The following is a 90,611-nucleotide window of genomic DNA, read 5'->3' as shown; positions in this document are numbered from 1 at the left end:
GTCTATCTCGGGCGATTGTGCCCCTCCCCTGTATCCCCTCCCCAAACTCTGGCGAGTTTAGGGAGGGGAGCGAAAGCCATCGGATCGGACGGGCCAGGCGGAAGCCTGGCGTTCCAATACAAAAGCGGCCTTTTCAAAAAATGTAGCACAATTTTGAGTACGAATCCGCTACGCCTCGCGCCGTCCGCCAATGAACAATTGCGCGACGACCGCGCGTGTTCAGCCGAACCGACCGCCAATGTAGTCCGCCGTCTCAGGCTGGATCGGACAGCGGAACAGTTCGTCCGTCGCGCGCATTTCGACCAGGCGCCCCAGCATAAAGAACGCCGTAACATCGCTAATCCGTTGGGCCTGCGGCAGATTGTGCGTTACGACGATGACGGTTCGGTCGACCGCCAATTGGACGATCAATTCTTCGATCTTGATCGAACCCAATGGGTCAAGCGCGCTGCACGGCTCGTCCATCAAGAGGATGTCCGGCTGTACCGCCAGCGCTCGAGCGATGCAGAGCCTTTGCTGTTGGCCGCCCGACAGCGCTCCGCCCATCTTGCGCCTCAGATCGTCCTTCACTTCTTCCCAAAGCGCGGCGTCGCGCAACGCCAGTTCGACCGTTTCTTCTAAATCGCGCCCCTTCATGCCGTAGTGAGTGCGCGGCCCTAAAGCCACGTTCTCAAAAATCGTCATAGGGAACGGATTGGGCTTTTGGAAGACCATGCCGACCTTGCGCCGAAGCTTTATCAGGTCGGCATTCTTCGCGTAGGGGTCCAATCCGTCAATAAGAATCTTGCCGGAGACTCGGACGCCCGGAATCCGATCGTTCAGGCGATTGATCGAGCGCAAGAAAGTGCTCTTGCCGCATCCGCTGGGGCCGATCAGTGCCGAGACTTTTCGGCGCGGCAGTTCGAGCGTTACGTCCATCAGCGCCGGCTTGTCTGCATAGTGCACCGATAGGCCATCGGTGGAGATTGCCGCCTTGACATCGGTCAATGCCGAGGCCGCTACCATTGTTGCCGTCGCCGCGCTCGCGTCCTCAGCAGTATCGCTGCCAAATTGAGGCACAGGATGAACAGCATCAAGACTAGACAGGTTCCCCATATGATCTTCTCCGGTATGGCCGTCCCCTGGCGATAGCCCTCGGCCAGATGGTACGGCAGGTTGGCCACAGGCGCAAACGCGGTCTGTACATTCAGTTGCAACTCGCCTGTGTAGTAGTAGATTCCAGCAGTAAACAGGATCGGCGTCGCCTCGCCCGCAGCCCGGCTGACGGCCAGCACGACGCCGGTCAATATCGAGGACATCGCATTGGGCAGGATGATTCTTCGCATGGTTTGCCACGGCGTCAGCCCCAGCGCCAGTCCGCCGTCGATAAAGGTCTGCGGCACTTGGCGAATGCCCGTTTCGGTTGAGAGAATAATGACTGGCAGCGCAAACAGCGTCAGCGTGCACCAGCCCGCCAGCAGACTGACCCCAAACTTGAACATGAGCACGAAAATAGCAAGACCGAACAGGCCGTAGATGATGGGCGGCGTGCCGGCCAGCGTCGTTACGCAGGCCCGCATGAGGCGCAAAACCGGTCTCTGGTCGGCATATTCGGCCAAGCAAATACCGGCCAAGATGCCCAACGGCAACGATAGAACCATCGTACCGGCCATCAGCAACAGCGATCCGCGGATCATGGGCCAAATGCCCCCGCCCGACATGCCCTCGATGGGAGGACTGGATAGAAACTGCCAACTTATAGCGGGCGCGCCCTGATAGACGATGTAACCGATGATGCCAAAAACGACGAGGCAGACGCTGACGGCTGCGCCCCCCAGCCAAGCAAGATAGATCCGGTCGACGCGCGATCGACGCCGGTCTCGCCGCTCCAGGCCGATCTCGCTAATCCGACCATGGGCTAAGATTGCCATGCGCGCCTCCTGCCCAACCGGTATCCGATCAAGTTGATGGTCAGCGTGAAGGCAAAGAGCGCCAGACCGAGTAGGAACAGATGTCCGTAGTGAGGCCCTTCGAACTCGACGTTGCCCATCTCGATAGCGATGGTGTCCGGCACGCCCCGAGTCGATTTGATGAGCGTCGAACCCGCATCGGCCAACGATGCAAACGAGGGCATGGTCGGCGTGCCGCCGCTCAGCATCCAAACAACCATCGTTTCGCCCGTGGCCCGCGCAAACCCTAATAGAATTGCGCCGATCAATCCGGCTCTGCAAGCAGGCAACAGCACTTTGGTCAACGATTCCCGCTTGGTCAGTCCGAGCGCCGCCGCCCCGTCTCTCAGTGCTTCGGGCGCCGCGCGCAATGCATCCTCGGCTACCGAAATCATGACCGGCATGACCAAAAGCGCCATGATGAGCGATGCCGTTAACATCGATCGCCCCGACTCGAATGCGGCTGCATCGGCAAAGACGCGCTGAAGCCCCGGCGCCACCAGCATCAGGCCAAAGTAGCCCAAAACAACCGTCGGAATACCCGCGAGGAGTTCGATAACGGGCTTGATCCATTCCGCGACCCGTCGCGGCGCAACCTCGCTCAGATAAAGACTGACAGCCAGCGCCGCAGGCGTCGCAACCAGCATCGCGATTAGGGAGATGCTCAAAGTGCCCAACAGGAGCGGGATAATGCCGAAGGCTGGATAGGCCAGCGTCGGCCCCCAATCCGCCCGAAGAAACGCTCGCACCGTTGCGGCGGCATTGCTCATGGTCGGCGTTGCAGAGAGTTCGAAAAGGTAGCCGCGCCGACGATCCTCGTCGTTGCGGGCAATCCACACAGGCAGTTCGACCTGGCCCGAGCGGCGGGCGTTTAGATCGATCTCGATCGGCTCGGTCTTCACGCCGTCTGGCGGGCTAATCAGCCTTAATCTCAATCGATAGGGCGTGTAGGATCGCTCAAAACCGGAGTCGGGCTGCCAGGCAAGGTACATCCGGTCGCCTTGGTGGAGCGGCGTTGCAAAGGCATAGAATCGGAACGCATCGCCCTTGTCGGCCTGTTTGGCCGAGCGCAAATCGTCGCGATAGAGCTCGTTCGGATTGTTGGTCGGCATTGCAGCGGTCATCGTGGGCGCGGTCAGTTCGCCGATCCCCGGTATGACGGTCGCTTCCTCTAACTCGCCAAGGCCCTCTTCGCCTTCCGGGTTGGCGGTCAAGCGCGAGGCGTTCGGATCAAGGCCGAGGTCTCCGTCAGGAATCTCCGGAGCGGGCAACAGCGCAACGCGGAAGCCATAGGGAAAACTGCGGTTAAAGGCGTATCGACTCTCGTGAGCCAGATAGTAAAAGATGGCGACGATGACCAGCATCGTCGCCACGCCTGCAGATATGATCAGAAAGCGCGCCAATCGCTCGCTCAATCGTTCCCGCATCTATTTAAGGCTGTAATAGCCGACCTCTTCGGCGATCCTTTGACCCTGGGGCGAAAGCACGAAGTCGATGAACTGCTTGGTCGCGCCCTTCGGTCGCCCGTTGGTGTAGTAGTAGAGGTAGCGCCAGATGGGATACTTCTTCGCTCGAACGTTCGCCTCGGTCGGCTCGACCGGCGCGGCGCCCGCGCTAGGTGCGATGGGCAAAAGCTTGACATTGGCCGCACCCTTAAAGTAGGCAACGCCGCCATAGCCGATGCCTCCAGGCGTTCGGCCTACCTCGCGCACCTCTTCTGCCGTAGAAGGCAAGAATCGGACGCCTTTGCCCCAGTTCTGATTCTTAAGAACGTTCAGCTGAAAGAATCCATAGGTGCCCGAGTTGCTGTCTCGGCTATAGACGACGATCGGCATGTTGGGGCCGCCCAGTTGGTTCCAGTTCGTAATCTGGCCGATGTAGATTCGCCGAACCTCGTCCATAGTGAGCGACTTAATCGGATTGCTGGAGTGCACGGCGATGGCTAATCCGTCCAATGCAACGGGTATCTCGTTGGCAATAGCGCCGCGGCTTTTCGCTCGGTCGATTTCGCTCTTGCGCATTGGGCGAGAGGATGCACAAATGTCAGCCACGCCGTTGATAAAGGCGTTGATGCCGATGCTCGAGCCGCCGCCCGTAACCGCAATGCTGGCGCCCGGATTGACCTTGCTGAACGCCTCCGCCCAGCGCTGATTGACGATCAGCATCGTATCGGAGCCTTTGACGGCCACCTGTTGCGCGCCCGCGACCAGCGCCGCGCCCAAGCCGATGATTGTCAGTATGGAAAATGGTTTGTTCATGTTCGTTCTCCTATAGCCGGAATTGGATGCGCATGGTCGTCGCATCGTTCTTGATTTCAGGGCCTTGTTCGTCAAACTTCTCGTGCGCCAGCGTGATCTTGGCGTTGGGGTTGATGTAGTAGGCATAGGCCATGCCCCAGCCTCTGGTGGCGTCCAACACGGAGGTCGACGAGCGGTTCGGATCGAAATACTCGTATCGAGCGCTCAACTGATTGCGCGAGTTGATGTTCCAAGTCAATTGCGTTTGCCATCCCAGCACATCGGTCGCGGCCAAGAACGACGGGTTTGCCGTTCCGCCGGTCGGTACGCGATCTTTGCCGATCATCACCTCGCCGCGCAGAGTCACCTCTGGAACAAGCACGCCTACATAGGCGCCGTCGATGAAGATGAATCGCCGATCGACGCTGGGCACGGCTACCTGCTGATTGTTGCTGGTGAAGTTAAAGCCGCGACGCTTAGAGAAATAGCCCGAAACGCCAATGTCGTACTGAGTCGAATACCATCGAATGCCGGCGTGAGCGCCATAGCGGCTGTTGCCTAAGTTGCCAAAGGTGTTGGCGCCGGTCTGCTGAGGATCGCTGACGCTCAGAGCGTTCCAGATTCCGGCGTGAACGTGCGAATTGACGCTCGTTCCGTACTTGACATAGGCGCCGCGGCCTCGCTCTCCGGCAAACATTGTGCGGTTGTAAAGCGCGCGCTCGGGAAACTCTCTCTCCCCCGACGATCGCTCCAACTCGTATCCTAACGGATAGGGCTGCTGGCCGGCCAAGAACTGAATACCAACCTTCTCCACGGAAGGCTCGATGTCGTACATCACGAAAGCATCCTTGAGTTCGGCTGACAGTCGTTGCGAACCGGCGGCCACGTCGAAAGTGAGCTTCATGCTGGTGCGAGGATCGATCGTGTTGGTCTGCCCTATTCGGAATCGGCGCACCGAGAAGCCTTCGTTGGAACTGTTTTGATCGGAATCAAACAGCTGAAAGTGGAGATAGTTGCCGATCTTGGCCTTCTTAAGCTCAGCGATGTCGTTCTGCATGATAGGCAGGTTCTCGCTGCTCTGATCGAAGATCCAACTCTGGATGTCGGCGATGTCGGATCGGATCTGTTGAAGCTGCTGGTTGACGTCCTGCATCTCCGCGACCAGCTTCTTCATCAGTTCGATCGCTTCTTCGTTAGTGGGGAGTTTGCCGCTGCTGGCCAGCTCTCCTAAAGACAGCGTGATCGATTTGGCCTTGTTCTCAAGGGCGGCCATCTCGTCTTTCTTGACGCCGAGCGTGTTGGCGACGCCCTCCTCCTTGTTGGGTTTGAGGGCCGAATCTTGTGCGAGAGCGGGCAGCGAGGCGAATTGAAAGCAAAGTAAAGCGGAAGCGAACAGTACGGTACTCCTTATTCCTGCCATAGACGAGCGCTCCTCCTTGAGTGGGCGATTTAGTAGCCCTTTGATTGTGGCGTCGGCCAGGTTAACGAGAGGTTAAGTTTTTGGGGACGTGTGGAACGCGGAATAGGACAGGCGGAGGCGAGCGATATACCAGCGCGCTCTGGAATTGGTTCGTACTCAAAATTGTGCTACAAATCTTGATTTTCCCGTTCGCTAAAGAAGCTGCCATTGGAACGCCAGGCTTCCGCCTGGCCTGCCTCGCCGAATGGGATTTTTTTCGAAATGTAGCACAAAATTGAGTACGAATCAGTCCCCGCCGATTCCCGTTTCGAGGGGCAGAGCCGATTCTTCATAGCTGGATGTCCTGCTCCTCTCTAAAACCGATGATTGGGGGAGACGCAGAGGGGGGAGTCTCAATCGTTCGAGTTGGGTCGATCCCAGTCCTAAGGCAGGATCGAACGGACATTGCCGACCCTCCACAGATCGCGCCCAGAGGGTCGCGAGAGTTTTGCCGATCGGCGGCTCTATGCGTCGGTCGAAGAACACGAAAATCACAGAGGAGGCCAGGCGGAAACCTGGCGTTCCCCCGATTGCGTTCCTCAGGTCGGGTAGAATCTGCCTAGTGAAACGCGCCATGGAGGGCGATCTTTGACGCTGACCGACCTGTTGTGGGGATTAGCCCGGATCGGCATCGTGTTGGGCTTTATTCTCGCCATTGTTCCCGGCCTGATCTGGATCGAGCGGCGCGTGCTCTCTTGGATGCAGGATCGCATCGGCCCCAATCGCGTCGGCCCGTTTGGTCTGCTTCAGCCCATTGCCGACGGCCTCAAACTCTTCTTTAAGGAAGAGATCATGCCCCTATCGGTGGATCGGGCGATCTGGTGGCTGGCGCCCGCCGTCGCGCTCTTCCCTGCCTTTGTGGCCGCCGCCACGCTGCCCTGGGGGCCAAATCGCCAATTGACGCCCATCGCCGACATCGATGCGGGCGTTCTTTATTTCCTGGCCATTTCGTCGCTCAATGTTTATGGCGTGGTATTGGCAGGTTGGGCATCGAACAACAAATATTCTCTATTGGGCGGTTTGCGCGCCTCGGCGCAGCTGATCAGTTACGAATTAGGCATGGGGCTGGCGCTGGGCGCGGTGATTCTGGTAACCGGCTCGCTACGGATGACCGACATGGTTGCGGCGCAGTCCGGGCCTCTATGGGGCGTTGTCGACTGGATTCCCAATTGGCACCTGTTCACGCCTTGGGGCTTTGTCGGGGCGATCATCTTTTTGATCTCGATGACGGCGGAGACGAACCGCACGCCGTTCGATCTGCCCGAGGCCGAGAGCGAGCTGATCGCGGGCTATCACACCGAGTACAGCAGCATGAAGTTCGCGGTGTTCTTTATGGGCGAGTATGCGTCGATGCTGATCATCAGCGGCATTTTGATCACCTGCTTTATGGGCGGCTATCTGCCGCCGCTGAACATTCAGCCGCTGGCGATGCTGCAGGAGGCGACGGCCGATCTGCCCATCGCGGGGTTGGTCGCGGGCATTCATACGGTTTCTAATTGGTTCATCGCGCCGCTGTGGTTTATGCTCAAGATGTTCTTTTTCTTCGCTTTCTTTGTCTGGCTGCGGGCGACCTTGCCCAGGCTGCGATACGATCAGTTGATGTCGCTGGGTTGGAAGGCGCTGTTCCCGCTGGCGCTGATCAACCTGATGTTAGCGGCGACCTATATCGGTTTTGGCTGGGTTCCGACCTTGATCGCTTACGTTGCGTTAGCCTTTGCCTATCTGATGTGGGTGATGATGCGACGGATGAACGTCGAGACGCGATCGGTTACGATGCACGATCAAGCAACGCCGTGGGGAGGTTCGACCCAGCATGGTTGAGAAGCTGCTCTTCGGCCTGTTCGCGCTGATCATCGTGGTTACGAGCATCGGCGTCATCAAGACCAACAATCCGGTGCGCAGCGCCTTGATGCTAGTGGTTAACTTCTTTACTTTGGCGATGATCTATATCACTCTGCAGGCGCACTTTTTGGGCGTGGTGCAGGTGATCGTCTACACGGGCGCGATCATGGTGCTGTTTCTGTTCGTGATCATGCTGCTCAATTTAGGCTCTCCCGAGGCGGCGAAGGAGCCGGTAGAAGTCAAGCGCTGGGCAGCTTTGGCGATGGGGCTTGGGATGTTCGCGCTGTTGGGAGCGCAGGTCTTCTCTGCCATACAAGGTCCGCCCGCCGGACCGATGCAAGCGCCGGGCACGATCAAGAACATTGGGAACGCGCTCTTTTCGCACTGGGCGCTGCCGTTCGAGCTGACCTCTGTGCTATTGCTGGTCGGCATTGTGGGATCGATTCTGTTGGCTAAGAGGAGGCTATAGCGCGTGGAAACGACGATCCCCTTGAACGCATACCTCACCTTGAGCGGCTTTATGTTCGCGTGCGGCGCGATGGGCGTCGTCATCAAGAAGAACCCGATCGTGATCTTTATGTGCATCGAGCTGATGCTGAACGCGGTCAACCTTAGTTTTTTGGCTTTTGCTCGGTTTAATCCCAACGTGGAGGCGCAGATGGCCGGGCAGATGTATGTGGTGTTCGTCATAGCGGTCGCAGCGGCGGAGGTTGCGGTCGGATTGGGCATTATCATGGCGATCTTTCGGCTTCGAGAGAGCATCGACGTGGACGAGGTCAACTTGCTGAGGGAATGAGAGAGAGATGCCGAGCGATCTGAACATGGTTTGGCTGGTGCCGCTCTTCCCGTTGATCGGGTTCCTTTTCTGCGCGCTGGCGGGCGGCTACCTGGTTCGGACTATGGGCGATATGGGCAAGCGCATCGTGGGCGCTTTTGCATCGATCGCTGTGCTCGCCTCGTTCGCCGTTAGCGTCCTGCTCTATCAGCAGGTTTCGCACGGCGAGGGACATGTTTCGACCCTGTTCGATTGGATCAAGGTCGCTTCGGTGCACATTCCATTCGAGTTCGTGGTCGATCCCCTCTCGGTGTTGATGTGCTTGATCGTAACCGGGGTCGGCGGACTGATCCACGTCTATGCGACCGGATACATGGCAGAGGACGAGGATTACCCGCGGTTCTTCACTTATTTCAACCTGTTCATCGTCTTTATGCTCACTTTGGTGCTGGCCAACAACTTTGTGGTGATGTTCGTCGGCTGGGAGGGCGTGGGGCTTTGCAGCTACCTGCTGATCGGCTTTTGGTATCGAAACAAGGAGTGGAAATACAACACCGATTCGGCAAACAAGGCCTTTATCGTCAATCGCATCGGCGACTGGGCGTTTATGATCGGGATGTTCTTGGTATTCGTTACCTTTGGCACGTTTGGCTTCGGTCATATTGCAGAAGAGGCGCCTGGGAAGTTAGAGCCGAACTCGACCTTGGCGATGGCGATTGCCTTGTGCCTGTTTATTGGCGCGGCGGGCAAGTCGGCGCAATTGCCGCTTTACTTTTGGCTTCCCGACGCGATGGCCGGTCCGACTCCCGTGTCGGCATTGATCCACGCCGCCACGATGGTTACGGCCGGCGTTTACATGGTCTCGCGCAACCATGTGCTGTTCGAGATGGCGCCCGATGCGATGGTGATCGTGGCGATAGTGGGCGCGGCGACGGCGGTCTTTGCGGCGACGATCGCCTTGGCTCAGACGGACATCAAGAAGGTGATGGCCTATTCGACGGTGAGCCAACTGGGCTACATGTTCTTGGCTTGCGGCATCGGCGCGTTTTGGGTCGCGATGTTTCACGTTACCACCCATGCGTTCTTTAAGGCGCTGCTGTTCCTGGGTTCCGGCTCGGTGATCATGGCGATGCATCACGAACAGGACATGCGGCGGATGGGCGGCTTGCGCAAGTATCTGCCGATCACTTTTGGCACGATGTTGGTAGCGCTTTTTGCCATCTCCGGCATCTTTCCCTTCGCGGGATTCTGGTCAAAGGATGAGATTTTGGCGTTCACCTATGTGTCGGGGATAACCGAACTGAACCGAGTGTTGTTCGCCATTGGATTGGGCACGGCGGCGCTGACGACCATCTACATGACGCGCATGATGACGCTCACTTTTGGAACCAAGCCGCGATGGGAAGAGCATGGGGATCATAGCCATGACGATCATGGCCATCATCACGGCAAGCCCAAGGAGCAAAAGCCGGTCATTTGGTTGCCGCTGATACTGCTGGCAATCCCTTCATTGCTGTTCGGCGCAGGGATGCTAATGCCGGGCAAGCACGATTTTGAGCACTTTTTGGAGCCGGTTACCCATGCGAGCGTGCTGAGCAAGGATCAATTGGGCGAGCTGGCGCACGATTTGGCCAACACTTTGGCCATTGTGTCGGTCGCGGTCGCGTTGGCCGCCATGTTCATTGGTTGGGGCATTTATCGAAAGGGATTCTCCAAGGCTCAGGAATCGCTGAGCGGGATTTGGGGCTGGATGCACCGCCAATGGGGCTACGACAGGCTGATGAGTTTCTTGGGGATTCGCGTCGGCGGATTGATCGGGGCGTTCTTCAAGCGGGTTATCGACGAGTCGATTATCGATAGGCTGTTCGTGAACGGGGCCGGGTTCTTGGCAAAGCAGGGCGGGTCGCTGTTGCGACTGGCTCAGACCGGCTATGTGCGCAACTACGCGCTGACCATGCTGACCGGCGCGATATTGCTGATCGCCGTGGCTTTTTACTTTGGGATGAGATAGCGAACCATGATCGAGATACCGAACCTGTTGACCTGGCTGATCTTCCTTCCGATCATCGGCGCAGCTATTTTGGCTCTGGTTCCGAAGGAGCAGGTTTCGGCTGTGCGATATGGCGCACTGTTGCTGACGGTCGTCGTGTTCGCGCTTTCTTTGCTGTTGGTCGGCGGGTTTCAGAGCGGCACGCACCAGTTTCAGTTTCAGGAGCTTCGAAGCTGGATGCCGCGCTACGGCATTACTTATCACTTAGGGATCGACGGCATCAGCCTTTGGATGGTGATCCTGACCACCTTTCTCAGCGCGCTTTCGGTCTGGATATCGTTCTATATCCAAAAGCGCGTGAAGGAGTTTATGATCTTCATGCTACTGTTGGAGAGCGGCATGATCGGCGTGTTCTGCGCTTTGGACATGGCGCTCTTTTATGTATTCTGGGAGTTGACGCTGATCCCGATGTACTTCTTGATCGGCATCTTTGGAAGCGAGAACCGCCTCTATTCCGCGGTCAAGTTCTTTGTCTACACGTTTCTGGGTTCTGTGCTGATGCTGGTGGCCATCGTCGCGCTTTATTGGATGCATCTGAACGCGACGGGCGTCTCGTCGTTTAATCTGATCGATCTGCAGGCTTACGCGGCAGTAAACGGAATACCTGTAGCCACGCAGCTTTGGCTTTTTGGCGCGTTTGCGCTGGCGTTTGCGATCAAGGTGCCGGTGTTCCCGTTCCATACATGGCTTCCCGACGCGCACACCGACGCGCCAACGGCGGGCAGCGTGATCTTGGCGGGCGTGCTGCTGAAGATGGGCACATACGGGTTCTTGCGATTTTGTATGCCGCTCTTCCCCGATGCGACTCAGACCATGGCGCCGTTTGCAATGGGGCTAGCGGTGGTGGGCATCATCTACGGCGCGATTGTGGCGGCGATGCAGACCGACATGAAGCGATTGATCGCCTATTCCAGCGTCAGCCACATGGGGTTTGTCATGCTGGGCCTGTTTGCCTTGAACGCCGAGGGTTATACGGGCAGCGTGCTTCAGCAGATCAATCACGGCATTTCGACGGGCGCGCTGTTCTTGCTATTCGGGATGCTGTACGAGCGTCGCCACACGCGCAAGATCAGCGAGTTTGGCGGGCTGAAGAAGCAGATGCCCATCTACGCCGCGCTCTTTTTGATCGTGATGCTCTCTTCCGTCGGCCTGCCAGGCACCAACGGGTTTGTCGGCGAATTTCTCTGTCTGCTCGGCGCGTTCAAAACGAACTATGCCGGCGGGTTCGGCACGAGCCTCTGGTTCGTCGTGCTCGGCGCATCGGGCGTCATCTTGGCAGCGGTTTATCTGCTTTGGATGTTCCAGCGCGCGTTTTACGGGCCGGTGGAGAAGGAAGAGAACAAGGTTCTGAAGGATCTGAAACCGTTCGAGATCGCCATCATGGCGCCGCTGATCGTGCTGATCTTCTGGTTTGGCCTCTATCCCTCCACGTTTACCGAGAAGATGGAGGCGTCGATAGAGAACGCGGTGCGCCAGTCGGCGCTGCCCATGGGCGAGCGGCCCAGCTGGCGAGCGGGCGAACTTCCCATCGTCTACCAGTTAGAATATGCGCCTTCGGGACCAGGGCGGCAATCTCCGGTGGCGCCTCAATGACGAGTCGAGCGCGATTGGAAGCCGCCGTCCAAGGTCGCAAGGCCGATCGACCCGCATTCGGCTTCTGGTACCACTTTCGGCCTTTGGATTGGTTTCCACCCGCTTTGCGAGAAGAGTATTGCGAGGAAAGGCCGGACGACTTGGCCATATATGTCGAACAGATGCCTAAAGCGACCTTGGAGTTTTGGCATCGATATCGGCCAGATTTGCTGAAGGTGATGCACGACGCGCCTTATGAATCTTCCGGCATCGCATCGGCAGAGGATTGGCGACAATTGAGGCGACTGGGCCCAACCCAGGGCAACTTCGGCGCGCATTTGGAGGTCCTTCGCCAGATTCGGGCCGGACTGCCGAACGATGTGCCCATGATCGAGACCGTGTTCAATGCTCAGTACTACGCGAATAAGCTTTGCGGCAAGCGGCTTTCGGAGCATTTGCGCGATCATCCGGAGGCTGTCGCGGAGGGAATTTCCGTCATTTACGACAACTTAGAGGCGTATGCTCGCGAGGCGATCAAAATCACGGACGGGATTTACTTTGCGGTGAACGGCGCCAGCGAGGATACGGGCGATCCTGACACGTACAAGCGATACTTTCAAGAGCGCGATCGCCGGTTGCTCGAGAGCGCGAGTTCGGCGCCGTTCAACGTGCTGCATCTTCATGGCTATGGCGAGTTGTACGGCGAGCTTGTGGCCGATATGCCAGCGGCCATCTACTGCTGGAGCGATCGGGCTTCGAATCTCTCGCTTTCCCAAGGCAGCGCGATGTTCAAGCGGTGTGTGATGGGCGGGATCAACGAGATGCGCTTGCCCGAATATGGCCGAAGGGAGATTGCGACCGAGGCTGCCGACGCTCTCCATCAAGAAACGCCCTATGGATTTGTGCTGGCGCCAGGTTGCGCCGTGGCGACCGACGCGCCCGAAGACTGCTTGCGAGCGATCGGCGAGATCGCGTCGGAACTGTTGTCGGAGGAGAACTGATGCCTGAGGTTACCTTCCCTCTACCCGATATCGACTTGATCTCGCTCAGGCCGCTCATTATTGTGCTGGGCACGGCGCTCGTGCTACTGATCGCCGAGCTGTTCATGCCCAAGTCGCGCAATCAGTGGCTGGCGGGGCTGGGCATTTTCGGTCTGTTGGCGGCCGGCTTGAGCCAAGTTACGATCTGGGACGTCAGCATCCGTTCGTTTGGCGGAATGATGGTAACCGATCAATTTTCGGCGATGCTGAACTTGATCCTTATCGGCGCGACGATCTTGGCCTTTCTCTTTGCCGACGATTATTTGACCGCGAAGAACATCCATCTGGGCGAGTTTTATCCCATGATGCTCTTTGCAACGGCCGGAGCGATGGTAATGGTCTCATCGACCGACCTGATCATCATCTTCTTGGGTCTGGAGATTCTCTCTATCGCGCTCTACGTTCTGACCGGGTTCGCGCGTTCTGAGGTGCGATCTGAGGAAGCGGCGCTCAAGTATTTTCTGTTGGGCGCGTTCGCGTCGGCCTTCTTCCTCTATGGAATCGCGATGATCTTTGGCGCGACGGGCGGGGCCGATCTGACCAACATCGCTAGCTCGTGGACGGAGAACGAGGGTGGCCGAAGCCTGCTGATCGCAGGGATGGCGCTGTTGCTGGTCGGCTTAGCGTTCAAGACGGCGCTTGTGCCGTTCCATATGTGGACGCCGGACGTTTACCAAGGCGCGCCGACCGTTGTAACGGCCTATATGTCGGCTGTTTCGAAGGCTGCCGCTGTCGCGGTGCTCGTTCGCACACTTGGCCAGATGTATCCGATGAAGGAGATTTGGGAACCGGCGTTGACCGTTATCGCGATCGCTTCCATGACGCTCGGCAATTTGGCGGCCATCGTGCAGCGGGATGCGAAGCGGATGTTGGCTTACTCCAGCATTGCGCACGCGGGGTACTTGATGGTCGGCATGATCAGCGGCAACGTAGAGGGCCTGACCGGGATTGTCTACTATCTGGTCGCCTATTCGCTGATGTCGATCGGCGCCTTTGCCGTGCTGACGCTGATGGCGCGAGCGGGCGACGACACCTCGCTGGACGGCTTGAAGGGTCTATGGCATCGTCAGCCAGTTGCCGCTGCCGCGATGCTGGTCATGCTCTTTTCCTTAACGGGCATACCGCCCAGCGCAGGGTTCTTTGGCAAGTGGCATCTGTTGATCGGCGCCGTCCAGGCTAACTACATCTGGTTGGCGGTGGTCTTGGTCATCAATAGCGTGATCGGCGCGGGCTACTACCTTAATCTCATTCGCTCGATCTACATCGATTCGCCTGCGGAAGAGGGCGCGAAGCCCTGGGCGATCCCTGCCGGCCTCGGTCTATGCATTCTTATCTGCGCGGTTGGTTTGATCGTTTTTGGCATCACGCCCTATCTGGCCGATGCCAGCCGCCACGCCGTCGAACGGATGGCGCTGGACTGGTACGCCATGCGCTGATGGTTCTGGTCTGCGGTTACTACGGCTTTGGCAATTGGGGCGACGAGGCATCGTTAGAGGCGGTAGTGAGGGCGTTCGGATCGGATCGATGCACCGTCGCTACTGCCGACCCTTTGCGATCCAGGCATCCCCATAGCGTTGCTCGATACCCTTCAGTTCAGTTTGGCCAAGCGCTTGAGAAAGCAACCTCGCTAGTATTGGGCGGGGGGAGCCTGCTACAAGACGCGACCAGCTTGCGATCGCTGGTCTACTATGTTTCGCTTATCCGCGCAGGACAAAGGAAGACGAAGCGGGTCGGGTTGGTGTTACAGGGCTTAGGTCCGTTTAGACGGAGAATCAGCCGAGCCATGGTTCGTTGGGCATTGCGAGACGTTGGGCACCTCTCGGTGAGGGACGAAGCGTCATTGGCTTTGCTCAAATCGATCGGCGTTCGGCAAGAAGCGATCTTAGGTTCGGACGCGACGTTTGCCTTAGAGATGCCAAGCGAGCAAAAGACCAACATCGCGATCCTATCGCCTCGACCGTGGCCCGCTACAGACCCGGCGTCGGCTTTCACAAAGCTGGCGGTTAAAATGAAGGCCGACGGTCTGGAACCCTGCCTGATAGCCATGCAAGCGAACGAGGACTTGCCTCTTTGTCGTCAGATAGCCCAAGAATCGGGTTGCGCCGTCCTTGGGCCGTTTGAAACCTTGCAAGAGCTGCTAAGAGCCTTTGCGCAGGCGTCGGCCGTGGTCGCGATGAGGCTGCACGCGGGCATCTTTGCGGCGAAAGCCGGCACTGCCCCGCTCCTGATCGCCTATGATCCAAAGGTCTCGGCGCTCCAATCGATGTTAGGACTGGAGGGCAGGCTCAGCATGAACGGCTTCGCCCCAGACAGTCTCATCGATGCGTGGCAGGCGCATTGGGCGCAACAAACCAGGCTCAATGAGCGTCTAATAGTCAGCGCTGCCAGCGCCGAACAGCGAGCGCTGGCCGCCCTGGAGAAAGCGAAGAGTTTCGTCGGAATATGAGATTGTGCCTTGTCTTTTTAGCCGCCCTCTGTTTGCCTTGGTTCTGCGCCGCCCAGGAGCCGGGCGCCGAACCGAAGCCCGAGGCGCCGGCCAAACCTTGGACATCGCAGTGGTTTAGCCAGCAGTGGGATCGCATTCAGGTTGGCGGCAGCAAAACGGTCGGATTCCATCTTCACGAGATCGACGGAGATCGACAGTCGTTCAACGATCAGAACCGATTTGGCGAGGGGGCGAGACGCACGACCGACTTCACCGATCTCTCGGTTCGCGGTCAGAAACTGTTTGACGTACTGACCTTTGATTGGCGATGGACGAACACGCGCTTTGGCAACCCGTTCGATCAAAGGGTTACGCTCTCCTATCAAACCAAGAGTTTTGGCGCGGAGGTGGGGGACATTACGGCATCGCTCGGGGGCACGTCCTCTTTGGCGGGCTTTCAGCGCACCATGAAAGGCGTTTCGCTGGTCGCCAAGTTTGGCGGCGGATCGAACCTGCAGTTTGTAACGTCCACCACGAAAGCCGCCGCCCGCACGATCACCATTCCGGGCAACAATAGTTCGGGACCTTACTATCTTCAGGCGAGCCAGATTGTGGACGGCAGCGAGCGCATTCAGGTGGACGGCCTTGAAAAGCGACGCGGCGAGGATTACCGGATCGACTATGTTACAGGCATCTTGACCTTTCGCGAGGGCATGATCATCCCGGCGACCGCGGCCATTGTCGTTACCTACGAGACTTATGCTTTCAATGCGAACGCGGGCAGGATCGACGGCATGAAGCTGACCTTGCCCTTTGGAAAGGGCTTCAACTTTGCGGTTACGGCGATTCAACAGAAATCTCGCGGTTCCAGTTCGCTGCTCACGCGCACCGACCAATTCTTTGGCTTTGGCAATCCGGCGGCGCCCTATGACTTAGAGTTTCCGCCGCTGATCGACGCCGGGCACCCGTTTTTCCTCACTGTAGACGGGCTGCCCCAGACGATCGAGGTCGATTTTTACTTCGATTCCGTGCTGCCCAATCGGTTCTACTTCCGTCGATTTATCCCAGGCACGTCGATTGTAAAGGCGATCTATACGCCTCGCCCCGACCCAGGATCGGGCTTGGCAGGAGATCGAAGAGTGGTCGGATACGACTTTGCGATCCCGATCGGTCGGTATGGCGGCGTGAATCTGAACATTGCCGATAGCGAGGCGACCCAATTGGGCGGCAAGATCCGCGGCACAGCGAAGACGGCCACGACGAACTTGAACATTGGCAGGCTCAACTATTCTGCCGCCTACCGCGACATTCCGCCCACCTACATCGCCGTCGAGAGCGTCGGATTTCAGAGAAACGAGCGCGGAAGCCAACACAACGCCACCTATCGATTCTCAGACTTCTCATCGCTCACATGGTCGCGCAATCAATCGCGGGTGTCGGCCTTTACGTCTGGGTCGGGAAGCGGTATCAACGTCCAGCCTGCAGACAGCACGATCCAAAACTGGGCGTTCAACTATTCGAAGCCGAAGTCTCCTGCGCTCACCTTTAGCAGGACCGAAAACCGCACCAAGAGCTCGACCTCTGATTCCAAGTACATCAATGACAACGCCCGCGTATCGCACGAATTTGGCCGACTGAGCGTGGGCGCCGACATTGGGCGCACTCGCGCCACGACGACAAGCGCATTGGGAGGCAACCAGTCCACAACGACCTACAACATCGATTCGTTGAGAGGCAACGCAACATGGCGGCCTTGGAGCAATCTCTCGTTCAATGCGGTGGCCGCCAACAGCACGATCCTCCAATCAGGGCAACGCTCGACGGCTAACGAATCGCGCTTTAGCGTCAACTATTCGCCTTGGAGCTCTTTAACGCTGGACTACGAGATCAGCGACAACGATTCGGGTTTTCGCCCGATCAACCTGCCGACGCAGTTTGGCGGCGGCTTCAATAATGGCTGGGGGTATGGTTATAATGGCAACGGGTTTTCGGGCGGTTCGCCGTTTGGCGGCGGGCTGACGTCGTATGCGGTGAGCGGCAAGGGGCAATCGGTTCGAGCGCGGTGGACGCCGTTCACCGCGCTTTCGGTAGATTTCCAGCATGTTACTCAGGAATCGGCCGGCGAGTTTGTATCCAACAGCAGCGCAAAGACCACGGCCGCGTCGGCCACTTACAGCCCGCTCGATTGGATATCGATTACCGGTCAATGGGCCAAGCAGAGCGTTGGATTTTTGTCGGGCAGCGGTAGTTCCGAAAACGACATGTTCTTCGCGACGCTGCAAATCGGACCTTGGAAGCGATGGACATTGAGTTTTGACGTTCAGCAGGTGGACACGGCGAGCGTGATCGTAGACGGGCTGGGCGAGCGAGGCGAGATCCGGCAGAAGCTTGGATCGCTGGGCGGCAGATTAGAATATGCGATCAATCCTCGGCAGAACGTGTTTATGGATTGGAGAACCTCGCGCACGCAAGGCTATCAGGGGTCGCGCGACTTCTTTGCGAATCTGGGTTATGAGTATCGGATCACGGAGAACATATCGCTGATCTTTAGCGGAAAGTTGAGGGAGCTTCGAAACTTCGATCCGGAGCTTCAGCGGTACAACTATCGGGCGAGGACGTTGGACGCGGAGCTGGCGTTTAGGTTCTAGCAGGACACCGCGCCATAGTTTAGAACTCTGAGCTGGAGGACAAGAACATGAGAGCTTTCAGCATCGCGTTTGCCCTATTTATCGCATTTGGCGTGGCGTTTGTCCAAGACGGCGCCAAAGCGCCGCCCAAGCCGATCGTTGCGACCGTCGCCGAGATTGCCGACGAGCCGGCCAAGTTCGACAAGAAACTTGTTAAGGCGTCGGGCATCGTGAAGAACCTCCGCTTGAGAACCTCCAAAGCGGGCAACGATTACACAACCTTCGACCTGACCGAGAAGGACGACAAGGTGCACGTCTATTCTCGCGGCAAGCTAGAGATCAAAGAGGGCGACAGGGTGGTCGTTACGGCGCGCTTTTACACAGAGAAGAAACTGGGCGAACTGACTTTCAAGAACGAACTGGACGCCTCTCCCACCGAGGGCGGAAAAGTTACGAAAGAAGCCAAGTAGCCGCTACAGCCGAATCGCCTCGGGCTGCCGGAGTTTCTTTGTCGCGTCGACAATCTCCTCTGGACGGTTTACTTTCGTCTGCCACCGCGGCCATTCGATTAGAACATGGCCGGGCGACTGGTCGAGCGCGTTTGCGAGATCGCCTTGCTGAAGCGAAAACGCTCGATCCAGTTCTGCTTGGTTGGGAGGATTGGATGTTAGGGAATCGACGATGGATCGCAACGCGTCGGTCAGGTCTGTATCGGTGCGGCCGGTTTGCGCCCAGACGGTGAGCGCAGAACCCTGTAGTGCGGCGCCGATCGCGTAGCCTATCTGGCAGGCGCCGCGCAAGACGCGGTAAAGACGGCAGCCACGACCATGGCCAAGAAGATAGGGCATTATGGGATCGATATCGCCCTCGTATCGTAATGCGAATAAGGAAAAGGGGGGCGGCGCCGGATCGAACTCTATGGGCGCAGGGTTCGCCTGTGTCATCGGCCGAGGATCGTATCGGCGAACGATCTGCACGATTTGACGCTCGTCCGTGCGACCGACTAGGGCGAGGGTTGCCTGCGCCGGTACGGCGAACTTTGAGTAAAAGCGCGCGACTGAGAGTTGCGCAGTTGTTGGACGCCGATCGCGGAGTCGGCCGATTTGTGCGGTCAGGATCGCATCGGTTACGGTTGGCGGTTTACAGATATTTCCGCATTGTTTGCGAAGCAGCGGCATCGGCAGATCGGCATGGAAGGCTGCCTCGAGCATGGCATCCAGCGCCTCCTGCCAGGTGGTTGGATCGGATACGGCTTCTAGCCTCAAACCGTCGGGCTGTGCCAATACCCAGAATCGCGCGCCCGTGCGAGCCAGTCGTCGTGCCCAACTGGTCGAGGTCTCGTTCAGGCTCTCGGCGAAGAGGCACCGAGCGATCAGATCGGGCAGACGCGGATCGTGCGGCTCGTCCATTGGGGTCTGAAGCTTAAGCGTCATCTTCACTGGTCCAGGGCTATCGGAGCGAATCAACTTCATGCCCGACTCAAGATGCGTTACGGTGTGCTCGGGCATCTTGAGCGGTTGGGGCTGCCTCAATGCTGGGGTTGTAATTGGAGGGAACTTGATGGTTGGTTTTTGGATGGAAACTACCGGCGGTTTCGCAAGCCTGGCAACGACTTTGACCCAACCAAAAGGCAGAGGCTGGGTGTCTGGGAAGGCTAACTGGAAAACAGCCTCTCGCGCTACGGCTGAAATCGTTCGTTCTTGTTCAGCCGACTCTTTGGGCCGGAACTCGGCTCTGGCGTCCTCAATGATCTTGGTAACGGCGCCTAAGCCCTCCGGCACGCGCTCGCCAAAGATTGCCAAGAATCGTTGCCTTTCGATAAGCCGCGTTTCAGCGCCCAAGCCGCCTATTTGTATAAGTTTCGGCATTAGCAGTTCTACAAATTGAGTCTCTGCCAGAGGAAGCGCGGTCATCGCCGCCTCGAATGGAACAACGGTCGAGTCGATCTCTATTTTAGGCCGAGGTTCGCCCTCAACCTGCTTGAGTTCTCCCGTTGCCGGCCATGATGCTCGAGCAACTATGTCTTCTGCTTCTCGGGGCTCGACCGCGCCTGCCAATGCGACATACAACCGATCCTTCGTGTAGCCATGGCGATGAAACCGAGCGACATCTTCAAGGGACAGGCGCTCGTCCCTGGTCCCCACCAAGCTGGTAACGGCCCCATTGGTTAGTATGGCGCCGACTGCCGCATCAAAGGCCGAGCGCAACGGATCGGACCAATAGGTGGCTGCCTCGTCCCGCAGAATCAACTCCCTTTCGCGAGCAAACCGACTTCCGTCCAGCCGATTCAGCCCTCGCAACAACGCCTCCAGAGCATCCCGCCAGCGCTCCTTTCGAACGGTTGCATAGTAGCGGGTAAACGAGTAACCGGTCTCCGCGTCCACCGTGCCGCCCCAAGACTCCAACCGCGCGTCCAACTCGGCATCGGCCAAGAGCAGGTGCTCGGCCAAGTGCGCCGCTCCCGCTGGAGAGTGGCGAGCGCCCGCCGCAACCAGTACGTTGATGGAGACCCGCAAGGACTGCGGCAAGGGACGCACAATGACCTTCACGCGCCGATTATAGCCCGTCAAGTAGAATCAGCTCATGATTGCCCGATACAGCTCGCCAGAGATGCAGCGCGTTTGGAGCGAGGAGAACAAGTACCAAAGCTGGCTTGAGGTCGAGATCGCTATCTGCGAGGCGATGGCAGAGATCGGCCGCATTCCCAAGGCCGATGTCGAGGCCATCCGCCAGCGCGCGCGTTTCGACATCGACCGGATTCTAGAGCTGGAAAAGACGACCCGGCACGATGTGATGGCGTTTGTGCGCAACGCGGCCGAGAACGTGGGCGACGAGGGGCGATGGATCCACTTTGGAGTAACCTCGTACGATGTGGTCGATACCGCGCTGGCCCTTCGGTTGCGCCAAGCGATCGAGCTGATCATAAGTGAGGCTAAGACGCTTTCTGATACCATTCGTCGACGGGCTATGGAGCACAAACGCACAGCGATGATCGGGCGCACGCACGGCGTCCATGCCGAGCCGATCACCTTCGGATTCAAGCTAGCGGGCTGGCACGCCGAGATGAAGCGCAATTTGGAGAGGTTGGAACGGGCAAAAGTTGCCATCAGCGTGGGCAAGGTCTCAGGCGCGGTCGGCATCCATGGCAACGCCGATCCCCAAGTCGAAGAATTGGTTTGCCAGAAGCTCGGCCTGCAGCCCGATCCGGTTTCCACTCAGATCGTCAATCGCGACCGCCACGCCGAGTTTATGAGCGCTCTGGCCATCTTGGCCGGTTCTCTGGAGCGATACGCTACGGAGCTGCGCAACCTCCAACGCACCGAGATCCTTGAAACTCAGGAGGCGTTTGCCAAAGGCCAAACAGGCTCCTCCGCCATGCCGCATAAACGAAACCCTTGGAACTGCGAGACGGTAGCGGGCTTGGCACGGGTGGTGCGCGGCTATTCGTTGGCCATGTTCGAGTCGATTTCCACTTGGCACGAGCGCGACCTGACCAATTCTAGCGTCGAGCGGATCGTCATTCCCGATGCCTGCCTGGCAGTCGATTTCATGCTCCGAAAGTTTAACGACATCCTCGCAAACTTAAACATAAATGTCGAACGGATGGCGCAGAACCTTGCGCTGATGGGGCAACTGTCCTTTAGCGAGCATGTGATGCTTGCGCTTGTTTCGGCCGGTCTGCCCAGGGAACGGGCTTATGAACTGGTGCAGCGAAATGCGGCCAAAGCCTGGGAGGGCGGCTCATTCTTAGACAGCCTGATTGCCGACCCGGATGTGCGAGAGGTTCTGAGCGAGGAGGCGCTCAGAACCTGTTGCGACATCGACCATCATCTGCGCAACTTGGACGCGATTTTCGACCGGGCCTTTGCCGACTAACGGTCCAGAACGGTCAAGCGCGTTTCGTCGCTGTTGCACCGAATCTCCGGCACGTACATCGCATGGCCCATTAGCGGCAGCGCGTGGAACCTGCCGGGAACCTCGGCGCGAAGCTCATACCGGATTTCCCACAAGCCCTGCTCCAGACTCGAGGCGAACATGGCCACTTTTCGGTCTCGCAGCTCCTGATAGAGCCAAGCGGAGCGACCGGTGTAAGGCGCGTTCGGGTCGCGGTTGCCGCTCGCCTCGCCCGCGCGAGACGCCTTCAGCTCTCTGGCATACAAGGGAGCGCCGCTCTGAAGCTGCACGGCCTCCAACCCGGCGGGCTTCAGGTCTTCGAAGATCAGATACTCATAGTCATTCTTCGATTCGACGGTAACGACGACCTCGACTCGCTCGCCGCTGCGCACGGTTTCTCCATCGCGAAGCGGCACGCGCTCGTACTGGATCCCGTTCAGCAGAGTTCTCTTCTCGACGTAGCGATAGAATTCTCGCCGGGCGAAGATCTCATGGCCGCCTGCAGGGATCGGCTCCTCCAGACTGAAGAATCGAGCTTCGACGCTAAAGTAGAGGTTGCCGGATTCGCCCGTGCGAACAATCCGAATCTCGTTTCGACCGTCTCGCACCAATTCGGGGTCGGCGGCAAAACGGCTCGGCGCAGAGATCGCAGTCTCGGGCGTTACGCTCTGCTTTCCGATCGATCGGCCGTTTAAGAACACCTCGAAGTCAAAACGCTGGCCGAGCTCGTTGGTCGTTTTTAGATAGTCGTTGAGGGTCAGAATCGCGATCGCGGTGTCGCGGGTGTTGGACCATTGCGCGCCTCGTCGGTTTTTTAGCAGCCAGTTGATCGCGGGTTCTATCAGCTCGTGTTTGGGATCGATGGCTAACAGAGCGCTCAGTACAAAACTGGTGCTCTCCACTGGGCCGTCGTGCCATCTCCACCAATATCCGCGCGAACCCCAGAACGCGGTTCTGCCGGCCAGCGGGTTGCGCTCGCCCCCGGGGACCAGTATCGATTGGTCGGGCGCATTATCGATCTGGGCGCCGTTGGCCAGGTTTCGAGACAACACCTGCGCCTGTTCGCGCATTCCCATTCGGTGCGCCGAGAGCGCAAGCAGCGCAAGACTGTAAGAGGGCAGTTCGCTTCGGCGTTCGTACAGGTTCTCAAACGCGGCGCGTTCTGGGCCGGAGCCGTTCCCGTTTCGCGCGGTCAGCGCATGCAGGACCCAAGTTTGCAGGGCCAGATTGTTCTTGGCCGTTACAATCTTCGTCTGCAGGAACGCTCTGCCGCGCTCCAGTCGATCGTGCTCAAAGTCGAGGTCTGCCGATTGTGCCAGCGTCAAGCCCCAGACGACATAGGCCGTCATCCAGAGGTCCGATTCGCCCTCCTTCCACCAGCCCCATCCGCCGTCCTCGTGCTGCATGTCGTACAGCCGCGCCAGTCCAGCCTGGATGACTTGATCCAGTTCCTTTAGCATTGCCTGCGGGTTGGTCGCCATTCGTTTGGCCGCTTCGGGCGTAATGCCGCCAAACACCTTGTTAGCGATGTCCTCCGGCTTCATGCCCATCTTTTGCAGCGTGCTCTTGACGATCACGGTGGGCAGGAATCGGCTCATGGTTTGCTCGGTGCAGCCATAGGGATAGCGGATCAGGTAGGGCAGCGCGTCGAGCATCGTTACGGCCAGGCTGGGCGTTACCATCACCTCGAACTCGGTCGAGCGCCGCGCTGCGGGGATGTCCATCAGAATAGCGGCTTCGTTCGACGCGAACTTGCCCGACTTGGCGATTAAGCGATCGATGCCATGTTCAAACGCCAGGTAGGTCCGCTCCATACCGTCGGTCTGGCGGCCTGCGACAGCCGTTGTCTTCAACTTGACCGGACCGTGGTTCAAAACGCGGGTCTTCCAGTCGGCGCGGGCTTCGCCATTGGCGGGCACGGTTAGTTCGATGTCGCGACTGCCGGTTCGATCGATGCCTTCTGCGTCCAAAGAGACTCGGGCGCGCATGGCTTGGTCGGTGTTGTTGTTAACGACTGCCGAGATGACCGGCTCGTCGCCAACAACAAAGAACCGGGGCGCCTGTAGCCGCACAATGATGGGCTTGCGCGTTCGCGAGGTCGCCTCGCCCTTGCCAACCTGGGTGGATGTCGTAACGCCGCGAACCACGGCTCGCCATTCAGTGGTCGATTCGGGATATTTGAACTGGACGGTCGCTTTGCCGTTCGCGTCCGTAACGATCGCGGCGTTCCAGTAGGCGGTGGCGCGAAAATCCGTTCGGACGGCTATCTCTTGTTCTGGCGCTTGCTCTACTAATGGCATAGCGGCGGCCAGGTCCATCGATTTGAGTTCGGCGCCTAGCGCGAAGCCTCCGCCACGACCACCAAAACCGCCACTGCCGCCAGTCTCGGCCGAGGCTGGGGCGCCTTGAAACCGTGCGTTCTCCCTAGCAGGCATGGCGGCCAGTTCGTCTCGAGAGCGAGCGAGTACAGATCCGTCTTTGTTCTTTTCGAGCAACGACAATCCGTGATAAGCGAGCGAACAGGCGTAGCTAAAGTAGCTATATCGCTTGTCGCCATAGAAGAACTGGCGAGGGTCGAGCGTTTCGTCCTTCTGAATGTACTCGACCGCATAGTCGCTCACGCGCACGCCCAGTTCGGTTATGACGGGCTTGCCCGCATGGTCCTTTGCGGTTATGGTCAGAGAGCCGGTCTCGCCCGGCTCGTAGACCTCCCTGTCCGCTACGACCTCGACGTTCAAGAACTGCTGTTCTGGAGGCACGATCACTTCTTTCTGATCGGTGAGCCACATCGCGTTTCGAACGGTCGAGGCATAGACATAGAAGTTCGGCACATGTCGGCTATCGATCGGCATGTCCACCACCGCCATTCGGCCCGACATTCTGACAAGCCGATGGTCGATGACGCCTTGTCCGACCAGCGTCAACAGCACGGAAGAGTTAGGCGAGTCGGAGATCAGGGCGATGCGGCCATAGCCGCCTGCCTTCATACTCTCCGACTCGACGACGATCTCCAAGCCGTTTCGGAACCGCTCCACGTCCCGGGTGTTTCGGTCGGCTACCCAGAAGTTGGTCTGAGCCTTAACGTCCGGGCCGTCGCTCTCGGGGCCTAACCAGACGACCTCATAGGCGCCTGTCTTTTCGATCACAAGATCAAACTCTGCTTCACCGTTCGATGTCGTGTTTACGGGCATCTCCTTGACTTTGGTGCGCCTTTCCGCACGGCTTTCCATCTGCCATCTACGGCCGTCGACCATAGGGAAGCCCTTCGATCGGGCCGTCTCCAATTCGGCGCCCGACACGCGAACACCGTGCGGGTTTATCCAGGTTTCGACCGTCTGGATGTGATAAACGGTCGCCTTGCCGCTCGCGCTTACGGGATTCTTGTTGGCGTCCTTGGTTTTTAGCGCAAATAGGGCTCGGTCGCCAGGCCGCACCAGAAATCGTTTCGCATCCAGATGGGCAAAGTAGCGCTGATTGGTAACGCGCACTGTGCCGGTCGAGACGATTTCGCGGCGCGAAGAGTCGGTTACCCTTGCTTCGACGATGTACTCGATGTTGTCCCCGCTCGGCGGGCTTTCGATGGTCAAACGGGCCCGCCCGTCGCCATCGGTCTTCAGTTTCTCTCGCCGAATCTCTTGTCCACGATCCCAGTTGTAGCCCCATCGGCCATATCGAGTCTCTTCAAAGTACCAGGGATAGCGCCGGTCTGGCGCAAAGTAGGGGTAGAAGTTGCGCTGGCGCACCACAACGTCCACATCTGCATCCCCAACGGCGCCTCCAAAGTAAAACTCCGCCTTAATCTCGATCTCGATCGGCTCGCCCAATCGGAAGGTCTTCTTAACGCCGTTCTCTTCCAGCGTAGAGACGCTGACCTTGAACTCGGGGAGTTTGTACTCTTCCAGGCGAAAAAGCACGGCGCTTCCAATATGGTTGTTGGCATTGGAAGGGTCCGAAAAGTGGAGCATGTATTGGCCCAAAGGCATTTTGTCGGTCAGCTCCAGGTCGCCCCAACAGGATCCAAAGTCGTTGAGGGATATGAGGCCGGTCTTCACCTTTTCGCCCTTTGGATCGGTGATCGATAACTCAAGCCTCTTGCCCGCTGGGGTCGCGTAGGTTTGTTCCTGGTAAGCGCGCAGGATCGACTTCCACTGTACGGTATCGCCCGGGCGGTATGCAGGACGGTCGGTAAAGGCATAGATCATCCATCCACGACCGCGCTGGCCATAATCATAGATGTATTGATCGGGGATGAAAGCGGTGCGCCCGTCTGCATCGGCGATGACGACCGATCGCTGATACGTTCCGGGCTTGGGTATCCGGACCATTCCATCCGAGTTGGACGTCCCCTCTCGGGATACCCAATTCCAGCGGTTGGACTGACCGTTGTATTCGCCGAACCAGATTTTGACCTTGGCATTGGGCACAGGCTGGCCCGAAATCGCATCGGCCATGTAAACGCTCATGTCCTGATTGAGCGGGTTCGATATGATCGCCGCATCGGTTACGACCAAAAGCGCATGGCTCGCAGCCGACCCTGCTTTGACCGAAATTAGATAGGCGCCGACGGGAAGTTTGTCTTCCAGGACGTACTGCTCTTGGCCGGGGTAATGTTTGCCTGTTTGGGCGAAGGTTTTTTGCCAGGTTCTTATGGGTTGGCGGGCCATAATTCTCTCCGCTCGATAAAGGTCTGCGTTGCGATAGCGGTCGCCGACCGGCTCAAAGTCGGTCATCACATTGACTCGATAGATAGCGAACTGGCCCTGCGCTACGTTGCGATAGGCGACGTGGAAGCGAACGAGCGAACCGGGCAGAAACTGCTCGCCGATCATGACGGTAGCCTGTTCTTGGGTGATTTGGCGGCTTCGGTCTCTCGCGTTCTCCCAATAGGCCGATTCCTCTTGTTTGTACTCGGAGATCAATCGCTGATAGAGTTTCAGCGCTTTTTCGAAGTCTGATTTGCGCGACTGGTTGCCGTTTTCGTCCCTCGTCGTTGCGCCGCGCTGTTCGCTCCATAATCCGTAGTGATAGAGCGCTTCGTCGTACCACTTGACGCGCTTGCCGTGTTGAATGGAGAGCAGGAAGGCTTGCTCGGCTCGCTTTGCGCCCGAAAAGTCGTTTCGATTGAACAGAGCCATTGCCAAGAGATGCGCCAGCCCAGCGCGATCGTTCTCCGTTTTGGCAATGGAAAGCGCGTTCTCGAGGAATTGCGATGGAACTCTCTCGTAGCCAAATCTCGACCATCCCCAGGGTCCGCCGCTGTCTTGCGGCCCGCGAGCGTATCGAAAAACGATCTCGATGTATTTCTTACGAGCGGTCTCTAACTCGGTCTGGTCCGCCCAGTAGCTCAAGGCTTGCGAGTACCAGTTCCAAGCGCTGCCGCCGCGCCTGTGTTGAAGATCAAGATCTCCCAGGGATTCTGCCGCCAAAGCCCACACGAGGTCTCGATCTTTGGGTTCTTTGATTTTCTCGACGATCGCTTTAAGCTTCGACTCGGATTCCTCGATAGGCGTTTGGTCGGGTCGTCGATCGGCGCCCAGCGACCGCCATTGGCAGTCGGCCAATCGAAAATCGACCCAGCGACGATCGACTTCGGACAGGGTGAGAGCGTCCGCTCGTTGGTAGAGCCTGAGCGCTTCGGCGAACGAGCCTTCGGCATAATGCCGCTCCGCTTGAGACTTTAGCGTTGCAATATCCTGAATAGCAACAGCGTCCAACTTTGCAGAAATGCCGGCGCCGATCAGCGTTAGCGCGGCTATTACAGCCAGTGCAAGCACGATTCCTCTCATGTTCCCAACCCTCCTGACGCCCTATTAGAAGCGCGAACCGGCTCGAACGGTTCATTCGGTTTGCGCGAGACCCTGTAATTTTGACAGTATGCCGGCTTGGGATTCAACAGGTAGAATCGAGGCTGAGACATGACCAAGAAAGGCGACCAGCGACAGGCCGAAGAGCTCGATCCGCGCAAGCAGACGATTCTGAAGGCTGTGGTGGACGATTATGTGGAGACCGCCGAGCCGGTTGGTTCGGAGTCGCTCCTTCAGCGCTATCCGCTTGGCGTCAAGCCGGCCACTGTGCGCAACGAGATGGCGACCATCTCGGACATGGGCTATTTGCATCAGCCGCACACTAGCGCCGGTCGCGCGCCCACGCATCGAGGCTATCGATACTATGTGGATCGATTAGCCGAGCCGATGAACGAAGACGAAGCCCGCCAGATTGCCAGAAGGCTGGCCAAGACCGTGGAGAGCCAGCCGGAGATGGTAACGGCCACGCTTCGCATGCTCTCTGGCATCACGCGCTATGCTGCCGTGGCGACGACCGCAAGAGACCAGAGCCTGAAACTTTTGAAGTGCGTCGTAACCCCGTTGACCAGGGGGCGCGCGCTGATGATGTGCGCGTTCGACAATGGCAGCGTCGATAGCCATGTGGTCGATTTAGGCTCGGCTCTTAGCGCGCAACAGATGAGACGGTTAAACGCCTCCATTGCCAAACTGGTCGAAGGCCAGCAAGCCGCCGAAGTGGTTGCTTTGAAGCTATCCCTGCCAGTGGTCGAAGATCGGTTCTTGCAGGACGCGATTGCCAGAACTCTTCGTGCCGCTCAATCTTCCGCAAGGGTCGCTACAAGAGGCGAACTGTATTACGAAGGCATTCTGAAAATGATGGAGCACGTCGAGTTTCAGCGCAGTCTCGAATCGCTGGAACAGGTGCTAGGCGCCCTACAGGACAAGCACAGAGTCTATGACGCCATGGAGCAGACGCCGGAGAACGAGCTGAGCGTCATGGTAGGCGAAGAGAACCCGGTGCCCGAACTTCAGAACTGCAGCATGGTGGTCGCTCGATACAAGGCTGGAAAGCGAGAAGGCGGCGTGATCGGCGTGGTCGGTCCGGCCAGAATGCGCTACTCCGAGACTTTGCCTCTGGTCCAACAGATGGCGCGCAGCCTTTCCGGCGTCCTGGCCAAACTGATCGAAGAGTGATTCCGTGACCCTGGTCATCGACAACTACGACAGTTTCACTTACAACCTCGTCCAATACATCGGCGAGTTGGGCGGCGATCCACAGGTCTATCGAAACGACGAGATCAGCGTCGAGGAGGCACTCGCGCTCGGACCGTCTAGAATTCTCATCTCGCCAGGGCCCTGCACTCCGAACGAAGCGGGCATCTCGGTTGAGCTGATTCGAGCTTTGGAAAGCATCCCCCTATTGGGCGTCTGCCTGGGCCATCAATGCATTTGCGCTGCATTCGGCGGCACGATCGTGCGCGCCGACCGGATCATGCACGGCAAATCCAGCGCGATCGAGCATGATCGGCAAGGCGTATTTGACGGTCTGCCCAGCCCGTTTAGTGCGATTCGCTATCACTCGCTGTTGCTCATGCCGGAGACTTTGCCAAGCGACCTTTCCGTAACCGCTAAGACCGAACAGGGCGAGATTATGGGCGTCCGTCACAAGAGATTGCCGATCGAGGGCGTGCAGTTTCATCCCGAATCGATCATGACCGAGCATGGCAAGCAGATGATAGCGAACTTCTTGCGAATGCGAGCGTCTGAATCGGCATGACGAATCTTGCGATTTGCGGCCTATTGCTGGCTTCGCTGATACCGTCCGACTGCACCCGCACCTCGGTCGGATTGATCCCGATCAACGACTTGGGCACAGGCGCCTACTTGGGACAGTATACAGGCGGACTCTATCTCAACGGCTCGAACTTCATGCCTGCAGGCCATGCGCGGATAGGTCGCGGTAGAGCGGTGTCGGTTCGTCCGTTGGACGCTTCTGGAAACCCTCATCCCGAGGGTCGGATCGTCCTTTTGTCCATCGGCATGTCCAACACGGCGCAAGAATTTTCTCAGTTTATGACGGTCGCGCAGGGCGACAGCGAACTGTGGCACAACCGTTTGACCATCTTAAACGGCGCGGCTGGAGGGCAAACGGCGGCCACATGGGATTCGCCGGACGACGCGAACTACAATCGGGTTCGAGATCAGATTTTGACGCCTCGGGGCTTGAGCGAACTGCAGGTGCAGGCGCTTTGGGTCAAGGTAGCGAACGCCGGCCCCACTGTGCGCCTGCCCAACAGCAATGCCGATGCGTTCAATTTGCTGCAACAAATGGGCAGCATTGCTAGAGCGCTGAAGGTGCGGTATCCCAACGCGAGGGTGGTCTTCTTCTCCAGTCGTATCTACGCCGGGTATGCCGATACGACGCTCAACCCAGAGCCATATGCTTATGAGTCGGGCTTCGCCGTCAAGTGGCTGATCGAGGCTCAGATGCGGCAGATGCAGTCGGGGCAGATCGATCCGACTGCGGGCGATTTGAACCACAACACCGTGGCGCCGTGGATCGCGTGGGGGCCGTATTTGTGGGCGGATGGCTTGACGCCCCGAAGCGATGGATTGACCTATGAGTGCTTGGACCTGAATAATGACGGCACGCACCCCAGCCCTCAAGGAAGGCAAAAAGTCGCTCAACTGCTTATGGACTTTCTCAAGAGCTCTCCGCACTCCTCGTCCTGGTTCACCGTCTATCCGCCGGGCGATGTCAACAGAGATCGAACTGTGGACGATACCGATCTGGCGATGGTGTTAGAGGCGTTTGGCGAGAACTGCCGTGGATGCCCTTCGGACTTGAACGGCGACGGCACGGTGGACGACATCGACCTGAGCGAGACGCTGGCGTTCTTTGGGCTGAGGCGCTAGGCTTTCGACCCGGCCAGCACGCGGTCGAGGCTGATCTTGCCCGGACCTGTAAAGAGCAAACACAGGAACGGCATCAGATAGAGCATCGCCATTTCTTTCGACCGTTCGCCCGGATTGGAGGCAAAGAACGGATCGGCGGCATGGGCGACAAAGGCCGCTACCGCCATGTTAATGACCAGCGCGAACGCCGCCGGCCGAGAGAGCAGCCCTGCCGCCAGCATCATGGCAAAAATCGATTCGGTAACGGCGGCCAACCATGCGAAGGCCGTGGGAAACGGGAATCCCATCTTCTCGACGCCTTCGATAAACCGCTCGACGGGCGGCAATTTGCCAAATCCGTGCCCGACCGCCATGTAGACGCCCATGCCGACCCTCAGTATCAAAAGGCCAATGTCCGCAGCATTTACTGCGCCACGAAAGCGTCCGAACAAGATGGCGCGAAGATTGAGACTTTTCATGTAACCGTTACCCAGCGGCGCTCGTTGGCGGAGGTTTGGGCGGCTTCGAGCACAGCCTGACACTTCAGGCCGTCGTTGAAGTTGGGCGAAGGCTGTTCGCCTTTGTCGATGGCTTCGAGCGCGTCTCGTATCAGATGGGTGAAGGTGTGCTCGTACCCTATGATATGCCCGGCCGGCCACCATGCGGAGACATAGGGATGATCGCCCTCGGTCGCCTGAACAGTTCTAAATCCCTTGACGCCCGGCGCGTCCGATTCGAAGTAGACCTCCAATTCGTTCATGCGCTCTAAGTTGAAGGCCAGGGAGCCTTTCGATCCGTTGATTTCAAATCGGTTGTAGTTCTTGCGGCCAAGCGCAAACCGAGTGGCCTCGAACGTGCCGATGGCGCCGTTGGAGAACCGTGCTAAGAAGCAAGCCGCGTCGTCCACGGTAACGTCGCCCTTTTCTTGGCTGGCGCTGCCGCCCAAACGATCATCGATCTCGGCTAGTTTTGGCCTTTGTTTGATAAACGTCGTCATCATCGCGCAGGTCTCGGCAATATCGCCGACCAGCCATTGCGCCAGATCGATCAAGTGCGCGTTGAGATCGCCGTGCGCGCCCGAACCCGAGACGCTCTTATCGAGCCTCCAGACCAGCGGGAAATTGGGATCGACGATCCAATCCTGCAGATAGGTGCCTCGAAAGTGGTAGATGTCGCCTAACTGCCCCGATTCGATCAGTCGCTTGGCCAACGCGACGGCGGGCGCCTTGCGATAGTTGAAGAAAACGCCGTGCTTGACTCCGCTCTGATTGACGGCGGAGACCATCTCGCGCGCTTCGGACAGCGTGTTGGCCAGAGGCTTCTCGCACAGCACGATTTTGCCCTGACGAGCGGCTTCGATCGCTATCGGCGCATGGAGATTGCCCGGAGTAGAGACGTCCACTATATCGATGTCTGGACGTGAAACCGCGCTTTTCCAATCGGTTTCGATCTCTTCGAACCCGAACCGTTCGGCGGCTTCTCGAACCCGCGCCTCGTTGCGTCCGCAGAGCAGTTTGAGGCGCGGTTCGATGTTCAATTCGGGAAAGAAGCGCGAGACTTGCCGGTAGGCGTTGCTGTGCGCCTTTCCCATAAACTGGTAGCCGATAAGCGCGACGTTTAAGGTTCGCTTGGCCATTCTTACGGTCGGTTTCGAGGCGACGGAACTCCCGTGTTTGCGCCTTCGGCTTCAGTGCTCGGCGGCTTGACGATCTCATTGGTGATCTTGGCCGTGCTCTGAAGGTTTTGAATGTACTCGCCGATCTTTAGTCGCACGCCCGTTTGCTTGATCGTCTCCATCTCGGCAGGGGTCGCCTGCGAGCCTAGTTTCTCCAGTTTGATGATCATGTAGCCTTGCAACGACTTGTAAGGGGCGCTAAAGTCGCCCGGCTTCATGCTCTTAAGCTTCTCTTGGAGCTCGGGCATCAGGAACTGCATCGGCTGGAAGTCCATCAGACCGCCCTTGTCCTTGGAGAACTGGTCTTCTGAATGCACTTTGGCCGCCTCGCCGAAATCCAATCCATCGGTCAGCATCTTGTGCACTTCGTTCGCCTTCTTCTCGACTTCGACGGCGTTGTTGTTCTGCTCTTCCGGGGTTGAGCCAGGAATTCGAAATACGATCTGGCGGTATTGTACGAACTCGTCCAAGTTCAGCTGCCGTTCGACCGCCTTCTCAGCCAGATGCTGGGTTCGAGTGCGAGAATAGAGACGGCTGGCGGGAAAGCGATTGCGCTTTAAGAAGTCGGGCAGCGTCATGTTCGGGGGCACGTTTCGGGCTGCGTTCTCCAGCGAGGCCATGTACTTCTTGTCGATCTCGGCGTCGTCGATGGCGATGCCCAGCTTCTTCGCGTCCTCTTCGACTAATCTTTGGAGGATGATCTCGTCGATAATCTCTGCGGCGGCCCATTCAAACGCCATTCTGGCCACTTCTTCTGCCGTGATCTGTGCTCCATTGACGGTCGCTACGACCTTTTTAGGGTCGGGCAACGGAGGAGAGGTCTTGGGCATATCGGGGATGACAGGTTTCGGTTGGTCTGCGGGCGGCTGAGCGCCGGGCTGACCGCCGGTTCCTGGCTGAGCAACGGCGCTCAAGGCGATTGCGGCCAGACCGACTATTATCCAACTCTTCATAAAGACACCTCGCTGGTTATCGTTCTTCAATTTGCGGGGCAATTTTACCTTAGAGCCGGGAGAATCCGACGTTAGAGCGCGAAGCGCGGACCATGGCCTCGCTCCAAGTCTCGCCGCAGAATCGGCACCAAGCGATCAACGCGATGCCGGCGGCCATCAAGAATCCGGAGTCGTTCAAAACCAGACACGAGCCGCCCGCGACCCACCAGACCGGCCAAAGGTTGATCTTGTGCATGACAACGGGGCCTGCGCGCCGTGTCCAGAAGATGCCAGCTAAGGCACAGAGCAACAAGATCCCCCAGCGCGAGGGAGCGACCACGGTCAGGTTAGTCAGCATCTTTCTTGCGATCGTTTCTTGCTGATCTGAACTGGCGGCGAACTCGGCAACGTGCGGCGCGCCTTTCCACGCCAGGTAGGCGCAAAGGACAGCGGCAATCGCAACTCCCGCAATTTGCAGAATCGCTTTTCGAGGCTTATCTCTGTCTAAGTAGGCTGCCATCGACCCATAGGTCGTTGCCGTCAAGAGGGCCGCCGCCGATCCCCCTAAGTTTGCGCCGGTCGCGGCCATGATCAGGGCAAACCCGAACAGTACGACCGTGCCGGTCAGAGGCAAACCATCAATATCCAGCCACGAGGCGAGAAAGAGCAGCGTCCATGCCAGCCCGAGCGCCGCGTACTCGTTGCCGATGCCGTAGAATCGGTCGCCGTGCAACAGCGAATAGCCTAACAGCCCTTCGCTTCGAAATCCTCCGTCCAGGAGAGAGTCCAATAGCAAGAGCATCGCGCCCAGGCCGCCTGCGACCCCAAGGCTCAAGGGCGCCGACCCGAGTCCCCTCCCAAAGAACACGACGAGCAGCGCAAAGAGCGGAGCCGCAAGAACGGCATGAGGAAGCATAGACCCGACCGAAAGCGCGGCCGCGAAGACGGCGATCCAAGGTAGAAATTTTAGTTTGGGTTTGAGCGCAGGTCGCTTGGCCGAAAGCGCCAGCAACCCGTGGCAAAGCGCAATGAGGCCGATCCAGACAAAGGGCAGGCAACCTCCAAGCCGACGCCGTTCGGCCGTTGCAATCAGTTTGGCGGTCTCGGATTGGATGTCGATCGAAACTGTAGCAGGCTTCCATGCGCTTTCGCCAAACCACCTGGGAAGCTCTTGCAGCAGCCCGATTCCATTGCGCCGTTTGTTCGAAGGCGACAAGCGCGGAGAGGAAAGCGTTCCATCGCCGAGTAAAAAGGCAACGGCCAATGGCGCGTCTCGATGCTCGGCAATCAAGACCGTTCGATGCTCGCTGAGATGGTTGGCCAGTTCGCGAACAGATTCCCATGCCCTTCTCAGCAGTTCCGCTTTTGCGCCGGGCATGGATAACTCTCCATAACTTTCCGCTCGAGCAACGTCATAGAGGGTAACGACGACCCAATCGTGCCGAGAAGCCCTTATCAGCGAGACGGCGCTCTCCAAATCTAACCGAACGCCATAGGCGAACTCGGGGTCGTCGGTCGTCCGCAGAACCATCCTCTCTGGCGAGCCGACCGACAGCCCAAGCGAGGAGGGCGACGGAGACAGATCGACATCGTCCAGGAAAAGAGCGCTGCCAACATCAAAATCCGGCAGGGACGATCTCAGAAGAATGATCGATGCGCCCAAGTGGACCGGTCGATAATCTACAGCCTGCCCGAAGTCTGCCGACGGCACATAGAGGATTGCGTTCTTGCTATAGGCCGCCCCATATATCAGGCAAGCCAAGCCAGCTAGGAGGAGTTTCACGCGGTCTCCGTATCCGACACACGGCTTAGTTTGCGATGCATCACTGCGAGCCTCAGCCCAGAAATCGCCATGATCGCGCCACCCAGCGCAATGGCCGAGCGCGCGCCGTACTCCTCTGCAAAGGCGCCGATCATCACGGCTCCAAAGGGCGCCGGACCGTTCAACGCCCAGACGTGCAAGGAAACGACCCTCCCGCGCAAATGATCCGGAGCGGCCAATTGCAAGATCGTGTTCGTGTTGGCCATCTGCGTAACCGCCGTCAGCCCAACGAAAGCCAGCAAGGCTTTTGCAATAATCGGCGAGTCGACTTGAGAGAAACCGATCACCAATAGACCGAACAGGTTGGCGGCGATCACAACCATGTTCGTCTGCAGTCCCGCACGCGCCAGGCGAGCCATCAACAGCAAACCGAACAACGAGCCGATGCCGATGCTGGAGAACAGCTCTCCAAGACCGCGCTCCGAGACCTTCAGCTCGTCTGCCGCCATGACAGGCATCAGCGTCATGTACGAGAAGCCGAACATGCCCAACAGCGAGATGTGCAGAATCAAGCTGGACAGCTCGGGCCGGGCGCGCACAAAATTGAGGCCCTCGGACAGATCTTGCATCACCGTGCCGCCGTTTGTCTTGGGCAATCGCTTGGGCAGAGGAATGGTCGAGAGCGCGGCCAAGATCGCCAGGTAGCTCATGCCGTTTGCCAAAAAGCACCAGCCCGCGCCAAACTGTTGCAACAGGATGCCGCCCAAAGCCGGCCCGACAATGCGAGCGCTGTGAAACGCGGTCGCATTGAGCGCAATGCCGTTTGCCAGATCCTCGTTGGGCACTAACTCGGACACCAGCGACAGCCTCGCGGGAGCGTCTAAAGCCATCAAGCATCCGTTGGTAAAGGCGAGGGTTAGGATGTGCCAATACTGGATGTTGCCCGTTATAGTCAGGAGCCCCAGAGTTGTTGCGGACACGGCCAAGACAGACTGGGTGCTCATCAGGACGGTTCTTCTGTCCAGCCGGTCGACGATCGCGCCGCCGATGGGGCTCAAAAGCATCGGAAGGCCGCTCGCAAAACCGACTAAGCCTAAGAGCCACTTCGATTCCGTCAGATCGTAGATCAGCCAACCGTGAGCGACCTGTTGAAACCAACCGCCGACGAAGGAGAAGAACGCGCCGATCCAGTAGCGCCGAAAAACCCAGTGGCGCATTGCGCGAAAAGTCTCGCCAAACAGAACTTCTAACTTGGTCGGCGCCGAGGTCGCATTGGGCGGTTCCTTCGGAGCGGTAGTCATGGGGACATCGGCTATTATAACACAGCCCGATGAGACGCGACGAACTCGATTATTGCCTGCCGGAAGAGCGCATCGCGCAGACGCCGATCGAGCCGCGAGACGCTTCCAAGTTGCTCGTTCTTCGCCTATCGGGCGGTTCGATCGAGCACCAGCGATTCTTCGATTTGCCCGACTTGCTGCATCCAAACGACCTTTTGGTCGTCAACGAAACTCGCGTAACGGCCAAGCGATTGTTGGGCAGGAAGGCGACTGGCGGCCAGGTCGAGATTCTGTTGCTGCGACCAGTAGGAGACGGACGATGGACGGCGCTGGTCAAACCTGGGAGACGGCTGCAACCCGGCACGATGGTCGATTGCGGCGACGGTTTGCAGGTTTGCATAGGGGATCGTCTTGGCCATGGCGAACGCCTGGTCGATCTGTTAGGCGGAGAAAGCGAACTCGAATCGATCGGTCAGACTCCCTTGCCTCCCTACATTCGCCTGCGATTGAGCGATCCGTCCCGCTACCAGACGATCTATGCCCAAACGCCCGGCTCTGCGGCAGCGCCCACGGCAGGCTTGCACTTCACGCCCGAACTGATCGAAAGGCTCAAAGTTGGCGGAATCGGCTTCGCTCCCGTCTCCTTGGAAGTAAGCGCGGACACCTTTCGACCCATCCAGACCGATCTGGCCGAAGAACATCCCATGCACGGCGAGCGCTTCGTCGTGCCAGAATCAACTGCCCAAGCGATCAACGAGCGCAAAGGCCGCTTGATCGCCGTCGGCACGACGAGCGTCCGAGCGATCGAAAGCGCAGCAGACGAATCGGGCAGGGTTTCGAAAATGGACGGCGAAACTAAGCTCTACATCTTGCCCGGATACCGATTTCGAGCGGTCGAGGGCATGATAACGAACTTTCATATGCCGCGCACGACGCTGCTGGGTTTGGTGGGCGCGCTGTGCGGCATGGAGAATTTGCGCAGAGCCTATCGGGCCGCGCTGGACAACGAGTATCGCTTCCTCAGTTTTGGGGATGCGATGCTGATCATCTAAGATCTATCGGAGGGGACTGCAATGCAGATCAGCATGGACGATTGGTTCAAGAAACTGGAAAGCCAATTCATCGACGAGAATAATCCGAAGCCCAAAGAAGAGGCGAAAACGGCGGTGGCCGAGCCGATAGAGGAGCCGATCGTCCAAGAGCCTGCGCCTCGCCGCATTGTCCGTCCGCGCCAAGAGACTCAGCGCGTGGCGATCGATCTGCCGCCGTTTTTCGATTATGTGCCGTTACTGAAAGAAGAAAGGGGCGAGACCAGCGCTTCGACTGCCGTTCCCGTTAAGCCGCGCAAGAAGCGCTCGAAGCCGACAAAAACCGCGCCCAGCCCCAAGACGGCCGACTCCCTGCTCCCCAAACTAGCCGAGAAGATCGACAAGATCGGCGACCAATACGACGACGCGACCACGCAGAGGTACTACCGACGCCCATTCGAAGAGAGCCGCGAGATGCTCTTGGCTCGGATCGCCGATCAGGTGCTGAGCCTCAAGGAGGTCGCAAGAATCTTGGGCGTCTGCCCGATGTCCGTGCGCCGATATACCGACAAAGGCTGGCTCCCGCACTTTAGAACCGAAGGCAATCAACGACGATTTCGCCTCTCCGACGTGGCGGCCTTTCTCGAAAATGAAACGAGCAAAGCCCGCCGTCGTCGAAAGCCCAAAAATCCAACCGATTGAAAATCTCGATCTTTTCGGAAAGCTACTTCCCGTTCGTCAACGGGGTCAGCGTCTCGATTCGAATTCTAAAGGAGGAGTTGGAGAGGCGCGGCCATGAGGTCTGGGTCTATGCGCCCGCCTTTAAGAATCACAAAGACGAGGACCCCCACATAGCGCGCTTTCCGAGCGTCTACACGCCGTTCGAACCCGACTACCCGCTGGCTGTGCCCGTGGCGAGAGAGCTTTTTAACCATTGGCGCGAGCGCAAATTCGACCTGGTTCACACCCACACGCCCTTTTCGACCGGCATTCACGGTATGCGCTGGGCTAGGCGTATGCATGTCCCTATCGTCTCGACCTTTCACACCCTTTACGAGCAGTATCTTCACTATGTGCCGCCCCCCTTTCCGGTGGCAGTCGCCCGCACCGCTTTGCGCCAGTACCTAAGGCGATACTATACGAGGGTCGCGCAGGTGGTTACGCCGTCCGAACTGGCCAAAGGATTGCTGACCTCGTATGGCGTGAAGACTCCGGTTACAGTCATTCGCAACGCCGTCCTGCCGTTTCCGGACATTACCAAAGAAGAGGCGCGCAAGCGAATAGGAGCGCACGACGGGGAGTTCGTGCTGCTTTACGTGGGGCGGCTGGCGCGCGAGAAGAACGTCGGCATGCTGATGGAGGCGTGCGGCAGGCTTTTTCCTAAATATCCTCAGCTTCGCTTAAGGCTATTGGGCGACGGGCCAGAAGCGGACGGTCTGCGCGCCCATGCGACGAGGCTTAGCATCGATTCTCGAGTCGTTTTTGAGGGGCCGTTGCCTCGCGAGCGCGTTTCCGAGTTTCTATTGGCATGCGACCTGTTCGCCTTTCCCTCGACCACCGAATCGCAAGGCATGGCGCTGGACGAAGCACAAGCGGCCGGGCTACCGTGCGTCGTAACGGACCAGGGCGGCTCGCCCGAAGCGGTGCAGCACATGGTAACGGGAATCGTAACTCCCGCCGAGACAGAACCTTTTGCCAGCGCGATCGAACGGCTGCTTTCAGACGACGCGCTTTGGGGAGAATTGGCAGGCAACGGACTCAAAAAGCGAGAAGGGTTGTCCGTCCGGGCGATGGGCGACAAGGCACTGGCGGTTTACAATGCCGCTATGAATCCCGAAGGGCCTGCCTTATCCGAACAAGCGATCTGAGCAGCGCTTCGGCTTGGCCTAAGGGCCATTGGGTCGCTGCATCGCTCCAAGCATTTTCCGGGTCGGGATGGACCTCCATAAAGATCGCATCGACGCCGGCCGCCACCGCCGCGCTCGCCATGGTGGGGATCGATTCTCGATGGCCGCCCGTCTGATCGCCCAATGCGCCGGGCCGCTGAGCGCTGTGAGTGGCGTCGAACACAACCGGACACCCAAAACTCCTCATTACCGGTATCCCGGCCATATCCACGATCAGAGCGCGATATCCGAATGTCGTGCCGCGCTCGGTCAGCAAGATTTGGTTGCAGCCCGCCGATTCTAACTTGACCACGATGTTTTTGCAATCTTCTGGAGCAAGGAACTGGCCCTTTTTAACGTTCACGGCCCTGCCCGTACGGGCCGCGGCTTCCAACAGATCGGTCTGACGGCACAAGAACGCGGGTATCTGCAACAAATCGACGACTTCGGCTACTGGAGCGCACTGAGACGGCTCGTGCACGTCGGTCGTAACGGGCAGATCGAACTCCGAGCGTATGCGCGAGAGAACCTCCAGCCCGGCGTCGATCCCCGGTCCCCTGCGCGAGGCTCCGGACGAGCGATTGGCCTTGTCGAAAGACGCCTTAAAGACATAAGGAATGTCGAAGCGAGCGCAGATCGACCTCATCGTCTCGGCAATCTGACGGCACAGGTCAAGGCTCTCAGCGACGCAGGGGCCTGCGATGAGCGCCAAGCGCTCCCCGCCGAACTTTGCGCCGCCAATCTCCACCATGAGCCGAATATACCCGACCCGCATCTTTGGGTAGAATCGTTGCGACGATCGAGAACGATCGATCGCAACAAGGGGGAAAAGAATGGGAAATCTGATCAAGCTCGTTCTGACAATCATCGTGGCGTTTATCGCGGTGAAGCTGGCGCTAAGCCTGCTTGGCATTGTGCTGAGCCTGGCCAAGTCGCTGATCACGCTCGGCATCATCGCCTTCGCGGCGGTGGTCGTGTACAGACTGGTAACCGGCGGCCCTAAAGCGTTGAACGGGGGAACGCGAAGGCTGTTGGACGACTGACGATCCATTGGGCGGCGAAAGCCGCCCTCTTTATAATCAATGAGAGTCATCTCCTGCAACGCGGCTAGCTACGGACCCTACCCGTCTCGAATCTGGGATCACTTGCCGTCTTTGGGCGTCAAGCATGTCGAATTGCCCTTGCCCGACGACCCAGAGAGCGTCAAAAGCAAGTTGGAGCAGGCAGACATGAAAGTTTCGAGCCTGATGCTTCCCAGAGAAATCGTCGAATGGGACGCTCAGAAGGCCGAGCAAGCCTTTAAGACCGTTGCACGGCTTGGCGCAAAGATCGCATTCTTGAGCCTTCACGAAAAGAGCGATCAAATCATCAAAAAGATGCGCGAGTTGGGCGAGATCGCCGGGGCGAACGGCGTTGTCATCGCGATAGAGACCCATCCAGAACTGGCTCACAACGCGGAAATCGCCCTCCAAACGCTGGAAGCCATTAACTCGCCGCACGTGCGCTACAACTTCGATACCGCCAACATCTATTACTACAACAAGAGCGCGGATGCCTGCGAGGAGTTGACCAAAGCGATGCCGGCGGTCGTCAGCCTGCATCTGAAGGACACCGAGGGGAACTATCGGGACTTCAACTTTCCACCTTTGGGAGATGGGATAGTCGATTTTCCACGCATCTTCACAATATTGGACGAGGCAGGCTTCGATGGTCCGTGCGCCATGGAGTTGGAAGGCATCGAAGGCGAAAGTCCAACCGAATCCCAGGTTTTGGAGCGCGTGGAGGCCTCGGTTCAGTATCTGGAGCGCATCGGCGCGCTGTGACGCCGCCTCCTATCAAGGGGCATCCCCTCTCGATCTCTCTCTTTCTTCGGCGGAATCCCGGTCGAGCGATACCCCTGATCGTCGTGCTGGCCTTGGCCGGGCTGACCATTGCCGGCGTGATCGCGCTGTTGCGCTCGATCGACGGCACGATTCTCAAGATTTACGACTATAACCGATTCTTTGCCGCCATCACCCCTCGCGGCTCGGGCGATTTGCAGCCCGAACTGGGCGTGCTGGCGAGGCAGGCCCCCGGCCTGAAAGAGACCTTTGAAACCAGCGTCTGCGTGATGAACGCCCAGACGATCGTTGGCCGGATGCCGTTTGTCATCTTTGGGCTTAGACAGGAGGAGATGCCCAAAATGGCCGCCTACTGTAAGACTAATCTCGCCGAGGGAAGATTCCCAGGGCCGGGCGAGGCCGCCGTCGCGCTTTCCGACCCTGTAATGCGCAACAAGGGACTAAAACTGGGCGACACCGTGCTCTCTCCGCTGACTCCCGATCAGTTTGCGCCGACACCTGTCAGGCTGGTCGGTCGTTTGAGCGGCGACGTATGGCTCGGGCTGGCCTCTTACGAGTTTGTCGACCAGAACTTCTATCCGGCGCTGAACAATCTGCTGCTCTTTGCGGAATCGCCTCGCGATCAGAAGCGGATGGATCGCTGGCTTGAGGAACAGTTCAAGGGCAAACGCGCCCGAGTTTGGACATATGGCCTGATCGTTGAGGAGACGCATCGCTCGTTTCGCAACCTCTATTTCATCATCAACATTGTCGTTGTGGTGATCGCCCTGATGCTCTCGGTAATGATGGGGATGCTGGCCAACATTTATTTTCAACAGAGAATCGTCGAGTTTGGGCTTCTGCAGGCGATCGGATTCACGCGGGCTGCCCTGCTTCGTAGGGTGGTGGGCGAGACTTTGGTCGTCGTAACGCTGGGTTGGGCGACCGGGGCGATAACGGCCTATGCGGTCATGACCGCTGTTCGAGAGTGGGCGATGGAACCCCGCGGTTTGGTGCTCAAGCCTGATGAGTGGATGCCCTACCTCTATACGCTGCCTGTGCCCGTGTTCGTGCTCGCCTTTGCGGCGGGCACCATCGCATGGAGGCTCCGGCGATTTGATCCTGTGGCCATAGTCGAGAGGAAAATCGTTTGATGATCGTGGCTCATCAGGCAGAGCTGGATTACCAAGACGGCGATCGCATCGTGCGCGCGGTGCACGATCTGAGCCTGATCATTGATCCCGGCGAATTCATCGGCATACTGGGGCCGTCCGGCTCCGGAAAGAGCTCGTTGCTCTACCTCCTCAGCGGCCTTAAGATTGCAACTTCCGGTCAGATTTCCTTCAAAGGAGCGGACTACTCCAAGATGGGCGACAGCGAGCGGAGCTTTCTGCGCCGAGCCCGTTTTGGCTTTGTGTTCCAACAGCCCTATCTCTTGGGCTATTTGAACGTCTTGGAGAACGTGTTGGCGCCCGCTATGGATGCCAAGCGGTCGAGAACGAAGGCAATGGAACTCCTGATCGATCTGGGTTTGGGCGACAAAGCGCATCGATTTCCAGCGGCCTTATCGGGCGGCGAGAGGCAAAGAGCTTGCATAGCCAGAGCGCTGATCAACGATCCGGCCGTGATCTTTGCCGATGAGCCGACCGCATCATTGGATCGAGAGAACGGAATGCACGTGGTCGAACTGCTCAACGCTCATCGCGGAGAGGGCGCAGTCGTATTGGTTACCCACGATCCTCAGACGCTGGAGTATGCGAATAGGGTCTACACGCTGCAAGATGGAAGCGTCTTAGAGAACGGACAGGCTTTCGATCCAAAGCGACCATAAAGACGGCCATCGCGGCGCAGGTCGCCATTAGCGCCGCGGCGACAGGCAGGGAGGCCATCGGCGCCAAGCTAAGCATCGCAAATCCGAACGCAGCCGACAAGCACTTCGGATCGCGGTAAACCAAGCCCGCGGCTCCGAACAAGACGGAAAGCAGCCCAAGAAACCAGATCATGTCTAGACTCCAAGGATGATATTCCAGGATTCGGCGAAAAAATCAATGGCCAAGGAAGGAATCTCAGCCTCAAACGGGGAATAACCCTTCATCGCACTGCGGGCACTGGCTCGCAAGATTCTCAAGGAGGGCGCCCAAGATGCGTCATGCACGCTTACTTCTGTCGTTGCTCGCAGCCGTTACCGTGGTCTGCTCGCTCTACTCCCAAGGTCCAAACTGGGTTTACCAGGGTCAGTTGAAGGATTCGACCGGATTCGCCAACGGTAATTTCGACTTCCAGTTTTGGTTATACGACGCACTCACGGCAGGCAACATAGTCGCCGGACCCCTTGCCGTCAACAACGTTACGGTGACCAAGGGCACCTTTACGGTCGAACTGAACTTTGGGGCGGCTCCGTTCATGGGCGCTCCTCGGTGGCTTCAGTTGGCCGTTCGGCCCAGCGGAGGCGGCAGTTACAACATCGTCGCGCCGCGCCAGCCGATCACCGCTGCGCCCTATTCGCTCTATTCGGCCGGACCTTGGCAGACGGTCGGAAACACCGTCAACTATCCCGGCTCGGTTGGAATAGGCACTCCCTCTCCCATTCAAACCTTAGATGTCAACGGTCGTATTCATGTGGGCAGCGGCGTTATCCAGAGAGGCGGCGCGGCGCTAACCGCCACCACAGACCTGGGGCTTTACCAGCAAATCGCCAGCTCCTGGATGCGTTTTGTCACCAATGGAGGGCCGTTCCGATGGTATTCCGACTCGGGAATCGGCACCACTCCGATCATGTCTCTAATGGCCAACGGTTTCTTGGGAATCGGGACTGGCGCGGCCTCGCCTTTAGACAAACTCCATGTGGACGATACGGCGCCCGTCCGGATGTTGCTAAGGACAACGACAGCGAATGGCTTCGCCGGCGTGAGAGCGAACAACCCTCAAAAAGAGTGGTTTTTCGGTCTCGATTCGGCCGGCAATCGCTGGGCCGTGGTAGACAACAGCGGCGGCGGGACTCCGCGACTGTCGGTCGAGGCCGGAAACGGTTACGTCGGCGTGGGTATTGGACTTGCGGCAGCCGCTTTTCGCATCGATCTTCCGAACCTAGCGAATGCGGATGGAAGGGGTCGGGCCAATCAATGGACGACCTACTCCTCTCGCGACTGGAAAGAGGAAATCCATCCCATCGAGAGCGCAATAGCAAAAGTCATGCAGCTCGAAGGCGTTCGATTTCGCTGGAAGCAGGAGTACGGCGGCACGCTGGACTTGGGCTTCATCATCGAAGAAGTCGAGCAAGTCCTGCCCGAGATCATCAATTACGACGAGAACGGCAAAGCGGTCGCCATCGACTATGGGCGCATCGTCCCCGTAACCGTTCAGGCGATCAAGGAGCAACAGCGGCAGATCGACCTGTTGCGCGGTCAAAACGCCGAGATGAAGGGCGAACTGGAGCGGCTCTATCAGCTAATCGAGCAACTCCTCGAGACCAAGGCTCGCAAGTAGACGATCGATACGACCAAAAGGAGAATTGCCATGACCGACAAAAGACGCTGGGTCGGCGCTTTGGGACTATTGATCGCGACGGTCGCCGCATCGGTCGGAACGATATCGCTGACCGAACCAAAGGCGCCGCTTGCCGTTGCTCTCTCGACCGTTGCCGAAAAGATCGGCGTCGCCGAGAAACCCCAGCCGCCAAGCCGAAACGCAAACAAACCGGAGCCGTTGCCAATACCGATAGACGGCTACTTTAGCCCGGGCGACAAGCACAAATTTCTGTCCAAGACGCCCGAAGCCTCGCGAGAGATTCTGGACGCGGGCGGACGGATGTTGGACGACTACGGCTCGTTCCAACTGTTCGAGGTCTCGACCGAACTGGCTCGCCAACTCATAGGGCGACCAAGCATCGAGCTTCGCGACGACATGAACGTCGTTTATCTGAACGTCGAGCAGATCGATACGACGATCCCCAGCGGCCAAAAGTACCGATCGCAGATCGAGGGATTCGACGGCAAGCGGCTGCATCTGATTCAGTTTAACGGACCGATCCGCCAGGCGTGGATCGATCAGTTGGAGGGCTGGGGCGTGCAACGCATCGCCTATATCCCAGAAAACGCCTACCTCGTCTACGGCGATTTTGCCTCGCTGAGCGCCTTGCAGACCGAATCGCGCAACGCGGCGCACGTTCAGTGGGAGGCGCCTTTCTACGAGGAGTTCCGAATCCATCCGAACGCCATACGATTGCCGGTCGAGGCATTCGAAATCCAGCGCGTGCGCGACGAGAAGAGCAACGACGCGGGCGATGCTTTGATCAAGCATCTGGGCGGCGAAACGATCGTCTCCGACCATAGCATGGGGTACTACAATCTGACCGTTCGCCTGTCAAAGGCCGAGCTGGATCAGGTCGCCGCGCTCCCCGATGTCGTTTCGATCCATCCTTACATCGAGCCAGAGTTGCTCGACGAGCGGCAGAATCAGATCATTTCGGGCAATATCACGGGCAATGTCCCCACCGGCCCGGGCTACTTGGCCTGGCTCGGCACAAAGGGCTTTACCCAGGCGCAGTTTACGGCCTCGGGTTTCACGGTCGATGTGTCCGACCAGGGAATCGACAACGCGACCACCTCGCCCAACCACTTTGGCCTTTACGTGAACGGCGTGCGACCCGGCACAAGCCGAGTGGCCTACCATCGCAATGAAGGCACCGTCGGATCGCACACGGGCCGCGGCTGTGCGGGCCACGGCACTATCGACGCCTTTATAGTGGCGGGATACAACAATAGTTCAGGCTTCCCCCATGCCGACGCTTCTGGCTTTCGGTACGGCCTTGGAGTCTGTCCGTTTGTAAAAGTAGGCGGGTCCGTCATTTTTGACCCCGGCTTTACAAACCCTGACTTTGAAAATCTTCAGAGCCGAGCCTATCGGGATACCGCGCGAATCAGCACCAACAGCTGGGGCGCGGCAGTGGGCGGCGCATACAATACAAACGCGCAGAGATATGACTTTTTAGTGCGCGACGCACAGCCTGCCGGTTCGGCTGTGCCTAACGCCGGCAATCAAGAGATGGTGATCGTCTTCGCCGCCGGAAACTCGGGTTCCGGTTCGACCACGATTGGCTCGCCGGCTACAGGAAAGAACGTCATCACGGTCGGCGCGTCCGAAAACGTGCATCCGTTCGGCGGGAGCGATGGTTGCGCGATCCCCGATTCGGGGGCGGACAATCTCAACGACATCATCGGCTTCTCCAGTCGAGGCCCATGCACGGATGGCCGCATCAAGCCCGACATCGTCGCTCCGGGCACGCACGTAACCGGAGGGGTCTATCAGGTGGCCAATCCGCCTGCAAACGGACAAGCCGATCCCTGTTACAACGGCAGTAACGTCTGCGGCGGCGTCGGCAGTATCTTCTTCCCAGCGGGCCAGCAGTGGTATACGGCCTCCTCGGGCACCAGCCATGCCTGCCCAGCAGTCGCGGGCGCAGCGGCATTGGTGCGGCAGTTCTTCATCAACCAGAGTCTGGCCGCCCCCAGCCCGGCTATGACCAAAGCATTTCTGATGAACTCCGCAAGGTACATAACTGGGACCGGAGCAGGCGGCAACCTGCCGTCGAACAGCCAAGGCATGGGGTTGACCGACATGGGCCGCGCCTTCGACGGAACAGGCCGCGTGCTGAAGGATCAGGTCGGCGCGCAGATGTTTACGGCGACCGGACAGACCAGGACGTTCACTGGCACGATCTTAGACAACACGAAGCCGTTTCGAGTAACGCTTGCATGGACGGACGCGCCCGGAAACACCAGCGGCGCGGCCTACAACAACAATCTGGACCTCGAAGTTACCGTCGGCGGCCAAACCTATCTGGGCAATGTCTTCACCGGAGCCAATTCCGTAACGGGCGGCACGGCCGACATCAGAAACAACGTCGAAAGCGTGTTTCTGCCCGCTGGCGTAACAGGTTCATTCTCCATCACCGTAAAGGCGACCAACATCAACTCCGACGGCGTGCCCAACGTCGGCGGCGCTCTGGATCAGGACTTCGGCCTTGTTGTTTACAACGGTTCCGAGGTCGCTCTACCGGCCATCGGCATTGGAGCAGTCTCGCTGATGTCTGAATCGTGCTTGCCCGGGAACAACAATCCCGATCCAGGCGAAGGCGTCGTATACAACATAACGTTGGAAAACACCGGCAACGCGGCAACCGTCAACTTGGTCGCAACGATGCAAGGCAACGCCAACGTGCTGCCCATCACCCCCAGCCAAAACTACGGCGTCATCGGCATCGGCTCTTCTGCCATCAGGCCGTTCAGCTTCGCCCTATATGGGAACTGTGACCAGAACGTAACGGTAACGCTCCAGCTTCAGGACGGAGCCACCGACCTTGGAACCGTGCAGTTTACGCTGCGCCTTGGAGACCTGGGAGCGCCGGCTGTGCTGAACTACAGCAGCGGCAACCTCTCGGTGCCTCTGCCCGACTTGACGACCACAGAGCACACGATCAACGTTGCCGATGCGCACGCAGTCGCTAAGGTCCGCGTGCGAGTACGCTTCAATCATACGTTCAACGGCGACCTCGTCGTGAGCCTCGTGCATCCGGACGGCACGGCGATCGTTCTCAGTAATCGCCGCGGCGGTTCGGGCGATAACTTTGGCTCTGGCGCAAACAACTGTAGCGGCACGTTCACGGTCTTTGACGACGATGCCGCAACGCCGATCTCGTCCGGTTCGGCGCCTTTTGCCGGCACCTTCCGACCCGATCAAGCGCTCTCTGGCTTGAACGGAAAAGCGACCAACGGCGATTGGAAGATCCGTATAGCAGACGTTGCCGGAGGCGATTCTGGAACGCTCTTCTGCTGGCAATTGGAACTGACCTATCGTACGCCCATTTGTTGCGACGTTGCGCTCGGGCCTAGAGTGCCATGGTACACCATTGACGGTGGCGGCGGCACGTTCAGCACGGGCGGCGGCTTCACCATCGGCGGCACGGCAGGACAGCACGATGCCAACGTCAATCCGCAGACGGCGCCCGGCGGCTTTGCGCTGAAGGGCGGATTCTGGCTGGAGCCGCTGTTAGGCGACGTGAACGGCGACGGATGCGTAGACGACATCGACTTGGCGCGGGTTCTGTCGGCGTTCGGCATGTCTGGGCCGCTCAACGAGGACGTCAACGGCGACGGAATCGTGGACGATGTCGATCTGGCAATCGTTCTGTCGCAGTTCGGCGTCGGCTGTTAGTCTGCTGGCGGAGGGCCGACTGGCCCTCCGCCATACTTTACACGCAGTACAAGTGCCCCATCTTTGCGCTGGGAGCGTTGGCCGAAACAATCTTGTCGCCCGATTCCACGTGCGTGATGTCGTACCCAAATCCGACCAAGTAATCCACTACCTTCTGAGCGTTTTCTACCTGCATCTCCTCGGTTACCCCGTGAAGCTCGATAAACAGCGCGGGATGATGCTTCTCCAACGTCTCTCTCATGCCTAATAGGGCCGGAACCTCGAATCCCTCTACGTCCATCTTCACAAAGTTCGGCGGCGGCAAATTGTTCTCTGCAATCTGATTGTCGATCGTGTCGACCGGCACATCCGCGCTCATAATCCCCTTCTCGCGCATCATGTTCTGCTGATGGCCCGGCTCGATGCTGGGTGTGCCGCCAAAACCGGGTCGAAAAGTCATCGTTGCCATGCCCTTCTCTCCACCGATCGCAAAGTTGCGCGCCGTCGCGTTGTCCAGCTTGTTGATCGCGATATGCTCGGACACCTTCCTAAAAAACAGCGGATGCGGTTCGAAGGCGATCACCTGGCCGTTGGGCCCCACCGCTTTGGCAAAGTACATGGTAAAGAGCCCGATGTGGCTGCCAATGTCGTAAACGACCTTGCCCTCCAAATTGAGGCTGGTGATGAAGGTCTCTTCGCGCGAGGGAGGTTTGTAAAGAAAGCCGAACCCGCCCTTGCGCTTCATCCCGCGCGAAGGACCCTGGTTCATGCGATAGGTAACGTTTCTCATCAGGGCGTGCGCCAACGGCCCCAGCGCCTTGCGCAGTCTTTTCATCGTGCCTCCCTCAATCGTTCGTAAAGCGCCTCGTAAGCCTTGACGGTGTGTCGAATGTCAAATCGTTCGTCCGCCCTTTGTCGAGCTGCAAGACCCATGTTCAGCCGCTTCTCTTGGTTTGTCAACAGATCGGTAACGGCGGTTGCAAACGCAACTTCATCGCCCGGCGGCATCAATAGGCCCGATACCCCGTGTTCGATCAGCTCCGGCACGCCGCCAACCGCCGTCGCGATCACCGGACGACCGGCAGCCATCGCTTCCATCACAACTAGCGGGTTTCCTTCGTAATGCGACGGCAGCAGCAGCGCGTCGCAAGCCGCTAACATTTCTGGCACGTCGTTTCGCTGGCCTAGGAACCGCGCGCTCTCGCCCAGTCCCAGCTCGTTGGCCAACGTTCGGGTCTGATCCTCCAACTCGCCCCAGCCCGCCATGGCCAATACCGCACTGGGGTGCTCCTTGACGACGCGCGCGAAGCTTCTCAAGAGCATCTCGTGGTTCTTCTGGCTCATAAAACGCCCAATGTGCAGCAGCAGGGGGCATTCGGGGCAAAAGCCGTTCGCCTCTCGCCAGGTCGCGCCCGTGCCTTCCGGCGTTTGATACCGAGCCACCGGCACGCCGTTCATGATCAACGGGGAGTCGATGTTTCCATAGAATCGCTTGACGCTGTCTTGCACTTCCCGTGCAATGGAGACCGGTGCGATGCCGCCGATTCTCGCCTTGAACGCCAGCCAACGAAAGAACCGCCCGCCCCGATTGGTGCCTTCCTTTTCGGCTAGGTTGTGCAAAGTGTGCACGCGCGCCGGTACTCGCTCTTGAATCATCGAAAAAAAGGCGTACTGCAGTCCGTCCATGTGGGTGTTGACGGCTACGGGTCGATACTGCTTGAACAGAGCCCGCAGTTTTCGCACAGGCTCCCATCCCGCTCGCTCGCCCTTCTCCAAGTAGTGCACCTCGATACCCGCTTCCTCGAGTTCCGCTTCGATGCTGGTGCCCAACTTTCGATAAAGACAAACCCCAACAGGCGTGTACTTTGAACGATCATGGTGGAGAAGCATATTTGCGGCAAAGCGCTCCGCCCCGGCCAGGCGAAAATCGCCCAGCACGTGCATCATGCATTCTGGCTCGGCATTCGACATCAATCCTAATTATGACCCATCGCCCGCCAAAGCCCAGGCAGGGTTTCGAGTGCGAGCGTCGAACTTTTAACTCCCCGATATGCGCGCCGAGCTGATCGAACTCTATAAGTTTCGCGAGCTTCTCTATACCCTCGTCGTTCGAGAACTGCGCGTCCGGTACAAAAACTCGTTCTTGGGCTTCTTCTGGTCGCTGCTGAACCCCTTGGTAACCGTCATGGTGATGACGCTCATCTTCAAGCATGTGATGGGGATGAAGATCGCTAACTACTCGGCCTACGTTCTGGCGGCCTATCTGCCCTGGACCTTCTTCCAGTTCGCGCTGCTCGATTCCAGCCAAACCGTGCTCGCCTATATGCCCGTGATCAAAAAAATATATTTTCCGCGAGAGCTTCTGCCCATTAGCGCGATCATTGCCAATTTCATCCACTTTCTGTTGGCGATGGGCGTTTTCTTGGTCTATCTGCACATCTTTGTCGGGGCGCCCGTACAAGCTACCATGCTGCTCGTGCCCCTACTGATGATCGCCCAACTGCTTCTGACGCTTGGACTCTCGTTCTTCATCGCCAGCCTAAACGTCTTCTACGAGGACATCAAATATCTCGTCTCGATCGGTGTGCAGCTGCTCTTCTTTCTGTCGCCCGTCATCTACTTTTCCGAACAGATTCGACACGCTTCGCTGGTGCCCGAGGCCTATCGACAGACCGCCTTTTACCTCTATCACGGCCTCAATCCAATCGCAACGATCTTGACGCTCTATCGCAAACTGATGCTGCCGCCCATAACGGTGGAGCAGAGCAACTTGGGAGTAACCCGCGCGCTGACCGAGGAGCCCTTGCCAGCTTGGTTGCTTTGTGCCAACGGACTGACGGCAATCCTCATCGCCTTGGCGGGCTATGCCTATTTCAACCGAAAGAAGTGGCTGTTCGTGGAGCGCCCCTGATGGATAGTCGGGACCTGTCGGCCTGGCTTCGGTTCTTGTCGGTCGAGCTGACTGCCCGCAAGCGGAACGCATTGCTGGAGCGATTCGGCGATCCCGATTCGATTTTGGACGCCAAAAAGGACGCCCTGATAACGGCGGATGGCATTCGTCCTGCCGATGCCGAGGCGATCCTTGCGTCCGGCGAGCCAACGACCATGGACGAGATCGAATCGGGCCGTGCGCGTCTAGTGCTGTTGGACGATCCCGCCTATCCCTCCGCGCTGCGAGACCTGGCCGATCCGCCTCCCGCGCTCTTTGTGCGAGGCGAACTGCCTACCGAAGAGGCGCAGAAGGTCGGAATAGTGGGCACCCGTCGCGCCTCGGCCTATGGACGCATGGTTGCCGACAAGTTCTCGCGCGAATTGGCCAGAGCAGGAGCGATTATCGTGAGCGGCGGCGCATTCGGCGTCGATGCCCGGGCTCACAAGGCCGCTGCAGAGGAGGGCGGCCAAACCATTGCCTTTCTCGGATGCGGCGTCGATATCGTCTACCCAGCGGACAACAAAGCGCTCTTTGAGCAGATTCAAGAAAACGGCGCCTTGGTCTCCGAGTTCTACTTCGGCATGGCGCCCTATCCGCACAACTTCCCCATGCGCAACCGATTGATCGCTGCGGCCAGCGACGCTTTGCTCGTCGTAGAGGCGCCCCAACAGAGCGGCGCCCTGATCACAGCCGACATGGCGGCCGAACTCGGTCGCGATGTTTACGTCGTGCCGGGCAATATCGACAACCCCAACCTGGCTGGCAGCTACGCCTTGCTGAAAGACGGCGCCCGCATGGCCGTTTCGCCCGAGGATGTGTGCGAGCCGCTCGGCCTTCGCACTGCGGCCTTTGCACCAAAAGCCAAAACTCTCTCGTTTGAGCAACGTCTCGTGCTCGACGCGCTCACCTCTCAACCCGTTCGAATCGATGAGATCGTTCATGAAACAAATCTGACCGTCCAGACTGTCCAAGTAGAAGTGACCAAACTGGAGGTGATGGGGCTGGTTCGCCGGGTTGCCGGCGGCTGCTTCATCAAGGTCATGCAGTAACGAAGCTGGGGCAGGTGGATGAACTTTTCGCCTCGCTAAAGCTGGACCGCGAGTTGGCATGTTAAGAACGCCTGGGGCTATGGAAAGACCCATACAGGCGGCGGTCAACTCACGGAGTGAGAGGTGGAAAGACGATGAGCTTTCGAAAGTGGCACGGACAAAAGCCGGTTAGACTGACCAAGCGAGAGATCGAGGTGCTGAGCCTGATCGCTCAGGGCAAGTCATCCAAAGAAGTGGCGGACGCGCTTTTCGTCAGCAAGCGCACGGTGGACTTTCACCTGGCCAATATCTACGAAAAGTTAAACGTTACTAATCGCGTTCAGGCGTTCCGCCGAGCGGCACAGCTGGGGCTGATACCTTTCGAAGCCTTTTTCAGCGGCAACGAATCGTAATCAAGCAGTACTAAGGATGCAACAGGGCGGGGGAAACGCACGGATGCGATCCCTCGCTTTTTTTTTGCTAGCGCCGCTCGAAAACTAAGAGTTAGACGTTGGTAGAATCTAATCGTGGGGGTGGTAACCATGATAGATCCTACTCGACGATACGAGTTCGAGGATGTCTCTGAGAACCCGAACGAGCGCTGGGAGGAGGATGTCTCTGAGAACCCGAACGAGCACTGGGAGTACGAGTACAGGGATGGCGAATGGGAGTACGAGCCCGACCTGAGAGAGCAAGACGCGCAAGGCACATAGACAGATTTCTTGAACGTTGGCGTCTATGTCTTGTCGCTTCGCTGCCCCTTTCTGCGATCCCGCCAACCCCGCGCAGGTGCGGCGGGTTCTACCAGTCGAAGTTCTGACGTTGCAAGCCGAACGGGAATCTTCGCGAATGTAGCACAATTTTGAGTACGAATCTCGCCCCAAAATCAGTACGATCGGGCGAACACAACTTGGCGATTGGTCGTCCTGCCGGTGAGCACACAGGCGCCCGGATCGGAAGGCTGGTCCAATGGAATCACCCGAATGGTCGCCTTGGTCTCTTCTTGCACGCGGTCTTCGTCCTCGCCCGTGCCGTCCCAATAGCAGCGCACAAAACCCTGCTCGATCAGAGCCTGAAACTCGCCATAGTTAGCGGCAAAGCGCGTGTTCTCATCTCGAAACTTTAGAGCGCGATCGAACAGCGCCTGCTGGATGTCGTCCAACATGGCAGCGATCGCCTCGGCCAAGCCAGCCTGAGGCACGAACGACTTGCCCGCCTTGCCCGGCATATCGCGCCGAGCCAGCGCGACGGTTCCCTGCTCGATGTCTCGAGGCCCTAGCTCGACGCGCAGGGGCACGCCCTTCAATTCCCATTCGTTAAACTTGAACCCAGGCGTCAGCTGATCGCGATCGTCGACTTTGAATCGAAACTTGCCGTGCCAATCGGCGGTCAATTTGCCCATCGCCTCTAACACTTTGGGGCGTTCGTCCTCGCTCTTGTAGATGGGTACGGCCACGACTTGGATCGGCGCCAGGCGGGGCGGGCAGACCAGACCCTCGTCGTCGCTGTGCGCCATGATGAGCGCGCCGACCAAGCGCGTGGAGACGCCCCAAGAGGTGGTCCAACAGAGCTGATCCTGGTTGTTGGCGTCGCGATAGACCATGTCGAACGCTCGGGCGAAATTCTGACCCAGATTGTGCGAGGTGCCCGCTTGTAAGGCCCGTCCATCCTGCATCATCGCTTCGATGGCATAAGTGCGAAGAGCGCCCGCAAACTTCTCTTTATCGGTTTTGAGACCCTTGAAGACGGGGAGAGCCATCTCCTTTTCGACAAAGTCGGCATAGACTTCGTTTAAGATCATCAGCGTCTCGGCCTCGGCCTCTTCCTCGGTGGCGTGGGCGGTATGGCCCTCTTGCCAAAGGAACTCGGTAGTGCGCAGAAAGGGCCTGGTGCGCATCTCCCATCGCACGACGTTGGCCCACTGGTTGATGAGCAACGGCAAATCGCGATAGGAATTGATCCACTTGGCGAACATGTGGCCAATGATGGCTTCAGAAGTGGGCCTCACGGCGAGCGGTTCGGCCAGCTCCTCGCCGCCCCCGTGCGTTACCACGGCGACCTCGGGCGCGAAGCCTTCCACGTGCTCGGCTTCCTTTTGCAGGAAGCTCATGGGGATGAAGAGGGGGAAGTAGGCGTTTTGGTGGCCGGTGGCTTTGATGCGGTCGTCCAGGGCTCTTTGGATGTTCTCCCAAATGGCGTACCCCATGGGCTTGATGACCATGCATCCGCGCACGGGGGAGTAGTCGGCCAGCTCGGCCTGTTGCACGATATCGAGATACCATTGAGCGTAATCTTGCTCTCGGGTCGTTATTCCTTCCTTTGGCATGGGCGGATTATACACGGGGGACAAAAAGCAAGGGCTTAGAGAGCCCACTCTTAACTTGTGAATCAGGACTTCGCAAAGTGGGTTACAATCTGTGCTGGCCGCGACTAAGGCGGGGAGCAATAGTTGTAGGCGCGCCAAGAGCAGGAAACGGCCATGCGGCAACGAACGTAAACAGAACTGGATAATTATTGAGCACATGAAGTGGAGCAAATCGATTCGGTTGGGCCAGATGTCGGTTCTGAGGCCATCGACGAACTTCTTCGGGCGAATGACGGATTTGTGCTCGCTATAAGAGTGACTAAGAGGGATCGTTACGGACAACCAATCGCAGGCGAACTGGTAGCAAAAGCTGAGACGGTGTCGCAGTTGTCCGAACGTCTTACCGGTCTTACCGGGTCGCTCTATTTCTGTTCCACCCGTCCAAAGTAGCTCGAGTATGTCAAAGGCACGGCGCGGCTTGGTTAGCGCCAAGCCGCGCCTAGACGCCTTCTACTGCTTTCCGGCGTTCTTTTGGCTTTCGATCGACTTGAGGCGGGCTTCCCAGGCTTCTTGAAGCTCGTGCGGATGAACGCCGACCTCATACCAGGGTCGCTTCACCTTCCACTCTTCGTAGCCCTTTCGAACGGCTTTAGCTTCCCAATGGAAGGGAAACGTGCCCCGGCCGTTGTCCAGTTCGCCCACCTCGATCCCGGCTAGCGATTGGCTGACGATGCCGAGCCCTTTCGTATTCACCGTCATGGGGGTCAGGAGCACCGTCATTGTGCCTTCCACAGCCATTTCGGCAAAGTGATCGGGCAGTTGGACGACAGCGCGACCATTGATCAGTTGCGCGGTGCCGCGGACATACATGGCGGCCTCGGGGCCTTCCAGACTGGCGTACCAGTAGTCGTGCTCCGGGTCGTTGGGCGCGAACTCGCGGAAGGCCTTGACGTTTGCGGCAACGATGCCTTGGTTTGAGGCGTTCACGTACACTAATGCCCGACTTGCTCCAGCATCGTCAAAGGCTGCAAAAAGACCTCTGTTCGCGCTGCTGGAGTCCTGGCCGAGCACAGTGTTTCGCGTTCCGTTCGGGCCCAGCGTTGCCATCTCCCCAGCATCGTTGAAGTTGGCCAGGCGGTATAAGGTGGCGCCACCAGTCGTTAAGAATCTGATTTCTCCGCCCTGAATGGTCAAGCGGTATGGAGGCTGGTTCGTGCCGATGCCGACGTTTCCGTTGTAGAGGGTCATTCTCTCTGCCCCTGCCTGCCAGAAAGAGAGGTCGTCGTCGAAGTCGTTGTTGATGCCGATGAGGAGTTTGGTGTCCTCTCCGCTTCCCACATAGTAGCGGATGAACGCGTCGTCGCCAGATCCGCCGCCCGGATCGAAAGGGAAAGAGATGCCAGCTGCGGAAGAATTGCCAACGGCAGGCCGAATGGCGCCGCCGACCACGTGCAGGCGCGCCGTAGGAGCATTGGTGCCGATGCCGACATTGCCATTGCCTTTGATGCGCATCGCTTCCGTCATCGATGCGCTTGTTCCGTATCCGAACGCGATGTCGCTCGAAGCGACATCTGTGTGGATTTGGAGCAAACCGCCCTGTATTCCAATCCCGTAGTGGGCGCCCGAGTTTCCATGGAAAGACACCTTGTCTCCTAATGTGTTGGCAAAGTTGAGCGGGAAGCCAGGACTATCTTGGCCAATGCCGACGTTGCCGTTGGCGCTGAGAATGGTCAGCCAAGGCTGCATGGTTCCATCCGCGAGCCATCCGCCCAGGGTGAGACGGCCCGGACCGCCATAGTCAGAGCCGGGCACCCCCAGGAATAGTCGCGCAGGCTCCATGAAAAGCCCCCAGCGGCCATACCCGGCCTTATTGCCTCCGGTAAATGGCGTGTGCTGTCTAACGACCATGGGTCTGTCTGATGCGCTCAGCTTGACGGCATTGTCGACAAATACGTTGCCGCGAACATCGAGCGTTTCTGTGGGTTGAACCGTGCCGATGCCGATCCGGCCGCGGGAAGCCACCAACGAATCGGTATCCCCCGTCTTCATGTGCGTGGTGAACCAGAAATCCAACGCATCGTTAGAGATTGCCCTTCCTCGCGGGTAGGAGTCGCCTTCTCTCACCGCCCAGTAGCTCTGCCCCCAAGGCGTGGCGATGAAAATCGTGTATGTCTGATCTTGCGCGAGCATTGGGCGGCTTGTGATGGGGATGTGTCTAATGGCATACCCCGCCGGACCGAGCAGTGTAAACCGCTCGTCCGCAATAACCGCGCCCAATTCGCCTTCATGAATTCTGACAACGATGTCGGGAAACTCCTGGCTGGTATACAACAGAACGGTTACGCCTGTCAGTTCTCCGGCAACGCCTGGTTGAAAGGTTTGCCAGAGGCCAGGCGAGCCTGTATATCCATAGCCGGAATGCAAATCCTGTATCTGATCGTCAAAGTCCAACGCGTCTTTCACATGGAGTACGCCGACCGGATCTCTGGCGCCGATGCCGACGAATCCCGCGTTGGCATTGCGAATGTCGGTGTGGGTAAAAGCCCAAGCATCGGCGCCCATCGGCGCGCCTGTAACGCCGCTCCAAGGCACGGTGCCGGCCTGGTGCGCATAGGTCGCCATCGGCGTTTCGTTGATTTTCGATCGCGGCGCCAATGTGGTGCCAGCAACGGCAACCTCGATCCAGCGGGCGCCGCCGTTGATGGCCGTCCTGGGATAGGTCAGTTCTTGAGTAAAGAGGCCGTTGGAGACGCTTACATTGACCGGCCCAAAGGTGGCGATGGCTGTTCCGCCAGATGCGACGGAGAAAAGACCGAACGTCATCGAGTAGGTCCCGTTCGCGGGGGACCCGTTGTCTCGCAACTGGCCCTGAAAGGTCATGATCATGTTCTGAGCCAGAACGGGCGCGACGAGCAAAGCGAGCAACAAGACTGACAAAGTTCGCATACTGAGTACCCTCCTACTAGGGAGATTATAACGCAGAATGGCTCTTATGGATACCGGAAACCAGCGACGAACTTCCAGCGCGTTAGGACGTCTTCTTCTTGGCATCGGCTTAAGTTGTGGACGACGAGCCATTCGCCCCGTGCGTTCTTGGCATCGGATACGATCCCGCAGTGATCGCGTCCATTGTCCAGAATCCAGTAGACCAAGTCTCCCGGCATCAGGTCATCGCGCTTGATCGCCTGGGCATGTCGTCGCAAGAAGGCAAGATGGTTGGGCACGCGTCGGTGGTCTATGTTCTTGTCGAGGCGGCCTCTTTCGATTCGATGGTAAGCGGCCGGATTGGCCTTGGCGTCTTTGTGAATGAGAGCTTGAAGGTCTTTTCCGGCGGCTCTGAGCGCGCGGACGACAACATCGGTGCAGGCGCCGCGATCTTCGGACACATCGCCCATAGGATAGGGGATCTGTCTATACGAAGCATCGTAGATCGCGCCTTCTTCGGCCTGCTGTTTGGCCGAGATGAGGACTTTGTTTGCGGTTGGGGAGGGCGGTTTGGCTCGCGGCTCTTCCTGGCATCCTGCGATGAAGAGGAGAAGAGTTAGGGCTATGACGGCGATCATGGGTGTATTATGGTTCAGGGCCCGCAGGGTAAACTCTTAATATTGTGAGATCTACCATCCAGCCATACCCAAGAACACCGGGAGGGCTCTTGGACGACGCTAAGATCGCTCCTCATACCAACAGGGTCGGTGTTGATTCCTTGAAGCGTATCATTGCAGACGCAATTCGTAAGGCCAATCAGAAGTCCAGCCGAGAGGCGTTTAATCTGCACGAGGACGCGACTCCTGAGCAAGTTGCGTCCACCTACAGCCGTGCTGGTCGAGAACTGTTCAAGTACTTCAAAAAGTACTGCGGCGATCCTGCCTCCACTGCCTACCAATGTCTTGACCGACATTATAGTGAAGTTGCAGAAGAGCAGTTCCATCTGAGGACGTTACAAAAGGAACGAATGAACTCGGGTTGGCGTTATCAGTTCATCGCGAAGGACGCTGCCAGCCATTGTGCTCGGTTTACTTCCGTCTCCGATCTGGGTAAGCAAGAGGCCGACTTTACCGTCACTCTCGCCAATCTGGACGATCCCCAAGCTGCGATTTCGATCTATGTTTCGGTCAAGAATAGGGTCAACACAATGGGCGGCCAGGATTGGCCGAAGGCGATCGCGGCCCTTGAAGGTGTTGCAATGAAAGACAAGAATCGGACCGGGCCTTATCTCTGTGTGTTTGGTATTGCAATGGATCGAGGACAAAGATTGATTAAGCGCAATCAGTCGACGGACACGCCTCACTCGTTCAACACTGAAATCTGGCGCTCCGATTATTTCTGGCCTTTTTTTACTGCATTATCTTATGAGGAAGTGGTTTCTGCGGTGTTAGATGTGCTATTGACTAAGAAGGCAGAGCCTGCAAGGATAAGCCAGGTGCCACGAGAGGTCCTTGATTCTTTCGGCGATGAGTGCAAGAAAGCAGGGCTGCTGGATTCAAGGGGACGATTTAACAATTCCTTGAAACTGGTCAAACTCTTCTGCGGGGTGAGATCGGATTGACCCAAACCACCGTCATCCTTGGCGATTCGCGAGAGGCGTTGAAAGCCTATCCAGACGGCTTCTTCAATCTGATCGTAACCTCGCCGCCGTATGCGGACGCGAGGAAGAGGCATTACGACAGCATCTCGCCAGCCGACTTTCCAGATTTTCTTTGTCGCTTTGCCGAAGAGTTTTGGCGCGCGCTGGACGACGACGGCTCGTTTGTGCTCAACATCAAAGACAAGGTGGTAAACGGCGTTCGCAACCGCTATGTCTGGCGCACCGTTTTGGCGCTGGAAGAGATGGGGTGGCGCTGCATCGACGACTACATTTGGCTAAAGCCGAACGCGATGCCCGGCTACTGGCCCAATCGGTTGCGCGACGAGTGGGAGTATTGCTTTCATCTCACCAAGCGTGCGAAGTTTGCCATGTATCAGGATGCCGTTCGCAAGCCGATCGGCGATTGGGCTCCCAAGCGATTGGCTAAACTGAACGGCAAGAGCGCCGAACGGCACAACAGCGAGAACGACAGCGGATTTGGTCGCGATCTTCGCAAGTGGGTCGATAAACAGCACGTTTTACCGGGCAATGTGGTCGAGGCGCCGCTGGTCGGCAAGAACATGGGGCATCCGGCCGCCTTTCCGGTCGGACTGCCAGAGTTTTTTATCAAACTGTTCACCAAAGAGGGCGATTGGGTTCTGGACCCCTTTGGCGGAAGCGGCACGACCGCGCTAGCGGCAGAGGGCTTGGGACGCAACGTGGTCGTCATCGACAACAAGCCGGAGTACGTCAAGGTCGCATTTGAGAGGCTTGAAAAGTCGAAGGCGCATAGCACCGAGCGGGTTTTTCACATCCCGGAAGGGCGTTTGACAGAAGCGGCTCAGAACGAGCAACTACAGCTGTTCGTCAGAGAAAGGCTTGTAAAAACGCTCTCTACCCCTTAACGCCACCGATGTTGAGGCCCTCGGTCAAGGCGCGCTGGCTAAAGAAGTAGATAGCGAGGGCTGGCAACAGCATCAGTGTAGCCGCGGCCATCAGCGCCGGCACGTCGGCGCCGTATGCGCTTTGAAATTTGGCCAAGGCCAGCGAGAGCGTGCGCTTGTGATCGGAATTGAGATAGATCAGTGGACCGAGAAACTCGTTCCACGCGCCCAAGAAGCTAAAGACGCCGACCGTAACCGTAACCGGCTTGGCCATTGGCAGCAACACGTGCCAATAGATTTGGAGCGGCGTCGCGCCGTCTACTTTGGCGGCCTCGTCCATTTCTAACGGGATCGACATGAAGTATTGGCGATAGAGAAAGGCGAAGAAGGCGCTGCCCAGCCATGCCGGTATGATGAGCGGCAAAAAAGTATCGATCCAGCCGAGCCAGCGGAAGATCATGAAGGTCGGTATCATGCCGATCTGCCCCGGGATCATCATCGTGGCTAGCATGACGCCAAAGAGCGGACCGCTTCCCCAAAAACGCAGCCGTGCGAAGCCGAAAGCGACCAAGGAGCTGCTGAGCGCCTGACCCATTGCCGTCAGAATCGCAATCAGCAAGGTGTTTAAGAGGTAACGGGGAAAGTCCTCGTCCTGGTGGGCGGCGCTGGGTTGAAAGACGCGCTGATAGTTCTCCCAATGCATCGCGACCCGTCTTTCCCGCTGAACCCTGTCGATGGGGACGAACAACGTCTCGCCTTGCGCCGTGCGGATTTTGATTCGATCGTCCGCGGTTTCGGTCAGCACGGTTACCGATTCGCGCCGGCCGTCGGTCAACAAGAATGCAGTCTCTTTCTCGGGTATCCAGCGCGGCGGATGCTCTCCGGCCAGTTCCTTGGTCTTGAGCGATGTCGAGAGCATCCAGCCGAACGGGGCGAGCATCGGTATCGATCCGACTGCGAGGATGGCGAGGAGCGCAAACGAGATCAGTCGCTTCTTCTTCATGACCTGGTTTCAGGCTATTTCTGGGTAGTCGACGGGCGCTCCTGCCAGTGCCTTAGGATCGTGCCATAATCAACCGCCATGAGCCTCTCCAGCCGATTGGACGCGCCGTCACGAGGAGCCGCAGAGCCGACGCTCGACTCGGCGCTCAAGCAGCGCTGCGCCATCAATGCGGTCGAATTGGAAGCGAGGGCGGCCTGGCTGAGCAAGCGCAGCATCAAGAAAGAGAGCAAACTGTACGCCTTGCGACTGGCGATCGCGATGTGCGATCTGACCACGCTGGAAGGCATGGACACTGAGGGCAAAGTCCAGCGTTTGTGCGCCAAGGCCGTTCGGCCCTATCAGCCGCGGTCAGGGATGCCGGATGCGTCGTTGGTCGCCGCTCCGCCGGTAGCGGCAGTTTGCGTCTATCCGATGTTTGTCTCCGTCGCCAAGCGCGGGTTAGAAGGCTCGACGGTCAAGGTGGCGTCCGTGGCGACCGATTTTCCGGCTGGGCAAAAGCCGTTCTCGCTGCGTCAAGAAGACGTTCGATACGCGGTCGATCAGGGCGCGGACGAGATCGACATGGTGATCAATCGCGGCGCGTTTTTGTCGGGCGATTACGGTACGGTTTACGACGAGATTGTGCGCACCAAGGAGATTTGCGGCTCAGAGGTTCATCTAAAGGTCATTTTAGAAACGGGCGAATTGGGCAGCTACGACCGTGTGCGCCGAGCCTCCGAGATCGCGATGGCGGCCGGAGCCGATTTCATCAAGACCAGCACCGGGAAGGTACAGCCCGCGGCCACTTTGCCCGTTACATTGGTCATGTTAGAGGCAATCCGCGATTTCTACGATCGACACGGTCGGCGAGTGGGCATGAAGCCGGCTGGGGGGATCCGAACATCCAAGGACGCCGTTCGCTATCTGGTAATGGTGCGCGAGACGCTGGGGCCCGATTGGCTGACACCCGATCTGTTTCGGTTCGGAGCAAGCTCTTTGCTGAACGACCTCCTTTCCCAGATCGTCAAGCAGTTGACGGGCGTTTATCGATCGCCAGACGAGTTTTCAGAGGATTAGAGCGCTCCGTCTGCGATCTCGCTTCGTATCTGATCCATCAGCCGCGCGTAATGCCAAAGGTTATGGTAAGTCGTCAATCGATAGGCCGTGATCTCGGCGGCACGGAAAAGGTGGCAAAGATACGCACGGGAATAACGGCGGCAAACTTTGCACTCGCACGCCGGGTCGATGGGTTCGTCTAACTCGGCGTTTTGGGCTGATTTGAGATTGATCCTGCCAATCGATGTGTAGGCAGCGGCGTGGCGACCCAAGCGAGTCGGCAACACGCAATCGAACATATCGACGCCGCACGAAACCGCATGGCGAATATCCTCCGGCGTACCGACGCCCATCAGATAGCGAGGCTTGTCTTTCGGCATTTTAGGAGCCGTGTGCTGCGTGATTCGGCGCACATCCTCGGTGCTTTCGCCGACCGACACGCCGCCAATCGCCATGCCGGGAAAATCGAGTCCGGCGATCTGCTCTAAACTCTGTTGGCGAAGTTCCTCGTGCACGCCTCCCTGGACGATGCCGAACAGGGCTTGATTCTCGCTTTGCCAAGCGGCTTTGCTGCGCTTGGCCCAGGCGTAGGTTCGCTCGACCGCCTTTGCTACCTGGTCATAATCGGCTGGGAATGGAGGGCATTCGTCAAAGGCCATGATGATGTCGGCGCCCAGCGCGGTTTGGATCGCTATGGAGCTTTCGGGCGTGAGGCGATGAAGCGAGCCGTCGATGTGCGAACGGAACTCGACCCCGTCGTCGTCGATCTTGCTAGTTTTTGAAAGGCTAAAGACTTGAAATCCGCCGCTGTCGGTCAGCATAGAGCGGCTCCATGCGATAAAGCGATGCAGACCGCCCATACGCTGGATCAACTCTTCGCCTGGTCGCAGGTGCAGGTGATAAGTGTTGCCCAGGATGATCTGAAAGCCGATCTCTTCTAACTCTTCGTGAGTCATGGCCTTAACCGAGCCTTGAGTGCCCACTGGCATGAAGACGGGCGTTTCTGCTTCGCCGTGAGAAGTGGTCAGTCGACCTAATCGGGCATGGCTTTGAGGGCTCTCTTTAAGCAGTTCAAACCGGAACACGGCTGTCGATTATACTGCTCTCGAAAGGAAGCGGGGTTAGCGCGGCGAAATCTTGGCCTTCAATGGGGTCGATCAGCGTCCATGGATTGGTCAAGAAGTACGACGAGGTGGTGGCCGTCGCAGGCATCGACCTTCATGTAAAGGACAAAGAGTTTGTGGCGCTTTTGGGGCCGTCGGGTAGCGGCAAAACGACCACCTTGCGATGCGTAGCCGGGCTGGAACAGACCACGCAGGGCCGGATCGAGATCAACAACCGCGACGTTACAAAACTGCAACCGGCCGATCGGGACATCGCGTTCGTGTTTCAATCGTATGCTCTCTACCCTCATCTGACGGTCTACGACAACATGGCCTTTCCTCTGAGAGCCGTGCGCGCGCCGAAGGCCGAGGTGGACGAGCGCGTTCAGAAGGCTGCCGCGACCTTACAGATTGCTCGGTTGCTCGGTCGAAAACCGAACCAGCTTTCAGGAGGCGAACAGCAGAGAGCGGCGTTAGGTCGCGCCATAGTACGGCGTCCGGCGGCCTTCTTGATGGACGAGCCGTTGACAAACCTGGACGCTCAATTGCGCACGATCATGCGCGCGGAGCTCAAACGGCTGCAGACCGATCTAGGCGCGACGACCCTCTACGTTACGCACGACCAGATGGAAGCGATGTCTATGGGCGACCGAATCGCTGTCTTTAACGAGGGAAAGATCCAACAAGACGGCACGCCGATGGAGGTCTACAACACGCCCAAGAACCTGTTTGTAGCCGGATTTATCGGCAGCCCTCCAATGAATTTCATACGAGGCGTTCTCTCGGCCGACAAGGCATCCTTGGAGATCGAGCATGGGCCGCCGATCCCTTTGCATCTCTCCTCTTCCACGTTGGGTCAAGTCGAGCCGGGCAAGGCGTGCATCTACGGCGTGCGCCCCGAGGACATTCGGCTTCACGCCGAGACCAAAGACGGCGCCGTGCCGTGCGAAGTGTACGTCGTGGAGCCGCTGGGTTCAGAAAACATCGTCAACATCAAGGTGGGCGACCAGATTGTAAAAGCGCGAACCGCGCCCAGCTACCTGCCGAGCATCTCGCAACCGCTATGGGCCGAGTTCGAGCCAGAACGGAGTTGCCTGTTCGACCCCGAATCGACCGAGGCGATACGATGAGACGATACTTAGAGCCGCTGTCGGTCGTGCTGATCCTAGCGGGAATTGTGGGGCTTTGCCAGCCGTGGCTGTTCGAGTGGTATCGAAAGTCGTTTGTGCTACTTTTAGCCGGGGCACTGCTCTTTACAATCGCCACCCACATGCCCGAGCGAAAGCGCGTTAGGTAGAATCGCCGATAATGAGCCTCTCTACCAGATATCTGATCATTGGGGGCGGCGTCTCCGGGCCCGCATGCTCGATGGCCATACGCGAGCACGATACCGAAGGCGGGATCACCATCGTTTGCGGAGAGAACCATCCCCCTTACGACCGCCCGCCGCTCTCGAAGCCTGCGCTGTTCAAGGATGAGTGGCAGTTCGACGACGCCTACAGCAAGTTCGACAATTTTTATCCCGACAACAAGATCGAACTGATAATCGGATGCCAAGCTAAGCGGATCGACCGAACCCATCGGCGAGTTCAGCTGGAAGACGGCCGAGAGATCGAGTATGAGAATCTTCTGATCGCGACCGGATCGGGTTCAAGGCGATTTGAGAACGGCGGCAATCTGCCGGGCGTGTACTATCTAAGGCGATTGGAAGAGAGCGCGGCGATCAAGCAAGCCATACACGAGAGCCAGCCGTTGGTCATCATAGGGGGCGGCTACATTGGCATGGAAGTGGCGGCGGCGTGCGCCAAGTTGGGCGTTCCGGCCACGCTGATAGAGCGCAATGCGCACCTTTGGCCGCGATTTGCAGGATCGGAGACGGGAGAATTCCTGAAGAGCCACTTCGGAAAGTTAGGCATTGCGTTCCATTTGGGCGATGCGGCGAGTTCGATCGAGGCGAGAGACGGCGGACTGGTCGTAACCACCGAGGAAGGCGTCGAGCATCCTGCCAAAGCGGTTGTCGTCGCGATCGGCGCCGCGTTGAACACTGAACTTGCTTTAGGCGCTGGTCTAGAGGGAAGCCCCGAACATGGGGTTAGCGTCGATTCGTACCTGCAGACCTCCGATCCGAACGTGTGGGCTTGCGGCGACATTGCGAACTTTGAAGATATTGCGATGGGCAAGCGTTGGCACATCGAGCATCATCTGAACGCTCGCTGGCAGGGGCTAGCGGCTGGGGCGAACATGGCGGGCGCGAACGAACCCTATGACCGAGTGCCGTACTTTTGGTCCGATGTGCACGACATCAGCATGATTCTGCGCGGCGACCCGGAGAATCCGGCCGGCGTGCGGTATGTGGGGGATGTGCAAGCGGGCGAATTTGCAGAGCTTCGCTACGATGCGGGCGGCGCGCTGAGAATGGGATTAGCGGTCAGCCACGACGAGAAGAAGCTGGATCCGGTGTCGGACACGCTGGAAGAGCTGATCCGCGCGAAGGCGCAAGCTGGGAGCATCACCGCCGAATCTCTGGGCGTGGGATGAGACTGCTGGTCGTTGGTTCGGGCGGGCGCGAGCAGGCCTTGGCCTGGAAGATCGCCCAAAGCAGCGATTGCGACCGACTTTTCGTTGCGCCGGGGAACGGCGGCGGCGAGGGCGAGCGCGTCATCATCGCGGTCGAAGAGGTCGCCTCCATCGTCCGTTTTGCCAAAGATGAGCGTATCGACTTAGTCGTCATTGGCCCAGAAGCGCCTTTGATCGCAGGAATGGCCGATGCGTTGCGAGAGGAACGCATCCTGGCGTTTGGGCCTTCCGCGCGCGCAGCGCAGATCGAAGGCAGCAAAGCGCTGGCTAAGCGCCTAATGGCCAAGGCCGGCATACCGACGGCAGAAAGCAAAGCGTTTCAAGACGGCGGCGCGGCCAAGGATCATCTTCGTCAGCGGTTTAGCGTCCGAAAGCAGGTCGTTAAGGCGGATGTGCCTGCGCTGGGCAAGGGAGTCATCGTGCCGGAGAGCCTTGGCGATGCCGAAGACGCGGTCGATCAACTATTGGCCATCAGCCATACCATCGTGATCGAGGATCGATTGGAAGGGCGCGAGGCGTCGTTGATCGTTATCAGCGACGGCGAACGAGCAGCCGCCTTGCCTATGGTCAGAGACTACAAGCGCGCGCTGGACGACGATCGCGGCCCTAACACGGGGGGCATGGGCGCTTATTCGCCTCTGCCCGATGTTTCTGCCGAACTTGCTGCGGAGTGTCTGGAGACCTGCGTGCAACAAATTCTTAAGACGATGCGGGATGCTGGGGAGCCTTTTGCGGGCGCTCTTTTCGCAGGGTTGATGCTGACCGACGATGGGCCGATGGCGCTGGAGTACAACTGCCGGTTTGGAGACCCGGAGACTCAGGCGCTCATGCCGCTGGTCGATGGGGACCTCTTGCCGCTCTTAGTAGGTTCGGCAGAGGGGAGATTGCCAAAAGATTCCGTTACGGTCAAGCGTCAAGCATCCGTTTGCGTAACCATCGCTTCGGGAGGCTACCCTGGAGAGTATAAGAAGGGCTTTCCGATCGAGGGTTTGGAAGAGGCGGCAAGGGTTCCGGGCGCTCTGATCTTTCATGCCGGCACGGAGCGCAAGGACGGTCGGATTGTAACCAACGGTGGACGAGTATTGAGCATTGTGGGCGTCGGATCGGAACTGACTGAAGCCAGAAAAGCGGCTTACGAAGCCGCAGGCAAGATTCACTTTGAGGGGGCCTACTATCGAAGCGATATCGCGGCATCGGTATGAATCGCCGTTTGGACCTTGGACGCTGAGCTTGGACGCGCAGGGCGCCGTGTACGGTCTATTCTTTGAACCGATCGATGCGCCCGAATCGGATAGCGACGCCCGCCGGCAATTAGACGACTACTTTGCAGGCCAAAGAACGGTTTTCGACCTGAAACTGGTAACCCATGGCCCGCCCATGCACGAGGCCGTTTGGAAGATGCTCATCGAGATTCCCTACGGCGAGACGGCCACCTATGGCGATTTGGCGCTGCGGCTGGGCGATGCAACGCTGGCAAGAGCCGTCGGTCAAGCCTGCGCCAAGAATCCCATTCCGATCATCATTCCATGCCATCGAGTGATCGGTTCGAACGGAAGCCTGACCGGTTTTGGCGGCGGTATAGAGGTCAAGCGAGAGCTGCTGCGCCGAGAAGCCAGCCAAAAGAGCCTTTTCTAGCGCTGCGCCATCCGACAGAAGTCGCCGTACGGACAGAGCGCGCAATGGTCGCCAGGCTGTGCCGCGATCTCCGCGTTCTTGAGCTGCTGGACCAATCCGATGACATGCTGTTCCGCTCTTGTTTCGATGGATTTCAACCGGATGTTGGGTCGGAGCTCGATCAACCTGCCTCGAGATTGCCTTTCCCAATCCATCTGATTGAACTGCTTTGAGAGTTCGAACGGCACAATTCGGGCGCGTTTGGCTTCGGTTAGGGAATCGAAGGCGAAGACGACCTGTTTGGCGCCCAGGTTCTCCCGCACGGCGCGGGAATAGAAGATGGGCTGCAGGGATCTCATCTCCGCGTCGTCGTTCAGATTGCTCGAGCCTGTGAGCTTATAGTCGATCACCATCATGGCATCGCCCGCTCGGTCGACTCGGTCGACGATGCCGCTGACAAAGACCGATCCGTGTTGCGACCGGATTTCCAACGGAGGCGCGACAGAACTGGGGTCGATATCGGGTCGAGGTTTCATGCCGAACGCCCATTCCAAAGCCAGAGGCTCGGTCTGAAACTGCTCCTGATAGAGCGATTCCCGCTCGGCCAGGAGGCGCAAGAGCTCCTCGCAATACTCTTTGATGAGCATGAGCTGCCACTCCTCGCCGGGCAAGGGCGATTCGGCCATTAGTCGGTCGAGCTCCTCGATCAATTCTTTGGCGCGCGTAGCGGCGTCGGCCTCGGGGGGCAGGTTCTTGTAGGCTCGCTGAATGGCTTGGTGCGCCAGATCGCCGATCTGGTCGATGCTCATACCATAGCGTTCGGTGCGCAGCCGAAGGCGATGTTGGGCAAAGTGGCGAAAGGGGCACGCGCCCAGCGTTTCTAACTCTCTGACGGAGAAGATTCGGTCTACTTTAGCGATAAAGTCTCGGGCGGCGGGATCCTGTAGAGCAAAACTGGGCAACGGGTCGAGTTGGTCGCTCTCGATCGCTTCGCGCAATTGAGCATCGAAGTCGTTCGCGACAAACTCTGGAGGACAGATGTCGTCAACGCGAAGAGACAAAGTTCGATAGCCGCCTGGCCCGACCGCGCGCTGAACGTCGCCGATGAAGAAAGACGCCAGTTCCTCGCTTTCGGAGTCCGCGCGAGGAAAGGATAGCCAGAGAGACTTGTTCGGCGCGGCCGCCGCACGATAAAAGAGCAGTCGCTCCAAATCGGCATGGTCTTGTCGATTCCGAAGATGGAAGCGAGGCGAAAGGTCTGGAAAGGCATCCGGGTTGCCTGCTATCGCTTGGCTCAGAGCGGCGCGCTCGGCCTCGCCCAAGAACGGGTCGTCGGCCACCCTTCTCGGATAGATGGCCTCCTTCACGCCCAGCATGAAGGCGATCTCCATCGACCCTAGATCGGGTTCGTCTGGGCTGATGAGGCGGACGCCGCTCTGTCCCAATTGGTACGCGTACCGCGTCTCGCGCCAGAGCCTGGACATGGCCTCGGACCATTGGCGCGCCGACATGGGCGGCAAATACTCGCTCTGAGCGGCAGCTGTGCGATGGAGCGCTTCGCTCGCCGCAGCCTCTCTGGGGTCCAGGTGAGGAGTCTTGCCCAACAGAAGCGCTTTCAGCGCCTCCTGAAACGCGTCGAAAATACGGGCTGGCGGCGACGCGCCCAGCGAAGTCGCTAAGAAGGCTTTGCGATGGGCGTACAACTGTTGCGCGTATTGCTTGGCCGTTTCGTACCGTTCGGGCACTGCGTTTGTCAGCTCATCGCCCTTGCGCAATCGACGGGAGGCTCGTCTCAAGGCGGCTTGGTCGGATCTCGACAGATTCCAGAATGCCGAAGAAAACCATGACGTTAGCCGCTGATTGGTGAGCGGCAATGTGAGCAGGTCGAGAAGCTCTGCGGCGCGACGGCCGATCGGGCTGTGGCTGATCGGCTCCTGAGCCGATCCGTTGATGGGCACGCTGTATCTTGCCGCAAGGGAATCGATGAATGGTCGATATCGCTCCGGCTCGCGCACGATAAGCGCGACTTGTTCTGGCTTAGCGCCTGAATCGATGAGCTTGCGGACAGTGCGTACGATGCTCTCGACTTCGGCCAATACGCTCGGCGCATCTAGGATGGTAACGTCGGCCTCGTCCACCATGCCTGGCTGCTCAATGCTTTCGAAAAGGCGCCTCTCTAAGAGGGTCAGGGCTTGACTGCCTTTCTTCTTGGCCGGCAGAGAGTGAACGTCGAGATCGAAGTCGAGCGACAACGATGCCAAGAACCGCTGGCACACGGCAAAGAGGCGCGGGCGATCGGGATCGTCCAAAATGGTCATGACCAATCGAACTCTCCGAAGCGCCAGTTGCTTGAGGATGGCCGCTTCGACTCGGCGCAACCCCTCAAACCCGTCTAAAATCAACTGGGCGAAAGGCAACGTTCTGGCCTTCTCTATTCCTTCGTGCGCGGCCTTAACGAGGTCGGCCAGATCGCATCGCCCGCCTTCCTTCAGCGCTTTGCGATACTCGCGCCAGAGGCTGGCCAGTTCGCGCATCTTGAGCAGCCAATGGTCGCGAATCGGCTCCTTGTCAAGCCCAAGCTCCGGCGGCGCATGACCCTTGGCGGTTAGTTCCGAGGCTAGCTCCAAGGCATCGGCGTCCAAGCCGTCCATGGTCAGGTCGTCAAAGAATCGGCAGAGACGCGCGTGAAAGCCGGGCATCTCGCGCACCTTGCCAAAGAAAGAATCGGACTTCAGTTCCAGCCGACAGATGCGCCCACAGAGCGCAGCTCGCCTCGCGGGATCGATCTCCAAAGGCAGGTTTGCTTCTAACTTGGCCAGGTCGCCGATCAAGCCCAGAAAGTCTTGAAAACTGGCGTTGGGCGCTTCGTATCCGGATGCGGCCAGTGCGCTTTGGGCCGTCTCAGCGGCAGACGATGTCGGGAAGACGACCCGCGTCGGAGAGCGAGCGCCGATCGCTCGCTCGATGCAATGCCAAGTCTTGCCAGACCGGGCCGGTCCGGCTATGATGGTCAAGGTCGGCTTCATTTGTAGACATGCGTATTATGACAGCCGAGCAACAGGACGCCGATAATTGCCGTTGAGGTGTTGAGATGAGAACTTTGATCATAGCCGTAGTAACGCTTCAATCGGTATGGGCGCAACCTACAGTCAACGTCGGCGCCGAGCTTTATGCCGGGGCCAGCGACATTCCCGGCTATCGCAGTTTCTTTCATGGTTTTTGGGCTGGACGAGAGACGGCTTATCCGTCTCTCGTCTATATGCGCGCCGAGGTCAACGGCTGGACGGCCTACGGTTCGCTCGGATTAGGTCGCGTAGAGGATGTCGCTTCCGCTCGACAACTGGTGGAGGGCTATCTTCGCGCGCCTTTGTCCCCTAGCGCAGGATTGACCGCGGGCCGGTTTTGGATACCGTTCGGGTTGCAGGAGTGGCAGTACGAATCAAAGCCCGGCGCGATGCTCGATGCGTCGATTGGCGAGGCGAAGGTATCGATAGCGCTCGTGCAAAACGAGGCTCTAAGGCGAGGCAACGCCTATGCGCGGGCGGAATGGGCTCCGACCGATTCGGCAACGCTGGGCGTATCGGCCGGTTGGGGCGACGGAATCAGTTACGGCACATCGCACAACCAGATTGCGGGAGCGGACGCTCTGATTTCTCTTGGGCCTATCGCGCTTTCGGGCGAAGCGGTGCGCCTCTCGGGTGCGCCAGAATTTTGGTTTGGGTTCGGCCAGGCGGAATACACAGGTCTCGGCGATGTTCGTCCCTTCGTAGCGCTGTACGGGTGGAACGACAAGAGCGCCGAAATCGGTTCGGGAGCGGTAACTGTGGCCGGATTGCGGTATCAAGCCAACGAATGGCTGTTGATAGAGGGCGGCCGTTCGTTTACCGCTGGTCAGGCGAACTGGTGGGCGCAGGCGTCGATCACCTTTGAGCGATAGTTAGCGCACAGGGCTGCCGTCGGGAACATTGCTATCGGGCGACAGCAGGATTGCTTTGCCGTCAACGTCGGCGGCCAACAACATTCCATCGGAGACCACGCCACGGATGGTCGCAGGCTTTAGGTTGGTAACAACGGCTATCTGGCGGCCCACAAGCTGATCGGGCGCATACTCCTCTGCGATGCCGGACACGATCTGGCGCTCTTCGTCGCCCAAGGTCAGCGTCAGCTTGAGAAGCTTATCGGCATTGGGCACCGGCTCGGCCGCCTTGATGGTGGCAATCCGGAGTTGGACTCTCTTAAAATCGTCTAGGGTGATCTCGTTGCTCATTTTGGCTTCCTTTGCTGGCTCCTGAGGCGCTTCGGTTTTGCGATTGGGATCGATCCGCGGGAAAATGGGCATGGGCGATTGGACGGAATGGCCAGCCGGGATCCAACCGACTTTCGATGCGTCTTCCCAAGGCGCATCGTGCGGAACGTCAAGCTGTCGGGCGATCTCGACTGCGGCATTGGGGCAGACGGGACGCGCCAGAATGGAGAGCGCGCGGCATGCCTCCAAACCGCTGTACAGAACGGCGCCCGCGCCGGCAAGATCGCCGTTCTTGGCCAGATTCCAGGGCGCCTCCGCATCGTAATAGAGGTTGACGGCGCGAATTAGCTCCCAAGCGGCCGATAAACCTCTGGGGAAGTCGCACTTTTCGTAGGCTTCTCGGGTTTGCTCTGCGGCCTCCTTCATCTTCTCTGCGATAACCGGCGCGACCGCTGCTTGGGGAGCCTTGCCCTCCAGATATCGATGCGTCATGGAGAGCGTACGATGGGTCAAGTTGCCCAGATCGTTTGCTAGATCGGAGTTGTATCGATGGTGCAGCCCCGCGATGGTGAAGTTGCCATCCGAATCGATGGGCGTCTCGCGCAAGAGGTAGTAGCGCAACGCATCGACCGCAAACCGACGCTCGCAGCCGGATAGCGCCATTAGATCGCCGATCGCCTTTTCGGGGTGAACCGCGTTGCCCTTCGACTTGCTAATCTTCTCGCCTTCCATCAGAAACCAGCCGTGGCAGAAGAGCTGGCGCGGTAGAGGCAAGTCCAGCGCCATCAGCATGGCCGGCCAGATCGTGCCGTGAAACCGGGGAAGGATGTCCTTAGCCATCAACTGTAGATCAGGCGGCCAAATCTCTTGCCATGCGTCGCCGCCGTCCGCCCAGCCGGTTGCAGAGAGGTAGTTGATCAGCGCGTCGAACCACACGTACACCACCTTGCCCGGCTCGCCCGGGATCGGCACTCCCCAAGAGCCGTCTTTGCGCGATACGGCCGTGTCGATCAGCCCTTCCTCGATGAAGCGCAGCACTTCGTTCCGCCTGGCGTCGGGCTGAACGAACTCAGGATGCGATCGGATATATTCGGTCAACCGGTCCCCATAGGCCGATAGGCGAAAGAAGTAGCTCTCTTCTTGTCGATGCTCCAGAGGGCGACGGCACTCGGGATTCGGGCACAGCCGGTCTTCGCCGACCTTGGCCGGCGGGAAGAACGTCTCGTCCGAAACGCAGTACCAGCCTTCGTAGACGCCTTGATAGATGTCTCCCTGATCGCGCAACTGATTGAACACCTTTTGTACAGTTCGATGGTGCGATTCCTCCGTCGTGCGAATAAAGCGATCGAAGGAGACGTCCAGATCGCCCCACACCTTGCGAAACTTGTCGGCCATCTGCGCGGTGTAGGCTTCGGCAGTCAGACCCAGAGCCTCGGCGACCTCGACGTTCTTTTGAGCGTTGTCGTCGGTGCCGGTCAGAAACATGACCTCTCTGCCTTGAGAGAGCTGAAACCGTTTGGCCGCGTCGGCCAGTATGGTGGTCAATGCGGTACCGACGTGCGGATCGCTATTGACGTAGTAGATCGGCGTCGTGATATAGTATCGCTTCATGGTTGCTCTTGCTGTCTGTAAGTTTACCGGCTCTGCCCCCGAAACGTTTGGACTTGAGCCTTCGTAATGCATAATATCGACAGAACGTTCGCTGGCGCTCAGGATAAACGGAGGCGCCCTAAACTATGGCAAAGACAAAGTCGACCCCGAGCAAGGCGGCGCTAGCCGCGGCCAATCTGCTCTCAGAAACTATCGATCACGACCGCGCGCGGCTTCATTTTGAAGCGATGGCGCTATGCGAGGAAGCTCGAGGCCTGATCGATCGAGGATGGTATGCGCGCGCGTTGGAGAACACGCTGCCGATGACCCTGATAGGCGACGACTTGATCGTCGATCGGGCAAGAGAGCTCTCTATTATCGCGCTTGCCTGCTTGGCCGACGAAACGGCTGCCATAGACGATGACGAGCGGCACTTCGAATATCTAGACACCTGGCGCCGTTTGAGCCCTTACGACCCGGAACCGATCGTTCGCATGGGCGAAGCTTTATGCAAGTTGGATCACTACGCGCAGGCGCGCTCTTGGTTTCGAAAAGCCTTGACCTTAAAAGGCGATCATTTTGGCGCCCTAAAGGGCATGGTGGGCGTTGAATGGTACAGCGGCCAAAAGGCGCGTTGCATTCATTGGGTCAGGCGTTGCTGGGACGCCGTGAACGGCTATGGCTGGATGAGCGGACACGATGAAGCGACCGCGATTAAGAACTTGGACGATCTGTATGCGCTGACCCTGGTTGCCTTGCTGGCGGGCGGCAAAATGGACGAGGCGCTGGAGATCGGCCGGATGGCCAAAGAGGAGTTTGGCGGTCGATTGCGATTTACGATGTCGATCATCGAGCAGGTCGAAGACGACCTTCCAGACATCGACCTTGATGGGTTTATCTGAGAGGACGATCTCGCTGCTGCGGATAGATCACGATCTTTCCTGGATATCGACGCTCGGCGGTCGCTATGACGCCCTCCTTGACTGCGGCTAATCCCCCGGCAGCGGCGGCTATTCTCTCTGGACACAGTCTTCCGGCTTCGGTCAGTCTGGCGACCTCTGCCATGTCGGCTATGGTCGATCCGCTGCTGCCCAAGATTCGGGCGTGCCGAGCCAGCATTGGCGTTAGGTCGAAGTCCGCTAACTGACCTTTAGGTATGCCCGCAAAGAGGTTCAAGATGCCTTCCGATCCGATTAGCGACCAAGCGTCGGCGATCGAATCGGGAGAGGACGAGAGGTAGACAATCTCGTCGTAACCTGCACCGTTCGTCAAAGAGCGGGCTTGTCCGATCCAGTCGGCGTCGCTGGTGTCGATCAATCGGAGGCTAGCGCGATCGCCGACGAACTCCTTAAGCGCGCGCAGCCGGTCGGGATGTCGATCGACCGCGCAAATGAGCGTTGGGGGGCGATCTAACGACAGCGCCTGCTCGGCGAACATCCGACCCATCGGCCCTCCCGCGCCAAAGAGCATGAGCCGACCGCCCGGCGTTAATCGCGACGAACGATTGCGGCGATAGGCCTCGCGAGCGTCCCAATTCGTCGTGGCGCAGACGGCGATGCCGTCGTAGTGGATGCGTCCCAAGTCTAATTGACCCGACACTGCGCCGTGCCTGACGATGGCCAAGACGCCTCCGCGATTGAGGAGGGTCTGGGCTTCGATGATCGTCTCGTCAGGCAGATTTCCGAAGAGTGCGATGTCGTCGAACGGCGCGCTGTCCTGCCATTTTTCTTTTGTGATTGCCGGAACATCGAATCGAACACCGCCCTCTGGGCCGGAATAGACGACTGGGCCCGTCAAGCCAGAAAACGTATAAGCGGCTTGTGGCGATTCGGCACAGACGATGGCCATTTTTCCGCCCTCTTTGGGCGCAGTTCGGGGTTCTATTCTCAACGCGGCGGCCACGCAGGCCCATGGCTCGATCAGCGCAGCGGCCTCGTCCGACACACTGTCGGCAACGGGGATCAGGTAGCAGCCCTCGTCTCCGTTCAGAACCGGTTCGCCAAAAATCGTATACTCGCCAAAGCCGCCCTCCAGCGCATAGCCGACCGCTTTGCCGACACCTTGGTGAAACACGTCCGCCTGCACCGTCCAGCGCGATCCGATGGGAAATCTACTGGCCACATCGCCGCCCGCTTCGACGATCGTGCAACAGATCTCGTGCCCCATCGCCACAGGATGACGGCTAAGGTCTCGGCCGCGAAGTCTCGGATGGTCGCCGCCTAGTCGTACAATTTTGACATCGCTAAAACAAATCCCACAAGCATCGATTCGAGCCAGAACCTCGCCCGCGCCCGGGTGTCGCAGCTCGACCTCTTCAAGCCGCAGGCTTTCTAACCCGGCGCCATAAAGACGCCACTGCCAAAAAGTCTTGGGGAGGATCACAAATCGCCCCAGAGCATCTTCTGCCGGCGCTTTTCGTCTTCTCTGGACAAGATTCGCTTCACCTCGTCCTGAGGCAAGGCGGCGACATCGCCGGAAGCAGCGAGCGCGGCCAGCCAGACTTGAGCAGCCTTGACCGCCATCTGGTGAGCCGCCATCGCCTCGTTAGCAGTCTGGCCCAAGGTGATAAGACCGTGGTTTTGGAGCAGGATAACCTTTGGCCAGCCGTCGTGCTTGGCTTTGAAGCGATCGACTTGCTTGATGATCTCTTTCGCCAGCGGCAGTCCTGGATCGACATAGGGCACTAGGCAGGTGGCCGGACCGCAAAAGACCGCGTCATCGGGAAAGAGCCGGGCGACGACGATATGCTCGATATTGGGCAGACAGGCCAGCGCCAAGATCGGGATCGGGTGCGAATGGAGCGAAAAGTTGGCCCCACAATGGGTCAGCAGCGCGGCGTGCATAAAACTTTCGACGGACGGTTGGCCTCGTTCGGGCGTCTGGTTGGCTTCGGTCAATGCGCTCTCTGGGCCGCTGTCTTCTCCCGCTCTCAGGAGGCGAACCAACGGCTCAAATGAAACTTTGACCAGCGAATCAGTCTGGACGTTGGCCATTTGTTCGCCGCTGGCCTTGACCCAAAAGGTCGTCTCGTCCTCTCTCGCCGCGGCGTTGCCTTCGCTCAGGATGACGTAATCGAGCGCGGCGATCTGTCGGCATAGTTCGGCCAGAACTTTTTGAGCATCCCCCATAGTCAAAATTATACGCCGATGGGGGCAAACATCGGCCATAATGTAGATAGATGAGAAGCCTACTGGCGATGATCGGGCTGTGCGGGGCGCTGGCGATGCTGGCTGGATGCGGCCAGACGAGCGAAGAAGCGCTGCGCAAGCAGACCGAGGAAGAGCACGAACGGGTAAAGCGCGAACTGAACCAATCCGGTCCCGGACCGGCGGTCGGCATCTATCCGGGTCGGCGCGATCCCGAGCCATTGCCACAGCAATCGGACCAACCGGCTACATCGGCGTTTGTGCCCGATCAAGGTTTGGTAACGCCGGGCGAGCAGAACCTGGGCGGACCGCCTTCGACTAGTTCGGCCGGTCAGAATAAAGGCGCCGACGTTTGGACCGAGCGGCGCGCGACTGTACAGCCTCAAACCCCGCCCGTGCAGTTAGATCCTCAGACCGGGCGATACGGCTATGGGGTGCAGGGCGCCCCAGAGGGTTATACAATCCCAATGGATCGGCAACAGCCGAACCAGCCGACCCTATCGCCTCCTTACAACCCTCAGCCGACAACTGTGCCGGGCACATCGGGCCAATAGGCCTGGCGACTCAGGCATAATTGCGAGTTTCCTTAGATGTTTCAAGATCGATCCACATCCTTTGCGACAACTTAACAGGAATCGGCTTCGCTCTCGGTGAATTCTCCACAACTGAAAGTTCGGAGGTGCGTCATGATTCGTTTCTCGCTCGTTTGTTTCGTCGTTTTGCTCGCAACGTCGTTCGGGTTTGCACAACTAAACAACGGCTCGGATGGCTCAGACGGGGACTTTAATCCCGCCTCGAACATTCTAATCGATCTCTCTCTCTAGCGCCGACAGGCGCATGGAATGCACCGGGCAACGGCAATGGGATATACGATCCGGAAAAGTGGGCGATTGTGTTCAAGTTTCGATCGGTAAACATTCCGGCGAGTGTAACCGTTTCATTCCGAAATCACCCTTCTCGAGCGCCTGTGATTTGGCTTGTACAAGAAGATGTCATCATCGCTGGACGGATCAACATTCACGGGGAGGACGCAATCAATCAGGGTTTCGCGGAGCCTGGCCCGGGCGGTTTTCGCGGAGGCAGGCCTCTATCGGGTGCCGGCATCACTTCGCCATCAGCTGGACTTGGGCCGGGCGGCGGGCATTTTAATGAGCATTTTGGGGTTTACGGCGTATTGCCGCCGCCCAACAACCGAACCTATGGGAATGAAGGCGTCTTCCCACTAATCGGAGGCTCTGGAGGGGCTGGCCTAACTCAACATGCCGGAGGTGGCGGGGGCGGCGCGATCTTAATAGCGTCCAATACAACTCTGCGACTCTCCGGTCTTATCCAAGCGTACTACAACAGCGGCATCAACAGTTCTAATAGGGGCAGCGGCGGCGCTGTGCGGCTTCAAGCCTTTCATATCATAGGCACCGGCAATATTGTTACTAGCGATAGCGGCAACGTAAGACCCGGCCGAGTTCGCTTGGAAGGCAACACTGCAGGCTATACGGACGGCACGGTTCCTGTGCCGCCTCTCTGGGGCCGATTCAGCCCATTTTCCCCGATCTGTCGGCGCCATCTGTTACGATCGCTCGCGTAGGAACCAGCAACGTCTCCACCGACCCAAGAGCGGGACATGTGAATCCCAACGCGATTATCTTTCAGGACACGACTTCGGTTACCATTCGCATCGAAGCGAAGAACGTGCCGTCAACATGGAGGGTCTATGTGAGGATGGTTCCCTTTCAGGGAGACCATGTGATCGTCGATGCAACTCGGATTAGCGGAGACGATCTAAACTCCGTCTATGAGGCAGTCGTTCCTAACTTCCCAACGGTTGGCACGGCCACGTTGCAAGCTCGGGCCGTCGCACCATAGCGGAGTCGTCGCACTATCCGATTCGCATGAAACGAGCCTGCCTCGGTCTTTTGGGTCTTGTCCTGGTTTCGGCCATCTTGCCGCAACATGGATTTCGCGCCGACTCAAGAGAGCCAGTCGGAGAGCGAGCTGAAACGTCAGGCGTCGAACCGACCGGCCTTGCAAGTTCAGACGAAACAAGTCTATTCGACAGCAGATCCAGTTATTCGCTAGGCCCGTTGCTCAGCATGTCGCCGTCGATCGGCTCTCAAGGCTCCATTGCGGGCGGCGGCGGAGCAGGCGGCAGCAAAGGCGGCGGAGGAGGAGGAGGCGCCGGAGGCAATACAGGCGGCGAGGATAATCAAGGAGGCGAAAGCACGATCGTCGTTGCGATCGATCCGAACGAAAAGGTCGGTCCTATCGGATTTAGCGCCCAAGGATGGCTGCCTGCGCCAAGGACCATGACCTACGCAGTGTTTTTTGAGAACTTGCCTGCAGCGACCGCTCCGGCGCAGGAAGTCCGAATTACCGATGTGCTGGATCCCGATCTGGACCTTTCGACCTTTGAGATGGGCGACATCGCGTTTGGAAATCAGCTGGTTACCGACCTTGTCGGCACGCAGGGCGGCTATGTCCGAGTGCCTCTTACCAATGGCGACATCGTACCGGATAATGCGAACCTCGTAGTCGATATTGAGGTTCGCCTCGACTTCGGCTCGAGGACGCTACATACGCTCTTTAGGACCATCGATCCGTTGACCAACAATCCGCCGACTGCGCCCCTGGCCGGATTCTTGCCGCCCAACGTCGATAGAGATGGCCGCGGAGAAGGACGCATTTCGTTCTCGGTACAGCCGCGGGCGAACCCCGCTCATCTTACAAGCTACGCGAATCAAGCCGCGATCACGTTCGATGGCGAACAGACGATTGTAACGAATACTTGGATCAACGCTCTTGACTTGACGCCTCCGACCAGCCAAATTTCGCCGAGGCATGGACTGGGCGACCAGCCGATCGAGTTGAACTGGGCCGGCCAGGACGACGGCTCGGGCGTGAAGGACTTTACGATCTTGGTGTCGGAGAACGGCGCGCCCTATGAAGTTTGGTTGGAGCAGACGACCCAGACAAGCGCGGTCTTCAATGGCTCGCCGGGCAACTTCTATCTTTTCTATGTCTTTGCGCGCGACAACGTCGGCAATGTACAGCGCACGGCCGCCGACCCGCGCGCCGACGTGAATAGGGACGGATGCGTGGACGATACCGATCTGGCTCGCGTCCTGTCGTCGTTTGGCAGTTTCTGCACGGGATGCCCCGAGGATGTTACGGGCGACGGCGTGGTGGACGACACCGACTTGGCCATCGTTCTGGTCTCGTTCGGCAGCGGATGTTAGCGTTGTTCTGGGGTGCGATTCGTACCCAGAATTGTGCTACAAAGTTGGAGATTCCCGTTCGCGCGGCACGGCGCCACACCCGCGAGTGCGGCGGTATCGAAAAGCGTTGAGTGGATTACGGCTTGAGAGGTAACCCCCCAACCGCGCATTAGCACGGCTGGGGGGCATGCATCAACTACTCTTTAGTACATTCCGCCGCCGGGGGGGGTCGGCATAGCGGGTTTGTCGGTCTCGGGAAGCTCGGCCACCAGAGCTTCGGTGGTCAGCAGCATCCCGGCGATCGAACCGGCGTTCTCCAGAGCCGATCGCGTAACCTTGGCCGGGTCCACGATGCCCGCCTTCACCATATCGACAAACTCGCCGGTTACGGCGTTGTAGCCTTGGCCAGCGGGCAGGGTCTTCACCTTCTCCACAATCACGCTGCCCTCGACGCCCGCGTTATGGGCGATCTGTCGAAGGGGCTCCTCCAGAGCGCGGCGCACGATGTTGGCGCCTATCTTGGAATCGCCTTCCAGGCTCACGCTGTCCAGCGCCTTGATCGCACTCACCAGGGTGGCGCCGCCTCCAGCCACGATGCCCTCTTCGACTGCGGCCTTTGTCGCATGGATCGCGTCGTCGTATCGAGACTTCTTTTCCTTCATCTCGGTCTCGGTCGCCGCACCCACCTTGATCACGGCCACGCCGCCGCTCAGCTTGGCCAGTCGCTCCTGAAGCTTCTCGCGGTCGTAGTCGCTCTCGGTGGTCTCGATCTGTTTCTTGATCTGGGCCACGCGCCCGTCGATCGCGCTCTTTTCGCCCTTGCCGCCAACGATGGTGGCGTTCTCCTTCTCCAGGATCACGCGGCTGGCGCTGCCCAGCTGGTTCAGCTGAACGTTCTCCAGTTTGTATCCCAGATCTTCGGTGATGAAGGTGCCGCCGGTCAGGATCGCGATGTCCTCCATCATGGCCTTTCGGCGGTCGCCAAATCCGGGCGCCTTGACGGCGGCGGTGTGGGCGATGCCTCGAAGCTTATTGACGACCAAAGTGGCCAGGGCTTCGCCCTCTACATCTTCGGCGATAATGACCATCGGTCGGCCCGACTTCACGACCTGCTCCAGAACGGGCAGAAGGTCTTGGGCAGAGCTGATCTTCTTCTCGTACAGTAGGATCAGCGGATCTTCCAGTACGGCTTCCATTCGCTCGGCGTCGGTAATGAAGTAGGGCGAGATGTAGCCGCGGTCAAATCGCATACCCTCGACCACTTCCAGCTCGGTCTGGGTGCCCTTGCTCTCTTCAACCGTGATGACGCCATCCTTGGTAACTCGGTCGATCGCCTCGGCCACTTTCTCGCCGATCGAAGGATCGTTCGCCGAAATGGTCGCCACTTGCAGAACGGCGTCCTTGCCCTCTACGGGCACGGCCACGCCCTTAATGTGCTCGACGACGGCCTCCACGGCCTTGTCGATGCCGCGCTTAACCTGGATCGGATTGGCGCCGGACGCGACGGCCTTCAGACCTTCTCGAAAGATCGCCTGAGCCAACACGGTCGCCGTAGTGGTGCCGTCGCCGGCTACGTCGTTGGTCTTGCTCGCGACTTCGCGCACCAACTGGGCGCCCATGTTCTCGAATCGGTCTTCCAACTCGATCTCTTTGGCAATGGTTACGCCGTCGTTGATGACGGTCGGGCTGCCCCACTTCTTCTCCAGCACGACGTTTCGGCCTCGGGGGCCCAATGTGACCTTGACGGCGTTGGCAATGGTGTCCACGCCGCGCTCCAGGGCGTGCCGCGCCCTTTCGTTATACAGAATGTCCTTTGCAGCCATATCGTTTTTCCTCCTTGTTTACTGAACGATGGCGAGGATGTCGTCCTCGCGCAAAATAATGTACTCTTCGCCGCCGACCTTGAATTCGGTGCCGCCATACTTGGAAAAGAGCACCTTGTCGCCAACCTTGACTTCCAGCGCAACGACGCGCCCGTCGTCCAAGGTTCGGCCAGCGCCCACGGCCATCACTTCGCCTTCTTGGGGCCGCTCTTTGGCGGTGTCGGGCAGCACGATTCCGCTGCTCGTTACTTCGTCTGCGTCTTTGGGCCGCACTACGACCCGGTCGCCTATGGGTTTCAGCATAAGGATCCCTCCTGAAATGGGTCTTGGTTTTAGCGCTCAAACCGTTTGAGCGCTAACGATGGTCATATTCTACCGAGCCGAGGGCGGTCTTGTCAACCCGTTGGGTAGAATCTCGGCTCATGCGTCAGGGAGAGATCGGATGAAGCTTCACGAATATCAGGCCAAGCAGCTGATCCAACAATTTGGCGCGACCACGCCCGAGGGCGAAGTCGCCGAAACGCCCGAACAGGCGCGCGCCATCGCTGAGAAGATTGGACGAAAGGTGGTCGTTAAAGCCCAAGTGCTGATGGGCGGACGGGGCAAAGCAGGCGGTATTAAACTGGCCGACACGCCTTCAGAAGCCGAATCCGCCGCGAGAGAGATTATCGGCAAGCGGCTCATCTCCGTCCAGAATCCCACCGGCCTCGTGGCGGAGCGCGTCCTGATCGAAGAAGCGATCGCCTATTCCGCCGAGTATTACATCGGCATCACGGTCGACCGCACGGCCCAGCGCAACGCGATCATGATCAGCACAAAGGGCGGCATGGACATCGAAGAGGTGGCCGCGACCGACCCCGAGGCGATTGCGACCACAACGGTCGATCCTGCAATCGGCGTAACCGATTTCCAGGTGCGAAAAGCCTTGACTCAAGCCGGATTCGAGTTATCCGTCCAACCGAAACTCGTACGCCTTATCAAGAGCCTTTACCGCACCTACGAAGCCGTGGACGCCAGCCTGGTCGAGATCAATCCCTGCGTGCTGACCGAAGATGGTCGAGTGATCGCCGCCGACGCCAAGATCGGATTGGATGAGAATGCGCTCTATCGCCATCCCGAGTGGGCCGGCAAGCAAGAAGAGAGCGCAGAAGACCCTATCGAGGCCGAGGCGCAAAAGCGGGGCATCGCCTACGTGCGCTTGACCGGTAATGTCGGCATCATAGGCAACGGCGCAGGCTTAGTCATGTGCTCGCTGGACGAGGTGGCACGGGCGGGCGGCAAGCCGGCCAACTTCTTAGACATCGGCGGCGGCGCCAAGGCCGATCAAGTGCGCCAAGCTGTCGAACTGGTGCTGATGGACCCGAACGTAAAAGGGCTTCTGTTCAACATCTTTGGCGGAATCACGCGGGGCGACGAGGTGGCCAAAGGCATCTTAGAGGCTCTCAGCTCAATGAACGTAACGGTACCGATCGTCGTGCGACTGTCCGGCACCCGGAGCGAAGAGGGCCGCGCTTTGCTACAGGGCAGCCCGCTCATTCCCGCCGAAACGATGCAGGAGGCGGCGAGCAAGATCGTCGGCTTAGTCGCCTAGTTTGCCGAATCCGTGCTATACTTTCGCTTGCGCGTTGGCCGACAATTATCTTGTATGAGAATCCTAATATCCCTTGCTCTACTAGGCTCTGGAATGCTCCTTTGCGACGCCTGGTCGCAAGACCGATTGACTCTCGACCTGACCGGCCTGCGAATATCGCACGGACTTCGCCAAGAGGTCGGATCGGAAACGCATCGTCTGGACCCCGCCTACAAATATCGCTATCGAAACGATAGCATTGTGGTGGGCCAGGGCGGGATTCTGGGCTCCATGTTCCCTTCTCCTTTACCGTTCGAGCAAGTCTTGCCATTCTTGGCCACGGGTTCGGAATCGGTAATCGCCGGCATCTGTCTCAACAAGAAGTTTCATCTTCCTGTAGACGTGCTGAACGCATCGGTTTTTGGTTCGAACGCGATTGCAATGCATGCCCGATTTCGCATCGATATCAGCGATCAAGGCTTCGCGCGCTTCGTCATCGATCAGGTGGCTCTGTCGCCATCGGACGTTGCGGGATCGCTCGTTTTCGTTTCGGGCGAACTGACGATCGAACGATACTTCCCGGGCGATGCGAACGGCGATTGGTGCGTAGACGACACCGATCTGGCGATGGTGCTCGCGGCGTTTGGGCAATTTGGCGACCATCCGGCGGACGTTACATTTGACGGCTACGTCGATGACGCCGACCTTGCGCTGCTCTTAGAGAATTATGGCTTGGGCTGTTAGTCGCATCCCATTGCTCTGCCTTCTATCCCTTTCGTTCGGATACGCGCAGAACCCGGTCGTCGGCTCTAAAAAGTTCGTCGAATCGTACGTGCTCGCCGAGATCGCCAAAGCGTCCGCAAAGCAACAAGGGCTAGAAGTCGACCATCGCCAGGGCATCGGCGGCACAATCCTCCTATGGCAAGCCTTGCGCCAAGGCGAGATCGCGGCCTACCCAGACTACACCGGCACCATCAAAGAGGAAATCCTGAAGTCTAAAGCCGAGATGAGCCTAGCCCAGATGCGTGCCGAGTTGCAGAAAATCGGCATCGGCGTTACCGAAAGCCTTGGATTCAACGACGGATACGGCCTGGCCGTGCGAAAGGAGACTGCCGAGCGCTACAGCCTGAAGCGGATCAGCGACCTGAAGGCGCATCCGCAACTAAAGGCCGGTTTTACGCTGGAGTGGCTGGAGCGTCAAGACGGTTGGCGCCGTTTATCCGAACGATACGGCCTGAAATTCGACAGCGTACAGGGTCTGGAGCACGCCATCGCCTACCAGGCTTTGAAGGACGGCCAGATCGACTTGAAAGAGGTCTATACCACCGACGCCGAAATCCAGGAGATGGGGCTTGTGGTGTTGGAAGACGATCTCAACTACTTTCCGCTCTACTTGGGCGTCTTTCTCTATCGTCTGGATTCGCCCGAGCCGTTGATCAAGGCGCTCAAATCGCTGGAAGGCACGATCAACGATGCGCAGATGATCAATATGAACTTAGAGGCCAAGCGATTAGGCGACCCGGCCAAGGCGGCGGCGATCTATTTCGGCCAGAAGACCAAGGTAAGAACTAGCCATTGGGGCGATGTGCCGGCCAGAGGCATCGAGCATCTGCGATTGACGCTGCTCTCCATGCTGTTGGCGATCGTCGTGGGGCTGCCCTTAGGCGTTTGGGCGGCCAAGCCCGGCGCATTCGGCTCGGCGATCTTTGCGATGACGGGCGTCGTGCAGACCATACCTTCGCTGGCGCTGCTGGCTTTGCTGGCGCCCTGGCTGGGCATCAACGAGCGCACAGCCATCGCCGCGCTCTTCCTGTATAGCCTGCTGCCCATCGTTCGCAGCACGGCGGCGGGATTGCAAAGCATCCCCTTGCCCCTTCGCGAGAGCGCCGAAGCGCTGGGTTTGAAGCCGTTTGAAAGATTGCGCCTGATCTATCTGCCGATGGCTTCGCGGTCTATTTTGGCCGGAGTCAAGACGAGCGCGGTGATCAACGTCGGAACGGCTACTCTCGCCGCTTTGGTCGGCGCGGGCGGATTTGGCCAGCCTATCCTTATCGGCCTGACGCTGAACAACCCTGAGATGATCCTGACCGGCGCGATACCGGCGGCCGCGCTGGCGCTGATCGTGCAGACGCTGTTCGACGCTGCGGACAGGCTTTTTATTCCTCGCGGGTTGCGGCTGCAGGCGGCCGCTCGATGAAGCCTATCTCACCGGCAGAACCGGTAACCGATCTTCGGCGCATCCCTGTTGTCGAATGCGGAGAGCCAATGGTGAACTACCTCGAGCATTGCCCCGATCTGGTTTGGGACAAGCCGCGATTCAAATACACGCGCGCATCTTATGTGCGCAAGGCTGTGGCCGACATGTTGAACGAGGCCTGCCGTCGAATGCCGAACGGCGTACGGTTGGCTATTGCCGAAGGCTGGCGCCCGTCCTACATTCAGCGACGGATGCACAACTCGGTCATCCTTTGGCTGCAGGAGTTGCATCCCGATTGGTCGGAACAGCGCATCAAGCGACATGCTAACCGACTGGCCGCTCCCTTGCATCCCAAGGTGCCACCCCCCCACTCGACAGGCGGCGCGGTCGATCTCTTCTTAGTCGATGAGAAGGGCGAATCGCTCGACATGCAATCGCCTTACGAGATGTTCGACCGACGCGCCTTTCCTATGGATGCCGAGGGCCTGTCCGATCGCGCGCGCCGCAATCGGGCGATCCTGTCCGACGCTTTGCTGGCGGCCGGGCTCACCAACTACCCGAGCGAGTATTGGCACTGGTCGTACGGCGATCAAGGCTGGGCTTATCGCAATGCCAAGCCCCATGCGATCTATGGGCCGGTCTGGCCCGAGGGCTTTGTCGCCGTCGCCGAAGACGACAACGATCTGCCGCTAGAGCGATTGGAGGAGTAGGCCGTTGCTCGCTGTCGTCCTCGGCGCAGGCAAGATCGGACGAGGATTCTTGGGCGAGTTGTTATACCAAGGCGGTTGGGAGATCGCCTTCGTTGAACCCAGAAAAGAGGTCGTCGAGGCGCTCAATCGCCGAGGCGAGTACGAGATCGAGTTCGTCGATGGAGAACGAAAGACGATCAAAGGGGTTCGGGCATCCGGCTCGCCACAAGGTTTGATCGAGACTGCCGGCCTGCTCTTCACCTCCGTCGGAGTTCGCAACTTAGCCGAGGCCGGACGCCTGATTGCGCCTGGCATTCAAGCTCGGAACGGACGACCTCTCAATATCTTGATCTGTGAGAACGACCTCCATGCCGACCGAATCTTGCGCGAGGCTGTCGGCCTGTCCGATGCGTCGGTCGGCTATTGCCGGTGCGTGGTCAGCCGCATGGTTTTCGAGGAACTTCCCGGCGATCCGCCCGTGCCCCGCGCAGAGCGATACCCCTACCTGCCGGTCGATGCCGATGCGATCGTCGGCGAGCTGCCCAGTGTGCCCGGCCTGACGCTGGCCTCGCCGTTCGAAGGCTTTGCTCGCCGTAAGCTCTATCTTCACAACGGCGTCCATGCGATCTTGGCCTATCTGGGCGCCGAAAGAGGGCTGATCTACATTCATCAGGCGATGGCCGACCCTGTTATCGGCTCCTTGGCTCGCCAGGCGTCGCAGTCGCTTCAGGATGCACTGTTGGCCGCCTATTCGTTCGATTCGATCGAGATGCGCAGCCACGCCGAAGATCTGCTATCGCGCTTTGCCGATCCCTTGCTTCGAGACCCGATCGAGCGCGCGGCCGCAGACCCCTTGCGAAAATTGGGCGAGAAAGACCGCCTCTTGGGCGCCCGCCGATTCTTGAGCGAACACGACCAAGACCCAACGCCCTTCGACCTGGCCATCCAAGCAGCGAAGCAATATGCAGAGCGGTAAGCCTTGGCAACCTGTAAAAAGAGCGCAAGCGCTTTCGGCAGAACATAGAATTGTCGCGAACGGGAAATTTTCATCGTGTAGCACAATTTCGAGCACGAATCGGACTCGGTACAGGCAAGCGACGAGCGTCGGGAACCTTCGCGCTTGCAACGGCGTCTTATGAATCAAGCCGGCATCATTGCGGCTCACCGAACAAAATACGAAGGTGCACTATGCTTCAACGCTCTATGCGTCGTCTCTTGTGTTTCGCGGGGGGGGGGTTAGCCTCTTGCCTCTGCTCGGACTTGTCGCCGTTTTCCTGACCTGCTCTGTTGCGAACGCTCAGCCCAATCAGGACTATGCGTTTCGCGCTTACTCTCATCAAGGCACGACCTTGGCGCTCGCCAAGCACAAGGAAGGCCGAGCCATCGTCATCGATCCTTCGGGTTCGGTCGGCGGCAACAATGTAGGCTTCGTCTATGTAACCGGTCGAGTTTACAACCTTAACCAGACGCGAGACGACATTGGACTAGTCAAGTTGAACGGATGCGCGATGTGCAATCTTTGGGACGGCGTCGTAACGTACGACGGCCCCGGCAATGGCGACGATGTCGGCAACGCCATCGGTCTTGACGGCGAAGGCAACATCTATGTTGCCGGAACGTCTTATGGCGGCCAATCGACCGCTAACGACATGGTCGTGCTGAAGTACGATGCCGATGGCGACCTAATCTGGTCCTATCGGTACGACCGAGACGGCAAGGACGATCATGCGGCTGCAATGATCGTTACTTCAAGCGGCGTTTGCTACGTGGTCGGTTACACCACGACCGGCGAGACGTCGCACAAAGACATGACAGCCATCAAGGTCAACGCCAACGGCACCCTTGGCTGGGCCAGGCACGCGACCTTTGGCACAACGCCCACGCTGGACGACTGGGCTAATTGCGTCGCCCTCAGCGACACCCATCTTTACGTCGGCGGCGTCCATCGACCAGGCGGCACAGCCCAAGACATCGGGCTGATGAAGATCAAACTAGACGGTCCGGACGATATCGCTTACTATGTCTTCGACGGCAACGGATCGGGCATCGACGTTGCTAACGCCATTGCCGTTACAGGCGCGAACGAAGTCTATCTGGCCGGCAAGAGCTACTACAACTCGACGCGGAAGGAAGACTATGTCGCGATTAAGCTCAATTCGAGCCTTCAATTGTCTTCCACTTGGCCGTCGGGCGGCGGTCAGCCGCAGGGCGTTCGATACTATAACGGCGATCAAGACGGCGACGACGAGATTCTGGCCATGGCGCTCGATTCGGGCGGCAACATTGTGGCAACCGGCCGGGCCGTGGAGACCAGCGGCGATCCGGGCGATATCACGACCGTTCGCTACACAGCCGGAGGCGATGTCGTCTCGGGCTGGCCGCACAAATGGGATCGTTCCGGAAGCGCCGATCGCCTCGAAGAGGCTCGCTCGATCGTTGTGGACAGCGAGAAGAACGTCTATGTGGGCGGCCTATCGGTCGTCAGCTCCGACGGCTCGGTGCGCGACATGGTCAGCTTTAAGCTCAAGCCGAACGGTAGTTTGGTAGGTGGAGCATCAAACATCCAGATATACGATGGTCCAGCTGAGGGCAACGACTATGGCAACGCGATCGCGGTGGACAACCTGCAACGGGCTTACCTGACCGGTAGCATCGACATGGGCGAAACCAGTTCGACCGATGCCTGCGGCAACGACGCCGACGAGTACGGTCCCCAGATAGGCACGGTATCGTTCTTCACAGCCCCGCTGTTTGGAGACGCTAATGAAGACGATTGCGTGGACGACACCGACCAGGCGATCGTGCTGGAGGAATGGGGCCAGCAAGGATCGGGGCTTGCCGGCGATGTGAACGGCGACGGCATTGTCGACGACACCGATCTGGCCATTGTTCTCACGAACTTTGGCAAGGGCTGCTGTTCTTAACTAAAGATTGCGGAGGCGCGTATCGCGCCTCCGCGGTCCATTCCGTGGAATAGTACAAAGGAGATTCTTGCTATGCGGCTCTTAATGCTTTTCATTGTTGGTTCCCTCGCGTCGGCGCTTTTGGCGCAACCGCTTGTCATAAGAGAGTGGTTCAGAACGGTCGACGGCGGATTCAATCAGCACGACCACGCCTATCGAGTGGTTCTCGGATCGCACGATCGCCCCATAATCGCTGGAGAAAGAACGGCCGCACAGCCAGGCTACGGCACTCAAACGACCGTTTTAGGCTTCGTGCCCAATGGTCAAATGTCCTGGTCGCGGTTTGTTGTCCGAAACTCAGGTTGGAAGGGGACATTTGCCAATCTAGTTGCCGACCACCATGGCAATGTGCTGGTAACCGGCTCAATGGGATACATACGCGAAGAGAACGGCGGCGGAATGATAACCGAAAAGCTCGATCCATCGAGTGGGACGCCATTGTGGAACACGCACTATATCAGCCCGCGCGGCATAAACGGAGATGCGCTGGCTTTGTATTCAGCTGTTGCTCAGAACGACGACGCTCTTATGGTAGGGTTTTCACATCAGAATCGCGACTGGGTAGACCTGACGGCCCTGCGCCTCGATGAGCGCGACGGTAGAGTCAAGTGGTTGTCGCACTATGCGCCGTACTACAATTCGGCCACGCATGGCCGCGCCATCGGCGAACTGCCTAACGGCGAGGTCTTTACGGCCAACCAACATTCGTTGGGCGTCGCCGTTGAAGACGGCCTTGCTATTTGGCACGACGGTCAGACCGGCGAAATCCGCCGCCTCTACCTCTACGATAGCGGATGCAAGGATGGTTTTCAGACCCGATTGGCAACAGATAGCCAAGGTTTTGCCTACACATCTGGCGGTGGGTGTTACGAAGAAAACGGACGAGTCTACTACTCGCCAATGGTGTGGAAGTGGTCGCCGAACGGCGATCTGGCCTGGTACCGCGGCATCAGATTTCGAGAAAGCGGGTCTGACGGGGGAATAGCTAGCATCATGCTCGATCACGACGAGAATCTGTTGGTGTTGAGAGACCTTGAGGAGAGCCCAGGCCATTGGGTGTCCGTCTTAATCAAGTTGGACAAACGGTCAGGACAGACCATTTGGGTGAGCTATCTGCCGAACAGCGACTACCTAAACATGACGAAGGACCACAGAGGCGACATTTACGTTGCCGGCATAGACTTCCATGCGCCGGTTGGCTACACCCCGCAAGACGGTCAACTAGTTAAAGTTAGAAACTCAGACGGCCAGGTGTTGTGGCGCGAATCGTTCCATCACGGCAGCGTCCATGGCGGCGCCGACCGTTTTTATGACGTCGCAATCGATCGTCAGGGCAACGTCTACGCCTGCGGATCCGCTTCGGTTACTAACAACCTAGCCGATTTTCTGCTGGTCAAGTATCGACAGCCGATCCGGGGCGATGTGAATTTGGACGGATGCGTGGACGACCAGGACCTGGCGCTGCAGCTAGAAGCCTTTGGCACGTTCGACGACCGATACGACTCCAACGGCGACGGCTTTGTCGACATGGCCGACGTGTTGCTCTTGCTCGACCATTTCGGCCAAGGCTGCGAATAGGCAAGGAACGCCCCTGGAACGCCAGGCTCCTGCCTGGCCCCGTCCCTCGGCTCGCGGTCTCGGGCCTCGTCCGTCTTCAGTCCCCTCCCCAAACGCTCCGCGTTTGGGGAGGGGATATAGGGGAGGGGCGCCTTTCGTTCTATCGGGATCCCTCTGCACCCGCCGTTCGGTGCGGAGAGTTAAGACCCTCGGCTCGCGGTCTCTGGGCCTCGTCCGTCTTCAGTCCCCTCCCCAAACGCGGAGCGTTTGGGGAGGGGATATAGGGGAGGGGCGTCTTTCGTTCTGTCGGGATCCCTCCGCACCCGCCGTTCGGTGCGGAGAGTTAAGACCCTCGGCTCGCGGGGACGCTCGCCCTCCCGTCCGACTTGAAACGAACGGGAAATTTTCATCGTGTAGCACAATTTCGAGCACGAATCGAGCCCTAAACCGTCAGGCAGCGACCTGATAGATG

General features: G+C 58.5%; 72 protein-coding genes and 2 pseudogenes. 48 read left to right on the top strand and 26 right to left on the bottom strand.

Translation table 11 applies throughout. The features are described from left to right. Window positions 1–219: 219 nt before the first annotated feature. Genes HUU60_03045 through HUU60_03025 form a run of 5 tightly spaced genes read right to left on the bottom strand, consistent with a single transcriptional unit; the run spans window position 220 to window position 5,585 of the window. The gene (locus HUU60_03045; protein NUL81683.1) at window positions 220–1,005 is read right to left on the bottom strand and encodes a phosphate ABC transporter ATP-binding protein; all 786 of its coding nucleotides are present in this window, start codon (window positions 1,003–1,005) and stop codon (window positions 220–222) included. Continuing rightward, window positions 999–1,910, bottom strand: coding sequence for a phosphate ABC transporter permease PstA (gene pstA, locus HUU60_03040; GenBank protein NUL81682.1), 912 nt, complete (start codon window positions 1,908–1,910; stop codon window positions 999–1,001). The genes HUU60_03045 and pstA overlap by 7 nt, the downstream gene beginning before the upstream one ends. Then, window positions 1,898–3,343: a phosphate ABC transporter permease subunit PstC gene (gene pstC / locus HUU60_03035; protein NUL81681.1), complete on the bottom strand. Its 1,446-nt coding sequence runs from the start codon at window positions 3,341–3,343 to the stop codon at window positions 1,898–1,900. Before pstC ends, pstA begins: the two co-directional genes overlap by 13 nt. A gap of 12 nt (window positions 3,344–3,355) precedes the next feature. Next, a complete protein-coding gene (locus HUU60_03030) occupies window positions 3,356–4,186 on the bottom strand; it encodes a PstS family phosphate ABC transporter substrate-binding protein (protein NUL81680.1) in 831 nt (276 codons plus the stop codon). 10 nt (window positions 4,187–4,196) lie between these two features. Beyond that, window positions 4,197–5,585: a hypothetical protein gene (locus HUU60_03025; GenBank protein NUL81679.1), complete on the bottom strand. Its 1,389-nt coding sequence runs from the start codon at window positions 5,583–5,585 to the stop codon at window positions 4,197–4,199. Window positions 5,586–6,218: 633 nt separating this feature from the next. Here HUU60_03025 and nuoH point away from each other — a divergent pair. Genes nuoH through HUU60_02975 form a run of 10 tightly spaced genes read left to right on the top strand, consistent with a single transcriptional unit; the run spans window position 6,219 to window position 18,425 of the window. Further along, entirely contained in the window at window positions 6,219–7,445 is a 1,227-nt protein-coding gene (nuoH, locus tag HUU60_03020; protein ID NUL81678.1) for an NADH-quinone oxidoreductase subunit NuoH, read from the top strand. Continuing rightward, window positions 7,438–7,935, top strand: a complete 498-nt coding sequence (locus tag HUU60_03015) for an NADH-quinone oxidoreductase subunit J (protein ID NUL81677.1) — start codon at window positions 7,438–7,440, stop codon at window positions 7,933–7,935. The genes nuoH and HUU60_03015 overlap by 8 nt, the downstream gene beginning before the upstream one ends. Before the next feature lie 3 nt (window positions 7,936–7,938). Continuing rightward, window positions 7,939–8,262, top strand: a complete 324-nt coding sequence (gene nuoK / locus HUU60_03010) for an NADH-quinone oxidoreductase subunit NuoK (GenBank protein ID NUL81676.1) — start codon at window positions 7,939–7,941, stop codon at window positions 8,260–8,262. 7 nt (window positions 8,263–8,269) lie between these two features. Then, on the top strand, window positions 8,270–10,252 hold the full coding sequence (gene nuoL / locus HUU60_03005; GenBank protein NUL81675.1) for an NADH-quinone oxidoreductase subunit L: 1,983 nt from the start codon (window positions 8,270–8,272) through the stop codon (window positions 10,250–10,252). 6 nt (window positions 10,253–10,258) lie between these two features. Beyond that, on the top strand, window positions 10,259–11,884 hold the full coding sequence (locus HUU60_03000) for an NADH-quinone oxidoreductase subunit M (GenBank protein NUL81674.1): 1,626 nt from the start codon (window positions 10,259–10,261) through the stop codon (window positions 11,882–11,884). Continuing rightward, a complete protein-coding gene (locus tag HUU60_02995) occupies window positions 11,881–12,864 on the top strand; it encodes a hypothetical protein (protein NUL81673.1) in 984 nt (327 codons plus the stop codon). Before HUU60_03000 ends, HUU60_02995 begins: the two co-directional genes overlap by 4 nt. Next, window positions 12,864–14,339 (top strand): NADH-quinone oxidoreductase subunit N, encoded by a 1,476-nt coding sequence (locus tag HUU60_02990; protein ID NUL81672.1) that lies wholly within the window; start codon window positions 12,864–12,866, stop codon window positions 14,337–14,339. Before HUU60_02995 ends, HUU60_02990 begins: the two co-directional genes overlap by 1 nt. Beyond that, window positions 14,339–15,349, top strand: coding sequence for a polysaccharide pyruvyl transferase CsaB (gene csaB / locus HUU60_02985; protein NUL81671.1), 1,011 nt, complete (start codon window positions 14,339–14,341; stop codon window positions 15,347–15,349). Before HUU60_02990 ends, csaB begins: the two co-directional genes overlap by 1 nt. Beyond that, a complete protein-coding gene (locus tag HUU60_02980) occupies window positions 15,346–17,976 on the top strand; it encodes a hypothetical protein (protein ID NUL81670.1) in 2,631 nt (876 codons plus the stop codon). Before csaB ends, HUU60_02980 begins: the two co-directional genes overlap by 4 nt. Window positions 17,977–18,023: 47 nt before the next feature. Next, complete coding sequence (locus HUU60_02975) at window positions 18,024–18,425, top strand: hypothetical protein (protein ID NUL81669.1); 402 nt, start codon at window positions 18,024–18,026, stop codon at window positions 18,423–18,425. Window positions 18,426–18,428: 3 nt separating this feature from the next. Here the strand turns inward: HUU60_02975 and HUU60_02970 are convergent, their stop codons facing one another. After that, window positions 18,429–20,504 carry an insulinase family protein gene (locus HUU60_02970; protein NUL81668.1) on the bottom strand — a complete coding sequence of 692 codons (2,076 nt, stop codon included), beginning with the start codon at window positions 20,502–20,504 and terminating at the stop codon, window positions 18,429–18,431. Between the two features lie 34 nt (window positions 20,505–20,538). On the opposite strand from HUU60_02970, the gene HUU60_02965 reads away from it, so the two are divergent. Beyond that, window positions 20,539–21,831, top strand: a complete 1,293-nt coding sequence (locus tag HUU60_02965; GenBank protein NUL81667.1) for an adenylosuccinate lyase — start codon at window positions 20,539–20,541, stop codon at window positions 21,829–21,831. Here the strand turns inward: HUU60_02965 and HUU60_02960 are convergent. Then, window positions 21,828–27,635 (bottom strand): alpha-2-macroglobulin, encoded by a 5,808-nt coding sequence (locus HUU60_02960; GenBank protein NUL81666.1) that lies wholly within the window; start codon window positions 27,633–27,635, stop codon window positions 21,828–21,830. The genes HUU60_02965 and HUU60_02960 overlap by 4 nt on opposite strands. Before the next feature lie 129 nt (window positions 27,636–27,764). Here HUU60_02960 and hrcA point away from each other — a divergent pair, with 129 nt between their 5' ends. The 3 genes from hrcA to HUU60_02945 are packed head-to-tail and all read left to right on the top strand — an operon-like array spanning window position 27,765 to window position 30,548. Further along, a complete protein-coding gene (hrcA, locus tag HUU60_02955; protein ID NUL81665.1) occupies window positions 27,765–28,826 on the top strand; it encodes a heat-inducible transcription repressor HrcA in 1,062 nt (353 codons plus the stop codon). A gap of 4 nt (window positions 28,827–28,830) precedes the next feature. Further along, window positions 28,831–29,409 (top strand): aminodeoxychorismate/anthranilate synthase component II, encoded by a 579-nt coding sequence (locus tag HUU60_02950; GenBank protein NUL81664.1) that lies wholly within the window; start codon window positions 28,831–28,833, stop codon window positions 29,407–29,409. Beyond that, complete coding sequence (locus HUU60_02945) at window positions 29,406–30,548, top strand: hypothetical protein (protein ID NUL81663.1); 1,143 nt, start codon at window positions 29,406–29,408, stop codon at window positions 30,546–30,548. The genes HUU60_02950 and HUU60_02945 overlap by 4 nt, the downstream gene beginning before the upstream one ends. Here HUU60_02945 and HUU60_02940 read toward each other — a convergent pair. The 5 genes from HUU60_02940 to HUU60_02920 are packed head-to-tail and all read right to left on the bottom strand — an operon-like array spanning window position 30,545 to window position 36,197. After that, window positions 30,545–31,006: a DoxX family protein gene (locus HUU60_02940; GenBank protein ID NUL81662.1), complete on the bottom strand. Its 462-nt coding sequence runs from the start codon at window positions 31,004–31,006 to the stop codon at window positions 30,545–30,547. The genes HUU60_02945 and HUU60_02940 overlap by 4 nt on opposite strands. Then, the gene (locus tag HUU60_02935) at window positions 31,003–32,163 is read right to left on the bottom strand and encodes a Gfo/Idh/MocA family oxidoreductase (GenBank protein ID NUL81661.1); all 1,161 of its coding nucleotides are present in this window, start codon (window positions 32,161–32,163) and stop codon (window positions 31,003–31,005) included. Before HUU60_02935 ends, HUU60_02940 begins: the two co-directional genes overlap by 4 nt. A gap of 2 nt (window positions 32,164–32,165) precedes the next feature. Then, window positions 32,166–33,155: a peptidylprolyl isomerase gene (locus HUU60_02930; protein ID NUL81660.1), complete on the bottom strand. Its 990-nt coding sequence runs from the start codon at window positions 33,153–33,155 to the stop codon at window positions 32,166–32,168. A 49-nt stretch (window positions 33,156–33,204) separates the two neighbouring features. Then, window positions 33,205–34,917, bottom strand: coding sequence for a hypothetical protein (locus tag HUU60_02925; protein NUL81659.1), 1,713 nt, complete (start codon window positions 34,915–34,917; stop codon window positions 33,205–33,207). Continuing rightward, a complete protein-coding gene (locus tag HUU60_02920; protein NUL81658.1) occupies window positions 34,914–36,197 on the bottom strand; it encodes an MFS transporter in 1,284 nt (427 codons plus the stop codon). The genes HUU60_02925 and HUU60_02920 overlap by 4 nt, the downstream gene beginning before the upstream one ends. A 29-nt stretch (window positions 36,198–36,226) precedes the next feature. On the opposite strand from HUU60_02920, the gene queA reads away from it, so the two are divergent. From queA to HUU60_02905, 3 genes are read left to right on the top strand one after another with little or no spacing between them, the layout of a single operon-like run. Then, window positions 36,227–37,228, top strand: a complete 1,002-nt coding sequence (gene queA / locus HUU60_02915) for a tRNA preQ1(34) S-adenosylmethionine ribosyltransferase-isomerase QueA (protein ID NUL81657.1) — start codon at window positions 36,227–36,229, stop codon at window positions 37,226–37,228. Between the two features lie 21 nt (window positions 37,229–37,249). Continuing rightward, complete coding sequence (locus HUU60_02910) at window positions 37,250–37,906, top strand: helix-turn-helix domain-containing protein (GenBank protein ID NUL81656.1); 657 nt, start codon at window positions 37,250–37,252, stop codon at window positions 37,904–37,906. After that, on the top strand, window positions 37,903–39,072 hold the full coding sequence (locus HUU60_02905) for a glycosyltransferase (protein ID NUL81655.1): 1,170 nt from the start codon (window positions 37,903–37,905) through the stop codon (window positions 39,070–39,072). The genes HUU60_02910 and HUU60_02905 overlap by 4 nt, the downstream gene beginning before the upstream one ends. Here HUU60_02905 and kdsA read toward each other — a convergent pair. Then, on the bottom strand, window positions 39,029–39,841 hold the full coding sequence (gene kdsA, locus HUU60_02900) for a 3-deoxy-8-phosphooctulonate synthase (GenBank protein ID NUL81654.1): 813 nt from the start codon (window positions 39,839–39,841) through the stop codon (window positions 39,029–39,031). The genes HUU60_02905 and kdsA overlap by 44 nt on opposite strands. 82 nt (window positions 39,842–39,923) lie before the next feature. Here kdsA and HUU60_02895 point away from each other — a divergent pair, with 82 nt between their 5' ends. The 6 genes from HUU60_02895 (at window position 39,924) to HUU60_02870 (ending at window position 48,122) form a co-directional block, all read left to right on the top strand. Beyond that, window positions 39,924–40,133 (top strand): hypothetical protein, encoded by a 210-nt coding sequence (locus tag HUU60_02895; GenBank protein ID NUL81653.1) that lies wholly within the window; start codon window positions 39,924–39,926, stop codon window positions 40,131–40,133. 39 nt (window positions 40,134–40,172) lie between these two features. Next, window positions 40,173–40,913 carry a sugar phosphate isomerase/epimerase gene (locus tag HUU60_02890; GenBank protein NUL81652.1) on the top strand — a complete coding sequence of 247 codons (741 nt, stop codon included), beginning with the start codon at window positions 40,173–40,175 and terminating at the stop codon, window positions 40,911–40,913. After that, window positions 40,910–42,064, top strand: a complete 1,155-nt coding sequence (locus HUU60_02885; GenBank protein NUL81651.1) for an ABC transporter permease — start codon at window positions 40,910–40,912, stop codon at window positions 42,062–42,064. Before HUU60_02890 ends, HUU60_02885 begins: the two co-directional genes overlap by 4 nt. After that, window positions 42,064–42,741 (top strand): ATP-binding cassette domain-containing protein, encoded by a 678-nt coding sequence (locus HUU60_02880; protein NUL81650.1) that lies wholly within the window; start codon window positions 42,064–42,066, stop codon window positions 42,739–42,741. The genes HUU60_02885 and HUU60_02880 overlap by 1 nt, the downstream gene beginning before the upstream one ends. Window positions 42,742–43,052: 311 nt before the next feature. Beyond that, window positions 43,053–44,396, top strand: coding sequence for a tail fiber domain-containing protein (locus tag HUU60_02875; GenBank protein ID NUL81649.1), 1,344 nt, complete (start codon window positions 43,053–43,055; stop codon window positions 44,394–44,396). A 30-nt stretch (window positions 44,397–44,426) separates the two neighbouring features. Continuing rightward, window positions 44,427–48,122, top strand: a complete 3,696-nt coding sequence (locus HUU60_02870) for a S8 family serine peptidase (GenBank protein NUL81648.1) — start codon at window positions 44,427–44,429, stop codon at window positions 48,120–48,122. 37 nt (window positions 48,123–48,159) lie between these two features. On the opposite strand, the gene HUU60_02865 is transcribed toward HUU60_02870, so the two are convergent. Together HUU60_02865 and HUU60_02860 are read right to left on the bottom strand one after the other, a co-directional pair. Next, window positions 48,160–48,936 carry an FkbM family methyltransferase gene (locus HUU60_02865; protein NUL81647.1) on the bottom strand — a complete coding sequence of 259 codons (777 nt, stop codon included), beginning with the start codon at window positions 48,934–48,936 and terminating at the stop codon, window positions 48,160–48,162. Then, window positions 48,933–50,072 carry a glycosyltransferase gene (locus tag HUU60_02860; protein NUL81646.1) on the bottom strand — a complete coding sequence of 380 codons (1,140 nt, stop codon included), beginning with the start codon at window positions 50,070–50,072 and terminating at the stop codon, window positions 48,933–48,935. Before HUU60_02860 ends, HUU60_02865 begins: the two co-directional genes overlap by 4 nt. A gap of 79 nt (window positions 50,073–50,151) precedes the next feature. On the opposite strand from HUU60_02860, the gene HUU60_02855 reads away from it, so the two are divergent. From HUU60_02855 to HUU60_02840, 4 genes are all read left to right on the top strand, one after another. Beyond that, window positions 50,152–51,012, top strand: a complete 861-nt coding sequence (locus HUU60_02855; protein ID NUL81645.1) for an ABC transporter permease — start codon at window positions 50,152–50,154, stop codon at window positions 51,010–51,012. Continuing rightward, window positions 51,012–52,082 (top strand): DNA-protecting protein DprA, encoded by a 1,071-nt coding sequence (dprA, locus tag HUU60_02850; GenBank protein ID NUL81644.1) that lies wholly within the window; start codon window positions 51,012–51,014, stop codon window positions 52,080–52,082. Before HUU60_02855 ends, dprA begins: the two co-directional genes overlap by 1 nt. 134 nt (window positions 52,083–52,216) lie before the next feature. After that, complete coding sequence (locus HUU60_02845; protein ID NUL81643.1) at window positions 52,217–52,474, top strand: response regulator transcription factor; 258 nt, start codon at window positions 52,217–52,219, stop codon at window positions 52,472–52,474. A 129-nt stretch (window positions 52,475–52,603) separates the two neighbouring features. Further along, window positions 52,604–52,774: a hypothetical protein gene (locus HUU60_02840; protein NUL81642.1), complete on the top strand. Its 171-nt coding sequence runs from the start codon at window positions 52,604–52,606 to the stop codon at window positions 52,772–52,774. A gap of 173 nt (window positions 52,775–52,947) precedes the next feature. On the opposite strand, the gene HUU60_02835 is transcribed toward HUU60_02840, so the two are convergent. The 3 genes from HUU60_02835 to HUU60_02825 all read right to left on the bottom strand — a co-directional run bounded on the left by HUU60_02835 (window position 52,948) and on the right by HUU60_02825 (window position 57,929). Further along, complete coding sequence (locus HUU60_02835) at window positions 52,948–54,387, bottom strand: proline--tRNA ligase (GenBank protein ID NUL81641.1); 1,440 nt, start codon at window positions 54,385–54,387, stop codon at window positions 52,948–52,950. Window positions 54,388–54,876: 489 nt separating this feature from the next. Beyond that, the gene (locus HUU60_02830) at window positions 54,877–57,312 is read right to left on the bottom strand and encodes a hypothetical protein (protein ID NUL81640.1); all 2,436 of its coding nucleotides are present in this window, start codon (window positions 57,310–57,312) and stop codon (window positions 54,877–54,879) included. A gap of 44 nt (window positions 57,313–57,356) precedes the next feature. Continuing rightward, window positions 57,357–57,929, bottom strand: a complete 573-nt coding sequence (locus HUU60_02825; protein ID NUL81639.1) for a DUF1287 domain-containing protein — start codon at window positions 57,927–57,929, stop codon at window positions 57,357–57,359. Window positions 57,930–58,018: 89 nt separating this feature from the next. Between HUU60_02825 and HUU60_02820 the strand changes: the two genes are divergently transcribed. Both HUU60_02820 and HUU60_02815 read left to right on the top strand, forming a co-directional pair. Further along, window positions 58,019–58,912 carry a hypothetical protein gene (locus HUU60_02820; GenBank protein ID NUL81638.1) on the top strand — a complete coding sequence of 298 codons (894 nt, stop codon included), beginning with the start codon at window positions 58,019–58,021 and terminating at the stop codon, window positions 58,910–58,912. Then, complete coding sequence (locus HUU60_02815; protein ID NUL81637.1) at window positions 58,909–59,835, top strand: site-specific DNA-methyltransferase; 927 nt, start codon at window positions 58,909–58,911, stop codon at window positions 59,833–59,835. Before HUU60_02820 ends, HUU60_02815 begins: the two co-directional genes overlap by 4 nt. Here the strand turns inward: HUU60_02815 and HUU60_02810 are convergent. Next, window positions 59,825–60,817 carry a carbohydrate ABC transporter permease gene (locus tag HUU60_02810; GenBank protein NUL81636.1) on the bottom strand — a complete coding sequence of 331 codons (993 nt, stop codon included), beginning with the start codon at window positions 60,815–60,817 and terminating at the stop codon, window positions 59,825–59,827. The genes HUU60_02815 and HUU60_02810 overlap by 11 nt on opposite strands. 78 nt (window positions 60,818–60,895) lie before the next feature. Between HUU60_02810 and deoC the strand changes: the two genes are divergently transcribed. Next, complete coding sequence (gene deoC / locus HUU60_02805; GenBank protein NUL81635.1) at window positions 60,896–61,873, top strand: deoxyribose-phosphate aldolase; 978 nt, start codon at window positions 60,896–60,898, stop codon at window positions 61,871–61,873. Here deoC and tgt read toward each other — a convergent pair. Next, complete coding sequence (gene tgt / locus HUU60_02800) at window positions 61,870–62,937, bottom strand: tRNA guanosine(34) transglycosylase Tgt (GenBank protein ID NUL81634.1); 1,068 nt, start codon at window positions 62,935–62,937, stop codon at window positions 61,870–61,872. The two genes, deoC and tgt, sit on opposite strands and share 4 nt — an antisense overlap. Before the next feature lie 62 nt (window positions 62,938–62,999). On the opposite strand from tgt, the gene HUU60_02795 reads away from it, so the two are divergent. The 5 genes from HUU60_02795 to HUU60_02775 are packed head-to-tail and all read left to right on the top strand — an operon-like array spanning window position 63,000 to window position 67,167. Further along, window positions 63,000–64,085 (top strand): ABC transporter ATP-binding protein, encoded by a 1,086-nt coding sequence (locus HUU60_02795; GenBank protein ID NUL81633.1) that lies wholly within the window; start codon window positions 63,000–63,002, stop codon window positions 64,083–64,085. Then, window positions 64,082–64,252, top strand: a complete 171-nt coding sequence (locus HUU60_02790) for a hypothetical protein (GenBank protein NUL81632.1) — start codon at window positions 64,082–64,084, stop codon at window positions 64,250–64,252. Before HUU60_02795 ends, HUU60_02790 begins: the two co-directional genes overlap by 4 nt. Window positions 64,253–64,263: 11 nt before the next feature. After that, complete coding sequence (locus HUU60_02785; protein NUL81631.1) at window positions 64,264–65,493, top strand: FAD-dependent oxidoreductase; 1,230 nt, start codon at window positions 64,264–64,266, stop codon at window positions 65,491–65,493. After that, entirely contained in the window at window positions 65,490–66,734 is a 1,245-nt protein-coding gene (gene purD / locus HUU60_02780) for a phosphoribosylamine--glycine ligase (protein ID NUL81630.1), read from the top strand. Before HUU60_02785 ends, purD begins: the two co-directional genes overlap by 4 nt. Further along, a complete protein-coding gene (locus HUU60_02775) occupies window positions 66,706–67,167 on the top strand; it encodes a methylated-DNA--[protein]-cysteine S-methyltransferase (protein ID NUL81629.1) in 462 nt (153 codons plus the stop codon). Before purD ends, HUU60_02775 begins: the two co-directional genes overlap by 29 nt. Here the strand turns inward: HUU60_02775 and HUU60_02770 are convergent. Next, window positions 67,164–70,172, bottom strand: coding sequence for a PD-(D/E)XK nuclease family protein (locus HUU60_02770; GenBank protein NUL81628.1), 3,009 nt, complete (start codon window positions 70,170–70,172; stop codon window positions 67,164–67,166). The genes HUU60_02775 and HUU60_02770 overlap by 4 nt on opposite strands. Before the next feature lie 65 nt (window positions 70,173–70,237). On the opposite strand from HUU60_02770, the gene HUU60_02765 reads away from it, so the two are divergent. Further along, a complete protein-coding gene (locus tag HUU60_02765; GenBank protein NUL81627.1) occupies window positions 70,238–71,083 on the top strand; it encodes a hypothetical protein in 846 nt (281 codons plus the stop codon). Here HUU60_02765 and metG read toward each other — a convergent pair whose 3' ends face one another. After that, window positions 71,084–73,003: a methionine--tRNA ligase gene (gene metG, locus HUU60_02760; protein NUL81626.1), complete on the bottom strand. Its 1,920-nt coding sequence runs from the start codon at window positions 73,001–73,003 to the stop codon at window positions 71,084–71,086. It lies immediately after the preceding gene. A 125-nt stretch (window positions 73,004–73,128) separates the two neighbouring features. Here metG and HUU60_02755 point away from each other — a divergent pair, with 125 nt between their 5' ends. After that, window positions 73,129–73,884 (top strand): hypothetical protein, encoded by a 756-nt coding sequence (locus HUU60_02755; GenBank protein ID NUL81625.1) that lies wholly within the window; start codon window positions 73,129–73,131, stop codon window positions 73,882–73,884. A gap of 1,330 nt (window positions 73,885–75,214) precedes the next feature. On the opposite strand, the pseudogene HUU60_02750 reads toward HUU60_02755, so the two are convergent. Beyond that, a pseudogene (locus tag HUU60_02750) lies at window positions 75,215–75,481 on the bottom strand (hypothetical protein). A 679-nt stretch (window positions 75,482–76,160) separates the two neighbouring features. On the opposite strand from HUU60_02750, the gene HUU60_02745 reads away from it, so the two are divergent. From HUU60_02745 to HUU60_02735, 3 genes are all read left to right on the top strand, one after another. Further along, window positions 76,161–76,682, top strand: coding sequence for a hypothetical protein (locus HUU60_02745; protein NUL81624.1), 522 nt, complete (start codon window positions 76,161–76,163; stop codon window positions 76,680–76,682). A 413-nt stretch (window positions 76,683–77,095) separates the two neighbouring features. Next, on the top strand, window positions 77,096–77,713 hold the full coding sequence (locus tag HUU60_02740) for a hypothetical protein (protein ID NUL81623.1): 618 nt from the start codon (window positions 77,096–77,098) through the stop codon (window positions 77,711–77,713). 38 nt (window positions 77,714–77,751) lie between these two features. Next, window positions 77,752–77,991: a hypothetical protein gene (locus tag HUU60_02735; protein NUL81622.1), complete on the top strand. Its 240-nt coding sequence runs from the start codon at window positions 77,752–77,754 to the stop codon at window positions 77,989–77,991. Window positions 77,992–78,253: 262 nt separating this feature from the next. Here HUU60_02735 and HUU60_02730 read toward each other — a convergent pair. After that, window positions 78,254–78,340, bottom strand: a pseudogene (locus HUU60_02730) (LysM domain-containing protein). Window positions 78,341–78,431: 91 nt separating this feature from the next. Between HUU60_02730 and HUU60_02725 the strand changes: the two are divergent. Beyond that, complete coding sequence (locus HUU60_02725) at window positions 78,432–79,361, top strand: hypothetical protein (GenBank protein ID NUL81621.1); 930 nt, start codon at window positions 78,432–78,434, stop codon at window positions 79,359–79,361. Between the two features lie 182 nt (window positions 79,362–79,543). Here the strand turns inward: HUU60_02725 and groL are convergent, their stop codons facing one another. Both groL and groES read right to left on the bottom strand, forming a co-directional pair. Further along, a complete protein-coding gene (gene groL / locus HUU60_02720; protein NUL81620.1) occupies window positions 79,544–81,163 on the bottom strand; it encodes a chaperonin GroEL in 1,620 nt (539 codons plus the stop codon). A gap of 18 nt (window positions 81,164–81,181) precedes the next feature. Then, a complete protein-coding gene (gene groES, locus HUU60_02715) occupies window positions 81,182–81,466 on the bottom strand; it encodes a co-chaperone GroES (protein ID NUL81619.1) in 285 nt (94 codons plus the stop codon). Between the two features lie 58 nt (window positions 81,467–81,524). Between groES and sucC the strand changes: the two genes are divergently transcribed. The 7 genes from sucC (at window position 81,525) to HUU60_02680 (ending at window position 90,160) form a co-directional block, all read left to right on the top strand. After that, window positions 81,525–82,754, top strand: a complete 1,230-nt coding sequence (sucC, locus tag HUU60_02710; GenBank protein NUL81618.1) for an ADP-forming succinate--CoA ligase subunit beta — start codon at window positions 81,525–81,527, stop codon at window positions 82,752–82,754. 93 nt (window positions 82,755–82,847) lie between these two features. Further along, window positions 82,848–83,477 (top strand): hypothetical protein, encoded by a 630-nt coding sequence (locus HUU60_02705; GenBank protein NUL81617.1) that lies wholly within the window; start codon window positions 82,848–82,850, stop codon window positions 83,475–83,477. Beyond that, window positions 83,461–84,930, top strand: coding sequence for an ABC transporter permease subunit (locus tag HUU60_02700; GenBank protein ID NUL81616.1), 1,470 nt, complete (start codon window positions 83,461–83,463; stop codon window positions 84,928–84,930). Before HUU60_02705 ends, HUU60_02700 begins: the two co-directional genes overlap by 17 nt. Beyond that, the gene (locus tag HUU60_02695; protein NUL81615.1) at window positions 84,927–85,640 is read left to right on the top strand and encodes a dipeptidase; all 714 of its coding nucleotides are present in this window, start codon (window positions 84,927–84,929) and stop codon (window positions 85,638–85,640) included. Before HUU60_02700 ends, HUU60_02695 begins: the two co-directional genes overlap by 4 nt. A gap of 4 nt (window positions 85,641–85,644) precedes the next feature. Then, complete coding sequence (locus HUU60_02690) at window positions 85,645–86,595, top strand: hypothetical protein (protein ID NUL81614.1); 951 nt, start codon at window positions 85,645–85,647, stop codon at window positions 86,593–86,595. Between the two features lie 268 nt (window positions 86,596–86,863). Then, complete coding sequence (locus HUU60_02685; GenBank protein ID NUL81613.1) at window positions 86,864–88,543, top strand: hypothetical protein; 1,680 nt, start codon at window positions 86,864–86,866, stop codon at window positions 88,541–88,543. Window positions 88,544–88,615: 72 nt separating this feature from the next. Next, window positions 88,616–90,160 carry a PQQ-binding-like beta-propeller repeat protein gene (locus HUU60_02680; protein ID NUL81612.1) on the top strand — a complete coding sequence of 515 codons (1,545 nt, stop codon included), beginning with the start codon at window positions 88,616–88,618 and terminating at the stop codon, window positions 90,158–90,160. Window positions 90,161–90,611: the final 451 nt, after the last annotated feature.

The sequence above is a fragment of the Armatimonadota bacterium genome, assembly GCA_013359125.1.
Lineage (GTDB): Bacteria > Armatimonadota > Fimbriimonadia > Fimbriimonadales > GBS-DC > JABWCR01.
Note: the sequence above shows the minus strand (reverse complement) of the source record. Positions and strands in the feature narration are given on the sequence as shown.

Excerpts from the sequence above, each read along its gene's own strand:
- HUU60_02870 (NUL81648.1), top strand. The coding sequence starts at position 44,427 with ATGACCGACAAAAGACGCTGGGTCGGCGCTTTGGGACTATTGATCGCG.
- HUU60_02795 (NUL81633.1), top strand. The coding sequence starts at position 63,000 with ATGGGGTCGATCAGCGTCCATGGATTGGTCAAGAAGTACGACGAGGTG.
- HUU60_02910 (NUL81656.1), top strand. The coding sequence starts at position 37,250 with ATGCAGATCAGCATGGACGATTGGTTCAAGAAACTGGAAAGCCAATTC.
- HUU60_02700 (NUL81616.1), top strand. The coding sequence starts at position 83,461 with ATGGCTTGGGCTGTTAGTCGCATCCCATTGCTCTGCCTTCTATCCCTT.
- HUU60_02930 (NUL81660.1), bottom strand. The coding sequence starts at position 33,155 with ATGAAGAGTTGGATAATAGTCGGTCTGGCCGCAATCGCCTTGAGCGCC.
- HUU60_02920 (NUL81658.1), bottom strand. The coding sequence starts at position 36,197 with ATGACTACCGCTCCGAAGGAACCGCCCAATGCGACCTCGGCGCCGACC.
- HUU60_02770 (NUL81628.1), bottom strand. The coding sequence starts at position 70,172 with ATGAAGCCGACCTTGACCATCATAGCCGGACCGGCCCGGTCTGGCAAG.
- HUU60_03045 (NUL81683.1), bottom strand. The coding sequence starts at position 1,005 with ATGGTAGCGGCCTCGGCATTGACCGATGTCAAGGCGGCAATCTCCACC.
- HUU60_02725 (NUL81621.1), top strand. The coding sequence starts at position 78,432 with ATGACCTACGCAGTGTTTTTTGAGAACTTGCCTGCAGCGACCGCTCCG.
- HUU60_03030 (NUL81680.1), bottom strand. The coding sequence starts at position 4,186 with ATGAACAAACCATTTTCCATACTGACAATCATCGGCTTGGGCGCGGCG.
- HUU60_02825 (NUL81639.1), bottom strand. The coding sequence starts at position 57,929 with ATGATCGCCGTCATAGCCCTAACTCTTCTCCTCTTCATCGCAGGATGC.
- pstA (NUL81682.1), bottom strand. The coding sequence starts at position 1,910 with ATGGCAATCTTAGCCCATGGTCGGATTAGCGAGATCGGCCTGGAGCGG.
- HUU60_02755 (NUL81625.1), top strand. The coding sequence starts at position 73,129 with ATGGCAAAGACAAAGTCGACCCCGAGCAAGGCGGCGCTAGCCGCGGCC.
- deoC (NUL81635.1), top strand. The coding sequence starts at position 60,896 with ATGAGCCTCTCCAGCCGATTGGACGCGCCGTCACGAGGAGCCGCAGAG.
- HUU60_02990 (NUL81672.1), top strand. The coding sequence starts at position 12,864 with ATGCCTGAGGTTACCTTCCCTCTACCCGATATCGACTTGATCTCGCTC.
- HUU60_02840 (NUL81642.1), top strand. The coding sequence starts at position 52,604 with ATGATAGATCCTACTCGACGATACGAGTTCGAGGATGTCTCTGAGAAC.
- HUU60_03000 (NUL81674.1), top strand. The coding sequence starts at position 10,259 with ATGATCGAGATACCGAACCTGTTGACCTGGCTGATCTTCCTTCCGATC.
- dprA (NUL81644.1), top strand. The coding sequence starts at position 51,012 with ATGGATAGTCGGGACCTGTCGGCCTGGCTTCGGTTCTTGTCGGTCGAG.
- HUU60_02980 (NUL81670.1), top strand. The coding sequence starts at position 15,346 with ATGAGATTGTGCCTTGTCTTTTTAGCCGCCCTCTGTTTGCCTTGGTTC.
- HUU60_02995 (NUL81673.1), top strand. The coding sequence starts at position 11,881 with ATGACGAGTCGAGCGCGATTGGAAGCCGCCGTCCAAGGTCGCAAGGCC.
- queA (NUL81657.1), top strand. The coding sequence starts at position 36,227 with ATGAGACGCGACGAACTCGATTATTGCCTGCCGGAAGAGCGCATCGCG.
- HUU60_02845 (NUL81643.1), top strand. The coding sequence starts at position 52,217 with ATGAGCTTTCGAAAGTGGCACGGACAAAAGCCGGTTAGACTGACCAAG.
- HUU60_02960 (NUL81666.1), bottom strand. The coding sequence starts at position 27,635 with ATGAGAGGAATCGTGCTTGCACTGGCTGTAATAGCCGCGCTAACGCTG.
- HUU60_02765 (NUL81627.1), top strand. The coding sequence starts at position 70,238 with ATGAGAACTTTGATCATAGCCGTAGTAACGCTTCAATCGGTATGGGCG.
- HUU60_02830 (NUL81640.1), bottom strand. The coding sequence starts at position 57,312 with ATGCGAACTTTGTCAGTCTTGTTGCTCGCTTTGCTCGTCGCGCCCGTT.
- kdsA (NUL81654.1), bottom strand. The coding sequence starts at position 39,841 with ATGGTGGAGATTGGCGGCGCAAAGTTCGGCGGGGAGCGCTTGGCGCTC.
- HUU60_02745 (NUL81624.1), top strand. The coding sequence starts at position 76,161 with ATGAGAAGCCTACTGGCGATGATCGGGCTGTGCGGGGCGCTGGCGATG.
- HUU60_02855 (NUL81645.1), top strand. The coding sequence starts at position 50,152 with ATGCGCGCCGAGCTGATCGAACTCTATAAGTTTCGCGAGCTTCTCTAT.
- HUU60_02810 (NUL81636.1), bottom strand. The coding sequence starts at position 60,817 with ATGAAGAAGAAGCGACTGATCTCGTTTGCGCTCCTCGCCATCCTCGCA.
- HUU60_02935 (NUL81661.1), bottom strand. The coding sequence starts at position 32,163 with ATGGCCAAGCGAACCTTAAACGTCGCGCTTATCGGCTACCAGTTTATG.
- HUU60_02875 (NUL81649.1), top strand. The coding sequence starts at position 43,053 with ATGCGTCATGCACGCTTACTTCTGTCGTTGCTCGCAGCCGTTACCGTG.
- purD (NUL81630.1), top strand. The coding sequence starts at position 65,490 with ATGAGACTGCTGGTCGTTGGTTCGGGCGGGCGCGAGCAGGCCTTGGCC.
- metG (NUL81626.1), bottom strand. The coding sequence starts at position 73,003 with ATGAAGCGATACTATATCACGACGCCGATCTACTACGTCAATAGCGAT.
- HUU60_02695 (NUL81615.1), top strand. The coding sequence starts at position 84,927 with ATGAAGCCTATCTCACCGGCAGAACCGGTAACCGATCTTCGGCGCATC.
- HUU60_02880 (NUL81650.1), top strand. The coding sequence starts at position 42,064 with ATGATCGTGGCTCATCAGGCAGAGCTGGATTACCAAGACGGCGATCGC.
- nuoL (NUL81675.1), top strand. The coding sequence starts at position 8,270 with ATGCCGAGCGATCTGAACATGGTTTGGCTGGTGCCGCTCTTCCCGTTG.
- HUU60_02785 (NUL81631.1), top strand. The coding sequence starts at position 64,264 with ATGAGCCTCTCTACCAGATATCTGATCATTGGGGGCGGCGTCTCCGGG.
- groL (NUL81620.1), bottom strand. The coding sequence starts at position 81,163 with ATGGCTGCAAAGGACATTCTGTATAACGAAAGGGCGCGGCACGCCCTG.
- HUU60_02895 (NUL81653.1), top strand. The coding sequence starts at position 39,924 with ATGGGAAATCTGATCAAGCTCGTTCTGACAATCATCGTGGCGTTTATC.
- HUU60_02705 (NUL81617.1), top strand. The coding sequence starts at position 82,848 with ATGCTCCTTTGCGACGCCTGGTCGCAAGACCGATTGACTCTCGACCTG.
- HUU60_02890 (NUL81652.1), top strand. The coding sequence starts at position 40,173 with ATGAGAGTCATCTCCTGCAACGCGGCTAGCTACGGACCCTACCCGTCT.
- HUU60_02940 (NUL81662.1), bottom strand. The coding sequence starts at position 31,006 with ATGAAAAGTCTCAATCTTCGCGCCATCTTGTTCGGACGCTTTCGTGGC.
- HUU60_02945 (NUL81663.1), top strand. The coding sequence starts at position 29,406 with ATGACGAATCTTGCGATTTGCGGCCTATTGCTGGCTTCGCTGATACCG.
- HUU60_03015 (NUL81677.1), top strand. The coding sequence starts at position 7,438 with ATGGTTGAGAAGCTGCTCTTCGGCCTGTTCGCGCTGATCATCGTGGTT.
- HUU60_02835 (NUL81641.1), bottom strand. The coding sequence starts at position 54,387 with ATGCCAAAGGAAGGAATAACGACCCGAGAGCAAGATTACGCTCAATGG.
- HUU60_02680 (NUL81612.1), top strand. The coding sequence starts at position 88,616 with ATGCGGCTCTTAATGCTTTTCATTGTTGGTTCCCTCGCGTCGGCGCTT.
- hrcA (NUL81665.1), top strand. The coding sequence starts at position 27,765 with ATGACCAAGAAAGGCGACCAGCGACAGGCCGAAGAGCTCGATCCGCGC.
- HUU60_02860 (NUL81646.1), bottom strand. The coding sequence starts at position 50,072 with ATGTCGAATGCCGAGCCAGAATGCATGATGCACGTGCTGGGCGATTTT.
- HUU60_02965 (NUL81667.1), top strand. The coding sequence starts at position 20,539 with ATGATTGCCCGATACAGCTCGCCAGAGATGCAGCGCGTTTGGAGCGAG.
- sucC (NUL81618.1), top strand. The coding sequence starts at position 81,525 with ATGGTCATATTCTACCGAGCCGAGGGCGGTCTTGTCAACCCGTTGGGT.
- HUU60_02790 (NUL81632.1), top strand. The coding sequence starts at position 64,082 with ATGAGACGATACTTAGAGCCGCTGTCGGTCGTGCTGATCCTAGCGGGA.
- HUU60_03025 (NUL81679.1), bottom strand. The coding sequence starts at position 5,585 with ATGGCAGGAATAAGGAGTACCGTACTGTTCGCTTCCGCTTTACTTTGC.
- groES (NUL81619.1), bottom strand. The coding sequence starts at position 81,466 with ATGCTGAAACCCATAGGCGACCGGGTCGTAGTGCGGCCCAAAGACGCA.
- HUU60_02975 (NUL81669.1), top strand. The coding sequence starts at position 18,024 with ATGAGAGCTTTCAGCATCGCGTTTGCCCTATTTATCGCATTTGGCGTG.
- HUU60_02865 (NUL81647.1), bottom strand. The coding sequence starts at position 48,936 with ATGAAAAGACTGCGCAAGGCGCTGGGGCCGTTGGCGCACGCCCTGATG.
- csaB (NUL81671.1), top strand. The coding sequence starts at position 14,339 with ATGGTTCTGGTCTGCGGTTACTACGGCTTTGGCAATTGGGGCGACGAG.